The 115,343-nt window shown below is 42.1% G+C and carries 42 protein-coding genes (2 of these 42 cut by a window edge); 29 read left to right on the plus strand and 13 right to left on the minus strand.

The window, feature by feature from the left end; translation table 11 throughout:
- Both NOS7524_RS06505 and NOS7524_RS06510 read right to left on the minus strand, forming a co-directional pair.
- A protein-coding gene (locus NOS7524_RS06505) for a DUF4347 domain-containing protein (protein WP_015137683.1) crosses the window boundary here: on the minus strand, positions 1 to 21,735 show its 5' portion. The gene continues 1,689 nt to the left of window position 1, outside the view; only the first 21,735 of its 23,424 coding nucleotides appear in the window; it begins with the start codon at positions 21,733 to 21,735; its stop codon lies beyond the left edge, outside the window.
- Between the two features lie 115 nt (positions 21,736 to 21,850).
- Positions 21,851 to 22,591, minus strand: coding sequence for a hypothetical protein (locus tag NOS7524_RS06510; RefSeq protein WP_015137684.1), 741 nt, complete (start codon positions 22,589 to 22,591; stop codon positions 21,851 to 21,853).
- 688 nt (positions 22,592 to 23,279) lie between these two features.
- Between NOS7524_RS06510 and NOS7524_RS06515 the strand changes: the two genes are divergently transcribed.
- The 15 genes from NOS7524_RS06515 (at position 23,280) to NOS7524_RS06585 (ending at position 57,175) form a co-directional block, all read left to right on the plus strand.
- Positions 23,280 to 25,157, plus strand: coding sequence for a fatty acyl-AMP ligase (locus tag NOS7524_RS06515; RefSeq protein ID WP_015137685.1), 1,878 nt, complete (start codon positions 23,280 to 23,282; stop codon positions 25,155 to 25,157).
- Positions 25,158 to 25,253: 96 nt separating this feature from the next.
- Positions 25,254 to 26,102, plus strand: coding sequence for a class I SAM-dependent methyltransferase (locus NOS7524_RS06520; RefSeq protein ID WP_015137686.1), 849 nt, complete (start codon positions 25,254 to 25,256; stop codon positions 26,100 to 26,102).
- Positions 26,103 to 26,144: 42 nt separating this feature from the next.
- Positions 26,145 to 26,402: an acyl carrier protein gene (locus NOS7524_RS06525; protein WP_015137687.1), complete on the plus strand. Its 258-nt coding sequence runs from the start codon at positions 26,145 to 26,147 to the stop codon at positions 26,400 to 26,402.
- Between the two features lie 31 nt (positions 26,403 to 26,433).
- Positions 26,434 to 27,261: an acyl-ACP desaturase gene (locus NOS7524_RS06530; protein ID WP_015137688.1), complete on the plus strand. Its 828-nt coding sequence runs from the start codon at positions 26,434 to 26,436 to the stop codon at positions 27,259 to 27,261.
- Positions 27,262 to 27,511: 250 nt separating this feature from the next.
- On the plus strand, positions 27,512 to 28,393 hold the full coding sequence (locus NOS7524_RS06535; protein WP_171815351.1) for an alpha/beta hydrolase family protein: 882 nt from the start codon (positions 27,512 to 27,514) through the stop codon (positions 28,391 to 28,393).
- Between the two features lie 179 nt (positions 28,394 to 28,572).
- Positions 28,573 to 32,889, plus strand: a complete 4,317-nt coding sequence (locus NOS7524_RS06540; RefSeq protein WP_015137690.1) for a type I polyketide synthase — start codon at positions 28,573 to 28,575, stop codon at positions 32,887 to 32,889.
- Positions 32,890 to 32,981: 92 nt separating this feature from the next.
- A complete protein-coding gene (locus NOS7524_RS06545; protein ID WP_015137691.1) occupies positions 32,982 to 36,320 on the plus strand; it encodes an SDR family NAD(P)-dependent oxidoreductase in 3,339 nt (1,112 codons plus the stop codon).
- A 264-nt stretch (positions 36,321 to 36,584) separates the two neighbouring features.
- A complete protein-coding gene (locus NOS7524_RS06550) occupies positions 36,585 to 37,847 on the plus strand; it encodes an FAD-dependent oxidoreductase (RefSeq protein ID WP_015137692.1) in 1,263 nt (420 codons plus the stop codon).
- Between the two features lie 126 nt (positions 37,848 to 37,973).
- A complete protein-coding gene (locus tag NOS7524_RS06555; protein WP_015137693.1) occupies positions 37,974 to 39,668 on the plus strand; it encodes an FAD-dependent oxidoreductase in 1,695 nt (564 codons plus the stop codon).
- A 51-nt stretch (positions 39,669 to 39,719) separates the two neighbouring features.
- Positions 39,720 to 46,673, plus strand: coding sequence for a beta-ketoacyl synthase N-terminal-like domain-containing protein (locus NOS7524_RS06560; RefSeq protein WP_015137694.1), 6,954 nt, complete (start codon positions 39,720 to 39,722; stop codon positions 46,671 to 46,673).
- 30 nt (positions 46,674 to 46,703) lie between these two features.
- Positions 46,704 to 47,378 (plus strand): HAD family hydrolase, encoded by a 675-nt coding sequence (locus NOS7524_RS06565; RefSeq protein WP_015137695.1) that lies wholly within the window; start codon positions 46,704 to 46,706, stop codon positions 47,376 to 47,378.
- A gap of 5 nt (positions 47,379 to 47,383) precedes the next feature.
- The gene (locus tag NOS7524_RS06570) at positions 47,384 to 53,377 is read left to right on the plus strand and encodes a non-ribosomal peptide synthetase (protein WP_015137696.1); all 5,994 of its coding nucleotides are present in this window, start codon (positions 47,384 to 47,386) and stop codon (positions 53,375 to 53,377) included.
- Positions 53,378 to 53,395: 18 nt separating this feature from the next.
- The gene (locus NOS7524_RS06575; protein WP_015137697.1) at positions 53,396 to 55,063 is read left to right on the plus strand and encodes a PfaD family polyunsaturated fatty acid/polyketide biosynthesis protein; all 1,668 of its coding nucleotides are present in this window, start codon (positions 53,396 to 53,398) and stop codon (positions 55,061 to 55,063) included.
- Positions 55,064 to 55,081: 18 nt separating this feature from the next.
- Positions 55,082 to 56,362 carry an MFS transporter gene (locus tag NOS7524_RS06580; protein ID WP_015137698.1) on the plus strand — a complete coding sequence of 427 codons (1,281 nt, stop codon included), beginning with the start codon at positions 55,082 to 55,084 and terminating at the stop codon, positions 56,360 to 56,362.
- 33 nt (positions 56,363 to 56,395) lie between these two features.
- Positions 56,396 to 57,175, plus strand: a complete 780-nt coding sequence (locus NOS7524_RS06585) for a GNAT family N-acetyltransferase (RefSeq protein WP_015137699.1) — start codon at positions 56,396 to 56,398, stop codon at positions 57,173 to 57,175.
- A 65-nt stretch (positions 57,176 to 57,240) separates the two neighbouring features.
- On the opposite strand, the gene NOS7524_RS06590 is transcribed toward NOS7524_RS06585, so the two are convergent.
- The 3 genes from NOS7524_RS06590 to NOS7524_RS06600 form a co-directional block, all read right to left on the minus strand.
- Positions 57,241 to 59,580 carry a CHASE2 domain-containing protein gene (locus tag NOS7524_RS06590; RefSeq protein ID WP_015137700.1) on the minus strand — a complete coding sequence of 780 codons (2,340 nt, stop codon included), beginning with the start codon at positions 59,578 to 59,580 and terminating at the stop codon, positions 57,241 to 57,243.
- A gap of 174 nt (positions 59,581 to 59,754) precedes the next feature.
- On the minus strand, positions 59,755 to 60,900 hold the full coding sequence (locus NOS7524_RS06595; RefSeq protein WP_015137701.1) for a DUF1822 family protein: 1,146 nt from the start codon (positions 60,898 to 60,900) through the stop codon (positions 59,755 to 59,757).
- A gap of 2 nt (positions 60,901 to 60,902) precedes the next feature.
- Positions 60,903 to 62,120, minus strand: a complete 1,218-nt coding sequence (locus NOS7524_RS06600) for a sigma-70 family RNA polymerase sigma factor (protein WP_015137702.1) — start codon at positions 62,118 to 62,120, stop codon at positions 60,903 to 60,905.
- Positions 62,121 to 62,465: 345 nt separating this feature from the next.
- Here NOS7524_RS06600 and NOS7524_RS06605 point away from each other — a divergent pair, with 345 nt between their 5' ends.
- The 3 genes from NOS7524_RS06605 to NOS7524_RS06615 are packed head-to-tail and all read left to right on the plus strand — an operon-like array spanning position 62,466 to position 68,936.
- Positions 62,466 to 63,317: a DUF928 domain-containing protein gene (locus NOS7524_RS06605; RefSeq protein ID WP_015137703.1), complete on the plus strand. Its 852-nt coding sequence runs from the start codon at positions 62,466 to 62,468 to the stop codon at positions 63,315 to 63,317.
- Positions 63,295 to 66,342 (plus strand): two-partner secretion domain-containing protein, encoded by a 3,048-nt coding sequence (locus NOS7524_RS06610; protein ID WP_015137704.1) that lies wholly within the window; start codon positions 63,295 to 63,297, stop codon positions 66,340 to 66,342. Before NOS7524_RS06605 ends, NOS7524_RS06610 begins: the two co-directional genes overlap by 23 nt.
- A gap of 14 nt (positions 66,343 to 66,356) precedes the next feature.
- Complete coding sequence (locus NOS7524_RS06615) at positions 66,357 to 68,936, plus strand: CHAT domain-containing protein (RefSeq protein WP_041555599.1); 2,580 nt, start codon at positions 66,357 to 66,359, stop codon at positions 68,934 to 68,936.
- A 149-nt stretch (positions 68,937 to 69,085) separates the two neighbouring features.
- Here the strand turns inward: NOS7524_RS06615 and NOS7524_RS06620 are convergent, their stop codons facing one another.
- Positions 69,086 to 94,849, minus strand: coding sequence for a CARDB domain-containing protein (locus NOS7524_RS06620; protein ID WP_015137706.1), 25,764 nt, complete (start codon positions 94,847 to 94,849; stop codon positions 69,086 to 69,088).
- A 664-nt stretch (positions 94,850 to 95,513) separates the two neighbouring features.
- On the opposite strand from NOS7524_RS06620, the gene NOS7524_RS06625 reads away from it, so the two are divergent.
- The 3 genes from NOS7524_RS06625 to NOS7524_RS06635 all read left to right on the plus strand — a co-directional run bounded on the left by NOS7524_RS06625 (position 95,514) and on the right by NOS7524_RS06635 (position 97,761).
- Positions 95,514 to 95,879, plus strand: a complete 366-nt coding sequence (locus tag NOS7524_RS06625; protein WP_015137707.1) for a hypothetical protein — start codon at positions 95,514 to 95,516, stop codon at positions 95,877 to 95,879.
- Positions 95,880 to 96,162: 283 nt separating this feature from the next.
- Positions 96,163 to 96,549 (plus strand): 6-pyruvoyl trahydropterin synthase family protein, encoded by a 387-nt coding sequence (locus tag NOS7524_RS06630; protein WP_015137708.1) that lies wholly within the window; start codon positions 96,163 to 96,165, stop codon positions 96,547 to 96,549.
- A 993-nt stretch (positions 96,550 to 97,542) separates the two neighbouring features.
- Positions 97,543 to 97,761 carry a hypothetical protein gene (locus tag NOS7524_RS06635; protein WP_015137709.1) on the plus strand — a complete coding sequence of 73 codons (219 nt, stop codon included), beginning with the start codon at positions 97,543 to 97,545 and terminating at the stop codon, positions 97,759 to 97,761.
- 66 nt (positions 97,762 to 97,827) lie between these two features.
- On the opposite strand, the gene ribD is transcribed toward NOS7524_RS06635, so the two are convergent.
- The 4 genes from ribD to NOS7524_RS06655 form a co-directional block, all read right to left on the minus strand.
- Positions 97,828 to 99,033 carry a bifunctional diaminohydroxyphosphoribosylaminopyrimidine deaminase/5-amino-6-(5-phosphoribosylamino)uracil reductase RibD gene (gene ribD, locus NOS7524_RS06640; protein WP_015137710.1) on the minus strand — a complete coding sequence of 402 codons (1,206 nt, stop codon included), beginning with the start codon at positions 99,031 to 99,033 and terminating at the stop codon, positions 97,828 to 97,830.
- Between the two features lie 165 nt (positions 99,034 to 99,198).
- Complete coding sequence (gene mreD / locus NOS7524_RS06645) at positions 99,199 to 99,804, minus strand: rod shape-determining protein MreD (protein WP_041555600.1); 606 nt, start codon at positions 99,802 to 99,804, stop codon at positions 99,199 to 99,201.
- Positions 99,805 to 99,821: 17 nt separating this feature from the next.
- The gene (gene mreC, locus NOS7524_RS06650) at positions 99,822 to 100,643 is read right to left on the minus strand and encodes a rod shape-determining protein MreC (protein ID WP_015137712.1); all 822 of its coding nucleotides are present in this window, start codon (positions 100,641 to 100,643) and stop codon (positions 99,822 to 99,824) included.
- 92 nt (positions 100,644 to 100,735) lie between these two features.
- Positions 100,736 to 101,743 (minus strand): rod shape-determining protein, encoded by a 1,008-nt coding sequence (locus NOS7524_RS06655; RefSeq protein ID WP_015137713.1) that lies wholly within the window; start codon positions 101,741 to 101,743, stop codon positions 100,736 to 100,738.
- Between the two features lie 370 nt (positions 101,744 to 102,113).
- Here NOS7524_RS06655 and NOS7524_RS06660 point away from each other — a divergent pair, with 370 nt between their 5' ends.
- A complete protein-coding gene (locus tag NOS7524_RS06660; RefSeq protein WP_015137714.1) occupies positions 102,114 to 102,473 on the plus strand; it encodes a single-stranded DNA-binding protein in 360 nt (119 codons plus the stop codon).
- A gap of 54 nt (positions 102,474 to 102,527) precedes the next feature.
- Here the strand turns inward: NOS7524_RS06660 and NOS7524_RS06665 are convergent, their stop codons facing one another.
- The gene (locus NOS7524_RS06665; protein WP_015137715.1) at positions 102,528 to 103,274 is read right to left on the minus strand and encodes an SIMPL domain-containing protein; all 747 of its coding nucleotides are present in this window, start codon (positions 103,272 to 103,274) and stop codon (positions 102,528 to 102,530) included.
- Positions 103,275 to 103,782: 508 nt separating this feature from the next.
- Between NOS7524_RS06665 and NOS7524_RS06670 the strand changes: the two genes are divergently transcribed.
- The 4 genes from NOS7524_RS06670 (at position 103,783) to murI (ending at position 110,713) form a co-directional block, all read left to right on the plus strand.
- Complete coding sequence (locus NOS7524_RS06670; RefSeq protein ID WP_015137716.1) at positions 103,783 to 105,162, plus strand: cation:proton antiporter; 1,380 nt, start codon at positions 103,783 to 103,785, stop codon at positions 105,160 to 105,162.
- Positions 105,163 to 105,691: 529 nt separating this feature from the next.
- A complete protein-coding gene (locus tag NOS7524_RS06675) occupies positions 105,692 to 107,533 on the plus strand; it encodes an N-acetylmuramoyl-L-alanine amidase (RefSeq protein WP_015137717.1) in 1,842 nt (613 codons plus the stop codon).
- Positions 107,534 to 107,854: 321 nt separating this feature from the next.
- On the plus strand, positions 107,855 to 109,702 hold the full coding sequence (locus NOS7524_RS06680; RefSeq protein WP_015137718.1) for an N-acetylmuramoyl-L-alanine amidase: 1,848 nt from the start codon (positions 107,855 to 107,857) through the stop codon (positions 109,700 to 109,702).
- Positions 109,703 to 109,831: 129 nt separating this feature from the next.
- Positions 109,832 to 110,713, plus strand: a complete 882-nt coding sequence (gene murI, locus NOS7524_RS06685) for a glutamate racemase (protein ID WP_015137719.1) — start codon at positions 109,832 to 109,834, stop codon at positions 110,711 to 110,713.
- A gap of 128 nt (positions 110,714 to 110,841) precedes the next feature.
- Here the strand turns inward: murI and NOS7524_RS06690 are convergent, their stop codons facing one another.
- Complete coding sequence (locus tag NOS7524_RS06690) at positions 110,842 to 111,039, minus strand: hypothetical protein (protein WP_041555601.1); 198 nt, start codon at positions 111,037 to 111,039, stop codon at positions 110,842 to 110,844.
- A gap of 922 nt (positions 111,040 to 111,961) precedes the next feature.
- On the opposite strand from NOS7524_RS06690, the gene sds reads away from it, so the two are divergent.
- Positions 111,962 to 112,933, plus strand: a complete 972-nt coding sequence (gene sds, locus NOS7524_RS06695) for a solanesyl diphosphate synthase (protein WP_015137721.1) — start codon at positions 111,962 to 111,964, stop codon at positions 112,931 to 112,933.
- Between the two features lie 105 nt (positions 112,934 to 113,038).
- Here the strand turns inward: sds and NOS7524_RS06700 are convergent, their stop codons facing one another.
- Positions 113,039 to 113,512 (minus strand): hypothetical protein, encoded by a 474-nt coding sequence (locus tag NOS7524_RS06700; protein ID WP_015137722.1) that lies wholly within the window; start codon positions 113,510 to 113,512, stop codon positions 113,039 to 113,041.
- Positions 113,513 to 113,720: 208 nt separating this feature from the next.
- Here NOS7524_RS06700 and hetZ point away from each other — a divergent pair, with 208 nt between their 5' ends.
- Positions 113,721 to 114,926, plus strand: coding sequence for a heterocyst differentiation protein HetZ (hetZ, locus tag NOS7524_RS06705; protein ID WP_015137723.1), 1,206 nt, complete (start codon positions 113,721 to 113,723; stop codon positions 114,924 to 114,926).
- Positions 114,919 to 115,343 carry the 5' end (the start) of a hypothetical protein gene (locus NOS7524_RS06710; protein ID WP_015137724.1) on the plus strand. The gene runs 553 nt beyond the window's last position, so 425 of the gene's 978 nt are visible here — the first part of the coding sequence; its start codon is at positions 114,919 to 114,921; its stop codon lies off the right edge, out of view. Before hetZ ends, NOS7524_RS06710 begins: the two co-directional genes overlap by 8 nt.

Below are 115,343 nucleotides of genomic sequence, written 5' to 3' on the forward strand. Positions count from 1 at the left end.
ATCATTGTTAAAGTCGTAGCTGTAGAGGAAACCAACCGTTGTATCACTGAGGGATGGATCAAATTGGTCGATGAAGGAGACGGTGGTGGTACTACCTTCATTGACTGCACCACTATTAACTAAGTTGGCTGTGGGGGCTGTGTTCATCACCCGGAGATTGACGGCGTTCGATGTGGCTTGTTGGTCGGTGCCGTAGTTGACTCGCACACGGACATTGTAAGTACCGTTATTCTGGATGGGATTGGCAGCTAGTTGTTGTAACTGTGTCCATGACAGGGTGGGATTTTCATCTGTGGCATCCCCGAAAATACCATCTCCGTTAATATCCCAACTATAGGCTGTGGGTGTGCCGACGGCTATGGCATTGAGTGTGAGTGCCTCACCTTCCGCAATGGTATAGGGGCCACCAGCATTAACTTGATTGGCTGAAACTATAACGCTGACTGTCTTCAGCGCGGCAAAGGTGGCATTGGGTGCGGAATCTTCATCAACTGCACCGACTAGGATTTGGGCTTTGCCTGGATTTGTGTAGATATGAGTAGCTGAAGTGGTGTTACTACCAAAGATTTCGATAGGTGTGCCATCGCCCCAATCAATGCGCCATTCAAACACGCGGTCATTACCAGGGTCGGTAGCAGAGAAGTTAATTGTATAGGGTGTGCCTACTGCTACTTCATTGGCACCACTGACTTGGATGGTGGGTGGTGTGTTGATGATGGTGAGGTTAGTCAAGGCGTTGCTGGTGAAGCCGTCAGTGTTGATGGCTTGGACTGCTATTTGATATGTGCCGTCGTCGCCTAATCCGAGGTCTACCAGTTGCTGCCAACTGAGTGTGATGGTGTCGTCACTGAGTTCTCCGAAGCGACCATCGCCGTCGATGTCCCAAGTGACTGGTTCAGATAGTTTGTTCTCTAGTCCTAGGGGTGTAACGTTGACTTGCAGGGTAAGAGATTCACCTTCGGCGATTTGGTAAGGTTCATTGATGAAGTTGATAATGGGGGCATCAATGACGATTACATCTCCCTCGAAGGTGTCGTATTCGAGTATGCCTTTGTCGATGACGTTAACTTTTCCTGCCCTTGGGGTGGGGGGTACTGGTGTGTAGTTGGGGGTTTTGGGGTCGGGGTTTTGGGGGTCGAAGATCAGGGTGTCGCCTTGGGTTTGGGGGACATTGTTGGGGTCGTCTCCGTGGGCGATGGTGGTGGCTGTTCCGGGGAGGTTGCCACCTGAGACACGGACGGTATCACGTTCATCACCGCCAAAGACTTCAGTGCGGCTAAATTCGCCGACGCGTTCGATGTTGATCGTGTCGTCGCCACTTTCTCCCCGGAGTGTGAGGTGCGCTTTGGGGGTGGTGGTGCGGAGTTGGGTGGTGTCGTTGCCTGCCCCTAGGTTGACTATGGTTGTGGGGCTGAGGTCTTGCAATGTGACTATATCATCTCCATCTCCGGTGTTGATTGAAGTTTTGGCTACTATGGGAGACGGGGCTTGGCGCAGGGTGATGATGTCTTCGCCACTGGCTGTGCTGACTCCCAAAGCTTCGATGTTGTCGAAGGTGGTGCGTAGGGTGACTGGTTCGGGGAGGAGGGTGTTGGTATCAAAGATGGCTAGTCCGCCACTGTTGCCTGTGGTGCCTAGGCTGCTGATGTAGGTCTGGCTGCCACTGGTGACTATGGTTGTGGGTGTTTGTAATCCGATGGCTCCGCCGACGTTGTGGCGTAATAGTTGTACGAATTGTAGTTTGTTGTTGCTGGTGTTTTGGTAGAAAACGGCTACGGCGTTGCTGTCTGTGCCACTGACAAGGATGTATTTTCCGTCTGGTGTGACGCTGACATCGCTGGCTCCGAGTAATCCTCGGATGCCGTTGACTCCGTTTTGCAGGGTTTGCACATGGGTAAGGGTGGGGCTGCTGCCGTCGCGTTGGAAGACGGAGAGGGTGTTGCCGTTTTGTCCTGTAATGTAGACGTAGCGGTTGTCTGGGCTGATTGCTAGTCCTTTGGCTCCGTCTAGTCCTTGGGCTGCTCCTGTGATTTTCTGGATAACACTCAAGTCGCTGGTATTGAACACTACTAGGGTGTCACTGCTGCTGCTGACTGCATATAATAGTGAACCGTCTTGGCTGAGTGCTAGGTTGGTGAAGCCACTGATGCCGTCTGGGTTGAGTGCAATCTGAATTGGTGTTAATTTGCCTGTATTGCTGTCACGAGAGGCAACTGCTATGCCATCATTACCAGCAGCATAAATGCGACTGTTATCATTGTTGATGGCTACTGATTCAAATACTTGTTTGCTGTATCCTATAGTTTCAATGAAACCGAGATTACCAGTTACTAAATCTCTTTGGAATATTGATATTTTCTGATCTCCTGGGCTAGCAACATAGATATGTTTGCCGTCGCTGCTCATTACCAGGTCGCTGGCTCCTGCTAACCCATCCATATCTTCTAAACCGTCTTTGAATAGTTGACGTTGGGTGAGTCCGTTAGAATTTATTACCACTAGAGCGTTTTGTGTGGGGTTGACTCCGTATATTTGTTTGCTGTCTGGACTGAGTGCAATTGATTGTAGTCCTGTGATATTTGGTGTCACGTTTAAGTCTGGAAGTGTGGCTCGGATGTAGGCTACTTCTCCATCAATCAGGGTTTTGTTGATGGATGTGATTGGCCCACTAATCGTAGCGTTGACTTTCACTGCATTGCTGGTTGTTACCTGACCGTTGCGGGAATTACGAATTAGTACATTGCTGGGTATGAGTGTTGCCCAGACTGCTCCAGGGTTGAGTGCAGTTAATGTTTTGCTGCCATTGAGTAAGTTTTGGGAAATGGTTGAGGTGAAATTTGTGGGTAAGATTCCCAGTGTTGGGTTCGTTAATACTGTGTCTGTAAGGTTGATAAACAACAGCATATCGAAGTCGGCTGTTTTGCTGCCGCCGCTATAGTTGCCGTAGTCTTGGTTGAAGCCTGTTGGTCCTAAGTCTAATCTGTAGACTGCTACTAGGGCATCTACAGGTGGTTTGTCAATTTCGGGTGTACTGAGGTTGTAGTCTAGTAATCTGCCGTCTAATCCTGAGAGTATGCCGTAGATGTTTGCTCCTTCTGCTACTCCGGCTATGTATGGTGTAATTGTCTGGAAGTTGAAGTAGAAGGAATTTAGATACGGGTTTCCTGCACGCTGTCCGGGTAAGAATGATGTGGTCGCTCCTGTTCTTGTTCCTGGTAGGCTACCTGCATAGGTATTGCTGCCTATGATCAGTCTACCGTCACCGCCGGTTGTAGCACCGCTACCGCCTGAAGTATTCACTGTTGTACTAGCAGCATTTACTGTCGTGCCGTAGAGTTTGACTGTACCACCAGCACCACCAGCACCAGTACCGCCACGGCCACCATCTCCACCATCTCCACCAGCACCGCCGCCTCCGCCGCCGCCACCACTGGAGGGAGAGCCGCTTGATCCGTCTCTTCCACTGTATTCAAATTTATATCCCTGTTCACCTTTAAAGAAGCCTTCTAAACCACTAACAAACGTGGGTTCAGAGCCTGGAGTACCATCGCCTCCTTTCGATAACAAATTAGCCGTATTGATAAAGTTGACTCTTCCATTAGCGAGGATCTCGAAGGCACCACCGCCGCCGCCGCCAGGACCACCAAAGCCACCTTCTTTAGCAATACCGCCGGGGCTGCCCTTAACACCATCTGTGCCATCACCACCAGTCCTGCCACGAGTAAACACAGTGCCGCCACTACCACCACCGCCGCCGCCGCCGCCGCCGCCACCACCACCACCACCGTTACCGCCAGCACCACCGCCGCCGCCAGCACCACCGCCACCGCCACCTGAAATTAATTGACCGTTGATATTGTTAAAGCCAGCAGATCCGTTACCACCTGTAGCACCTGTACCACCATCTCTGCCATCTTGACCATCGCTACCACCTTTACCACCTGCACCATTACTAGCAAATCCACCGCCAGACCCACCATCACCACCAGCACCACCGAAGGCACCAATCGAAGTTTGTCTAAAAATAATACCAGTCGGGGTTAAGACTGGGATTGCGATTGTTTGTTTTCCACCAGCACCACCAGCACCACCAGCACCACCAGCACCACCACCATTTAAGTTATTAATTCCTCCCAGTCCATTTTCACCAGAATAGCCATTACCACCATCTTTACCGATCTGACCAGATCCGCCTGTAGCTCCATTTTTTCCTCTACTGCCACCGGAACCCTCACCTCCGCGACTTCCACCATCTCCGCCACTTCCACCGTCTCCACCAGGAGTGCGCTCTAGATAAGCATCGCCACCAAAACCAAATTGTCCACCTCTACCACCGCCGATACCTGGGTTAATTCCACTACCAGAGAAGTCGAATGTGGCATTGGTGCCAACATTGACATCATTGCCAGCGAGTAGAGAGAGTCCACGACTACCTACACCTGTGACTCTACTGTTGTTGGCAAAGTTGATGTCACCCGCAAAGCGGAACTGGGCTATGTTGCCATTAATTACTGATGTGAAAAGTGAATTATTGCTGATTACGCTGTTATTAACTCGAATTTGAAGTCTATCTGTATCAAATACGATATTGCCAGCGAGGTAGAGTACAGGCACAGATTCAAGAGTAATTGCAGTTGTATTGGGGAACCACTCTTTAGCAACAATATTGTCTACTAAGGTTGTACCTGGCTGCCAAGAAAGAGATTTCAGCGCCCCAAAACTGGTGGGGAAGTTGAAGGTTTGAAAACCAGTATTACCTTCCACGGTAACTGCGTGTGTGACTGTGCCACCATTCATAGTGGTGCCAGTGAAGGTTAGATTCTGGGTTCCTGGTGTGGTTGCAGCTAGAGATAAAGAGTAAAGTGCAAAACCTGCACCTGTGGCTGAGGTGAAAGTAAAGGTATCGTTACTAGAGCCAGCCTTAGCTGCTGGACTGATACTATTGTCAATTACAACTGTTCCATTGCTTACCAATTGGAATCCTGCTTGCTCAAATTTATTAGGTGCAGTGAGTGGTTTGTCAAAGTTGATGACAACATCATAATTGGTGAAAGTGTCAAAGCCCACAGGCTCTAGTACACTCAAGCCAGAGCGTAACTCGACGCGATCGCCATCAATGAATCCTTCAATATTGTTAGTAGTCTCAGTCACTACATTTAAGGTATCAGCCTGAGTTCCTCCCAAAATCCGAGTCAGTTCCGCACCTTCGGTATTAATCACGGAAATTGTTGTGGTGTCGGGGACAATCTTCGCTTCCAGCACTGCCCCATTCCTGAGTGTCCAGTCTACAGGCTGACTGGTGTTAGTGCTATTGTCTACAACCAAGGTTTCTATATCTAGGTTGAGATTCGTGAACTGCTTGTCTGTGGGTATACCATCGATAATCACAGTGACTGTATCTTCACCGAGTTCACCGGAGATATTAGTTTCGGGACTACCGATGCTGCGGACAGTAATGGAGTCATCACCGTCATCACCTTTAACTGTGACTACTGTGTTGGGTAGAGTCGTGTTGATGGTGAAGTCATCGTTACCTTTGCCCAACTTGAGTTCTAATTGCTCAATGGTACTCAAGACAATATCACCTGTGGTTAAGTTCTCAACTATACCTGTGTTTGCTTGTGTACCATCCCGTAGCAGCCCACCAATAATTGCCGCCGTTTGACTGGAGCGATCTACAGTTACTTTATCGAAGCCGCTACCATCACCATTAATAGTGATGTTTGCATTGGTATTCTGGATGGTAACTTGATCATCTCCATCACCAATGTTGATTTTTACTGGTGCAGAAGCATTTTCTACTGTTACTAAGTCACTACCTCCACTGCTGTTTAATGTGAGTGCTGTTGTGGTGTTGAGGATGGTGAACTCGTCATTACTATCACTTTGGGTAACGATGAGGGAAGCAATTTCCTCGAACTCAATCAAACCAGATACATCTGGAGCAGTGATGATGTTAGTATCAAGGGTCAAATCACTGGCAATTTTGGAGTTAACAGATAGGATATCTTCACCTAATCCCCCTTCTACCATGAGCCTAGCTGCAATCCGTGGAAGTTCATCTTCTACTGTGAGATTGTCATTACCTGCTCCAGTATTGATGATTGTCTCAGTATTAATTGCATTGACGATAAACTGATCATTACCAGAGCCAAGGGAGATGTTTAACCGCTCCAGACTGCCATAGATAATGCCGCGTTCTTGGTTGATTACTGTTTGGTCTGTTGCACCCATTCCCAACCCGATTAAGCGATTGGTATCTAGGATACCTGCGTTATTAGTAATATCACCTTGATCGTTGATATTGAGGGTATCAGTACCAGTCCCCCCTCTAATCTCCAGTAGTCCAGCAATTTCGTTGATTTGGTTGGTATTGTTACCAATATTGATGATGTCATTACCTGCACCTGTATCAACCAATGTCAATGTGCCATTTTGGGTGCTGTGAATAGCGAATTCATCACTACCTGCCCCTAGGGTGATATTAAGATTTTCGATGTTGGCATATTCAATACCCAGAGCCATGCCCAAGCCTGTAACTTGATTGTTGGTGAGTGTGCCGATATTAGTTTTGGTGTCTCCTGTATCGTCTAGTTCTAGTCTGTCTGTGTTGGCACCGCCACGTATAATCACTCGTCCCCGAATTGTATCTAGGAGTCCACCAGTGTTTGATGTTGGGGTGGCTTGGCTACCGATGTGGATTTTGTTATCGCCATCGCCTGTTTCTATAGTGGTTATCACTCCATCTTCGACGTTGGTTAGGCTAATGGTGTCACCGTCTGTTTCGCCTTGAATGAGTACGGTATTAGCTTTGATTTTTCCATTCAGTTCTATAGTTGTACCCACACCGATGTCTGCGTTACCCCAATCACCATTGATGGTGACTGACGTTGCGGCTGCGATGACGTTCCGTCCGCCGTAGGCGATCGCACTTCCTGTTCCTAGGTGTACGTTGTCTCCAACTAATAGGCTAATTGCACCTTCATCGGCTCGGATACTAGAACTAGCACCTAAAACTAAGTCTTGTCCTGGGTTCAATAAATCTGGCAGCATCAATTTGATATTGCCTTGCAAGGATAAAACTTTATTGATGCTCAAGCTACCGTCGATATCAGTGATGATGATGTCTGCTGCGGCTGTGGCTGTCAAACCATTAGTGTCTGTGGCATTAATTTCTAAGGGGTTGGTATTACTACCAATGCTACCTTTGAGGGCGTTGAGGTTAATTTTTTTGGCGCTGATGTCGGCTGCGGTGGTGTCGTTGCCGTCTAGTATTGAACCGTTGACTGTCAGATCTACATTACCTAGGGTAGAAATGATTTCGTCAATGAGTAAGTCGTCGGCAAATTCGTTGATGAAGATGTCGTTGCGGGCGATCGCTCTGAGTAAACTAGACTTGGTGCGGATACGGTTGCTATTGCTGCCTATGCTGCCGTTATTGGCTAAGAGAGTTAGGGTTGTGGTGGCGATTTCGGCGCTGGCTCTGGTAGAGAGGATGTTTCCGCCTTGGTTGATAATTTTTGTGCTGCCGTAGGGGTTGCTAATTACTCCATTGAGGCGAATATCTGCGTTACTGGTATTTTCAATATTGATTTGTGTCTTGCCGGGGCTTTGCTCAAATTTAGGACTAAATCCTGCTCTGTTTTTGACGTTGACAATTACCGTTGAACTGAACTCTGTAGATGGATTAAGTACATCAATGGCATTTATTCTGAGATTCTTGGCGGATCTATTGGTGATGTCAACGCTGCCAAACCCAGTGATAAATTCAAATTTTGGGGTGCCGACGATTGCTGCTTCTAGGGTAGTTTTCAGGTTATCACGTTCTGTATAATTGACCTGATCATTAATTAAGAAGGTGATCTTTCCCCATAAGGCATCTGTGTTTCTGATATCGGCAACATTAATCTCTGTCTGTGTTTGTTGAAAATTAACGTTAACCTGCTTCACCACGTTACCATCAGCATCAATCTCTAAAATCGGATTGGCTGAACCGAGCATGATCACCGTGGAGTTGAAGTCAATCTTTCTGATTAAATCCAATTCACCTGACTTTTTGCTACCCCCAGTTGTTGTTATTGTGTTTCCTGCTCTCTCAGTTTTGTAATCAAATTTGATAGATTGCGGTGCATTGGCTTCCACGTGCAATTCTCTGGTTGTAATTTCCGAATCTGTTTGTGCATTTACACGCGTGTCTGTCTTGAGAATAGTTTTAGCTGAAGGACTCGCTTCTCCAGTAACCGCATTAAGTCTTGTTCTGCCTTCGGAGATTATTTCTAGTTTTTCTTGTAGTGCTTTGATGTCAACTCGCTCTCTTCCTTCAATATCAGCTTTTTGTTTAATTTCAACTTTCACATCTGATTCGGTGTTGACATTAGCATCAGCTCTCAACACAGAAAATGCTGCACCACTTCTTGACTCAGCTTTCGCTCTATTAATATCGATTTCTCTGACGCGAGCCAGCAATTCAATCTCATCTGCTTTTAGAGTGGCACTACCGACTGTTGTGATTGTTGATTTGCGGATAGTGACATCTGTATCTGTAATTCCCCCTGTTCCCGCTCCTCCATTATTGACATCGGCATAAGCATCTACGTAGGTTTTTGACTCGGCATCTACCTTAAGGGATTCTAAGGCAGTGATAGTGCTTTGATTTCCTATGTCAGTGGTAGTCTGGTCATTAATGTTAACCGTAGTTTCAGCCTCAGACACATCTATAAATCCACCACTACCACCAATAGATTCGGTAACAGCCTTGTTTTGGGATTGTGATAGGAGTTGGAAGTTTTTGCTACTGGAAATTTCAACCTTCTCTCCAACCGCAGCTTTGTTAGTGTTGGTGATGTCTGCTTCTGTCTCTACAACACCCACTCCGATGAAACCCCCTGACTTGCCAGTTCCTTTTGCCTTGGCATCTGTTGTAGAACGGGACTCAATGGTGATGTTGCCTCTAACTCCATCAACCTTGGCGTTATCCCCTACAGATGCAGAAGTATCTGCATCAACATCGCTGTTAACTACAGTTCCTCTACCAAACAGAATCCCACCACCAGAGGCAACACCAGAGGCATCAGCAAAGTTCCTGGCATCTGTCAAGATGAGAATATTGCTGGCACCTGTGATTGCACCATTCATACTGGTTGTTGTTTTACCCCTAGCTGCCGCATCAGCAACACTTGTTCCTACCCCAGCAACACCACCGATTGTTAACCCATTGGCATCAGATATAGCATCGTTATAAGCACGGGATACTATACTAATGTTTCCACCAGCATGAATTGTTGCTCCACTCTCAACTGAGGTTTGGACATCTGCACTAGATGTGGCTTTTGCATCTGCACCTGTTCCTGCCCCAAGTGTACCCAAGGTTATTGGTGCTGTGGCGTTAGCTAACGCATTTCTATAAAAGAATGGCTCTGTTTGATCAAAGTTGTGTTTTGATTGCAGTGTAAGATTTCCACCTGCTCTGACATCAGCGTTTTTATTGATGGAAGTATAAACATCTGGATTAATTTTGGTATCTGCTAAAGTTACCCCCACCGATAACCCACCCAGGTTGGCATTCACATTAATCCCAACAACATCTGTAGCCGCATCTATCTGCGAATCTGCGGTGAGTGATATATCCTTATCAGCTTTTATCTCAGCATTATTGCTGATATAGGCTCGAATTGTGGGATCAACTGTGACTTTTGCTGTTGTACCTGTGCCAGAGCCACCAGCAACTCCCAAACCCCCTGCGATCGCTTCTGATTTGGCAAACACACCTTCTACTCCACTCAGAATACCTGGATTTGGTTTAGCTACAGGTGTAAGGAGCGTAGCATTAATATTTAGATTCTCTTTTGCTGTGACTGAAGCACCGCTAATGTAAGCATCTACACTACCAGCAACATCAACAGTGGCCAAGCTGATGCCAATGGCAAAATTGATACCTCCCAGGTTCCCAATTGCGCCAGATGTTTTAGCAAAATTATTTTCAATATTTCGTGTTGCTGTTACGTCGATATTTAAGGCATTGAGTCTTGAATCACTACCAACGTAACTTTGAACATTGGAATATTCTTGAGCATTAGCAAAAGCCCCAGCCTCAGCAACAGTCCCGCCACCCAATCCAACGGAAGTGGCCACTGCTAATGCCTGACTGTCAGATTTAGATGTTGTATTGATATCAATATCACCGTCTGCTGTCACTGTTGCACGGTCAATGTAAGCCCGGACTTGATTTTCAATAGTATTATCAGCAATGGAAAGGCCAAGAGAACCTCCAATCATTCCACCTGATAAACTACCAATTCCGACTTCTGATTTTACTTTAGAGTGATCTATTGCTCCTAGTTTCACTCCACCATTGGTCGTATTAACTGTACTCAAATTATTGACAAATGCTTCAACTGTCTTAGCTATATAATTTTTTGCAACTGCCCCTCCACCTGATATAGATGCACCGTATTGGCTGATTCCTCCTGTTAGTAAAGTGGCTGTAGAGTTTGCATCAATATTCGATTTAGATTCTGATAGCAGATTCACACTGCCATCTGCTGTGACAATTGTTGCTCTAGCAATATAAGACCTAACGGTGTTGCTAACATCATTATCAGCCTTGACTATCCCAATGGTAATTGCAGGCCCAATACTGAAAGAAAACGCCAGATTTCCACCAGTAGAATTGGCTATAATGGTAGCATCATCATTTGCTTTCAGATTAACATTTCCACTGTTACTGGTTTTGACTGTACTACCATTAGTAATAAATGCCTCGATAGTGTTTTTGGTCTTGTTTGTAGAACTCGTAGCCGTTAAAGCACCAGCCAATGCTCCTACAGATAAAGCACCTGTCTCGGCATAAGCAGCGATTTCTGTAGTAGAGTCTGCTGTTACATTGACTGCGCCAGTGGTTAAAACAATAGAATTATCAATATAGGCTCGGACTGTGTTGCTAATTTCATTTTCAACAACTGAAACTCCTACGGATAATACACCCGCTTTGTTACCCACGACGATGGCAAAGGCAATAGCACCGGCACCTGCGGTGATCTCAGCGTCATCTTTAGCAAGTAGTGTGACATCCTGAGCATTCACCTCAGCACTATTTTTGATTGCCGCCTCAATTTTATTGCTGATAGTGTTACCAGAGCCAGCACCTGCTCCGGCAAATGCACCTGAGTTCTGAGTTATACTAGCCGATCCTGCTGCACCTACAGTGACAGCAAGGATTTTGGACTTAGAGATAGCATTCAGTTCTAAATTTCCTTTTGCAGTAATGCTGGAGCTATCAACATAAGCTGTAACTTGATTGCTAATCTTATTGACTGCTGCGGATGCTCCGACTGAAACTGCTAAACTATTTCTTCCTCCCACTGTGAATGCACCAACAACAGTACCAGCACCTGCTGTAATTTCAGACTTATCTTCAGCAGAGAGGATGACGGCATTACCATTGACAGTAGTATTTTTAATTACTGCCTCAATTTTATTGTCAATGGTGTTACCAGAGCCGGCTCCGGTTCCGGCAAATGGGGCTGAAGTATTACTTGGAACACCTACAGATGCTGTGCCACCGACTGTGTAAGACCCAATTATGGCAGTGGATTCAGCAGTTAGCTCTACATTTCCTTGTGCAGAGATGGTTGAGTTATCAACATACGCTAATACTTCATTGCTAATCTCATTAACTGCTACAGATACTCCTACTGACACTGCACTACTGTTGCTAGCTCCCACAAATGCAAAAGCCACAGAACCAGCAACAGCAATAACATCAGACTCATCTGTGGCAGTGAGCTTAACAACGTTACCACTCACATTAGAACTCTGTCTAATTGCTGCTTCAATGGTGTTTTCAATAGTGTTGCCAGAACCTGCTCCTGCTCCCGCTAATGCTCCTGAAAGACCACTACCGCTTCCAGTACCCGAAGTACCAGAGACTGTGCCACCAATTGTGTACGCTCGGATGTCAGCAGTGGCAGTAGCACTGAGCGCCACATTCCCTTGAGCATCTACTATTGATTTATCAATATAAGCTAATATTTCATTTTTGATTTCATTGACTGCGGCTGATACTCCAACTGAAATTGCTCCACTGATATTATTGGTATTTTCCCCTGCAAAAGCCAAGACAATATCACCTGCTCCAGCAATAATCTGAGATTCATCTTTTGCTATGAGTGTGACACTATTGCCACTGACATTGGAACTATTCTTAATTGCTGCTTCAATGGTGTTTTCAATAGTGTTGCCAGAACCTGCTCCTGCTCCTGCCAATGCTCCTGCCAAACCAGGTTTAGCAGGAGTTCCAGTACCTGCAGAGGCAGACACTGTGCCACCGATAGTGTAAGCTTGGATATCAGCATCAGCAGTAGCAGTGAGTGCCGCATCCCCTTGGGCATCTACTTCTGAGCTATCAATATACGCTAATACTTCATTATTTTTAATTTCATTAACTGCGACTGATACCCCAACTGAAATTGCTCCACTTTGTAAACTGCCTGCATTCGTACTTCCTGATATAGCCACTGCTGTGGCTGTAATTTTGGATGTATTTTTTGCTTTCAGGGTTAAATCAGCAACGTCGCTAATGCTACCGTCTTTAATGTAGGCATCGGTATCGGTGAGGATGACATTGGTGGCTTCTGCTCCACCACCACTCAGACCAAGAGAGAGATTCTGACCGAAGGAGACCGCAACAGATACAGATACACTTCTGGCGGTAATGGTAGCATCTGAGTCTGCGGTAATCTCTATATTATTTTTGGGAGAAGAAACTGTGGCTTTGTTAATGTAGGCGGAAACTTGATTTTCAATAGTGTTTCTGGCTAGTGATACTCCAATAACAATGGATATTGAGTTATTGTTGCTGCCAGAAAAACCATATGTGGCACCACCAGCATCAGCAGTAATTTTAGAAGTATCTTGAGCTTTAATGGCGGTTAATCCAGCATTGGCAACTATGGTGCTGCTATCAATGTAAGCTTGAACGGTGTTTTTAATATCATTTGTAGCTTCTGCACCTGCACCATTCAAGGCTGCTGAGACCTTATCGCCAATTGCACCAGTTCCAGATACTCCTACAGCTGCCGCATCAATGGTGGCATTAGATATAGCTTCTAATGTCAGTCCGCCAGTTGTTGCTGTAGCTGTGTTATCTGCACTTTGTATGTAAGCCTGAACTGTATTACTGATGGTATTGCGAGCTACACTGGCTCCAAAGGCTCCGGCTACATTGTTTTCGGTCGCTAACGAGACAGCAACAGTGACTGCACCAACGTCGGCTTTAATTTTTGTGATGTCATTCGCTGTAAGAATGAGGTTGTTAGCAGAAATTCCTGTGCTACTACCCTGATTTATAAACGCTTGTACCTGAGTTGCGACTTTGTTCTCCGCTAAAGCAATTGCAAGAGTGCCAGTAATGGCAGTATTTGGGCCGGTATATTGGGTTGATCTTGTTTGGCTTTGGTCTGTTCTCAGTTGTGCCTGATATACGGATATAAGCAATACTGTTTTTGGCAATGCTGATAATAATCCGGTTCCTCCCACTGCCCCTGTCCCTGTTGCCACAATAGCAGTAATGGTATCTAGATCCTTCTCCCCAAATGTGGCTGTTTGTGTGATGTTGCCACGGGCGGTGATACTAGAATTTTCGATGTAGGCTCTGATGTCGTTAACTGATGTTTCTGATTTTGTGCCATCCTCTTTGTAACCAATGAAGTTGTTAGCGACTGAGGCTCCAATAGCAAAATTGGTGCTTCCTACTATACTCACTACTGCTGCTACAATGTTTGATGTATTCTCTGCCTTTAAGTTTAAATCGGTGACATTATCAATGGTGCTGTCTTTAATGTAGGCGTTGGTATCACTGAGAATATAGTTCTTAGCATCTGCACCGCCACCACTTAGAGCAAATGATGTGGGAGTCTGCTGACTAGTAGCTGCGATCGCAATAGATACGGCTATACTGATGGCCTCAATGGTAGCATCGGAGTCGGCGGTAATCTCTATATTGTTACTGGTTGAAGAGACTTTAGCTTGATCAATATAGGCAGAAACCTGATTGTCAATTGTGTTTTTCGCTAATGCTACACCAATAGCGATCGCTACATTACGATTACTAATAGTAGAGCTTAAAGCTCCACCACCTGCAAAGGAGGTTATTGTGGAGGTGTCTATAGCAGAGATAGATATTGTATCTTTGCCTGTAACCACAGCATTATCTTTAATAGCCGCTTCTATGGTGTTATTAATTTCGTTATTTGCAATCCCACCTCCTCCGGCTAAAGCTCCACCAGTTGTTGTATTAGGAGCGTTTACAGCAATAGACCCTCCTAGGACTAGGTTCTCAATAGTGGCAGTAGAAGTAGCAGACACGCTAATTCCTCCAGTGGCAGAATTAACGTGAGTATCTGTGTTTTCAATTAAGGCTTGAATCTTGTTATCTATGTCATTGAAAGCGTTTGATGCCCCTATCGCCGCAGATATACCGACGGGAGAACCTCTTAACGCCCTTGAGTATGAGATTCCTAGTCCACCTGCATCAGCTGAAATCTTGGATGTATCTGTAGCTGTAACGGTAATATCTTCTTTGGCATCTACATCAGCAGTGTTACGAATGGTTGCTTTTATGGTGTTTTTGATGATGTTATAAGAACTAGCCCCGGCTCCTGACAGAGTCAGTGTAGCACCACCTAGGCTACCAGGTTGTAAATCACTAACGAACTGATTAGCGACCGAAATAGCTCCGGCAATTGATAAGGCTTCAATATTATTGCCTCCATCAGCTTCTTCTGATTTAGCAGTAATACTCACGCCCCCTGCTGAGGAATTGATTGTGGACTTATCAATGTATGCTTGAATACTATTCTTAATATCATTGGTGGAAATGGCGGCACCAAGGCTAATTGGAACTCTATTACTTCCTTGGAATCCACTTAAAGCTACCCCAATGGACACACCACCTGCATCAGCTTTAATCTTCGATTTATCCTTGGCTTCTAAGGTGACAGTGTCTATGCTACTGACATTGGAACTATTCTCAATAGTGGCTGCAATTGTATTCTTAATCGTATTACCAGATCCAGCCCCAGCACCGGCAAAAGCCACGGACAAACTATCGCCACTAACCCCGGCAATTGAACCACCTATGCTGAGAGCTTTGATATCTGCGGTAGAGACAGCCGTGATGGTGATAGCTCCCAAAGAATTAATTATCGAGTTATCTACATAGCTCTTGATGTTGTTGTCTATATCATTGACGGATGCCGAAGCTCCTACAGAGGGTGAAAAGGTAGCACCACCGATAGCTCTAGACAAAGCCAAACTAAATCCACCAGCATCAGCTTCAATAGAGGAATTATCTTTAGCGTTGATTTTGACATTATTACTACTGATATTGGAACTATTCTTAATAGCCGTCTCAATTTCATTTTTGATGATGTTCTCAGAGCCTGATCCCGCCCCTGCCAACGCTAGTGATTTTGTACTTCCAGAAAGAACACTAGATGCTGTTCCACTGAGAGTAACAGCTAAAATTTCGGCATTGGAGGTAGCATTTAGTTCAACATTACCTAATGTAGAGATGGTTGAATGATCAATATAGCTATAAATATCATTGCTAATATCATTGATTGCTGCTGAAGTGCCTACAGAAACCGCAGCACTGGGTACAGCTACCGGAGCGATGGTCAAGGCCACATCACCAGCAGCTGCTATAATTTCCGAGTCATCTTCAGCTTTGAGAGTTACTAATGCGTTATCTGGGTTATTCTCAAAAACTGTGATATTACTTGCCTTGATGAATACTTCAGTAATTCCACTAATAGTATTTTCTGAACCAGCACCAGCACCTGCAATATTCACACTGATCGGGCTATTGGCGGTACCAGCTGGGGTACTTCCCACTACTGCACCGCCCACTGTCAGGGCAAAGAGTTTTGAGTTGGAAGTTGCAGAGAGATCAACTATACCCCTGGTAGTAATGCTTGAATTCTCTATATAAGCACGAATCTTGTTATCTTCATTTTCGTTGGTAGCAGCTGAGTAACCAACGGTGACACTAATTGATGCTGTACCAAAACCAGCAAAACCGGCAATGGCATAAATATCAGAACTATCATTAGCAGTAACGATCAAGTCACTGTTTGCATCAATTATGGCATCTGTTAAGAAAGCCTCTGTTTGATTGCGTAAGACATTCCGAGAGTATGAACCAGGAATACTCACCTGTACCCCTACCCCTGGTTGTCCTTCTCTGGCAAAAGCACCACTCAAACCAACGGCAACGGCACTGACTATAGCTTGTTTTTCTGCCTTAGTCGTGACTTGCCTTGCTTTGACGGTAGCACCATTAATAAAAGATTGCGTGGTGTGATCAATATCGTTGATGCTGAAAGCACCAAATAGTCCAAATGAAACAGCTTGTCCGAAGGCGAGAGTAGCACCACCAGATGCAGCGACAAAAAGCGTATCATTTATACTTTCTAGCTTAACATCACCATTGTTAGCGGTAATGCTACCAACGTCATTGATGTAAGCTTGAGTAGTTTCATCAATATCGTTAATTGAGCTACTACCAGAGACACTTATACCGAAGGGGTTGGGATTATCTACGTCTGTGGGTAGTTTAACCGCAATAGAACCCGCCAAGGAAAATCCCCAGATATTTCCACTGGTTGTAGCTTTGACATTGATGTTGCCAGTTACATCAATTAATGTACCTTCATCACCTGGTGTTTTGTCTTCATCCGTTTGTTCCTTACCAATAATGGCTTTGGTCTTACGAGTGATATCATTGAAGGCAAAACTAGCCCCAATACCTATACTCTCAGTTAGTTGCACGGACCCAGCAATATTGATACGTGTTGCTTCGGATTCAGCAATCACTGACAATGGCCCGCCAGTAATCTTGACACCGCTTTCTATCTGAGCAATGGTTTCACTATCTTGAATTAAACCGACACCAGTCCCAGTAAAGCCAAAGGTTTCCGCTTCACCACCTGCTTGTCCTAGTGTCAAAGAAATAATTTTTTCTTTGGCTTTTACCTCTAAGCCATCACCAAGGGAACCTGTATGAATTACTGCCCCACTTTCAATTTTGGCGATGGTCTCATTTTCCATGTTCTGGATAATTGCCGTGCCACCAACACCATTTTTGGCACGGTTGCCGAAAATAGTAATTGCTTCATCAGCAGATTTTCTAAGCACGGCTCTAGCAATGACATCTGCTGCTAAGTCTATGTGAACGATCCCACCTGCATCCAAGGTGATAATATCTGTCTTGGCATTGACACTAACTGACTGGGTGGGAGTTTGATAATCAGAATTCTGGTTGATTTGAGTACCAGAGCGAATAATCGCTTTTGAACTGTTGTTAAATTGTGTGAATGCAAATGAGAGTGCAAAAGCGAAATTACCGTCTATTTTTTTAGTAACTGGGTCTTTCCTACCCCGATTCTTACTGGTGACAAAAGTATTAAAGATGCGATTTGTTAATCCCAGTCTGCCATCGAGAGCAAATGCCTTCAAGAGAACGCCTAAATTTCCTGTGGCATCTAAGGGGTTGTTTGTAAAATCGAATTCTTGCTGGAAGTCCAGTAAAAATGGATAAATGAGGTTGGATGTTACCTTAATGTTGCGTCGAGCATCGATTTTTGCGACTCTAATAGGGTTGCCAAGAACATCCAATCTATTGTCAATAATTGCTTCTACTCTATTGTTGTACAAGCTAATGGCGGTAGAAGCAGCAATTGAGACACCTCTTCCTTGTTGTCCTCCTACTGGGGGTGTACCAACACCAGGGGTAGAACCCTTTCCACTTTCTGTATCTACAAGTGTTTGGGCTCTTTGTATAATTGAGGCGTTAATAACGACATCAGTATCAGACTTGAGAACTGCATCAGCACCCACTTTAGCAATCACATCATGCTCAAGCAGGTTTAAGCCGAAGCCTACTGCCGCAGAAAATTGGTTTTGGCCAGTCATCTGTCCAAAGGGACTGCCTGTATCACCCCTGAGCATTTCCTTACTTGTTCCTGGTTGTAGGAGTTGGGGTGATACAGTGGCAAAAGCTAAAGGAGCGCCTAAGAAATCACGAATCTTGGGGTAGGAGCCAGATACGCCTCTGGAAGTAGTTATGTTTTGAGCTGTTAAGTTGGCATTAACTCCAATCCCTGTATTTTCTTCGGGACGCAGTAACTTGTGTCCTGTACCCGTCGCCACACTCGCATCAATATCAATCGGTTGAGCTAGAAATGCCTCTATTTCCGATTCTGTTAGTTGGATAGTATTTTCATCGATAACGACAACATAGTAATCATCACCATCTTGTAAGCCAGCAATTGCTTCATCGCCAACTGTGACTGTGGCAAATGATCTCAGGTTATGTAGAATCCCTGCTGCCCCAGTTTCTAAATTAATGGCAATCCCATCGGTGGCATTGGTTGCTGATGCTGCTAGTTTAATCGTGTCGTCATCAACTATGATTGCATAATACTTTTGGTTGGCTTCTAGTCCATCAATTGCAGTCCCAGGGTTGCCCAAGTAGTTAATTTGGTATGTCAGTTCATCACCTGTTGTTAACCCATGTCCGACAATGGTAATTGTGTCGTTTGTTAAATCTACACTTGTGTTGGGGTCAAACGACAAATTAATTGGGATTGTTTGTTGGGTAACAATGCTTTGGTCTGTTCTGTAGACAACTGTATCCCCTGTTTGAAATCCGTGGTTAGGGATTTTAATGGTGTTGTTTTGATTATTGACGACTTTACTATCTGAGGGGTCAAAACTGATCAGACTCTCCAGGCTAGTTAAGATGTGATTGGAGCCAGCACCCTTAGTTCCTAAATCTAGTGCTACTCCTTGTAAGGCGTTGCTCTGGGTAGATGCCAATTTAATCGTATTGGCATCCTCTACAATTACAAAATAATCACCAAGATTTAATAGAGCATCAATTTCTTGACCTTGAGGATCTCTGGTATAGATAACTGGCTGACCAGTTTTGAATTGATGATTGGCAATGGTGACAGTATCATCATCTAAATTTACTGCTGTCTCAGGGTCAAAACTGATTTCATTTCTGCGTTCTTGAATAAAAGTTAATAAGTGATTGGAACCTTCTCCCTTACTTCCTAGGTCCAGTCCTACTCCATTTGCTGCATCTTCTGGGGTATATGCCAATTTGATAGTATTGGCATCCTCTACAATCACAAAATAATAGCCTTGTGTGGTCAGGATATCAATTTCTTCCCCTTGGGGATCTCCGTAATAGGCAACTAACTGACCATTGGTTAAACCGTGATTGTTAATAGTGATGGTATCATTGTCTAAATTTACGACAGTCTCTGGGTCAAATTGGAATCCAGTGCGTAAGTTGAATCCATGTTCTGCCCCCTGATTGACGGTTGAATTATCAATGTCAATACTCGATCCATTAGTCAATTTAATGGTGTTGTCATCTAACCACAAGACTGTGTAAGTTTTTCCATCTTCCAATCCGCCAATACTGGTGTTTTTAACTTTATTGGTTTCTCCGCCGTTGCTGTAAACAACTTGTTCTCCATTTACAGGATTATCAATTGGAAGATCGAAGCTAGTAAAACCTAGGTCAATCTGTCTCGTATCTGGCAGAAAAATTGTGTCATTAGTGGAATCGATTTTAGATATATCAATATCTACTCCTACTGAAGAACCGCCGGCTGTGATTCTACCATTGACATTGGCATCAATATCAGTGTCATCAAAGTTTAGCCCTATACCTGTTCCTGCTAATCCACTCAGATATATCGCTGCTAAAGCCCTAGACTGACTATTGACTGTGCCTTTTGCATTGACATTCACATTGCCAACAGCCGTAATTGTAGATCCTTCCTCTACTTCTGCTTTTGATTCAGTTTTCGTGTTGGCAATAGAGACGGAAAGACCAAACTCATTGGCATTTGCAGCTAATCCAAACCTTTGTAATATGTTGCCATAGACCCGCGCATCAACTCTGGCAGTCGTGGTGGTATTCGATTCAATTTTGACATTGGTTCCTGCCTGGATATTAGTATTACCCTTAACCAGAGCCTCGGCTTTCCCTGTGGCTTGACCATATGCTACTGCAAAGCGAGAGAACGGATTGAATTTATTGACTAAGCTGATTGCCTGAATGCTACTATCAACTGTCGAAGTTGAAATAACATCAACTTTGTTACTGGCAATAATATTTACGTCTTGTAATGTAATTTTAGATGTACTACTCCGTACATTAACTGATGCTGGCAGAAGCAAGTTTTGCAGTAGATAAGTTGATGACTTCACAAATGGGTCGATCAACATCAACTGCACTTGTTCAGGCGCTCTAGCAAAGGGATTTTGATCTTTACTCTCTGCTTTGAGGACAATATTTGCGCCTTTGACAGTCGCCCCATCCAGAGAGATATCTACATCTCTACTTTTGAAATCAAATATAGTAAAAGTGCCAATCGGTATACCTGTATCGTTAGCCGTCAGTTCAATATCACCAGCTTTAAGTTTACTACCTTCTTCTACATGGGCTAAGAGTTTAGCATTATTACTTACTTTGATTGTTGGTGCATTCAGCTTAATAAAACCAGATTCCCCAACTGAAATACCATTAAGAAAATCGCTGCTATCAATGTCACGGGTTGAAATCGTGGCAAAATCAATAATGTTAATAGTCTCAGCTTCAATTGTCAGATTTTTAAATCCGCCACCACCAATCAGTCCCGCCGCGATGTTAACAGTTTTTGCCCCTTTGATGGTCAGACTGTCGCGATCGCCTGTACTATCACCCTGAATTTTTAAATCACTACCACTTAATGTGAAGTCATGGGAATCTAGGTCAAAAACAACATTGTTGCTAAGAATAACATTCCCATCCAAGAAAACATCATCGGTAAATTTTTTGGTTCCATTAAATGCGCCTGAAATTTTAGTGAACAAAACCCCATTGTAGTTAGCGATCGCGCTATTCGGGAAAATTGTTTTAGCTTCAATTGTCCCAGTCTTCACTTCCAGATCCCAGTCACCGCCAACAGACGCATTCCCAGTCAAGTTATTAGAAGCTGCAACATCCGCGTCTGTTAAGGTACTTAATGTTTGGATGAAAGCCAATCCCTGCTCACCAACAGCTACATGACAACCATACAGTAAGATATCTGCATCTGGTGTCAAGAAGTTAGCCCATTGCTGAAAATCACTGCTGTAGTTGCTGAGTGTTCCGAGATGCAAAACTGAACCACCAAGCTGTAAGCTCCCCATGCCACCATGAGAGACTATATGCACAGCAGATATTGCTTGGCGTTGTGTCAAGGCTTGAGTGATTTGATGGATTCCATCTTGTTCTGAATTGATGATAATAACTTCTGCATTAGAACCTAGTCCCCCGATTAAACTCTGATAATCATCAATATTTGAATCGATAAAAATTAATTCTTCCGGTAATACTAATGAACCACTTATGGTTTGACCTGTTAATGAATCGATGTGACCTTTTTTGATATTTTCTATATTTAAATTTTCATCATCAAAAGATACTGGAAACATACCCTTTATAGGGCTTGTATCTAGACTTGTAAAATTAATTAGGTCAGCATTAATCGGATAGAAGTAAGGAAGCAGAATATTAGGATTAACTGAATTACTAAAATTAGTTATTTCCCATCCAGATTTTAAGCTTAAAAGTTCAGGTTTATTGATATCTAATATTTGTGGTTGTGTTAAGTTATCTTCTGTGAAGTACATAAATATCTTTGACCCTGTGTTGATTTTCAACGAAAAATTCAGGTCATATCTAGATTGACCTGAATGTTCATATTGCGCCTTTAAAAATTTTCTGTAATATAACCATTGCTTCTGGTCATCTACTGATCAAAACTTCAGATGTTAATTCTTCTGGTGCATCTCTCAAAATAATGCTGGATTTCAAGAAGTGGCTATTAATGATTTCCTGGTAAGTTTCTATATCTGTTGCCCAATTATCTAATAATTTATTTAGAGATTGCAGACGTTCTTCTTGGCTATTATCTGCAATGCCATAGCTAAAATTACCGGAAAATAAGACAATAGGGACAGTTTCTTGTTCGCTTAAATAGAAATTGCCCTCATTAATTCCTAAGCTAAATTGGCACCGATCTAATGTAAATGCTAGTTGCACTGATGCTTTGACTGGTGTATTACCAATTTCTTGCCAGGAAGCAGGAGCTAATAGATTATGAATGTAGTTATGAGTTGTTGTGTTTACTCCTAACTGAGATTCAGTAACATAGCCTTTGAGATTTATACCTATTGCTTGGTATTCTACCTTTGGTAGCGCGTTTATATACTTGTGTATGATACCGGGAACTTCTATTTCCTGGATTTGTTTAGCCGATATTAACTCGACAAAATTTAATACTTGCGGTTGAGCAACTATACTGAGACCGTTGTCAAAAATTAGTTGAGACCCTTGATTGCTAACAATAGGTTGCCGTGCTAGCTGCCAATCAAGAGGGACAATGCCACCATATTTAAGAAAGTCAAAAGTGAGAACACTGGGGCTGTGATTCTGTGTGGCGATCGCAATATTCAATTCATGAAGTACAAGTATATCTTTGTTCATACCGGATTAAACACTTAGTAATAATTGTTTCTAAGTAGCAGTGCGGGGGTTATTTTGAGTCTTTTGGATAAATACTCACCACTCTCACTATTGATCTACACGTTTAACTTTTGATTTTTATGCACTTTCTAAGAAATGTAGTGACAAATTAATAACTTATGGGGCGAATAGAATTGCTTACTACACAAACAAATTTAACCAATTGTGGATGATTTTTTAACCTGCACATTTCAAAATATATTTTTTACTTTTGTTCATAAATTTTAGGGGGTTCAAGTCCCATTCCCTCATGCCAAAAAGTTAATATAATCATATCTTAAATTAAGGATTAGCGAACCTTAACCATGTATTGATACCTTTTCAAAGTGAGGTCAAACAGATATTCTAACAGCACCAAAAACATTGGGTTCAATAATGCAATAGTAGACTTGAGCAAATTTTCAAATATTGTCTGATAGTGAACAGATGACGGATATACATAGTCTCCTTATACCTGTTGTGTATATCTCAAGGCTGCTATTTTGTTCAAAGCATATCAACAATTATGAATCTTTTAACAACTAATAATTGCATGGCATTGAAAGCGCATTGACACTGATTTTTGAGTAACTAAATAATTAAAGATTGAAATTTCTACCAGCTTACTCTGTCAAGTAAACAACTGATCACGTTGGGTGATGTAAGAAATATGCTGCCTAATCTTAAAACTGTAGTGGATCTACTAAGATACAGAGCTATCCATCAGACTCATCAAACTGCATATACTTTTCTGGTTGATGGAGAAACGGAAGAAGTCAGTATTACCTATCAGGAGCTAGATATAAAAGCCAGAGAACTTGCAGCGTATTTGCAATGTTTAAATATTGGAGGCATTGGAGGTAAGAAGGCATTACTTCTGTATCAACCAGGACTAGAGTATATCATTGCATTTTTCGCGTGTTTATACGCTGGTATCGTAGCTATCCCGGCTTATCCACCACGATTGAATAAGCCTACACCCCGTCTACAAGCAATTGTGGCCAACGCACAGGCAAAAATTGCACTCACCAATAACTCTACCTTGAATAACTTTGAAGAGCTGTTTAGACAAAATCCACATTTGGCAGCTTTGCATTGGATAGCTACTGATAGCCTAACTGAGATACTCACCAAAAATTTGAGTGAAGAATGGCAGCAACCAAAGATTTGTAGCGATACAATGGCCTTTCTCCAATACACTTCAGGTTCTACAGGAGAGCCGAAAGGGGTAATGGTGAGTCATGGCAACTTACTACACAATTCCGAACTTATTCATCAATGTTTTGAAAATACACCCCAAAGTCGAGGCGTAATTTGGCTACCACCGTATCACGACATGGGATTAATTGGGGGGATATTACAAGCTGCTTACTGTGGTGGATCAGTTGTAATTATGTCTCCACTCGCATTTGTGAAAAAGCCAGTGCGTTGGCTACAGGCAATTTCCCACTACAAAGCTACCACCAGTGGCGGGCCAGATTTTGCCTATAACCTTTGTGTTCGCAAGATTACACCTGAACAGCGAGCAACTCTTGATTTGAGTAGTTGGGAGGTAGCTTTTACAGGAGCTGAACCAGTCAGAGCCGAAACTCTGGAGAACTTTGCTAGAACCTTTGAACCTTGTGGCTTTCGCAAAGAAGCTTTTTACCCCTGTTACGGGATGGCTGAGGCGACTTTAATTATATCTGGCGGGTTGAAAGCGCAAGCACCGATAATTAGCCAAGTGAACAAAGCAAGCATTGAACAGAATCAAGTAGTCATCACTACTGACAAACTAGAAAGTCGCGCAATTGTAGGCTGCGGTAGAACTTGGATAAATCAAAGAATTGCGATCGTCAATCCCGAATCTTTAACCCTCTGTCCTCCTGATCAAGTAGGAGAGATATGGGTATTAGGTGATAGTGTAGCGCAAGGCTATTGGAATCAATCAGAGTACACAGAAAAGATTTTCCACGCCTATCTAACAGATACCGGCGAAGGGCCTTTTTTACGTACAGGAGACTTAGGATTTTTGCAAGATGGTGAACTTTTCGTTACTGGCCGCCTCAAGGACTTAATGATCATTTGTGGTCGTAACCATTACCCCCAAGATATTGAATTAACAGCAGAACAAAGTCATCCTGCTCTGGCCCCAGGCTGTGGAGTTGCATTTTCTATTGAAATTGCTAATCAAGAAAAGTTAGTAATTGCCCAAGAAGTAGAACGACATTACCTCCGAAAGCTAAATATCGATGAAGTGATTAAGGCAATTGTACAAGCAGTTTCAGAGCAGCACGATCTACAAGCTTATGCAGTATTACTACTTAAAACTGGTAGCATACCTAAGACTTCCAGTGGCAAGGTTCGACGCAGTGCTTGTCGAGCTGATTTTCTAGCCGGAAACCTAGATGTAGTAGCTGATTGGAGTATTAATCCCCAATACAAAGTCGAATTCCGATCGCTATCAGTAGAAGTAGAATCTCTTTTGCAACAACTTCAAAAAGGTCAGCAACATGGAGAACTTGTTGTCTCTAATAAAACTTATGGTATTCAGTCAGACAGACATTAAGATACAAACCCAATGCTCAAAAATTCATTTTCATATTTCATAAAAATTGTTGTATGAAAAATAGCAGATAAATTAAAGGAATTGGAGATTTTTAGAATGGCTACGCAAACAGAAATCGCTGTTTCTTATGATGTTGATAATGATTTTTTCCGGTTATGGCTAGACAAACGCATGATTTACTCGTGCGCTGTGTTTGAGGATACTGATGATTTGGAAATAGCCCAAATAAATAAGTTGAAATGGCATAGTTCAGCAGCCAAGGCTATTCCTGATAAACGGCTACTAGACATTGGTTGTGGTTGGGGAGGCACTATGGAATTCCTCTCACAAGAAATAGGAGTCAAAGATTTAACAGGTATTACTCTATCCCATGCTCAATATTCTGAAGTTAAGGCTAAATCCATTCCAGGTGTGTCTGTTGAATGCGTGTCATATCTAGATTATCAACCCAAGCAAAAGTTTGATGGCGTAATTAGTATCGGTATGTTTGAGCATATCGCTAGACCAGAACAAGAACGCACGGGTGAACATATCTCGGTTTATCGAGACTATTTCCATAGAGCTTGGCAATGGACAAATCCTGGTTCCTGGTTTGCTTTACAAAGTATCGTTAAATGGAAAGCACCACGAAGTCGAAACGATATACGGGAAATGAGTTGGTTGCCATCCGCAATTTTTCCAGGTTCAGCACTCCCACGTTTAGAAGCAATTATTGCTTCGGTGAACCCTTACTGGGAAGTCATGGAAGTAAAAACTCGAAGAGAACATTATGCCAGAACTACCTCAGAGTGGTTACTACGGCTCAGAAGTCATGAAGAGTTAATTACGCAACGCTGGGGCAAAGAGAGATTTCAAGAGTATGAGCGATATTTAAATACCTGCGTCATGATTTATGACAAAGGCTACAACTCTCTGGCACAAATTGCCTTACGTCGAGTTGATTAGCACCAAAATTAACCCAATTTTTCTAGAAAGGAGTAAAAAACAATGACAAACGACGAAATTTTAGATCTACTCAAAGAAGCTTTTCAGGTTGCTGCTCCCGAACAAGCTGCTGCTGTAGACAGTTTAACAATGGAGAGTATGCTTGGTGAGTTTGGTGTCAGTTCAATCATCGCCCTAGAGATGGCAGGATACATTGAAGAGAAGTTAGAAATTCAATTTCCAGATGATGAACTGGATCAAATTTCCAGTATCAAAAGCTTTGTTAAATTGATTCAAAAACATACAAAAGCATTGGTCTAACGGAAATCAATAGAGCTAAAAGGAGTTCAAAATGGGAGCATCTTTGACGCATAAAGATAATATTTACCGCGCCTATATGGAATTCTTTGACATAGCAGAGCGAAAACGGCGTTGGCATCCTTTGAATGACATTCCTTGGGAAAAACTTGATATCTCCAAGAATACAGAAGAAAAAGCCATAAGTGCTGAAACCTACTGTGGAGTTGAATTGTATGTACCAGATTACACAGCAAATGGCTTGAACTTAGTACGCCCAATTTTTGGATATGCTTGGTTCGAGACTAATTGGGGTTATGAAGAATCAAAGCACGGACTTACTTTTCGTGAGTATTTAATTCGCTCAGGTCTGCGTACAGAAGAGCAATACGCAGAGTTTGAAAAGCATATCTTTACCAAAGTCTGGAATCTGCCTTTTCATACACCAAGGCAAATGACTTGTTATGGTGCATTACAAGAATCAGCGACTTTTCTGGCTTATCGATCCCAATTACGGAAAGCACAACAAGAGAAAGATGAAGTATTAGAAAAAATATACTTCTACATTAGTCGAGATGAAGGAGCCCATATGGGGTTTTATCTTCAGGTTCTTCAATATGAGATGGAAGAAGACAGAGAAGGAACTTTAACTGACTTATCATATGTCGTTAGGCACTTTCAGATGCCAGGAATTGAATTAATTCCGGAGTATGATCAACGATTTCAAGTGAATGGAATAGGCATTAGCTTCCAACAATTTTTACAACGAGGTCTTTTCCCCATATTGAAGGCTTTAGGGACGAGCCGTTCAGAGTTAGTGAGAGTTAGTAAGAGGATGTTTGAAAAGTCCAACAAAGCTCACATCAAGGCAGTCTGTCAATAGATAAAAACTAGCACTACAGTAAAGGCAGCCAATTGAAATTACCTTAAACCTATGGCTTTTTGAACAAGATAAGGAGTATAGCGTTTCTTAACTAACTGAGGTATACATAAATATTATTTACCAAGTTTAATAGCTTTGGAAAGCTTACTCTACTAGTTAGGAAATCGCTATATTTTTATGAGGGCAAATATAATAGATTATTTAATTATTGATGTGTAGTTTCTAGTTAATGAAGTAAACAACTATGCCGTTGCTAAGAGCTTCAGAAGAGAATTTCACTATAGTTACATCAGACAACCGTAAGTTATCTGCAAGGTGGTGGTCTGGAGCAGAAGCTTCAGAACGTAGTGTAGTGTTTTTATCGGCATTTGCTGCACCTCAAATATATCTCCGTTGGTTTGCAGCTTATCTTGCTGCACAGGGGTGGGGAGTATTGACATTTGATTATCGTGGGATAGGAGGATCGAAAGATGCAGGTGTAGAACTTGACTCTCAAACTACTTTTGATGATTGGGTTAACCTGGATATTCCAGCAGCCATAGCTGAAGTCAGGCAACGAACAAAAACTAAATTTTTAGGGGTGATTGCCCATAGCATCGGAGGACAATTATTAGGTCAGAGTTTGGCTTGTAAATCTATTGATGGTGCATTGTTTATATCTTCACAGCGCCTGATGCCTGAACTGTTTAAAGGAAAAGCAAGGCTTCGTATCCATTACGCCTACACACTTTTTCCGGTTTTTATCCAAATTTTTGGGCATCTACCGATATCAAAATTTACTCTCCCACAAGAATGTCCAAAACAAATTCTATTACAAGGAATTAGATGGGGGCAAAGTGGTTTGATTACAGATGCAAGTGGAGTGAATATCGAATCACGATTTGCTGAATATAAAAGGCCATTGATCATGATTACTATTTCAGATGATGATTATTATGCTTCTCCTGCTTCTGTTGAAGCCTTAGCCAAGCTTTATGCAGGAGCAAAGATACGTCATAAAATAATTACTCCTCAAGATTATGGTTTAGAAAAAATTGGACACTTTGGTTTTTTTAATCGTCATGTTCCCAAAGAATTATGGTGTCAAGCAGAAGAATGGTTAAGAGAACTAATTTATTGTACAAAAAAGTAATAACATTTAGATGCGTTTGTCTTAACTCAAATTATTGAAAATATGTTTATCTCTTTATGTAAAATTTTTATACAGCATTTTTTAATTTATGTACATCTAAAAAATATGTATTGAAATAGTAATAAATTTAAACGAGTTATGTGCAACGCCCAATAAGAAATATACCAGGGATACAAATTATGCCAGATAGTAGAGAAAAAGTTAATGATCGACTCCAAAAGACTCCGGTAGCTATTATCGGCATGGCTTGTATTTTTCCGCAGGCGAAAAATTTACAAGAATATTGGCAGAATATTATTAGCAAAGTTGATTGTATTACTGATGTTCCTCCTTCACGCTGGAATATAGACGAGTATTACGATCCTGATCCTAAGACTCCTGATAAAACCTATTGCAAACGGGGTGGTTTCATTCCAGACATTGATTTTAATCCGATGGAGTTCGGATTACCCCCCAATATTTTGGAAGTGACAGATTCTTCACAAATACTGTCACTTCTAGTTGCAAAACAGGCTATGACAGATGCAGGTTATGGCGAAGCTAGCAAAGCCATCCGCGATCGCACAGGTGTTGTTTTAGGAGTCGGCGGGGGACAAAAACTGATTGTGCCATTGACTACACGCTTACAATATCCTGTATGGCAAAAAGTATTAAAAAGTAGTGGGCTTTCTGAAGAAGATACTCAGAAAATTATTGAAAAAATTAAGTTGGCATATATCAAGTGGGAAGAAAATTCTTTTCCGGGAATGCTTGGTAATGTAGTTGCGGGCAGGATTGCTAACCGCTTGGATTTAGGAGGAATTAACTGTGTAGTAGATGCAGCTTGTGCAGCTTCGTTGAGTGCTTTGAGAATGGCACTGAGCGAACTGACGGATTATCGCAGTGACATGATGATCACAGGTGGGGTAGATACCGACAATTCCATCTTCATGTATATGTGTTTTAGCAAAACCCCGGCCTTTTCTAAACGGCAAAAAATCAGTCCCTTCGATGGTGAGTCAGATGGAATGCTCATTGGAGAAGGCATTGGGATGATGGTACTCAAGCGTTTGGAAGATGCCGAAAAAGATGGCGATCGCATCTATGCAGTCATCAAGGGCATTGGAACATCAAGTGATGGTAAGCATAAAAGCATATATGCACCCCGTTCTTCAGGACAAGCGGTGGCTTTGGGTAGAGCCTATGCAGAAGCAGGATTTACACCATCCACAGTCGGTTTGATTGAAGCCCACGGCACCGGCACAACGGCAGGCGATCCCGCAGAGTTTGCGGCTTTAAATGAGGTTTTTCGGGAAAATAACCCGCAAAAACAACACATAGCCCTAGGTAGTGTGAAATCCCAAATAGGACATACTAAAGCTACAGCTGGTGCAGCCAGCTTGATTAAAACGGCTCTAGCTTTACATCATAAAATACTACCGCCCACCATTAATATCAGTGAACCTAATCCCCAACTGCAAATTGAAGATTCACCTTTTTATTTAAATACAGAAACTCGACCTTGGTTGCGTAGTGCCGATCAGCCTTCGAGAAGGGCAGGTGTGAGTTCTTTTGGCTTTGGTGGGACTAACTATCATGTAGTTTTGGAAGAATACAACAGCGAACAGAATTACTCTTATCGGTTACATCACAACCGCCATGAGATTTTACTGTTTGCTGATCACCCAGCGCAATTGCGCGATCGCTGTCAAACAGTTCTCCTACAGTTACAATCTTCAGCCTCAGCACAACACTATGCAGAACTGGTTGATGCCTGTAAATCATTAGTAATTCCTCCTAATTCCGCTAGAGTGGGATTTGTCGCTGCATCCGTAGCAGAAGCTTGTGAATACTTGCAAACTGCAATTAATTTACTCAACACTCAAGTATCAGCCGAATCCTGGGAGCATCCCCAAGGTATCTACTATCGCAAAGCAGGTATTGCACCGCAAACAAAAATAGTTGCTTTGTTTTCTGGGCAAGGTTCTCAGTATTTAGAGATGGGTAAGGAATTAACCCTCAACTTCCCAATACTCCGCCAAGCCTACGCCCAAATGGACAGCATCTTGAGCCAAGCGGGAGTTTCACCTATTTCCGATGTAGTGTTTCCTGTTCCTGTGTTTGCCACGCCTCAAAAAGAGGCTCAAGTAGCGAGATTACAACGGACTGAAAACGCTCAACCTGCAATTGGTGTTTTTAGTGTTGGTTTATACAAGATTCTGCAACAAGCTGGATTCAAACCTGATTTTGTAGCAGGACACAGTTTTGGTGAACTCACAGCTTTATGGTGTGCCGGAGTTTTGGCGGATGAAGATTACTTTTTCTTAGTCAAGGCTAGGGGACAAGCAATGGCCTCTCCGCAGAATTCTGATGTTGATACAGGCGGTATGCTAGCTGTTAGCGGTGATGTGAGCAAATTGCCAGAACTAATCACCAATTCTCTACAAATTAAAATTGCTAACTGGAATTCTAATAATCAGGTAGTCTTGGCGGGGACTAAATCAGAGGTTAGGGAAGTTCAACAGGTATTAACTAGACAAGGTTATTCTTGCATTCCACTAAACGTTTCTGCTGCTTTCCATACATCCCTTGTCAGTTATGCTCAAAAGCCCTTTGCCCAAGCAATTAGAACTGTCAAGTTCAATCAACCCAAAATTCCTGTATTTTCCAACATCACAGGTAATGTTTACCCACAAGAACCAGAAAAGATTCGTCAAACTTTAGCAGATCATATTCTCAATCCTGTTGTGTTTAAGCAGGAAATTGAAAATATCTATGCAGCCGGTGGCTACTGTTTTGTAGAATTTGGCCCGAAGCAGATTCTAATCAACCTGGTGAAAAATATTTTGGGTAATAAACCACATTTAGCCATAGCCTTGAATCCTCAAAGTCGCCGTCAAACAACAGAGATTGCATCCAAAGACAGCGATCGCTCCTTGCGCGAAGCAGTTGTACAGCTACGGGTAGCTGGATTACCTTTAGGCAACCTCGATCCATATCAAGCTGAATTAAAAGTTGATACCAATACTAAGAAGAGTTTAACGGTAAGGTTAAACGGTAGTAACTACGTCAGCGACAAAACCAAAAGCGTCTTTGAACAGGCCTTGCAAAGTGGGGATCAAATCAAATCTCAAATTCCACCAAAACCACAATCTATAAGTGAGCAATCTACAATCAAGTCTCAGATTCAGCCACAACCAGAGCTATCCAAATCAAAATCCACAACCACAGGCCAGTCTTCAGGTGTTAGTGGTAACGGTAACGGTAACGGTAACGGTAATGGCCGATCTGTAAACGGAAAACATCAACATAAAACACCGGAGAACGGACAAACAACCAAGCCTTCTCAACCTCAATTTATCACCTCTAAACCCACAATATCAATGCTAACTCAATCTACCCCATCAACAGTTCCTCAACAGCTATCGGTAGCTTCATCTACTCAAATAGAAAAGCTGTCAAAATCACTATCACCTGCATCAGATCAATCTGTTATCGACAGTTTTGAACGCATGATTATGCGTTTTTATGAACATCAAGCGGAAGTATTACGTGTTCAAGAACAATACTTAAAAAATCAAGCGGAAGCTTCCCAAGGCTTTCTACAGATGATGCAACAACAGTATTCTAGCTTGATTGCAGAAAGTAGTAATCACCATTTACAGGAAAAACTCTTAACTGATTTTCCTGCTCCTGCCTCATTAAAAGGACAAGAAATCACAAATAAATCAGATATTGACGCAACCACCATAGCATCTCAACATCTGGTGGTAGCCCCTACCTTGATCACTAATTCTGTGGAGTTATCTGAGTCACTAGCAGAAGAGGACTCATATCAAAGTCAGTCAATAGTTTTGAGTGAACCAGTATCTCAGATCGAACTAGCTGTTTCCCAAGCATCATCAGCTATTGATTTAGCTGTTTTAAGTCAATCCTTATTATCAGTAGTCAGTGACAAGACGGGTTATCCGACTGATATGTTGGAATTAGAGATGGATATGGAAGCTGATTTAGGCATCGATTCCATCAAACGAGTCGAAATCCTGGGAGCAATGCAGGATTTATTCCCTGAACTACCAGCATTCAATCCTGAAGAACTTTCAGAACTGAGAACTTTAGGTGAAATTGTCACCTATATGGGTAATAGAAATTCAGTTATCCAAACTACAGGAAAAGAGGTTGTTACCCAACTAGAGCCAGTAGCATCAATAGCACCACAAGCTGATGTAATTACTCAATCCAATTTAGAAGGTTTGTCCCAATCTCTTCTGGAAGTCGTGAGTGACAAGACAGGTTATCCGACTGATATGTTGGAATTAGAGATGGATATGGAAGCTGATTTAGGTATCGATTCCATCAAACGAGTTGAAATCCTGGGAGCAATGCAGGATTTATTTCCCGAACTACCACCACTCAATCCTGAAGAACTTTCAGAACTGAGAACTTTAGGTGAAATTGTCACCTATATGGGTCAAAATTCACTAGCGGTGGAAAAAAAAACTTTAATCCCAGTGTAGAAATTTGTTCAGAAGTATCTCTGAGTCATACTATTCAAAGAGGGTGGGCAAAACTACAGTGTTTACACACCCCAGATAAATTAGATTGTACCTTGAGTGACAACCACATCTGTTTGCTAACAGCAGATGGGAGTCCAACCAGTATTAAGTTAGCGCAGTCTTTAGTAGCACAAGGGTGGAAAGTGGTTGTCCTCAGCTTCCCAGAGTCAATTGTGAGCGATCGCCTGCCAATCCCAACAGGAATTAATCATGTAGTCCTTTCAGATATGAGTGAGGAACATTTACAACAACAGCTAAAAGCGATCGCTCAAAACTATGGTACTATTCGTGCGTTTATTCATCTGAGTCCACTTCATACAACAGCCAGTACAGCTAAAGCTATTATTAAACAAGTTTTTCTGATCGCTAAACACCTCAAGAAGCCTCTGAACGAAACTGCTATACAAGGACGCAGTTGGTTTATAACTGTATCTCGTCTAGACGGAAAATTGGGAGTAGCAGGAAACCCTGATGTAAATCCTATTCAGGGGGGTTTATTTGGGTTAACAAAAACTCTCAATCTGGAATGGGAAAAGGTATATTGTCGAGCCTTGGATATTAGTCCTGATTTGAGTCCAGAGACTACTGTCCAGTCAATCATTGCTGAATTGTATGACCCCAATCAGTTAATAGTGGAAGTTGGATATAATTCTCAAAGACGCATTACTATTGTGAATGAGCAATATGACATTGCTCAGGCATCAAAAAATCAACAAATTAATGTTAATCAAGATGCTGTATTTCTTGTCAGTGGTGGGGGACGAGGAATTACAGCCCAATGTGTGATCAAATTAGCGCAAGTTTTTGGATGTAAGTTTATTTTGCTTGGTCGTTCAGCTATTAATCCTGAACCTGATTATGCAAAAGGTTGTAGTGATGAAATTGAATTGAAAAAGCGGATTATCCAAGATATTTCTGCTCCAGGAGAAAAACCTACACCTGCCAAAGTCAATAAAATACTCAAAAGCATTATTCAAAGCCGCGAAATTCGAGAAACGCTCTCTAAAGTTAAGCAGTTTGGTGGCAGTGCTGAATATATTAGTGTTGATGTAACTGCAAGCAGTTTAGTTAAAGAAAAGGTCGCGGAAGTTGCCGCTAAATTTGGCAGAATTACTGGCATTATTCATGGCGCAGGTAACTTAGCAGATAAATTAATTGAGCATAAAACAGCCCAGGATTTTGAAGCAGTTTATGTACCTAAAATCCTCGGATTAGAAACCCTGCTTAGTTGTGTTGATCTCAATCAACTGCATCATTTAGTGTTGTTTTCCTCGGCGGCAGGATTTTATGGGAATATTGGTCAATCTGATTATGCGATCGCCAATGAAATTCTCAACAAATTTGCTCATCAATTCAAACATCAACACCCCAAATGCCACGTTATTTCCTTCAACTGGGGCCCCTGGGATGGGGGTATGGTGACACCAGAAGTAAAACAAATTTTTGCCCAACGCAATATTGAAGTAATTCCTATTGAAGTTGGAACTCAAATGCTGGTGGAAGAATTAGCATTTGGTGAGCAAGATAAAGTGCAAGTGCTAGTTGGTGGTTCTCTTGCTACCCTATCTAGCTCTTTAGTAGCAGAAATGCAAACTCACCGTATCCGGCGCAAATTAACTCTAGAAGCTAATCCCTTTTTACAAGATCATGTAATCGGAAATCATGCTGTATTACCATTCACTTATGCTGTAACTTGGATGGTTAACACTTGTGAGCAACTATATCCAGGTTATAAATTTTTCAGTAGCAGTAACTGTAAAGTTTTAAAAGGGATTATTTTCGATGAAAGTTTGGCTGATGAATATATTGTAGACGTGAAAGAGGTTAACAAATCACCAGATAAAGAAATTGAATTAGCTGTGACTATATGGAGTAACACAACAACAGGAAAACCACGATATCATTACAGCACACAAGTTCAACTCTTGCGTCAAATTCCTCATCCTCATATATATAAAGAATTTGACAGAAATGAAGATAAAAATTGTGTAGGTTTGTCACCCTATAAAGATGGCACATTATTTCACGGATCTAGCTTCCAGGGCGTTAAACGAGTTTTAAATATAAGCTCAACAAAACTGACAATGGAATGTATGAGTTCAATCACAGATGTTGAACAATATGGTCAGTTCCCAGTGCAGAGTTGTAACCCTTGTACAGCAGATATACAATATCAAGGTATGTTGATTTGGGTTCGCCATGTCTATCAAGCAGCCTGTCTACCTTTAAGATGTGATAAAGGTGAACATTTTCAAGATATTCCATTAGGCAAAACATTCTATGTTTCAATAGAGGTTTTATCTAGTAGTAACACTAATTTAAAAGCTAATATAATAGCCCACGATATTAACGGACAAGTTTATTCCCAGGTTTTCGGTGCTGAAGTCACTATCAACAAACAGCTAAATTCCCTATTCATTTCGGCTGAAGATAGAGAAACAAACAAATTATCCTCATTTTGGCGCAAATTCTTAGGAGCCAAGCATCCAGTTTTCTATGCACTATTTACAGCTTTATATCGGCGTTTTGTCGGACGCGTAGTGCTGGAAGATAGAGGAGATTTTGAATCACTCAAAGGAAAACCAAGACTTTACTTAGCTAATCATCAAGTAGGAATAGAATCTCTACTATTTGTATTTTGTGTTGCTGCGCTTACAGATTGTCCAATTAATGCAGTAGTTAAAGCAGAGCATCGGCATAGTTGGATTAGCAAAATGTTTGAGCAGCTTTATTCCTATCCACAATTTAAAAACCCAGAACTTAATTTTTACTTCGACAGAGAAAATCAGTTGTCCATGATTCAACTTCTTGCTTCTATAAAAAAAGTCATAACTGAGCAAGGCCATTCTTTGCTAGTTCATGTACAGGGAACTCGCTCCTTAAGTTGTCGCCAACCTGTTACAAATCTAAGTGCTATTTTTATTGATTTAGCATTGGAATTGAATCTCCCTATTGTACCTGTAAAATTTGTGGGAGGATTACCCATTGATCCATTAAAAACACGCTTAGAATTTCCCATTGGCTATACCTATCAAGACTATTATTTAGGTAAAGCAATTTATCCTGAAACACTTAAGTCTTTACATAATGCAGAGCGTAAAGCTTTAATTTTAGAGTGTTTAAATCAACTGGGTGGAACCCTAGCAAATTCCTATCCTAATACACCTAATATTGATTTTGAACGAGAAGTAAAACTGTGGATGAAGCAAACTGGAGTTTCAGAAATTCGTGCAGTGCTGTACAAAGTGCTGGAAAAAATTCCCAATCCAACTGATGAAATTTGCACATTGTTGACAGGTATCCGCACAGGTAGTTTTCAGGTTTCTGATTCTGCTGAAGGACTGTGGTTAAAAGGATTTGGACAATGGTTGAATGGTAATCAAGATAATTAAATTTTTCTGCTTCTACCTTTAGATTAATTAAACTCTAATTATAGTGAAGCTTTACAAATAAAAAGTTATCAAGAATTAGGACGTTTTTTATTTAGAGAGTGGTAGAAGCAAAATTTAAACAGGACTTATAACCTATCTTGTAGGGTGCGTCAAATGCCAAACATCTGTTGATAATCACGAAAAACTCAAATCTGACGCACCCTAAGAATATGGCTGTTGCGTAAGTTCAATTAAAGTAATTGGCATATGATATTAGAGGTCAAAATGGTTCAAACTAAATTAGATAAAAATACAAAGTTTGGCATTATTGGAGCAGGTGTTGCTGGCTTAACTGCGGCTCGTGCATTAAGAGACAAGGGTTATCAAAATATTACTTTATTAGAAAGAGAAGCTACGGCTGGAGGTAAATGTCGTACTGTATTTTATCAAAATCGTCCTTTTGAATTAGGAGCTGTTGTCATAGCTCCTAATCATTATATTACGCTTGATATTATGAAGGAAGTAGGATTAAAAACAGAGTTAATTACAGGAGATGGGAATTTTTATAAGCCTGATGGTAGAAAAATTAAATTAATAGATAAAAAAGAACAAGCAAACCTTTTATGGCAAATTTTTATTAAACTGCCATATTTTGCATACAAAAATAAAAAAATTTATTCCCCAGGTTTTTTGGATATTAATAGCGAGTTATATCAAAATTTTCACGATTACTGTTCTAATAATGGGTTAGAAATGTTTGAAATATTATCAAATATTATTTGTACTCCATATGGATATGGATATCCTCATACAGTTCCAGCAGCTTATTATTTTAAATACCTATCTTTAAAAGTTTTTTACACAGCTTTTATGAAGAGGTTACTATATTTTTCTGATGGTGCAGCGACTGTTTGGCAGAAGTTAGCTGAAAAATTTGATATTCGCTTTGAGCAAAATATTATTGCAATCAAAAGGTGTTCTCAAATTCAAGTTCATACCGCAGTAGATACTTTTGAATTTGATAAACTAATTTTAGCTTGTCCGTTAGATAATACATTATCTTTTCTTAATGCTAGTCTGGAAGAGGAAAAATTATTTAAAAAAATTAGATACAACTACTATTACGTTTTTCTTTTATTTGTTAATAATTTACCAGATGGAGATAATCTGCCTAATAGAGGTTACATTCCTGTAAACTTTACAGAATCGAATGAAGGTCATTTGATGTTTTGGCATCGTCGATACAAAGATATCAATCTCTATACATTCTACATACTTGGAGATGAAGAACAAGATGAAAAAGAATTAGAAAGAGTGCTTATAGAAGATTTGGAGAAAATGGGGGCTAAAGTTGAAAATAAATATACTTCTACAAAATGGAAATTTTTTCCTCATGTTAGTTGTGAAGATATACAAAACGATTATTATCAGCAACTAGAAAGTATTCAGGGAGAAAATAATACTTATTTTACTGGAGAATTACTTAATTTTTCTATCGTAGAGTCAGTAGCACAGTATTCATATAATCTCGTTGAACGTTTTTTCTGAAAACGTAAAAACAGCAATGCTATGTAGGTGGTGATATAGCTGAAATAGTAGCAGCCACCTTACTAGCTGAACAAGGGTTAAACGTAGAGATTGATGAATTAGCTTAATCAATTAGGATTAATTTATATGAACGCAAAAAAAGTTGTAATTGTAGGTGGTGGTATAGCTGGAATGGTAGCAGCAACTCTACTAGCTGAACAAGGGTTCAAAGTAGAGCTTTATGAATTAGCTAATGAATTAGGAGGGAAAGCTAAAAGCCTCCGGACTAAAGATGGCAATCCAATTGAACATAGTCATCGAGTATACAGTAAAGATTATAAAACTTTGCTGCCAATATTAGCAAAAATACCAGATGGAAATCACTATGTAATTGATAATCTAATTACTCCTAAAAAAGCCATAATCTCAAATACGAAGGGAGAAATTTTTATAAATTTAAAATTTCGTCAACGAAAACAATTAAATTCATTAGAACAATTTTTATTTTGTATTTTTCAGCCTATTGTTAATGGTATTAAAATATTATTAATAATGTTTCTGTTTCCTTATAAAATGAAAAGAATTGGTATACCCATAAGAGAAAGCATATGGTGTCTATTAAAACATATTCAATTTTTAATGATGTGTGAAGAGCGTCAACAAAAATTATTTTCTGGTCAAAGCTATGGTGAATTTCTTTGTATAGAAAATAAGAGCGATAATTTTAAACAATTTATATCGACTTATATATCAGTGTTAGTTGCAGCCAGGCTTGAAACTGAGGCTATAGGCTGTGCGAGATTATTCAGTAATAGTATGTTGACAATGAGAGGAGTAATTAAAGGATTAGAACATCTAGGTGGAATCATGATTATGAATGGTCCTACCAGTGAACGACTATTTAATCCTTGGCAAAAATATTTAATCCACTTAGGGGTTAACATTCATTTAGGAGTAAGTCTTAATAGTATTGAAACAGAAAAAAATCTCATCAAATCATTTACATTTTCAGATGGAACTAAAGCAACATCTGATCATTATATTTGTGCCGTTCCTCTAGTAGTTCTTACAGATTTGGTCAATAAATGTAGTTTGGCAAATATTGATCTATCTTTGATAAATGTTAATGAGCCTAAAATGGAATGGTCTAATAGCGCCCAATTTTTCCTATCAGCATTACCTAATAATAATGCCACTTCTTTTGAGCCTGGTGTCTTAAATTTACACATAAATAGTCCTTGGGATATTGTGAGTATAGTTCAAGGAAAAGGAATTTGGAACAATGTAGAAATGCCTCCAGATATGCCCTATGTACTGTCAGCAACTTTTTCTAATGTTCACTCTCACGGAGTAGTTTTCAATAAACCATTAATAGCCTGTTCAGAGACTGAAATTTTTGAAGAGTTGCTGACTCAAATGGGTTTTGTAGACCGGGATTTAGTGATGAGTTGGCATTTAGACTATGAATTGATCATTATGGAAGACAGCGAATATCAGCAAAAAAAAGATAATTTGAGAAGTCATTTAGCTAGTGATGTCTATGATGGCAAAAGAATGCTGACTTATGCACCACTGGGGTTAATGCGACCCAATCAAAAACCGCTAAAAACAGTTTCAAAAATTTCTAATTTATATCTGGCGGGGGAGCATATTGATACTCAATATAGAATCCCAACTATGGAAAAGGCAGCAGAATCTGGTCGAAGAGCTGCTATGGAGGTTGCTAATCAGGTAAACCCAAGCATAGCAGAAGCTATTAAACTACAAGATAGGGACTTTATTAAGCCATTTTCATTTGTGCAAAATTTAGATAATTTAGTGTATCAATGGCAATTTCGATAAATCTCTTATGTCACCTAAAAAAGATTAAATAAAATTTCACAAAATTATATTATGACACCTATTGCAATTATTGGTCTATCTTGTCTTTTTCCGGGTGCAGAAAACCCTGAAAAATATTGGCAAAATTTAATTGAACAAAAAGATTTAACCTCTTTAGCAAATCAAGAGCAAATGGGGGTAGATGCCAATTTTTTTTACAATTCAATTAAAGGAAAGACTGACAAATACTATTGCATGAAGGGTGGCTATATTCGAGATTTTCAATTTGATGCTGCTGGATATGAAATTGCTCCAGAAATCCTTCAAAAGTTGGATCAACTTTATCAATGGTCGTTATATGTTTCACGCCAAGCTTTGAAAGATAGTGGTTATTTAAAAAATCGCTCTGTTTTGTCAAACTGTGGTGTCATTTTAGGCAATCTTTCCTTTCCTACTAGATTTTCCCATCGAATTTTTGCATCTACATATCACAAGGTAATTAATTCAGCTATTCAGGAGCTTTTACAAGATAAATTATTACATTTACCGAAATTATCTAATGATTTATCTCCCTTAAATGCTTTGTTATCTGGATATCCAGCAGCATTGATTGCTCAGGCATTATCTCTTTCTGGCATCAACTTTTCTTTAGATGCAGCCTGTGCTTCATCGCTTTATGCAATTAAACTAGCCTGTGATTACTTGTTATCAGGCAAAGCTGACTTAATGTTAGCTGGTGCAGTTAGTTGTGCTGATCCGCTTTTCATCCATATGGGATTTTCCATCTTTCAAGCCTATCCCGAAAATAGTGTGACTCGTCCCTTGGATAAGTCATCAGGAGGATTAATTTCCGCAGAAGGAGCTGGCATGGTAGTGCTGAAGCGATATGATGATGCAATTCGAGATGGCGATCGCATTTACGCTACTATCAATGGTATTGGCTTATCCAATGATGGTAAAGGTAAATTTGTTCTTAATCCTAACCCCAAAGGTCAAATCCTAGCCTTTGAAAGAGCCTATAAGAATGCGGGCATTAATCCCAATAGTATTGATTATATAGAGTGTCACGCCACAGGCACACCCATTGGAGACATAACAGAACTCAACTCTATGGATGCCTTCTTCAGTAGATATCAAGCCTCTCCATTGATTGGTTCTGTCAAGTCTAACTTTGGTCACTTGTTAACTACAGCAGGGATGACTGGCTTGATTAAAGTGATTCTCAGCATGAATCAAGGGGTAATTCCACCAACTATTAACTTGATTGAGCCTCTGAGTTCAGATAATGGAGGGATTTGTGCCAATCAAATTGTCAATGCAACCATACCTTGGCCCAATAACACTTCTACTAAACGTGCCGCAGTGAGCGCCTTTGGTTTTGGTGGCACAAATGCTCATCTGATCCTAGAATCGTCAAAGCCAGAAAATTTAGACTTGGGTTTGACAACAGAAAATCTAACTAAACCTACTTCCAGCCAAAATCGTTTAGCTATTGTGGGTATGGATGCCTGCTTCAGCTCTTGTGAAGATTTAGATGATTTTGATCGCACAATCTACGAGGCTCAACAGCACTTTATTCCTGTTCCGCCTCAACGATGGAAAGGAATCGAGTTACAACCTGAATTACTCCAAGACTATGGCTTTACAGATGGGAAAGCCCCTGATGGAGCATATATTCAAGATTTTGATCTAGATTTTCTTCGCTTCAAAATTCCACCTATTGAGGAAGATCAACTGATTCCTCAACAGTTGTTAATGCTGAAAGTCGCCGATAATGCCATTAAAGATGCAGGGATAATTGCAGGAGAAAATGTTGCTGTCATCATAGCAATGGGAACAGAATTAGCATTACACCAATATCTTGGGCGTATTGATTTAACTTGGCAAATTCCAGCTACCTTAAAAAAAGAGAATATTGGTTTATCAACTCAAAAAATTGCCGAGTTAGAAACCATTGTCAAAAGTAGTCTATATCCTGAAGCAAGAGTGAATAATTATACTAGCTTCATAGGGAATATTATGGCAGCTAGAATTGCCGCATTGTGGGATTTTTCGGGACCGGCATTTACCGTTTCTGCTGAAGAAAATTCAGTGTTTAAATCCTTGGAAATAGCTCAAATGCTATTGAGTCAGGGTGAAGTAGACGCAGTTGTAGTAGGGGCTGTAGATTTAGCTGGTGGATTTGAAAATGTGCTGTTACGCCATCAGCTAGCACCTATTAATACAGGAACTCATACATTAAGCTATGATATCAACGCTAACGGCTGGATGGTGGGAGAAGGTGCTGGTGCAGTTGTTCTCAAACGTTATGAAACTGCCCAACAGCAACAAGAACGAATTTATGCCGTTATTGATGCGATCGCTCTAGTTCAAAATAACAGTCAAGATAAATTTCCTGAATCAGTTCAACAAGTTTGTCAGCAGGCATTTAATCTCGCCAATATTCAACCCCAAGATATTGGTTATCTGGAAGTTTTTGGTAGTGGTATTGCCCAAGAAGATACTGCTGAAATCACAGGATTGAACCTAGCATATAGACACAATAAAACATCACAAAATGACACTTTAACTTGCTGTATAGGTAGTATTAAAGCCAACATTGGTCATACATACGCGGCTTCTGGCATAGCTAGTTTAATTAAAACCGCCCTCTGCCTGTATCATCGATACATTCCTGCTACGCCCCAATGGTCAAAGCCGAAACATTTAGAACATTGGCAGGATAGTATTTTTTATGTTGCTAATGAATCAAGAACTTGGTTTTTAGATGAAGGAGTATCTAAAAGAATTGCAGCTATCAATGGACTAGGGTTAGACGGCACTTATGCTCACTTGATTATCTCGGAAGAAACAAGCCAACAAGAGCGTCCCAGCAAATATTTAGCACAAACTCCTTTTTATCTCTTTCCTTTAGCGGCTGATAATCAAACTGCTTTGCTGGCAGAGATTAATAAATTAAAGCAACAAATAGAAAATACAGAATGTCTGGCAACAACTGCTACTCAAACTTATCAAAATTTTCAACAGAATATACAAGCAAATTATAAGTTAGCGATCGTTGGTCATCATCGAGAGGAACTACTCAAAGAAATTAACTTAGCAATTCACAGTATTGACAAAGCATTTCAGCAAACAGGTGAATGGAAAACTCCTCTGGGCAGTTATTTTACAGCCAATCCTTTAGCTAAAAAAGGAAAAATTGCTTTTGTCTACCCTGGTATGGGTAGTGCTGACATTGGACTAGGAAAAGATATTTTTCGATTATTTCCTCAAGTTTATAATACTTTCTCAAACTCAGTATCTAATATTAGTCAATCACTTTGTGAAAAGCTTATTTATCCTAGAAGTTTAACGCAACTTTCAGAGGTAGGACAGGCAGCAAAAATTGATAAGTTTTTTAACGACGGGGTAGCTATGTGTTTAAGCAGCATCAGCTTGGCATCGCTATACACCCTCATTCTCCAAGATTATTTCCAAGTACAACCTCAAGTTGCTTGCGGATATAGTTTAGGTGAAGCTAGTGGAATGTTGTTTGCGTTAAGAGTCTGGAATCCTCAATATCATTCTTATGCAACCAGTGCCACTGCTGCTTTGATGGAATCACCTTTGTTTAAAACTCAGTTGTGTGGTGCTTGTGTAGTAGGCCGTCAGTTTTGGGGATTGCCTCTAACTCAGAAAGCGGGAGAAGAAAAATTTTGGACATCTTATCTGCTGAAAGCATCAGTATTAGAAGTTGTAGAAATCTTAAAGCAAGAAAATCAAGTTTATCTTACTTTTATTAATACTCCTCAAGAAGTAGTCATTGCTGGTAATCCCCAATCTTGTTTGAGAGTAATTAAAAAACTAAAATGCCGTTATATTACTATTAATTTCGACAGTATTTTGCATTGTGAAATTGTACAATCTGTATATAATGACATAGTTAAACTACACACCATCCCTATTCAAAATACTCCAAATATTGATTTTTATTCAGGAGTGACTGCTGATAGGTTAGTTATTGACACTAACTCTCTTGCCCATAATAGTGCAACACTTTGCTGCCAAAAAGTAGATTTTCCACAACTGATTAACCGACTCTATCAAGATGGAGTAAGGATTTTTATTGAGGTAGGAGCGAAAAATAATTGTTCTCGATGGATTGATGATAATCTCAAGGAACTAGAACATATAGCTATAGCAATTAATAATAAAGGTGTTGATGATCATACTAATATTGTTAGGCTTTTGGCAACAATAATAAGTCATAATGTATCTGTCAATCTATTACATCTTTATAGTCCATTAATGAAAACTTCATCCCCAAGAACCTCAATTATTAAAAATATCATAATAGGAGGTTCTCATATTTATTCTTCAATTGTTAATGACGAGAATAAATCAATATTTGAATTACCAGTAACATCACATAAAATCTGTAATCAATTACCAGCAAAAAACATCAACCAAAGAGTCATGTTTACACCATCTAGTTCAATTAATAATCTGAAAATAATTCAGTTGCAAATTGCTGTATCTGAACAGAAGTTAAACAGTAACATAGCTACACAGAAACATATGTCTAATGCCAATATAAACACTCTAAACTCAAATAATTCCATTAATGCCTATACTAAACCATCCAATATTGTCTGGAATGAAGCAGATTTATTGGAATTTGCACAAGGAAATATAGCTTCTATATTTGGTCAAGATTATCAAACTATTGATTCCTATTCCCGGCGAGTTAGATTACCTATGCCTCCTTATCTTTTGGTAAGTAGAGTTACCAAAATAGATGCAGAAAAAGGTCGCTTCAAGCCATGTTCTATGACTACAGAATATGATATTCCTCATGATGCTTGGTATTCTGTTGATGGTCAGATTCCCTTGTGTGTAGCCGTAGAATCTGGTCAATGCGACCTATTATTAATTAGTTACTTAGGAATTGATTTTGAAAATAAAGGCGACTTAGTTTATCGTCTCCTAGATTGCACCCTCACGTTCTTAGATGATTTCCCCAAAGAGGGTGAAACCTTACGATATGACATTAAAATCAACTCCTTTGTCAGAAGTGGAGATAATCTCCTATTTTTCTTTAGCTATGAGTGCTTCGTCGGTGAAAAAATGGTTTTAAAAATGGATGGAGGTTGTGCCGGATTCTTCTCTGATCAACAATTAGAACAAGGAAAAGGCATTATTTTCACCGATAAGGAACTAGCACAAAGAAGCCAAATTCAAAAACAATATTTTGAACCATTGCTAATTTGCCAAAAATCAACCTTTGATGAGTCAGATATGTTAAATCTCACAGAAGGTAATATTGCTGCTTGCTTTGGTGATAGTTATTGTCAATATGGTTTAAATCCATCTCTGCGTTTACCACCCAAAGCCATCTTGATGATTGATAGAGTCACTTCAATTGAAACTACAGGCGGAGTTTGGGGTCTAGGTCTGATCATTGGGGAAAAAAATCTCGACCCAGAACATTGGTATTTTCCCTGTCATTTTAAAGATGATCAAGTGATGGCAGGTTCATTAATGGCAGAAGGTTGTAGTCATCTGTTGGAATTTTATATGCTGTATTTAGGATTGCAGACATATACTACCGATGCTAGATTTCAACCTATTCCCAATTTACCGCAGGTAGTGCGTTGTCGGGGACAAGTGACTCCCGTGTCTGCAAAATTAATCTACCGCATGGAAATCACCGAAATAGGTTTGACACCAAAACCTTATGTTAAATGTAACGTCGATATTATTTTGCATGGCAAAACAATAGTTCACTTCCAAGATTTAGGTTTACAGTTATCGGAAAAGAATCCTGAAAATTCAACTCATACTAACCATTTAGTAAAGACAGCATCTACACAGTTAAAAACCCAAAAGCCTACTTTATTAAATGAAGAACAAGTCCAAGAATTTTGTACAGGTTCAGCTGCTAAATGTTTTGGTTCAGAATATGGAATTTATGATCAAGGTACAGTAATAGCTTCACGGATGCCTAATACCCACCTCCAATTAGTGCATCGTGTTTTAGAAGTTAAGGGACAACGCCATCAATTCACAAAAGGATCAACAATTGTTACTGAATATGATGCTCCTTTAGATCCTTGGTATTACCGTCAAAACTCTTCTGAGACAATACCCTACTCAATTTTGATGGAAATTGGTCTGCAACCTTGTGGTTTTTTATCTGCTTATTTAGGAACTACATTACTATATCCAAATCAAAGTTTGTGTTTTCGTAATCTTGATGGTAAAGGATACTTAACTAAAAATATAGACATTCGAGGTAAAACAATTACCAATACATCTACATTGCTTTCTTCAATCAATATGAAAGGTAATATCCTACAAAGTTTTGAATTTAAAGTAGCCTGTGATGGTGAGATATTTTATACAGGAGACGCTTCATTTGGTTATTTTAGTCCTGAAGCTTTAGCTAATCAAGTAGGCTTAGATCGTGGTCAGGATGTTCGACCTTGGTACGAGACTCAAAATACACTAAACTTACCAGAAATACAAATTGATTTACGTACTCCAGAAAGTCGAAATCAATATTATCAAGTCAACTCAATTAGACCTAATTATCGTCTAGCACAATATCAATTAGATTTACTTCATGAATTGAAAATAATTGCAGGTGGAGGAAACTATCACCAGGGATATATCTATGCAACAAAAGAAGTTAAACCGACTGATTGGTATTTTAAGTGCCATTTTTATTTAGATCCAGTCATGCCCGGCTCTTTAGGTGTAGAAGCGATTTTGCAAGCTATGCAAGCCTATGCTTTACATCTCGATTTAGGCAAATACATGAAATCACCCCGATTTGTACCTGTAATAGACCATCAAGTGATTTGGAAATATCGGGGACAAATTCCTCACACCCAAACACAGATGTATTTAGAAATTCATATTTCTCGACTGGAGATTACTGAGGATAAAGTCACTTTAGTTGGAGATGCTAGCTTATGGAAACCAAATCTGAGAATTTATGAAATTAAAGATGTGGCAATTTGCTTAGTGGAATCAAACTTGTAAACTCTAAAAAAGTAAAGGAGGTAATGAGAGTTGTCTATAACTGCGGCTTTTTTTGATGTAGATGGCACTTTGATTAAAGGTAATGCCATAGATCACTATCTTTACTTGTCCACAAAAAACATTTCGTTAATAGATAGATGGAAATTGTACTTGAGAGTAGTGATTCAAATCCCTTATTATATGCTGCTGGATCGTATCAGTCGGACTAAATTCAACGAGGTATTTTATCGTAATTATTGTGATAAATCTGTAGCACATCTTCAAGATTTGAGTCAAAAATATTTTGCAGAAAAACTTTGCGATCGCCTATTCCCTGCTGCTAAAGACTGTATCATTCAACACAAAAAAAACGGAAAATGTATAGTTTTAGTTAGTGGTTCTTTGGATGTTATCATCTCGCCTTTAGCAAAGTTTTTATGTGCTGATGTCATACTAACTGTGAGTCTTAAAATTAATAATGGATGCTATACAGGGGAAATAATTGGCGATTCTATCACTGATGAAGGAAAAGCAAGGGCAATACAGAATCTTGCTGAACAGTTAGACATCGACTTAAGTAAGAGTTATGCCTATGGAGATAGTATTTCAGATTTGCCCATGCTTAAATCTGTTGGTCATCCAGTAGCAGTAAATCCTGACCGCACTTTGAACAAGATTGCTAAACAAAATGGTTTTTCTATTAAATATTGGAGCTTGATTCAGTAATTATTATGATCAAAGGGACATTAGCAACAATACAAGAGACGATTAAAGAAAAAGCTATCTGCTGGAAAGAACGCCCAGCATTACAGATGTTTTCTCTATATAAACCCTTAAAAATTTATAGTTATACTGATTTAATAGAAAAAATTGAATTCGCCACTAAGCAAATTATTAAAGTAGGAATAAACTTAGGTGATCGCATCATCCTATTATCAGAAAATCGTCCAGAGTGGGTTATTACTTACTTAGCAATTCTATCTGCTGGTGCTACTCCCGTCCTGATTGATTCGTCATTGCCTGTAGATGACCTAGAGGAAGTGATTCAATTTTCTGATTCTCGTGCATTGCTTGTCTCACGTAAACTCTGGAACAGTTTAACTCTTGAAATCAAGGAAAAAATGCCTGTTCTGGATATTGAAGGAGACTGGCTAAACTTTCCTGGCACACCCCATCATATCAGTTCAGATATGCCTCCAACTAGCGATCCAGATCCAGCGATCGCAGTTTTGTTATTCACTTCAGGAACAACAGGTAGACCCAAGGGTGTCCTGCTGGAGCATCAAAGCTTACTTTACAGTGCTTTAGGTTGTATGAATGCAATTGGTTTTCAAGAAGAGAAACAGGCACATCGTGTCCTCTGCATCTTGCCTATGAACCATATTGCTGGACTAATCTGCAACCTCATTGCTCCTCTACTAATGGGTGCAACAGCAACTTTTTTAGAAACAGTTGACAAAGAGACCATCTTAACAGCTATGCAGGCTACCCAGACAACCCTGTTGCCAGGAGTGCCTCGCTTATTCCAACTATTTTATAGTGAGATTCAGCGCCAAATCCAGCAAAGGGGTCTACTGACACGTCTCATATTCCAGATACTGGGTACTGTTTGTGAACAAATCCGACAGTTGACTCCTTGGAACCCAGGTAGATGGATTTTTTCGTCAGTACATCAGGTTTTTGGCGGAGAGTTAAGAGTGTGTTGTTGTGGTGCTGCATCCCTACCATCTGAGGTAGAACGAGGATTAGAACGACTGGGTTTTACCATCCTGAAGGCTTACGGTTTAACAGAGACAGGAATTAACGTCTGCAATAACCTATCCCAACAACGTCAAGGTCATGTAGGACAACCGTTCAAGGGGGTCGAGTTTCGTATTGACCACACTGGCAATTCCAGCAACGAAGGAGAAATTTGTGTTCGTGGTGTCACCCTAATGCGGGGTTATTTCCGCAATGTGGAAGCAACTGAGCAAGCAGTTGATCAGCAAGGTTGGTTTCATACAGGCGACTTAGGAAGTTTAGACAGTCGAGGCAATCTGATTATTACAGATCGGATCAAGGATCTGATTGTCACCGCAGGTGGGAAAAAAGCTAGTCCTCTAGCAGTTGCTAATTATTATCAAGGTATCACAGGAGTTCAAGAACTAGCAGTTTTAGGAATGCCAGCGATGGGAGGTTACGGTGAAGCAGTTCATGCGGCAGTTGTTCTAGATCGCAATGTCTTCTCAACCAACATTTCTAATCAACAAGCCCTTGATATTATATGGCAGGAAATTCAAGCTCGTTCGCCTCAAGTTCCTAATCATCTCCGCATTCAAAAGATTCATATAGTTGAAGATTTACCTAAGACCACAACTCTGAAAATTAAGCTAGCGGAATTAAAAAAACTTCTTAATTCTTCTCTTAGTGGAGAACAGCAAAGCAGTATTCTCAGTCAGAGTATCAATCAATTTAAGCTATTAAGTCAAAAGATAATTTTAGAGCGAGATGCTTTATTAGGAATGTCTCCCGATGAGCAAACAGCCCAAATAGAAGCTTATCTTTTAGAATTGGTTTCTCACCTTTTACAAATTGATTTATCTATATCAGAAATAAAAGAATCACTTCTGACTCTAGGAATTGATTCTCTAACAGCAACCGAGTTAAAAAATCAGTTACAAAATCAACTAGGATGGAATATTTCAATTGATCAATTTCTTAATGGTGCTAGTATCCGGCAATTAGCAGCTAACTATCCTAACTATTACAACCAGACAAGTAAAGAATTCACTCTGACTTCAATTTCCAGAGAGGAATACCTACCCTTATCCTTTGCCCAACAGCGTTTGTGGTTTCTAGACCAGTTACATCCCAATAAATCATTGTACAATATTTCAGGAGCAGTAAAACTTCAAGGTCAGCTCAATATCATTGCCCTAGAACAAAGCTTCCAAGAAATTATCCGTCGCCACGAAGTATTACGCACTAACTTTGCCGCAATCAACGGGCAACCTGTACAAATCATTCACCCCAAACGTAGTTGGACAATGCCAGTAATAGATTTACGACCACTGGCAAAAGCTGAACGGAAGATCGAGAGTCAAAGATTAGCATTTGAAGAAGCTCAATGTCCCTTTAATCTTGCTGAAGATTGTTTACTGAGAGCTAGCTTATTACACCTAGATGAAACAGAATATGTTTTGCTACTGACCATGCACCACATTGTTAGCGATGGTTGGTCAATAAGTGTACTTTCTCAAGAACTGACAGTCATATACAATAGCTTCTGTTATGGTAAACCTTCATCACTACCAACACTATCCATTCAGTATGCTGACTTTGCGGTTTGGCAACGGCAATGGTTACAAGGAAAAGCTCTAGAATCACAACTCGCTTATTGGCGGCAACAACTTGCAGATGTACCTACTTTATTATCACTGCCCACAGACCGACCACGACCCGCAGTGCAAACCTTTCGAGGAGCAGTTGAATCCTGCCAATTGTCTGAGGCACTCACTGAAAAACTTAAATTGTTGAGTCGCCAAGAAGGTGTGACTCTGTTCATGACATTGTTAACAGCATTTAATGTACTACTTTATCGTTATACTCAGCAGACTGACATTGTCGTAGGTTCTCCTGTTTTTAACCGCAATCACAAGGAAATTGAGGGATTAATTGGTTTCTTTGTCAATACTTTAGTTCTTCGCACTGATGTGTCAGGCAACCCCAGTTTTCAAGAATTATTACAGCGAGTCCGGAAGGTGGCGTTGGCAGCCTATACTTATCAAGATTTACCCTTTGAAATGCTAGTAGAAGCATTGCAACCACAACGAAATTTAAGCCATACTCCACTATTCCAAGTAATGTTTGTACTCCAGAATACTCCGATGCAAAAGTTGGAACTTGCTGATGTGCCTTCGAGTATTTGGACAGTAGAAAATCTCACAGCAAAGTTTGATTTGACTTTATCTATTGAAGAAAACTCCCAAGGGTTGATAGGAGTATGGGAATATAACACTGACTTGTTTGATGCCAGCACTATCCAGAGGATGATAGGAAATTTCCAAACCTTGTTAGAGGGAATTGTTGTTCATCCAGAGCAATCTGTTGGCAAACTACCTTTACTTACCAAGGCAGAACAACAACAGTTATTAGTGGAGTGGAATAATACTCAAGCAGATTATCCCCAAGATAAATGTATACATCACTTGTTTGAGGAACAGGTAGAGAAAACTCCAGATGCCGTAGCCGTAGTTTTTGAAGACGAACAACTAACTTATTATCAGTTAAATTGTCGAGCGAACCAATTGGCACACTACTTGCAAACTCTGGGTGTAAAATCAGAAATCCTAGTCGGCATTTGTGTGGAACGTTCCTTAGAAATGTTGATAGGTATACTGGGAGTTCTGAAAGCTGGTGCTGCTTATTTACCGCTCGATCCTACTTATCCCCAAGAACGTCTGAGTTTTATGCTCAAAGATGCACAGGTATTAATGCTACTGACGCAACAGCATCTTGTTAAAGATATATCAACACATATAGCACAGGTAGTTTGTTTGGATACTGATTGGGATAGAATTGCCCAGCATAGTCAGGAGAATGTATTGAATGAGGTTAAACCAGAGAATTTAGCTTATGTAATCTACACTTCTGGCTCTACAGGAAAGCCTAAAGGTGTAATGGTAAAACATTCAGGTTTATCTAATCTTGCCCAAGTACAAATTCAAACATTTGCAGTAGGTTGTGGAAGTCGTGTTCTCCAGTTCGCCTCCTTCAGCTTCGATGCTTCTATTTGGGAAGTAGTGATGGCTTTGGTTTCTGGTGCAACACTCTACCTAGCAAAAAAAGACGATCTCATACCAGGTTCAGAATTAATACGGTTATTAAATGAATGTTGTATTACACATATTACACTGCCACCATCAGCATTGGCAGTTCTGCCTGTAGAAAAACTCCCTGTATTGCAGACAATAATTGTGGCAGGAGAAGCCTGTTCTCCTGTTTTCATGAAAAAATGGTATGTTGGGCGACATTTTTTCAATGGCTACGGGCCAACGGAAGCTACTATCTGCGCCAGTATTGCAGAATTCACCGAACATAGCAATCAGTCTGTCATTGGTCGTCCGATCGCCAATACTCAAATTTATATTCTCGACCATTATTTGCAACCAGTGCCGATTGGTGTACCTGGAGAACTGCACATTGGTGGTTTTGGTCTAGCACGAGGCTATCTCAACCGTCCCGAATTGACAGCAGAGAGATTCATTTCTAACCCCTTTAATCATGATACTCAAGCAAGGCTATACAAAACTGGCGACCTAGCTCGCTACTTACCAGATGGCAACATTGAATACCTAGGGCGGATTGACCATCAAGTGAAAATCCGTGGCTTCCGCATTGAATTGGGGGAAATAGAAGCCACACTCAGTCAGCACCCCAATATACAAGCAACTGTAGTTACAGCTAGAGAGGATACTTCCGGTAATAAATACTTAGTTGCTTACCTCGTCTCAGCTCAGGAGCAGACTCCCACTATTAGTGAACTGCGACACTTCCTCTGCCAAAAGCTCCCAGAGTACATGATTCCTTCTTTCTTCGTATTTTTAGAGGCTTTACCTCTCACACCAAATGGCAAAGTCAATCGTTGTGATCTGCCAGAACCAAAGTATCATCAAGAATTAGCAGGATCTTTCGTTGCACCTTGTGACACTTTAGAATTGAAATTGGTAAATATTTGGGAACAAACTCTTAAGATTCAACCTGTAAGTGTCAAAGATGACTTTTTTGAACTGGGGGGTCACTCCCTGTTAGCTGTTGGGTTAATGAATCAAATTCAACAGCAATTTGGACAAAGCCTACCACTAGCTACACTTTTCCAAAGTAGAACCATTGAGCAACTAGCTAGTCTTCTGCGTCAAAACATTAGTTCTTCGAGTTGCTCTCCTTTAGTAGCAATTCAGTCAAATGTTTCTCAACAACCTTTGTTTTGTGTTCATGGTATTGGGGGTAATGTACTCAACTATTTTGATTTAGCACGTTGTTTAGAGCCTAATCGCTCCTTTTATGGACTACAAGCCAAAGGATTAGATGGGCAACAACAGCCTTATACTCGAATTGAAGATATGGCCGCTTATTATATTGATGCTATCCGTGCTGTTCAGCCCCAAGGACCATACTTGTTAAGTGGCTGGTCAATGGGAGGTATTGTTGCTTTTGAAATGGCTATTCAGCTACAAAAGAAGGGTCATGAGATAGAGCAGTTGTTTTTACTCGATAGCTGGACACCCAATTATATTCAAATGCGTTCCGGTAATTTTAACGATACTTTACTACTTAAATATTTCCTTCAGAATTTAGAAAGCTATGTTGGTAAAAGTCTGACAGTATCCTATGATTTTATCGCCGCATTAGCTACTGAAGAGCAGATAAATCATGTCTTAAAGCAGGCAAAAATTAGCGAGATTGTTACCTCAGATTTGAAATCACCGCAGATTCGACCTTTGATAGAAGTTTTCCAGGCGAATCTCCAAGCTTTACAAAACTATATTCCGCAAATTGGTTCAACTCGAATTACTCTTTTCCGTGCTAGTGAAATGTTATTTGGCAATTTAGATGATTCAACATTGGGTTGGAGTGAGTTAACCACACAATCCATAGATGTTTGTATTGTCCCAGGCAATCACTACACCATGCTTACACAACCATATGTTCAAGAATTATCAGAAAAATTAAAGTTTTGTTTATAATGAATTAAGGAGATTACCATGACAACAACAACCTTAAACTCTCACAATAATGGACTAAAATTTGAATACCAACCTAATAGTCATAATCCAGTTTGGCAAGGCTCATTAGATTCAATTGCCTTTGATAATGAAGGCATCAAAGCTAAATTATTAAATTTGGAATTACCCTGTTATTTTGTCAAAAAGCAAGGTCAAATTGGGGTAACAAATGAAGGATATCTAGTTGATGCAAATGATGGTACATCTGAAATAATTGACACCATAACAGCTGTGCCACCTTTAATGCCTCAACAATTAGGTGATGCCAGTTTTCAGACTTTTCATGGAGTGAAATATGCCTATGCAGCAGGTGCCATGGCCAATGGTATTGCTTCCGAAGAATTAGTTATTGCTTTAGGAAAAGAAAAAATTCTCAGTTCCTTCGGTGCTGGCGGTTTAGTCCCTAATCGGATTGAGCAAGCTATCCATCGGATTCAGGAAGCATTACCTAGTAGACCTTATGCTTTTAATTTAATTCACAGCCCTAGTGAAAATGCCATTGAGCGAGGCACTGTTGATTTATATCTAAAATATGGTGTAAAAACTATTGAAGCTTCTGCTTTCTTGGATTTAACTCCTAATATTGTTTATTATCGAACTGCTGGTCTGAGTCTCAATTCTGACAATAAAATTGAGATTAACAACAAAATTATTGCCAAAATTTCTCGGACTGAAGTTGCCACAAAATTTCTACAACCAGCACCCGAAAAAATCCTCAAACTGCTAGTTTCTCAAGGCTTAATTACTGAATTACAAGCCAACTTAGCAGCACAAGTACCAATGGCTGATGATATTACTGTAGAGGCAGATTCTGGCGGTCATACAGATAATCGGTCTTTAGTTTGTCTGTTGCCTTCTATTCTGACACTGCGAGATGAGATGCAACAAAAATATAATTATGAAACATCTGTCAGAGTTGGTGCAGCAGGAGGAATTGGTACGCCACACTCAGCCCTAGCTGCATTTATGATGGGTGCCGCCTATGTGGTAACTGGTTCAGTTAATCAATCCTGCATCGAAGCTGGGGCATCTGTGCATACAAAAAATTTACTGGCTCAGGCGGGTATGGCAGATGTCATGCTGGCACCAGCCGCAGATATGTTTGAAATGGGTGTAAAACTACAGGTTCTCAAACGAGGAACTTTATTCCCCATGCGAGCGCAGAAACTTTTTGAATTCTACAAAGCTTATAATTCCATTGATGAAATTCCAAAAACAGATAGGGAAGAATTAGAAAAACAGATTTTCCGCAAAACTTTAGAGGAAGTTTGGCAAGATACTGTACACTACTTCTCTCAACGTGATCCAGAACAAATTACTAGAGCAGATAATAATCCTAAACGCAAAATGGCACTGATTTTTCGCTCTTATTTAGGACTTTCTTCTCGTTGGTCTAATTTTGGAGAACAAGGTCGAGAAATGGACTATCAAATCTGGTGTGGGCCAGCAATGGGTGCTTTCAATAACTGGGTTAAAGAGTCTTATCTTGCTAAATCAAATAATCGGCGAGTTGTTGATGTTGCTCACCATATTATGACTGGTGCTGCATATTTATATCGGTTGCAAAATCTAAAAATACAAGGATTATGGATACCTACAAAAATTTGGCAATATCATCCAGAAGCTTATACAAACTCAGCGAAATAATGAGAAAAAAATAACTGTATGGAGACTTTTTTTGCCGTCTGGTTTTGTCAACTCGTCTCCTTATTTGGTTCTCAACTTACCAACTTTGCCCTTGGCATTTGGGTATATCAAAGCACAAGTTCGGTCACTCAGTTCGCTCTAATTTCTTTTTTTACAATGTTACCGGGCTTAGTGATTTCTCCCCTAGCCGGAGCTTTAGTAGATCGTTGGGATCGTCGTTGGGCAATGGTTCTCAGCGATTCAGTGGCAGGTTTGAGTACCTTCGGTATAGTCTTACTATTGATCACTGGACAACTACAAATCTGGCATATTTATCTTGCTACCACCGTTAGTTCTATCTCCAATGCTTTTCAATGGCCTGCTTATAGTGCTGCTACCACCCTACTCGTCCCCAAACAATATCTTAGTCGTGCTAATGGCATGATTCAGTTGTCAGAATCTGTGGCTCAATTGCTATCACCAATTTGTGGAGGATTTCTGATAATTTTAATCCAACTACACGGTGTAATTTTGCTAGATTTAGCAACTTTTTTGTTCGCTTTAGTGACACTCTTAATTGTTAAATTCCCAAAACCAGAGATCACAGTTGCTGGGAAAATTGGCAAAGGTTCTCTCCTACAGGAATCTATATACGGTTGGAACTACATTAGAGCCAGACCTGGACTAATGGGACTGTTAATATTCTTCACTATTAGTAACTTTGCTGTTAGCACTTCTGAAGTTTTATTTACACCTCTAGTTTTGTCTTTTGCATCAGTAAAAACTTTAGGTATGGTATTATCAATTGGCGGTAGCGGTATGTTAATTGGTAGCATTACTATGAGTATTTGGGGAGGTCTAAAACGACTCATATACGGTGTACTTAGCTTTGAGTTTCTGCTGGGTATAGGTATTTTCTTGGTGGGAATACAAACCTCTGTTATTTTAATTACTATTGGGGGGTTTATCGCCTTTTTTTCAATACCGATGTTCCAAAGTTCCTCTAATGCCATTTGGCAAACCAAGGTGGCACCTGATGTCCAGGGAAAAGTTTTTGCAATTAGACGCATGGTAGCTTGGTCATCACGACCTCTAGCTTACCTAGTTGCAGGTCCCTTGACCGAGAGAGTATTTGAACCTTTAATCACAGTTAATGGTCCACTAGCTGGAAGTATTGGAAAAATTATCGGTACTGGAACAGGTCGTGGTCTTGGTCTGATGTTTATGGTTATGGGAATTTTAATTATGTTAATAACTATTATTGCCTACCAGTATGCTCCCTTAAGGTTAGTAGAAGATGAACTGCCTGATTGTTTATAAAGCTTGATGAAATACTTAATAAACTCAAATATAATGCTCCAAGAAGAAACTAAAAATTACATTCTAAAATTTGCTTCTGATCAAGAAGACTTAAAATCAATATTTCAGTTACGATTCCAAATTTTTAACCTGGAAACAGAAAACGAACAAGGTAAAGATTATCTTGAATTTGACGAATTTGATGAATATTGCGAGCATTTAATGCTGATTGATAAACAAACAGGTCAAACTATTGGGACTTATAGATTACAGACTAATAGTATGGCTGTTAAAGGATTGGGTTTTTATTCAAGCAAGATATTTAATCTCAGTTCCCTTCCTAATAATATTCTTGAGCAAGGAATAGAAATAGGACGTGCCTGTGTATTAGACGAATATCGCAATACTGGTGCATTATTTTTGTTGTTTAAAGGATTTGTAAATTATTTACTCCACTATCGCAAACAATATTTATTCGGATGTTCATCAATATTTACAAAAAATTATTCTTTGGCTCTTCCTATTTATCATTACTTTCAAAATGAACAAATGATACATCCTGGTTTTTTTTGCCACCCCACTAATCAATATCAAGTTAAATCCATAACAGAAAATACTGTATTTGACTCTCAAATTATCCCACCTTTGTTAAAGCTATATTTGAGAATGGGGGCAAAAATATGTAGCTCTCCAGCAATTGATCAAGAATTTAGAACTATTGATTTTTTGACTTTATTAAATATTGACCATCTTGACGATAGGTACGATTCGATGTTATTTAATGGTTTTTTTAGAAAGCAGAGCTATTTCGTTCTCCCAAGTCACGCTGAATGATCAGAGAATGCTTGCAAGGTTGAATTTTTCACGCTGAATCGTTAATTGGCTTCTGTCAGGTTAAGCTAAATTTTTTGTAATTTTTTGCTGATGTAGGTAACTTGAGGAATAGTAAATACCAATGCGATCGCTGGTGGAATTAAAGGTATCCAGCCACCCTGGATGAATGTAAAATAACAAACACTGTACAGCGTCACTAATGCTGCACCTACAACAATAACTAAGTAAGTCTTTCTAGAAGAATACCAAGCCAGCAGACCCCCTATCAAAGACCAACTGCCAATCCAGGCAATTTCTCCCCATTGAGTCCAAACCCATATTAAGTGTCGATTATCTAAAGCGGCACTCAGTATCTGACTCACTATCTGGGCTTGAACAATTACTCCTGGGATGGTTTTCGCCGGACTTTTACCGTATGGTGTAAACCAATAATCACTACTACTATTACTGGTGACACCAATCAAAATAATCCGGCCTTTGATGGCATGGGGGTTAACTTTTCCATTCAATATTTGCGTCAGGGTAACTTGGGGAGCGATCGCCTGCACTGTGGGCGAAAAACGGTAATTCAATAAAATCTGGCTACCTTGGGCATCTATTGACTGATAACCGCCAGTTCGATTATGCAATCGTGGGAAGGTTTTATTCCCCAGTTGTAAATTCCATTCTGGAGTAAATCCGGCTGTAATTCCTTGTGCTTGTAAATAAAGAAATGCCAATTTGATGCTGAAAGCGTAAGCCGGAGTACAACTTGATGAAATCGGGTTGGGAGTCATCGCTAATAAATGACGACGGAGTACACTGTCGTCATCTTCGATAAAATCGCTAAAACCTAGCCGTGTTTCTGGTATTTCTGGTGGGGGTAAGATGCCTGTCGGATCGTATTCTGGATCAGCCCGTTTACAGATGGCAATGAGGCGATCGCTAGTTTGCATCCGCTTGGCTAACTCTGGTTGGTTGGCACTCACGGGAAAATCTCGGTATATATCTAGACCAATAGCTGCTGGTTGATATTGTTCTAATTTTGCTAGCAATAAGTTGAGATGTTTATCGGAGAGAGAACCTTGCCGGGGTTCTTTTCCCTGTGCTTGAATATCTTGGTCAGTAACAGTTACAACCAAAAGCCGCGAGTCTGGTTGTTCTTGAGGCCGCCATCGCATCAACTGGTCAAATGCTGCTAACTCTAATGGTTGCAGTCCCCCTAATAAGCGGATCAATACGATCATGAAAGTAGTCATTAAGCTACTGACAACAACTGCTGGGAACTGTCCCATATGAGGGCGTGGTAGCTGTAAACCCACTCTACGTCCAGATAAATCCTGCCAAGTTGGTGATATTTCTGCTGGATTCTGGCAAATAATGGGTAACCAAGTTGCACAGGGAAAATCATTTTCTAGGGATTGTAATCTTTGTCTTGCCTCTCTAACAGCTGCATATAGAGTTTTTCCTTGTGAAAAAAGTTCTAGGAAGTGCTTCAAAAACTCCTGTGCGATTCTGTCTGGAACAGGTTCACGCATAACAATGACTTGCGGTAAATGCAAATCAGCTAAATCTTGCGCTAGTTCCAAACCATCACAGGAGTTAAAAATTGCTAGCTGCAACCCTTGAGCGATCGCCTGTTGTAATCCATACTTTAATTGCTCAATGGTTAAAGTTTCCTCGGAATTTAGGGATATTCGTCCTTGGCCTTGGCTAGAACTATGCCCCGCAAAAAAAAGAATATCCCAACCAGACTGCCATAATTGTTCTGTGAGTTGGCAACGGTTGGGTTCAACTAAAAACTGGAGTTCGGTGTGGGGTAGCTGCTGGAGTAAATTTCGATCTGTTTCGAGATCAATTTGGTGGCGATCGCCTAAAATAGCTAAAATTCTGACTTTACCGTGAGGCTTTTTCAGGTTTCTTTTCACAGAACAACTATACTCTGGCGGACTTAGAGCAATTTCTGCTTGTGAGTAATCACTCAAAAAATGCCACAGACACCAAGGCAGCTGTAAAACTTCTGGGGATTCAGCAGTAATGATGCAGCGAATTTCTTCTGTCGGTAATAGTTGTGTACGTACTTTACGGTCAATATTGAGAAACAGTGGACTACTTAGCCATGAATTTAAACTATGTTGTAATTCTTGAGAGAGGTTGTCAAACTCCTGGTGGGAAATATGAGTAACGTCTTCTTCATCAATTTCAAAGTTGGCAAAGTTGCGAGTGCGCCATCCTAGATGGGCATATAAGGCTGTATACATTTGTTGCCAACGTCGATAAAGATACTCCAATTGTGGTGCAGCAGGTAATCCACCAGTGAATTGCATGGGAGTGGGAGCATCTGTTTGCCACAGTTGAGCAATGACTGTGGGAAATCCTTGTTTTAAGTTTCCTTTTCCTAAATTGAGGATGATCAGTTTACTCATGGCTAAGAATATAAGTGATGTTATGGCTGTGGACAAGGCGATTAGGACATGAATAAAAGCTCAAACTTATTCATGGCATGGATTTTACTATTGCCTATTACCTATTGCCTATTACCTATTGCCTATTACCTATTGCCTATTGCCTTCTGCTATATCTTTCACAAATTTCTCAACCTAGCTAACAAACTCTTGGGTGAAGTGGAAATCATCTAAGACAACCTGAAGACTAAAACAAGTGTTTTCCGGACATCTAAATCGTTTAAGTTGGATGGAGTTATCTGCTTCCCGTGCTGCTACTGATTGGACAACTTCTCCTGAAACAGAAATTAATGCTAGTCTGAGATTTTCAGGTAGGTAAAAGCTACGGTCTTTTGGAGATAACTGAGCGCGGATTCCTAACCTACCGTCTGTTTGCTGTGTCAAGGTTAACATTAATAATATAGTAGGTTGATTGTTGTTTGGTAGTTCAATTACGTGAAATCGTTGGATTGACTGTTCATTTTCATCAATAGCTTGACGAAAGCTAAAGGCAAAATCTGACTGTTCACCTAAGAATGTCTCGATGGTTTGCCAACTATCTGTAAACATATTTTGTAACCATTGACGCAAATTAACCACCACTGGGTCTTGTTGTGGTTGTTGTGGCCAATCTTCCCTAGCTAGTAATGCTCCCCAGATTTCAAAGGGTAATTCTAGCCGAAGATTAGTAATTGTCGGATTTGCTAATCTTTGCCAGAGGTTTTCTACTTGGGTAGTTGACAAATCAGGTAAAGGAGCGATCGCAGTCTGTGTTTTTTCTTCGGGATACAGCTGATGCACTACCCAAAGTACACTCAAATCCTCAATCATTTGATTGGCATCTAAAGAGTAAGTCCTTTGTTGAGGATCATAGCTACCTTGATTTTTTAATTGCTCATGGGTAGTATAGCCCCAAATTCTCATCCATTCACCATTGGGATTGATTTGTACTGCTAGATAGTAATCTCCTGCCCATTGGGGAATGTCTACCCATTCTTGTGGTACATAAAATTCTCTAGTTTCTAAATTTTTATCTGGGATCAGGATCAGGCGTTTTGTAGCCAGAGTTATGGCTGTGCCGTTGACTACTTCCCAAATCTTGGGCAGAGTATCACTCACCGCTTCTGGTATATACTCCCTTTGCAACCAGGGAAGAAAGGTATTGAGACAAACTTGATTGAGAAAGGCATTCCAACGACTACAGGGACTCACGTAAGACTGACTGTGTTGCCAAGCTTGATCTTGAATTGCTGGAGAAACCCCTAACCAAAGTTGAGTTGGTGGAACGCCAGAAGATAACATAGCTACTGTTCCTTTGAGAAGTACGATTGCATATCACTGAAGTAATTCTGTAACCAATCTTCCAACACTGCACTAATATCTTTAACTACGTTGGAACTAGGAGAAATATGCACTGTCTCCTGACTCCACTTGGTAATTGTTAGCAATAAGCATTCTCTAGCCTTCGCTAATTGACGTGAAACTTGATATTGCTGGAGGTGTTGTTGTTGGGCAATTTGTTTTTGGGTTAGTCCTTGCTGATAGTATAGTTGTAGCAAATGTTGTAATTGAGGAGGCAGTTTTACCAGGGTCGTCATTAATAGGTTGTAAATTTCCTGTTGTTGATTTTTGCGAGTTTCCGCTTCTTCTGCGGCAATTAAATTTGTCAGCAAAGATTCATTATAGGAAGTGTCTGGTAATTCATCTTGTAATTCTCTATCCCCCTGATCTTTATAGGGAATGTTCAGTGAATAGACAACAGGATATAAGTCAGAACGCGCGTATTTAGCACACAAAAGCAACCATCTTTCTAAAGTTTGCGGGTTGCATTCCGGCCCAGGAGGATCAAGTTTTGTGAAGCGATCGCGGTTATAGAGTTGAGCGATTACTTTCCATGTATCTTCGTCCGGTTGATATAACTTTCTCACTTTTGTCGATTTGCTCAGAATATAGCCATCTGTAAAACATTTCCAAGCTAACAAGTAACGAGCAATAGTTTTATCCGTTAACCCAGAATTTTGTAATGATTCTTGTAGTCTCTTACGGCTTAATTTCAACAATAATGCCCAATCGCTGCAAAAATCTATTTCTTGTTTCTTGCGTAAAGTATCACGAATAATATTACCAAAGGCTACATCACTGTAGCCCTTGAGACTAGCTTTTTGGTCAGGTTTACAAGCTTGCAGAATTTTCGGTACTTCGATAATCGCAATTTGAAAACAGTCAGCTAAACTATACTGCACACTAGCAAATTGGAGAATCGTCCTTTTAGCAGCCCAAAAACAGGTCTCTTGTAAATAAGCTGTGAGATGTCCTGCCGCTAACAAGTTAGGTTGATTGTGCCAGTGTTGATGCCAGTAGATTTCCCAAAAATTTGCTGATAGTTGCGTTTTTGATGTCTCTAACAAGCACTTTTCCATGCTTTGCCGCAGCTTGGCATCACATACCCAATAACCAAAGCAATCATCATCAAATTGTAGGAAAGTTGAAAAAATTTCCGAAATATTTTGGCGAGGACGCATGAATCAAAAAGTAATAATTTATTATATATGTACACATTATTAACAATGAATTAAGCAAAAGTTATGTCTTGATTAACCTTGTACATTGATTGGTGTTCAGAAAGCTTTTATAAGGCTCCCATGAGTTTTTTATTCAGATAGAATAAAATAATCGCAATTTATCTAAGAGTATTAATTCCATCAGTCTCACTTCATTCCTTAAGATAAATTTGATAAAATTAGGCATTGATATCATCATATAATCGATATTAATAATCAATGTTTTATCTTTCTTGATCAACACTATAAGCTTTTCCAACTATTTACCATCCCCAAGCTATTTGATGAATATAAAATAATATTGCCATGAAAAAAATACTTTTGTTTCCAACTGTCATACTAATCTCTGGAATTACCTTGAGCATTTTTAACATAGTAGGAAATTGGCAACCGGGACAAGCCGAAACCTTAATATCAACCAAAAAGATCTGGTATATTCCGCCAACAGTCAAAGAAAAGCCAGGAGAACCTAGAGGACGACGTAGAGGCGGAGGTAGTCGAGGTCCCTGTAAGGAGTATGAAACTCTCACAGCTTTAGTACCGATAACTAATACAGGAATCAAAGATGTAGTCTTGGGAAAGTCTACATCGCCAAACCCAACATTTTGGTTTTTTGTGCCTGACAACTTAAACCCCAGAGTTTCTGTAGAGTTTGTTATTCAAGACGAAGCAGATAACTATGTCTATCAGACAAAATTTAATCCACCAGAAACACCATCAGGGATTGTCAGCCTACTTGTAGAGCCTAAAGAGCCATTAGTATCTAGTCAATCGTATCGATGGACTTTTTCTATTTATTGCGACTCAGAAAAATCTTTAGCTGCCGTTTATGTACAAGGCTCAATGAAGCAAGTTGATCTCAACCCAACACTCAAAAAGCAACTGGAAGTAGCTAAAACTCCTCTAGAAAGAGCAGCCTTGTTTGCCAAAAATGGTATTTGGTACGATGCCTTAACAACTTTAGGAGAACAAATACAAAGCAGTCAAAGTAAAGATCCCGAAATTACATCAGCTTGGGCTGAACTACTACAACAAGCTAAATTAGATAGCTCTGCTGCTGCTCCGATTATTTCCTGTTGTACACCCAAGCATTCCAGAAGACTGCTGATCAACTCTATGAAATTTTTATACAACCATGAGAGACAAGCAAGGCATTAAGTGTTTCAGGAAATTGTTTGTTTTTGGATTAGCCATCTCAGCACTTAGTTCGGTGATTGGGGGAAAAACCCCTGTACTTGCGGAAATTCAAGCTGATACCACCTTGGGAAGACAACTATCAATCTTCAACCAAGGAGTTGAGGTAAAAGGAACAATAGGCGATCGCATTGATGGTGGTGTAGTCCGAGGAGCCAACTTATTCCATAGCTTTCGAGAATTTAGTATTGAGGATGGGCAGAAGGTGTACTTCTCCAACCCAGCCGGAATACAACATATTTTCACACGCGTCACAGGTAACAATCGGTCTGAAATTTCAGGAACATTGGGGGTGTTAGGTAATGCCAATCTATTTTTAATTAATCCCCAAGGCATTTTGTTTGGCTCCAATGCCACATTAGACATTGCAGGTTCTTTTGCTGCGAGTACAGCTGATAGTCTGTTATTTGCTAATGGCTTAACTTTTAGTGCTACCAATCCCCAAGTTCCACCCATACTAAACATCAATTTACCTCTGGGTTTGCAATTTGGCACAAATACCAAAGCAATTCAAGTACAAACAGTATCAGACACTGGTTTAGTAGTACCAACAGGCAAGACTCTAGCATTAGTGGGTGGCGATGTCCGACTAGAAGGTGGAATCTTACAAGCAGCAGCAGGGCGTATCGAATTGGCATCTATCAGGGGAGTAGGAATTGTCGGGGTAGATGTGGCAGGCGATCGCCTCAAGCTCAATTTTCCTGATGTCATTCCGCTTGGAGATATTTTCCTGTCCCAAGCGGCTCTCGTCAATGTTAGTGGTGAACACGCTGGTGATATACAGGTGCAGGGTAGACAAGTTTCCCTAACAGAAGGTTCACGTTTGGTGACAAATACTCTAGGGACTCAATCAGGGGGCAGTTTGCAGATCAATGCAACTGAATCCCTCGATTTGTCTGGTACTAACATCAATGGCAATCCTGGGGGGCTGTTTGCCAGAACATTTGGTTCTGGAAATGCTGCTAGTATCACCATTAAGACCAGTAAATTAACTGCTCAACAAGGTGCAAGAATATCAGCCGCAACCTTTGATCGAGGACTAGGAGGGGATTTGCTAGTGAATGCCTCCCAATCCGTGGAAGTGATTGGCACAACTGGCAGAGGAAATCGGCCCAGTGCTTTTTTTGCTGATTCTGAAGGCAGTGGAAATGCAGGAAACTTGACGATTAATACTGAACGCTTAACTTTGCGAGATGGCAGTTTAATCAGCGTTGGTACTGGCGGAGATGGCCAAGCCGGAAACCTGATGATCAATGCCTCCCAATCAGTAGAACTCTTAGGTACTACGCCAGATGGATTTTTGCCTAGTGAACTCGCTGCTTTTACACTCGGTCATCAAGATGCAGGCAAGATAGAAATTAACACTCATAAGTTAATTATTCAGGACGGGGCTGCGATATTCGTCTCAACATTTGGTGCGGGTGAAGGTGGAGATCTCACTGTCAATGCTTCAGACTCTATAAAAGTAAGTGGTACTGGTAAAGTAGGCGATATTGTGTTTGGCAGTGCCTTATTGAGTCAAAGCGAAAAAAGTGCTACAGGAAACGCAGGAAATATAGAAATTAACACCTCTAAGTTGACAGTTAGTGATGGAGGACTTATATCCGCCTCTACTTTCAGTCCAGGAAATACCGGCAATATCAGCATCAACGCCACTCAGTTTGTAGATGTGCTTGGCACTTCCCCTAATGACGAAGTTGCTAGCCAAATTTTGACTCAAGTTAATAATCAAGCAACTGGCAATGGTGGAGAATTAAAAATTACTACTAGACAGTTAAATGTTCGAGATGGAGGCATAATATCGACTTCGACATTTGATCAGGGCAATGCTGGCAATTTGACAGTCAATGCCTCAGAATCTGTAGAAGTGAGTGGTTTTTCACCTGATGGGTTTTCTAGTGGAATATTTACTAATAGTTATCGAACAGGTAATGCTAGAGAATTAAAAATTGATACTAAGCGGTTAATTGTCAGCAATGGAGGAGTAGTATCGGCATCTACTCGTGGTGTCGGGAATGCTGGTAACTTAACAGTAATTGCCCAAGAGTCTATTAAGGTAATTGGTTCTGAAGTAGGTGAGAACCGCACCAGCAGAATTGCCGTCAGATCTTTAGGAGACGGAAATGCGGGAAATTTACAAATTTTTACCCCAGAATTGCTACTCCAGAATAGCGGTGAGCTAAATGTAAATGCTTCTGGCTCAGGTAATCCAGGTAACTTGAACATAACAGCCACCAATATTTTTCTAGATCAAAGCAAGATTAATGCAGAAACTGCGTTTGGTAGTAATGCAAACATTGCACTACAAGTAGCCGGACTGATCGTCATGCGAAACCGTAGTTTAATTAGCTCCCAAGCTTTTAACAAAGGTAGTGGCGGCAACATTAATATCAATACAAATTTTATAGTTGCTGTCCCTAATGAAGATAGTGATATTATTGCCAACGCCTTTGAAGGTTCGGGAGGCAAAATTAACATTCTTGCTCAAAGTATATTTGGATTACTACCACGTCAAAGATTGACTTCTCTGAGTGATATTAATGCCAGTTCTGAACTGGGAATTAATGGATTTGTAGAAATCAACACACCCAACCTAGATCCCAGTAGCGGACTCGTGGCATTACCCGAAAATGTAGTAGATGCTTCTAAACTAATTGCCCAAACTTGTAGAGGTGCTGGAGAAGCAACAGCCAGTCAACAAAGTGAATTTGTAATTACTGGACGGGGTGGTTTACCATCAAAGCCTAGCGATCCCTTGAGTGGTGATGCCATCTGGCAAGACCTGCAATCCTATACGTTACTTAATGAAAAATTAACTACTTCTGGACAAGAAACAAATTCAGTTTCTCCACAACCTGCGGACATCATCGAGGCCCAAGGATGGGTAACTAATACCGATGGCAAGATTACCTTGGTAGCTCAATCTCCCACTACAACCCCTCATCATTCCTCGCGCACACCTGTTAATTGTCCGGTTGCCCAAAACTGATGGTGGATTTTCATATGCCAAAACAACAGGCAAAATTTATGCGTCGAATTGGTGCATTTCTGCTTTGTGCCTTCGTAAGTATGAGCTTAACTCTCATGGTTGGATGGCATCAAGCCCAAATCTCGACTGCTCAAATACCATCCCCTATACCCTCTGTCAATTTAGATCAATCAACACAGTTAATTCAACAAGGTAAAACACTATATCAAGCAGAACAATATCCGGAGGCGATCAAGGTTTGGCAATCAGCACTCCAAGCAGAAAATGATATATTGTCCCAAGCAATGGTGCTAAATTATATCTCCCTGGCTTATCAAGAATTGGGACAGTGGGTGCAGGCAAATCAGGCAATTAACTCTAGTCTGAACTTAATACAAAAATCCACACAAACAACTCAATCAGCAAAACTCATCCTAGCCCAAGCTCTCAATACCCAAGGAAGTTTGCAATTAGCTCAAGGTAAAGCAGAACAAGCCCTCAACACTTGGCAACAAGCCACAGCCACATACACCAAAGCAGGCAATGTACAAGGTAGAATTGGCAGCCTCATCAATCAAGCTCAAGCCCAACAAGTTTTGGGGCTTTACCTCCAGGCTCGGAAAACTCTAGCTGAAGTAGAACAAGCCCTAAAACAACAGCCAGATGCACAATTGCAAACTACAGGACTACGTAGCTTAGGAAATACCCTCAGATTGATAGGTGCGATCGCTGATTCTCATAGAGTTTTGCAGGAGAGTTTGGAGATCATAACTCAAGGTAATCTACCACAACAAGAACTAAGTAACACCTTACTAAGCCTGGGTAATACAGCTAATGCCCAAGGCAATACAAAAACTGCATTAGCATACTACGAACAAGCGGCAGCTACTGCCACTGTAACTATCACGCAGATGAAAGCACAGATTAATCAACTGAACCTATTGATAGCCACTGGAGAAGTAAAAAAAGCTGAAGATCTTGCCAAACAAATCCAGATCACCTTCACTCATCTGTCTCCCAGTCGGAAAACAATTTACGCCAGGATTAAACTAGCCACAAGCCTGATGAAATTGGGCAGTACAAAACTCAGTGAATCTGCCAATATACTAGCCACAGCAGTTAAACAAGCCAAAAGTTTAAATGACCAACAAGCTGAATCCTACGCTTTAGGTTATCTAGGTGGACTCTATGAACAAACTCAGCAGTGGTCAAATGCTCAAGAATTAACCCAACAAGCTTTGCAACTGGCACAAGCTATGAATTCGCCCGAAATTGCTTATCAATGGCAATGGCAATTAGGACGCATTTTAAAAGCTCAAGGCGCAATCAAGCCAGCAACAGCTGCCTATGAAGTAGCTTTCACCACCTTAAAATCTTTACGTAATGATTTAGTAGCAATTAACAATGATATTCAATTTTCTTTTCGTGAAACTGTCGAGCCGATATATCGTGAATATGTAGAATTACTTTTGCATCCTGGTGAAAACTTAGAACCCAATCAAAAACAATTAAAACAAGCCCGGCAAGTAATTGAATCATTACAATTAGCTGAACTGGACAACTTCTTTCGTTCTGCTTGTTTACAAGGTCAGATAGTCCCAATTGAACAGATTCAACAGTCAGCCGCCGCAGTAATTTATCCGATTATTCTCCAAGATCAATTAGAAGTAATTCTGAGTTTACCGCAGCAGACACTACAGCACTACACCAATAAAATCACGCAACGCGAATTAGAAGAAGTTGTAGAGCAACTCAGACAAAATTTAGAAAAGCCTTATACTTCAACAGAAGGAAAACTTTTATCTGCAAGAATTTATGACTGGTTAATTCGTCCTGTAGAAACCCAACTTTCTCAAAGTCAGGTAAAAACATTAGTGTTTGTCTTGGATGGTTCTCTGCGGAATTTACCAATGGCAGCTTTGTATGATGGCAAACAGTATTTAGTAGAAAAATATAGTATTGCTCTTACCCCTGGTTTAGAGTTGTTGGGGCCTCGTCCTTTGCGTCAAAGTAAATTAAAAACCTTAGTGGCAGGATTGACAGAAGCACGACATGGATTTAGTTCATTACCCAATGTTGGTGATGAATTAAAAGTAATTGAGTCGCAAGTGCCAAGCACAGTTCTGCTGAATCAGGCATTTACAAGTTCAACTTTACAAACAAAGATTCACTCTTTACCTTTTTCTGTGGTGCATTTGGCAACTCATGGTCAATTTAGTTCTAATACTGATGAAACTTTTGTGCTAGCTTGGGATAAACCTGTCAAAGTCAATGAATTAAAAGATTTATTTCGCAGCAGAGAACAAATTAGACCTGTATCAGTCGAATTATTAGTTCTGAGTGCTTGTGAAACTGCTAGAGGAGACAAGCGAGCAGCTTTAGGACTGGCTGGGATAGCAATTCAAGCCGGAGCAGATAGTACCTTAGCTTCTCTATGGAACTTAGATGATGAATCTGGATCTCGTCTGATGAGTCATTTTTATCAAGAGTTGGCAACTAAAAAGTTGACAAAGGCAGAAGCTCTGCGGCAAGCCCAACTTTCACTATTAAAAGACCCTGATTTTCGGCATCCCATACATTGGGCATCTTACGTCTTGTTGGGTAATTGGCTGTAGAACCTGAGTTCGGGCTTAACGGATGGCAACAGGGCTACACAGCTTGTTTCTTAACGGAGACAGCCTGAAAACCGCGTTGGAAAAAGAGGCGTTTATGGTTGTTGCAACCAAAGCACCAGCTGATTAACAAAGACTTTTTCAACCCACCCCTAGCCGGGATGTCGAATAATGAGGGCTAATTTCCTTGCATCTAGGACAGTGATCATACCATCGCCATCTAAGTCACGGGGGTCATATTTAGTACCCATGAGAGTTGCTAAACCGAGATGATCGTCGAGAATTGCACCTGTAGCATTACCTAGTAGTAAAGAGAAGGCCTTGGTTGTGCCTTGTGGTGGTGTAGCTGGGGTGTTACGTGCCGCTAATAGTAGGTTCATATCATTGGTATCAACATCACCATCACCGTCGATGTCACCAACTTTTGGTTTTTTGAGGGCTACTCTGATAGTCTGCACAGTTTCCCCTGGTGCAAAGGTCAGTTTGCCACTGGCAGGGATGTAATCAGTATTAGCGATCGCGCTATCATCAGCAGTGTTAAAGTCCACTGTCACAGGACTATTACTAGCAGTAGATAATTTCACAGTAAACTCGGCATAAATATTATTGCTATCGCTAGTGTTCACAGTGACATCATTGATTGTCACTTTGGGTAGTTGGCTATTCACACTCACAGTCAGAGTATCGCTGGTAGTTCCACCATCTTTGTCAGTCACAGTGAGGATGACGGTATATTGTCCATCTTGGGTGTAGCTGTGGGTGGGGTTGAGTGTACCCGTGACTTGTTCGCCATCCCCAAAATCCCAGGTAATAGTGTGTGTATCGAGGATACCAGGATCGGTGAATTGACCTGCAAAGCTAATGTTTGTGCCTGTAGCAGTGGTTTGATTTTCACCTGCCTCTACTATTGGTGCAACGTTGGCGACATTGACTAATATAGTTTGGGTGGTGGCTGCACCTTCAGAGTCAGTCACAGTTAGGGTGATGGTGTAGTTACCGTTGTCTGCAAAGGTATGTTGTACAGTTTGACCTGTGACAGTATCACTGTTATCACCAAAGTTCCAGGTGTAGGTGAGGGAGTCGTTACCGGGATCAGTGGCGGTGGCGCTAAAGGTGGTTGTCTCACCTTCGTTGAGGTTGGTGTTAGCGGAGATATCTGTAATCGTGGGAGTAAGGTTATTGACTGTGACTGTGACTGTGGCGGGATTGGAAGTTAAACCTTCGTTGTCTTGGGCGGTGTAGATGAAACTATCCGTACCGTTAAAATTAGCGTTGGGGGTGTAAGTGATTGTACCGTCTGGGTTGACTTGGGTTGTGCCGTTAGTTGGTGGAGATGCGATCGCTATACTTTCTGTATCTAAACTACCATCGCTGTCAGTGTCGTTATTTAACACGGGGATAGTGACGGCGCTACCTTCATTGGTGGTGATGCTGTCGTTATTGGCAACTGGCGCATTATTGGTTGCGTTTACAGTTACGGTGACAGTGGCAGGATCGGAAGTAGTCCCGGTATTATCTTTAACTGTGTAGGTGAAACTATCCGTACCGTTAAAGTTAGCATTAGGGGTGTAAGTGATTGTACCGTCTGGGTTGACTTGGGTTGTGCCGTTAGTTGGTGCAGATGCGATCACTATACTTCCTGTATCTAAACTACCATCGCTATCAGTATCGTTAGTTAACACGGAGATAGTGACGGCAATGTTTTCATTAGTAGTTACTTGGTCGTTGACAGCGACGGGTGAGGTGTTACCGATATCACCCAGCAGTACCACATCATCAACAATTACTGCTGCATCTCGTTCACCAAAGCCCAGTAAGTCAAAGTAGAGGGTGGCGGCTGTACCAGCATTAACACCAGTTAGGTCAATATTGACTGTTAACAAGTCTGTCCCTGTAACAGTGACTTGGGGTGCTAGGTAGAACTGACCATTGTGTTGGATATTCAGCAGTGCATCGGTTTGGGTGAGTCCGGCGGCTGTACCCAAAAGTGAGTTCATGGTGTTGGGGTTGAGTAAAGCTACCTCGAAAGCATCGGGTGGGGTAAGGGTTGTACTACCCAAGTTGGTTTGCAGAATCTTGAACTGTAAAGCTTTTGTCCCATCGGGGATGATGAAGGTTTGGAAGAATCCAGAGTTAAAGCGATCGCCTTCTCTAATCACTGCTTGACCATTCTCAACTGTACTATTGCCACGACTTAACCAACCAAATCCCGGTGTATTGACATCGCTAATGGCAAATGTTCCATTACTAATACCTGTGGCTGGTGACTGAATCGACTGGACTGTAGTTACTGGTAATGTTGGGGTGGTGAGTTGATAGGTTGGTGGCGTAAAGTCAAGGCTGTAGTAACTTGTAGTTGTATTAACTGGTTGATCCTCAGTATGAGTATCCCAGCTTAAATCTAACAATGATGGTAAACGCCGTATCCCAGTATCTAATTTGCTAGTCATCAACCGCGTGGGGTCAACTGACACCGGCACATCTGCCAATCCGATAATGTGACCAAGTTCGTGCATGACGACTGTGAGTAAGTCGATTTTTCCTGCTATTGGGCTGGCGGTATTGGTGTGGCGTTCCCAATCACTAATTACTTGGGTGAATTCTTCATCTGTTGTGGGTGTAGTATCAATAAACCAACCATAACTAGCCGCATCAGTATCTATACTGATGACTTTATTAGCTGCTAAGGCTAATGTCTGGTCTGAGAGATTGCTCACCTCAAATTGCACATCTTGCAGTAAGGCTAATTGTTCATCGGTCAGACCCACAGATTGCCATCTCGATATTGCTGCATGAGCAATTACTTGTAAATCGGGGTTAGATACATTAATGACATTATCTACTGAAACGGAGGGTAATTGTACAGCTGTAATTGGCCGGGGTAGGTCAACCCGTGTAGGAGGATGGAGTCGTAAGTGGTAGTGGTGATGGTGCGGCGGGGTGAGTACGTTATTAATTCCCAGTCTGGTGAGAACAGTTCTAATTCTGGCGTGATTAGGTTGAGTTGCGGTGTTAGCTGGATGACCGATATAAACTACATTAAACTGTGGTAGTTCAGAATTGCCCAAGGTTGTGAGACGGTAGTATTCAGCAATTTCTTGAACAACCTGTATTTCACCTGCTGTGAGACCATTGGCAGGGTTGAGATAATGAGTAACTTGATCGTCAAAACTAAGATTGTTAGCAGCGTGAGTGATGGCAGTAGTACCAGCGATCGCAGTATAGTTTCTAATCGACACATCAAGGTCTAGCCCAGCTTTGTGGGTGGCGTGGACATCTGGGCGCGTATCGCTGTAGATGTCACTGATACCAGCAGTTTCTTGTGTTCCGGGAACATTACCAGCCCCCTGTCTGAAGATGTTGATTGCCCAGCTAGTTCCATATCGCTCAGACTGAGGCTTGCGACCAGTCCTAGCTCCGATGTTGGGATTATCTGTATTTCTTTCAGGTAAAATATCGAACACCCCATTATTCGTAGCAAACGGTGTTGCTTGCGGATTATCAACCGAGTCTGGGTCGATGAGTTCTAACCAGCGAGGCGCGTTGGTAGCATTGAGCCAGTCGTAAGCTAACCTATCAACGCTGGTAGCTGAAGCCGTAGAATTTACCCTACCTGTAACTACGTTACCAAAGGGATTAGACTGAGCATTATTATCTGGTCTAACAGCAGCTTGGAATAGTTTAATGGCTTCCTCGGTTGTGCGATCGCTCAGACCATCAACCTTAATTTCTTGGCTGCTGGCTGATGGTTGATTACCGACAAAAGTACCACCCCAACCTAAAAATCCGAAATATTGTAATCTCTGTTCAATTCGATAGACATCTAAAGGATTGTTTTGAGCGCCATTGCCTACTGTCCCCAGCAGTTCAAAATAGTTGTAACCTAGCTGAGTTCCGCCGCCTGTAAAGGGGTTAGTTGTATCAGAGACTTGAATTTTGATTTGAATTTGTCGGCGTTTACCGTTTTGATCAGTGAAGAATCCTCGACCAACTGCTAAAGAAGCGTTGAGTGCTTGTTCGCTTCTGATTTTGTTGATATCCAGTTCAGGAACAAAGTAAAAGACTCCCGTATCTTCAAATTGATTGCCAAGAGAAAGATTACTCAGTTGTGTATCTTCTTGGACAACAAATGGCTGAATGTTTCCGGGGGCGAAGGTAAGAGTCGCTACTTTACCGTTGACAAATGAGCCAATATCTAGACCAAAATCACGCGGTGAAGCAAAAGTTTGTGCCAGTAGTGACTTGAGATCAATTTTGATGATATCCCCAAATCTGCCACCTGCGTATTCTACTACGATAGGTGCTTCGACCTGCGTAGCTAAATCCCTTGGCCCGGCATCAGTCCCAAATGGCGTTTTTTCAACGGATGGATTAATTACATCGATGGGTTTTTCTTTTAAATCGGAAGCATTGCCAGGGTTTTCAACGGTGTTGATCAACCTTTGCACATCATAAACTCGCACCCCGTTATCATATCGATAACCTACCAAGAGGGTTTTACCATCCGGTGTCAGTGCCAAACTACCGGCAAATTGCAACCATCGGGGAGTTGTTGCACCAACAAATTTCGCTGCACCAAAGGGATCTTTGATGACTCCAATTTTCGCTCCAGTCCGTCCCTCATCTCTAATGACACTATCACCTGTGATGTTGCCTGGGAAAGATGGTTGTCCCCAATCGCTGACAAAGGCGTAGGATAAATCAGGCAAGATGGCAATGTCTTTGGCATTGGTGATGGAGAGGGCGTATTTATTTGAGCCTGGAAGGGTTAAATCTACGGTATTGACCTGAGCAAGATAATTGATTGGGTCGTCATTGAGTACAGTTAAGGTGTGGAAGCCCCGGCCATTGTCTAACATTGTGGTGAAAATCAGCTTAGAGGCTTCTGGAGTTGCCACAATAGTTTCTGGCGCAATCCCGACATCAAGAACTTTGATGACTGTGCGGTAAAGGGGAATACCTAACTGGTTGCTGGTAGTAATTGCATTGTCATTGGGATCAATACTGACTACATATATTTGCCCTGGATCTCGATTGCCTTTGTACCAGCTATTGTCTCCATATAAACGTGTTTTGGCAGCCGCAACATATAATCTGCGTCCATCAGCACTGATAGCCAGGCCGCGCAACTCAATTTTGCTGCCAGTGTTACCAAGTGAAAATGTTTGTACTTGGTGGAAAGTTGGCGAAGATGGACGGATATCAATGACGTAGATGGTGTCATTCGGCCCTGTAGCGTATAAGAACTGGTTATCGGGGTCGATCGCTAGGAAGAATTCGCCGCTACTGTTACCGGGTAAGACGATACGCGGGGGAAGTAAAGGCGCAGTGAATCCCAACTCTTGTAGTGCTGCCGCATCAACTACGGCAATGCTACCATTGCTGAGACCAACGTAGGCGCGGGTGAGGTCATTGGTGGTGGCGATCGCCACTTGTGTTGCACCCAAGTTAACCTTTTTCAGTAGTTCGCCTGTGCTGACGTTCATGATTGCCATTTCTTGACTACTCAAAGCGGCAAAGGCTAACCCATCTTTGGGTTCAAGTCGCGCTACGTTACTTTCTTTTGTGCCTGTAATCCAATTAATATTGCCTGTGACGAAACCACCATCGAGAGTCCAATATTTGCGTTCAACTTTGATTTCCGATAGTCCCAAAATAATATCATCTGGGACATTTAAGACTTTAATTTGGGTTGCACTCACTACCTGAAGATCACTACCAGAAACTCGTTTGAGTTCACCGTTTAATCCTTTAAATACTACTTCCACATCGCTGTTGCGAGAGCCAAGGCGGATACCATTGACTTCACGGGCATTAGCATCTAGGAATCGCTGACCCTCGATGAGTAATTCGTTATCACCTCTGACATAATTAACTTGGGTAATTTGTGGCGGATCACTGGCTGGGGCTGTAGCGGTGGGTGGAGCTAAACGAACTGTCAGTTCGTTGAGTCCAGGATTAACGCTAACTGGGGTGGGTGTAATACTAACAGAGTCATCCGGATTAGAGCGGAAGATGTTAATTACCCAGGATATTGCAGGTAACAGCATCACAAACCCCAAGCTACTGGTTAGTGCTGTACCAAAGCTTGTACCAGTGGAAGTAGAGGCGATCGCTACCGCACCTGTCCCTGTGTTACCAGTAGCATTAATTACCACTGTGCCAGTGATATCCGGGTAGTAACTCACAATGTAAGTGCCACTGCGCTGCACACCTTGGCTGGGTGGTGAGGAAGTCCGGGCCATACCATCTGCACCGACGATACCAGTTTCTACTGCCAACCAGACAGGTTTTACTTGACCATTTTCATCAACTATGGTAGAAGCGCGGAAAAATTGCACCTGACTACCCACAGGAATATTGCTAGCTACGGGAATGGCTAACTGTACCGCTTCTCTTAAAGGTTTGTCACCAACTTGCAACTCAAATGCACCAGCTAGTTGGAAGATTTCCGGCGCAGAGAATGGCAGACTATTGGCATCTACCCCTGCAATGCTGACGGTAACATTTTGCTCTAGAACATTGGGGCCGATAGTGACAATTGAACCGTCATTACCTTGGACTGCACCACCACCTTGACCAATAGGAGTGGGGCCGATGTGGGGTAATTCTACTAAGATGGGGATATCTTCCTGGGCAACACCGTTAATAATTGTCACCGTTGCCCGACCTGGAGCTACAGCTGTAATTAAACCTTCCGGTGAAACTGTTACCACTTTCGGGTTGCTGGACACGTAAACAGTTCCCGTGCTGGCACTGGTGAGATTAAAGTCTAATCCGCCTCGGCTGATAATTAACTGGCGTGTAGCACCAGGTGTAGCCACGGTTAGGGCTTGGGGATATACATCTAAGTAGTCAAGACCTAGGAAGGAGCCGTATCCTTCCTCATCGGGGATATCAACAGCAATGGAAGAGATGGCTTGCAACCCATCACGGGAGACTCGCAAAATTGTGCTACCTGCTTCACGGGTGTTAATTATGCCTTGCGGTGATAAGCTAACAATCTGCGGATTAGTGAGTTCTGTACTCAGATAGGACAGGGGCAAGATAACATTGCTCTGGTCGCTGAAATCGCCAGTCACTACTAATTGTGTGGAGTCACCCAAGTTGAGAATTGCACCGGAGAGATTCATTCTCAGGTCAATTAGCGGCGCATCGCTGACATTCACAGTCAAGGTTACAGGAGCCGATGAGCCGAACCCATCGTCAGCTAACACCTGGAAACTAGCTACACCTGCATAGCCCAAGGTAGGTATAAACACAGCTTTCTGCCCATCCGCGCTTAGTTGGACAGTGCCGTTAACAGGGTTAATTAACCGGAAGAAGATAGGGTCATCATCTGGGTCAGTTGCCAAACTGCCTAAAGGAATTGTTAGTTCTAAGTCCTGGTGAGTCAGTCTGGTGGCTGTCTGTACCACTGGGGCTTGATTAGCGATAAAGCCGAAATTACTACCGAGAATTTGCACATCGGTAGCATTAATTGCCCCATCTCGGTTAACATCCAACGCTAGGGAATATTCAGTATCACCTAACACACTACCCAATGCAGACATCATCAGTTGACTATCCACACCGTCAACTTTACCGTCACTGTTAACATCCCCAGGCACAAATACCCGTAGAGAATACGCGCCAGTTGTGGTGTTGTTCGCGCCAGCAATTTCGATGAGATTTAGGCCTTCGCGGTTAATGCTAAATAACCCAAAGGCACTATTGGCAGTAGTTTGGCTGAATAACGGTGTCAAACTGCGGATGATGGGTGTTCCTGGTTGCAGTTCCCCAGTTGCTAATACTTCCACCCCTAACAGTACCGAGTCGGTGTCTGTAGAGAGGATTTCTGAACCGCGCACACTGAAGGTATAGCGTTGGATTTGACCTGCGGTTAAGTTACCGTTGGTAGTTTGACCAAAATATTGATTCGCGCTACCCAAATCGGCAATGACTGGGGAGATTTGGGGGGCTGAGTTACTGTAGTCAATGGCTTGTCCGGCTTGACTGGGTGTAGCTACGAGTGTGAGGAGATTTTGCTCATCGCCAGAGTAGCTGTAACGGCTGGATTGTCCCAAGGCTAGATTGCGGGCGTTGATTAAGTTACCTTGGTCATCATAGGTATAAGTCAACACGCGACCATCAGGGGCGGTAATCTGGGTTAGCCGTCCTTGGGCATCGTGGACAAAACTAATTGCTTCCCCTGTAGCGGTAGCGATAATGCCGCTATCACTGTAAATTAGTTGGTTGCCGTTGGCTGTGATTTGGGATTTGACTTTACCTGTGGCATCTAAGTGATAAATCGTACCATCGGGTGCAGTTAAAGTATATTTTGTGCCTACATATAGGCTATTGGCAGGGTTGTAGGGTTGACCTGTCTTAATTTCATACAAGCTGTTACCCGCCAGCGTCAGCAACGCATCGACTGATTTTAGAGTGTAATTTACCCCTGCATCGGCTACCCAAGCGGGTGTGTAGTAGGTGAAGCCAGGGATTTGTTGCTGTTGGGGTTGGAAAGTAAAGCCAACGCGTTCACCGGTGGGGAGGGTGAGGTATAGTTTAGTACCGAGACGGAAGGGGTTGTAAACGCCGAGTTGTTCCCTACCTGTTAAGGGGACATTAGTTTGAATTTGGGTATCAGTATTAACTAAGCGCCAACCATAGCCAAATGTACTAGACTGGGCATAATTGAGGGAGTCGTAAGCCCTGACTAAATCTATAGTTGTGCCACCGAGATTTACAGATAGGTCGGTTTCGGTGCGGGTGTATTGGGCAGATTTGCTAGGACTGTGAACTTCAACTGTGGCGGTGGTGGTGCTGGTGCGATCGCTAATATCTCTCGCTGTCAATCTTAACTGGTAGAATCCATTATTGAGGGCATCAGGTAACAGTTGACTGAGGGTAGTATTAGTTGGTGTGTTACCACTGGCTAACTTCACAAAGGCCTTGCTACCCAAAGGTGCAATTTCTAATACCCACTCATCCAGATTGGTATCAGCGATCGCTCCCATAATATCAGTTGTGGTGGCTATTTGTGCGCCATTCAAACCAGGCGCAAAGGACACCACTGGTGCAAGTTGGTCTTGGGGGTCACGGACTTTAATGACAGTCTGCCCTGTCCCTGTATAGCCATCTTCATCTTTTGCTGTCACCTCCACAATAAATCTGCCGGATGTCTGCGGTGTAAATTCACCCCGACCTTGGGCATCTAAGTTAATGGCTTGACCATTGACGGTCATGGTTAAGTTGGTGATACCTGCCAAACTATTGGCTGTGGCGTGTATCAAGACTTTCTGGTTGGGGACACTGGCAAAGCTGGGGGTAATTTCTATGGCAACTGGGAGGACGGGCGGATTAATTGCCGTCCGAATTAAGGCGGTTTCTGTGGTTGTGGCTGCCCCATCGGTGACGGCGAAGGTGACGACATAATCACCCGCCTGTCCGGGGTTGGGTATCCAGCTAAATTCCCCAGTTTGGCTGTTGAAGTTGGCCTCGGTGGGTAAATTTTGGGCGGTGTAGGTGAGGGTGGTATTTAGGTCTGGGTCTTGACCTACTAACTTAAAGGTGAGTTCTTGACCTAAGACGGCGTTGTGGTTTGTCACCTCCAAAGTTGGCGGACGGTTGACATTTTCAATACTGACAGGCACATCAATACTGCTACTTGCCCCCTGTGGGTCGAAGACGGCAAATTTCAGCAGGTAATCACCAGCTTGCTCAAATCCTGGTGTCCATCGGAATTGGCGGGTTTGGGTGTCAAATAATGCGCCGATGGGTAAGGGTGAAATGGGGGCGTAGGTGAGGGTGTCGCCGTCGGGGTCGTTGGCGGCGAGGGTAAATTGTAACAGGGTGTTCTCTCTACCAAATTGGGCGGGGAGAGGAATGAGGACGGGGTTTTGGTTGGCGTTGCTGACTTGAACTGAGAAGGTTTGCAGACTGGATTTATTACCGTCGTTGGCGATGACTTGAATACCTGTGGCTGAGAAGTTAGGTGTCCAGGTGAATATCCCTGTAACTGGGTCTAAGACTGCACCAATGGGTAAGTTGGGTGAGGAGTAAGTAATAGTATCGCCATCGGAGTCAGTGGCGTTGAGAGAAAGGGTGATGGTTTGACCTTTGTTAATGACTTGGGGATTGATGGCTGGGAGGACAGGGGCTTGGTTAGCTGTCCGCACCACGATATTAAAGGTCTTTTGGTCGCTGAGGGCTTGGTTGGAGTCGCCGTTACCGCTATCTGTGACTTTAATGGTGGAGGTGTAAGTACCAACATCAGCCAGGGTGAGTTGCCAGTTAAAGATGGCTTGGCCGTAGATGGATGTATTGGTGAGAGTGGCACCGGGGGGTAGACTAACAGTGGTGAAGTTAAGGGGGTCCTGGTTGCGATCGCTCACTTGCACGGTAAACTGTAAAGTCTCCCCAACTACGGCCACCCGATTACCCAGGAAGTTGAGTTTTGGTGCTTCATTGGGTGCATCTACTGTCACCACAAAGGTATATTCATCACTGAGAATGGCTGTTTGTCCACCGCCATCACCGTTATCTGTGGCTGTGAAGGTAATGGTATAGTCACCAGTTTCATTCATACCAGGAGTTAACAGTAATAATCCTGTACCATTGCCGTTGTCGGTGAAGGTGGCAAAGCTGGGGATGTCATATCCTGGTAAGCCTTGAGCAGTGATAACTACGGGGTTGCCATCGGGGTCAATGACTTGGATTGGTATTTCGAGAACTTCACCCCGTTGGATGGTGCGGTTGTCTAGGGGTTGGATTTGTGGCGGACGGTTAGAATTGAGTACCTGAATGGGGACATTCACTGTAGTCGCACGATTTACCCCTGTGCCATCACCGTTGTCTGTGGCGGTAAAGGTGACTATGTAGTTACCTGCACTGGTAAATCCAGGTGTCCAACTAAAGATGGCTGTGGCTGGGTCAAAGGTCGCCCCGGTGGGGAGGTTGGTGACAGTATAGGTAACTGTGGGTTCGCTACCTTCTAGGGGTGTGAGTGTGCCGTCACTGTTGCGTATTTGGGGGATAAAGCCGGGGTTATCGGGGTCAAGGGCAAAGGCGCGGAAGTTAATTGCTTGTCCTTCTTGGATTTGCCATCTATCTAAATTGTCGAAGACTGGAGCAGCGTTGACATTTAAAACGGTAATTTTAGTTACCTTGGTGGTGACAGATTCCCCATCACTAACTGAGAAGGGAATCTCATACTCCCCGGCTTGGAAGTAGGCGGGTGTCCACTCGAATACGCCTGTTTGAGGATTGAGGGTTGCCCCTGGTGGTAATAGGGTGCTGATATAGGTGAGGGTTTGATTTTCTGGGTCGGTCGCAATGAGGGGGATACGAATTCTATCACCTTCTTGAATGGTGCGATCGCTCGGACGAATCAAGTTAGGTGCTTGGTTTTGGGGTGCAATGAGCAAAGTCACGCTTTGGCTGCTTGTCTGTAAGCCATCACTTACAAAGAACTGCACATTGGCATAAGTCCCAGCCGCATCAAATCCAGGTTTCCAACTCAAGATGCGGGTTTGGGGGTCGAAAACTGCCCCGCCTGGGAGATTGTCTGCCCAGTAAATTAATCTTTGATTATCTGCATCCGTAGCAGAGATGGCAATTTGGAGTAGTTCCCCTTCCCGTCCGGTAATTTCCTCTGGTAGTGCTTCGAGGACGGGCGTACTATTACCACCTGCTACCTGAATTGTGAAGGATTGGGTACTATGTCCACCACGGGAATCATACACGCGCAAAACTACGGGGGTGGCTACTGCACTCTCGGCTGTGGGTGTCCAACTAATTAATCCAGTGCTGGAGTTAATGGTCATCCCTGCGGGTGCGGAGTATAGCAAGTAGCTCAAGGCTACACCGTCGGGGTCTTGGGCTGTGGCTTGATAACTATAAGCTTGACCTGCGGTGGCTGTAGTGACTGGGTTAGAAGTGAATTGTGGTGCTTGGTTCGGGTAGGGAAGGGCATAAATTCCTGGTGCAAAGTCAGCCCGCAGTTGTTCAGGGTTTTGAATGGAGATAGTACGGGCGCTGATGGCTGCACCAGGGTCGAGTACGCCACTGGGTAAGCTGGCACTTAAATCTAGTAGGTAAGCGCCCTCTTGGTTTTGTCCTACTGTCCCCACTGGTTGACCTGTGACGTAGGGTGCAGGTTGCAATAGTAGCAGTAAGGGCAGTTGCAGTTGATAGTCTGCCTTGTTGGTAATGGTGACTTCGTAGGAAATTGTACCGTCGCCCCGGTCGGAACGGGGGTTAGCGAAGGCAAAGTCAACCAAGGCTGAGAAGTCAGAAATGGCGGTGAAGTTGCCCAGATAATCTGCCGTCATCGCCAACCTAGCCCGACTTTGGACGGTACTTTCTACCAGTAACTCGTACTTATCGGGTATCAGGGCATCGAAGGTTAACAGGGCGGAACGGCTGGCAGCATCATACACTACCTGCTGTGGTGTAATTGTGCCGACGTTTTCCCCAGTTAGCCTAAAGTTATTGGGGTTAGTTACAGAAGCTGTATCGGTAGCCGCACCCACAAACATATCTTGGTCAAATGTCACCAAAATGGTGCTGTTGGGTAAAGTGACATTAGCGTTGGGGGCGGGGTTAGTGGCGGCGACGCGGGGAGGTAATAAGGGGCTTAAAACGTCTATTTGTTGCGACTGACTCAACAACACCCGACCGTCGGCGGTAGTTTTGACGATATCGCCCCGACTACCACCTTGGGCAACGGCTACCCAGCGTAGGGTGGCTAAGTCAACCATAATTAGTTGACTAGGGGTATTGGGTTTCACACCACTGTTATTCGAGATAAATAACAACCCTTCTAGGGTGCTACCTGTTTTACCAAAGCTGAGGGAATCTACAGGGGTGGCAAATTGCAGCATCTTTTGGGGTTTGCCATCAGCCCCAAAGCGGACGACATCACCCCGTTCTGGCCAGACGGCTGCCCACAGGTCGCCGTTGGAGTCGAAGGCCATATTGCCTACCCGCAGGTCGCTGTAATGGCTGAATGTTTGGGTGGTGGGGTTAAAGATTTCGATGCCGTTACCGGAGGAGACGTAAATCAGTCCGGTGGTGGGGTGAATGGCTAGAGTTTGGGTGATGCTGTCCCCAAATTCTTGGAGAATTGCCCCTGTTTGGGGATTGAGTTGTAGTAAGGGACCGCCGCCTGTGGCTGCCCAGAGATTACCTTGACTATCAAAGGCGAGGTCAAAGATGGGGTAGGGGAGAGTAGCTAAGGCTGTACCCACCTGACCACCTTCCCTGGGTAAAATGAATAGTTGGTTGCGACCTCTGCCACCACTGGTAATAACCGACCCATCGGTACGCACTGCGATCGCCATTGCCCCAATATTGCCATGACTTGGCAAAATCCCTGTAGCAAAGGCTTCGGCAATAAAGGGACGCAGGACGGTACTAAACTCCGATTCCCTAGTGGTATCTAAGTTAACCGGAATGAGTTTTTCGGCTTCGGTAAATAAGGGGTTGGTTTGGGGTGAGGGTTGGGGGTTGGGAGTGGGGGCTGTACCTAAATCTGGGGTAGTTGTACCAGGAATGCTGGGCAGTGTGCCTAAGTTCACACTAGAACCATCATCGGGGGCTTGAATGCCTAGCTGTGGTTGTTCTCTGTTGCCGGCGTTGTCTGTGGCTAGGGCGATGAAGCGATAGGTATTACCAGCTTGACCACTGTACACCCCGGAGGTTTCTGTGGTTTGCCGTTGCCAGATGACGAAGTTACCGCCATTTTCCGACACATACACGGTAACGTGTTTCACACCTGCACCGTTGGTATCGTCAACGGCTTGCCACTCCACTTGATAATCTGACCCACCGGGAACTAAGGGTGTAACAGTCACGGTGGTCGTGGGGGCAACTCCATCAACGGTGTGAACTGTTGCTAGAGTTTGTTCGGGGGCAGTAGTATTAAATTCTACGCCGGCGGTGGCAGTAATTTCTGTACCTGTGGCTGTCCCTACTTTGGGTAAGATGGTGTAAGTGACAAAGCCTGTACCTGCACCGTTGGCATCATTGGCAGGTAATAACCCCACATCCCGACCTTGAATTAATTCCCCTGTGGTTGGGTCAATGGCTTGTAATAACCAAGTGGCAGTGTTGGTTGTGACATCCAATCCAGCATTTACCCGCAGGATAAAGCCCTGGGATTGGACAAAGTTAAAGTCTCCTTGGAATGTACCGCGACCGTTGGGAATATGTACTTGAATATCGCCAATTTGCAAGCCACCCAACCTGAAGGTACGGGGGTCGAGGTCGGGGTCTAATTGAGTAGCGATTTGAATTTGGCTAGGACTAGAGGCAGCATTGGCAGCATTAGTAAAGTTGATGGTGTAGGGTAATGCTTGTCCGGTGGGGATAAATTGGTCACTACCAAAGCCCAAAGGCCCGGTAATCGATGCTAGTTGATTGCTAACCACGCCACTGAAGAAGCGGGAGAAGTCCGGCGGGTTGACTTCCACAAATCCCGGTAAGTCTAGGCGGGTTTTGTGGGGGACGTAAATGTTAAAGGCTTCAAAGCGGGTGCGTTGTGTTAGTTGCTGGTCATATTCTGAGGCTGGCGGTGGTGCAGCATTCCCCAGTAGTTCGGGGTTGTGTCCATACCACTGGCGTACCTGTGCAAAGAAGGCGACCAAATTACCATTAGTGACAATCTGATTACCCGCAGGCCCGGCTAAAATCCCAGAACTCAGGGTAGCCATGAGGCTGACTAGGTAGGGATTTTCTCTCACTGGTGGCGGTTGGTCTTCGGGACGCAGTAAACCAGCTTGTTCTAAGGCGGTGAGGTAGAGGGCTATCCAGTTCTCTTCATTGGCTGCTAAGACTATTAAGCCTTGGGAAGTTGTCTGGTCAGCGAGAATTTTCTGGCGGAGTTTCAAAGCTTCCTGACGCTGCTTACTGATGAATTCATCACGGGTCATCGGTGTGGCAGCTGCCAGGATGTGGAATTTAAAGGCTAGGTCAAGGTCTTCGTCGAGAGTTTCTAAAAGTTTGGGATTTTGGGCTAAGAGTTCTTCGATACCGTCGTAAACATGGGCGGTAAAGTTCAGTCCGGCGTAGCCTCTGGTTTCTAAATCAACGGCGTAACCAGGGGCGAGAATTTCGCCTGTGGTGTTGACTTCGGATGCCAAACTCGCCCAAGGAATATCTCGTAACCCTTCTGGTGTGCCGCCTAGATTTGTGTTAAAGGTGACATAGGGTAGCCCGAAAAATTCCCCGTTCTTACCTAGTTCTGGTAAACCAAATTCAAAAAAGACATAGGGTAAGTCGAGGTTGGTTTGGTTAATGAGTGATACGCCGTAACGCCCAATGTTACCTGTGGGGAAGGGGCTTAAAACTCTCGGCCCACCAAGGCCGATGTCTGCATCGGGTTCTAAGGCTGTCTCAACTAAATAACGATAAGGAACAATTGCCTGTTTGCCATCGGGGTTAATTACTTTTACGTCATACAAACCATGTGGGGCATCGGTAAAGTCAAAGATGGCTTGGATTTGGGTACTATCAATGACTTTGTAGCTGACGGGTTCGTATTCAGCAAAGCCAGGACGGACTAATTTAACGATGGCGTTGGGGTGGAACTGCGCCCCGTAAATGTGGGTAGTAACGTATTTACCGTCACCGCCTCTGTCGGTTGCAACGTTGGTAATACTGAAGGGGAGAACGTCAGCAAGTAGGGTGACGGGGGTGTTGTTACTGGGTGCATACTGCCCACGCACCAGGACGTAGTATGTCCCTTGTTTGGTGGTGGGGACAATAACGCTTTGATTGGCTTGTAGGGGTGTGGTATAAATTGCGTCGTAATTGAAGGGTGTGGGGACATCACCGTAACGAATAAATAGTTCGTTCGTGGAGGTGTTGGCGGCGGTGGTTAAATCAACTTTCAGAGTTTGACCGAAACCGACATCGATTTGATATAACCTTTCTTGTCCGGTGCTGAGGGTGGTGGGGAGGGAAACACCCAACTGTAGTTTATCAACGGTGACATTAACAGGATTGGCGGCGGGGGTGATGTTGTTGACTTCGTTTTCCGCTTCGTAGACTTGATTGTAAATATCTGTGCGGACAATAATCCGGTATTGTCCAGGGGTGGCGGCGGGGAGGTAGGCTTGCGAGGGAAGTAATTGACCTGTGTAAGATTCCCCTGGTTTAATTTCACCACTATAATCGAAACGACCGATTAAGCGATCGCCTATATCCCAAATGGCATCACTAGATAAGTAAACTGAGTCACTCCATTGGCCTTTGGCGGCGTTGGGGCCGTAGTTAGTGACTGTCCAGTTAAGGTTGATGGGTTCGCCGGATTTAACTGCACCTGTAACGGTAATATCACCAACCTGTAAATCAGCCGGGGGTGGCACTTCCAAAATTATCGGGGTGCTGGGTGTGGCGTTGTTGGTTTCGTTATTGCCTTCAAATACCTGACCTCTGGGGGTGTGGCGTTGGGGGTCGGTGACGACAAAGACGTAGAATGGCCCAGATAAATCTGTGGGTAATTTCAGGGTGACGGTTTCGTTGTAGCTTTCCCCAGCTTTGAGGGTTTTATTATATTGTTGCACCCTTGTGAGGTAGCGATCGCTTTGCAAATCTAAGAAGGGGTCACGGGAGAGATAAATTAAGTCTTCCCACTGAGTCTGCAAAGCGGATGTATCCCCTGTACCAACATTGCTGACGGTGTAAGTAATATTAAAGCTTTGCCCAATGGTCGTCCGTTCTGGTACACCCAAAATCGCAGTCACTTGTAAATCTGGGGGTGGAGTTAAGGCAATGGGTAAGAAGGCAGAGGTAATATTGTTACCTTCATCTCTAAATTCACCGACCCTGGCTAACTCGCGGTCAATCCCTTCAAAATCTACACCGGGGCCACCGGGAGGTATCAGACCAGTGATATTAGAGTCGGCAAAGACGAGAATATAGAAGTCTCCTTCAATTCCATCAGGTAAGGTGACATTCTGGGTAGCTTGGTAAGATGCAGCTTTGGCTAGTCCCCCATAGCGGATATAAGTACCTAATAATTGGTCACTGTTATCTAAAGATGGGTCACGGGAGAGATAAATTCTATCTAGCCAACCTGCTTCACGAGTGTCCCGCGTCCCCAGGTTGGTGACTTTCCAACTGATGGGGATGACTTGCCCAGAACTGGGTTTTTGTGTGGGGACAACTAAATCAGTTACCTGTAAATCTGGTTCTCTGTAGGTAACGGGGATGGGTTTGACATTGCTGTTATTTGACGGGTCTTCAAAACCGTGAGAAAGATAGAATTTCCGGCTTTCGTCATTATTTCCACCATCGATGATGCCTGTACCGATATCGGTGAAGACATAGATATAGTAATCGCCGTCAATACCTCTAGGTAGGGTAAATTGCTTGGTTTGGGTATAACTATCACCTGTACCCAAGGGTTGCTCAGGACTATAACTAACACTACCTAATTCAATTGCCCTACTAGGAATGAAAGTTGGGTCTGGGGCAATATATATTCTATCTGTCCAGAAGCGTGTCCCCGACCACATCGCACCACCAATGTTTTTGACAGTCCACTGAATGGTTGTCTGTTCCCCAGAGAAGTTTTGCTGTTGGGTGATGATATCGGTGACAACTAAATCTGCGGGGGCGGCTGTCACATTCGTTTGGACAGACAGACTATTGTTATTTTCATAGTCTCCTTCCCAGACACTACCCCCACCAATATTTGGGTCGGTGATGACAATGACATACTGACCATTAGCAGCTGGGGTTAAGTTAAAGGTGCGTTCTGTGGTGTAGGTTTGGTCAGGGTTGAGTTGACTATTGTGGTTAAATGCACCGAGGAATAGATACTTAGCCCCAGAAACGTTTAACTGTGGCGCATCAGATAAATACACATAATCAGTCCACGTATCGCTGGAAGTTACGGAAGTACCTTGGTTTTTCACCGTCCACTTGACTGTGAAGGGTTGACCGCCGACGGCTTGGGCTGTGGGGGTAATTGATTCCACAATCAAATCGGCAGGAGGAGTTAATAAGACGGTAATTGGTCGGGCTTTGTAGTTATTGTTATCGACCTCATTCGGGTCATCGGGGTTGATGTTATCGGTTAAGGTGTCTTCGGTGACGACATTATAGGCATCTGTCCAGGGTGTAATGTGCCATTCGCCGCTTAGGTGGTCTGGGAGTTTAACTCTTACCGTTTTCTCATAACTTTCTCCCACTAGCAAGGAACCTGTATGGCTGAAAGTTCCTAGGAGAATATCAAAAGCTGCCCCTTCTCCTTCTGAACCTTGGGCAATTGGGGAGGGTCGTTTTTTGGTGCGGGTGAGCCAAATTGTGTCTGTCCAGGTATTTCTATCTGTCTCTCCTACACCTTTATTAGTAACTTTGTAGGTTACTTCAATGGTGGAACCGTCGAAGGCTTGGTCATTAGCAACCACATTGGAGACGACTAAATCCGCCGGCGGTAGGGGATTAATTTGAATTTCTTTAAAGAGAATATTGTTGTTGTCTTGGGGATACTCGTTAACTTGGTTGCCAGCATCAGCTTTGACGATGATATAGGCTTTACCGCGATAATTTCTGGGAATTACCAAGTTACTGATTTGACTTTGGTAACTTTCTGTAGGTGCAAGGGCTGCCCCATTATCTAAAGAACCCAACAGTAAAGCATCCCCAGGAATGAGGTTATTTTGAGGTGCAGTGAGGGAGAGATAAACATGATCTTTCCATCTGGGAGTACTGGTAGCAACGGCTTGACTTTGGTTTTTCACCACAAACTTGACGGCGATCGCTCCCCCTGCTGAAATACTATCAGGGGCTTCTAGCTCAATAATTTGCAGGTCTGGTAAGGGTGGTAAGCTGATTTCTATACTCTGGTCGTCAACGCTGCGGTTATTGTTGGTAGCACCATTTTCAAACAGTGAACCGCCGACATTGGTTGTCACCTCCACTTGATACAGCCCTTGGATGTTATTGGGAAGGGTGACTTGTTCGGAACGCTGATAGAAATTCCCTGCCCCCAGGTTATTGTCATAGGTAAATGACCTGAGTGTAATGGCTAGGGCGTTGGGGTTGCCCACTTCCCGAATCGCAATACTATCTGTCCAAGTTTGCCCAGTAGCAGCACCTAAACCTTGGTTTTTCACCGTCCAGGAAACATCAATGGTTTTCCCTGCTTTGATGGCGGTGGGTGCAGTGATGTCGGTAACTACTAAATCTGGTGCGGGGGAGAGGTTAATTGTAACGGGGTTGGAAAAGATGAAGCGGTTGTTATTGTTGTAGATGAATTCAAAGGGGCCGGAGGTATCCAGTACCACGTAAAACTCACCTTGCAAACCGTTAGGTAAGGGTAACTGCACAGTCCGGTTATATGTGCCACCCACGGCTAAGGAACCAACGTGTTGGAAGTTGGCGGTAGTGACAACATTTGTACCATCGGCATTCTTCGCCAGTCTCACTGTATCTGACCAAGAACTGGTATCTGTAATTCCAATGCCTTGGTTTTTAACCTGCCAAGAGATATTCAAAAATTGACCACTATTCCCCGTTGCATCCGTCGCTAACCCGGAAATTACCAAGTCAGCGTAGGGTTTGGTCATGACATCAAAAAATTGCGGTGCTTGGTCGGCGTTATTAGTTTCTGAGTTATTCTCATAAACTAAGCCTGTAGCATCGGTTTGCACAAACAGGCGGTAACGACCTTGGAAAGCTGGCGGCAGTAATATTGTTTCACTACGGCTGTAGCTAGCATTAACCTCTAGGAATCCTGTATGGGTGAAGTTGCCTAATATCCGGTCATCCCCATTACCGACAATTTCATCTGTAGAGGCAATTATCCTATCTACCCAGGAATTAACTTTACCTGTACCAGTTCCTAGATTGGTCACTTGCCAGCCAATTGTCACTGTGGCGGGGTCGTCAATGGTCAGGGTGGGTGCAGTGACATTGGAGACAGCCAAATCTGCGTAGGGCGCTAATTGAATGTTAATGGCGGCAGCTGCGGTATTATTGGTTTCTCGGTTGCCTTCATTAACTTGGTTATTGCTATCAGTTACTACCAATAAATATTGATTGCCACGCGCCCCAATTGGTAAGTTAACATTCAGTTCGGCATTATAACTCTGGTTATTGGCTAATTCTCCGATATGGTTGAATTCTGCCAATAAGATGTCTTGGCTATCCCATTGATTATCAGTGGATAAATAAACTTTATCTAGCCATGTTTCTGAAGTTTTGAGTAATCCTTGGTTCTTGACATTCCACTGTAAGGAAATAGTCGTTCCTGATGTAGCTGTTTGTGGTGCAGAGGTAATTGTGGGGACTAAATCAGGATTACCAATTGTTAATCCTGTCGATGCCACTAGGAGATTATTATTTTCTTTATCTCCTTCAAAAACAGCATTATCGCCATCGGTGACGATAACTAGCTGATAATTACCATCGGCCACAGATGGCATTACTACATTAGCTGAGGCATTATAGGTTTGATTAGCTGCTAAATCTACATTACGAATAACGCTACTGAGTAAGGTGGCACCATTTAATGTGCCATCCACAGAAAGATATATTTTATCTACCCATGCACCTTGGGCAATTCCTTGACCTTGATTAGTAACTAACCAACCAATATTAACAGTTTGCCCTGGTCTGGCTGTACTGGGAAGAACTATATTGCTAACTAATACATCTGGTAATTCAGGTAGAGTTAATTGCAGGATTTGTTGAGCAATATTATTAGTTTCATTAATCTCTAGCTGGTTTTTGAATGTATCGGTTTCAACTAGGATATAATATTGACCGGCTAGGGAGTTTTGATTGAGGGGGATGGTGATAGATGCCGTCTGGAGATATTGACCATTAGGTGATAAAGGAGTTTGACTAGCGGCTTTTGTCACTAGGAGAATATCATCTTGACTAATGGCGGAGTCTGTAGATAAGTATAGGCGATCGCTCCAATTATTCGTAGTCGGATCATCACCTACATTCTTGACTACCCAAGTCACATTAAAAGCTGTACCAAATTGAGCATTAGGAGGTACAGAGGTTAATTGAATAGTTAAATCAGGTTCTTGCAGATTATTAACTGTAATATTGAAGGTACTATCAACAGTTAAGCCGCCTACATCCTGGCTACGAACAATAATTGGATGATTAGTATTGCTCTCAAAGTCTAATAAACTGCCATCAGCAATAACTAATTGATTCCCTGTAATCTTAAATCTGCCTTGGGCATCATTTAATAAACTATAACTATAGTTAGTGCCGCCCTCTGGGTCAATGGTAGTAAAGTTACCAATTACCGTACCATTAGGACTATTTTCATTGATGTTAGTATGACTTAATTGAATAGCCGTTGGTGCTTCGTTAACATTCCTGAGATTAATTGTGAATGTTTTCTCAAAACTTAGTCCGCCCGCATCAGTAGTTCTGACGGTAATTTGGTGATTTGTAGAGGCTTCAAAGTCTAATAAATCACCTTGCTTAACCTGTAATTGATTGCCGACTAACTGGAAGCGATCGCCTGCATTATCAACTAATATATAAGTATGAGTATCTACTCCATCTAAATCAGTGGTACTAAAGACACCTATTTCTGTGCCATTGGGGCTATTTTCATCTACACTACTATTACTAATTTGAATATTGACTGGGGATTCATTGACATTTTTTAGTTGTATGGTCAGTGTTTTATCGAAACTTAATCCACCTTGATCAACAGTCTGGACAACAATATCATATTGGTTGTTAATCTCAAAATCTAATAATGCTCCATTCGCCACCTTTAATTGATTACCATCCAAGAAAAAGCGACCTTCGGCGTTATCTAATAATTTATAGGTATGCGTATCCCCAATATCAGAGTCTGTGGTAGCTAAAGTACCTATTAGTGTTCCGTTGGCACTATTTTCATTAACCTGATTATTCGTTAATTCAATATCTGTTGGAGGATTATTATTAACATTTAGAAATTGAATCGCCTTGGCAAAAAAGTTATTAGCTTCCTGAGCTTCTACCTGATTATATTTTTCATCAGCCACAAATATTAAAAATTGCTGCCCGGTGGCTATTTCAGGTAAAATAATCGTGCGATCGACAGTATAACTACTATTAATAGCTAACTGTTTAGGCTTGGCTATTCTAGTAATGAAAGTATCCGTAAAATCAAAAATATCATCCTGAGATAAATAAACTCCATCATACCAATCAGAAACATTTGTTACGTCATTCCCTACATTTGCGACTGTCCAACTAATAGCAATACTAGAACCTGGTTTTGTATTTGTAGGTGCATTAGCTGCCGTTATCTTTAAATCAGGTAATTGATTATCCTCAACGAAGCTACTACCAGCAGTATCAAAGATTCCTCCATTTTGCAGAATCTGACCTGAAGAATTGACAAAATTACCAGCAATGAAACTCAGCTTCCCTTTCTGCAAATCAACAGTGCCAGTATTATGGAATTGAGAATAATAAAAAGTAGTTGTGCCAGTATTCCCAGATTTAATTAAAGTCCCTACATTATTAAATGTCAGGTAGTAAAGATAGTTGTCATTTTGAATTTCAAAAATGCCCTGGTTATTGATGACATCCTCAGCACTGTTATATTCACCATCGATATAACCACCATCCCAAATGATTGTCCCCGCATTGTTAAGGGTGACTTTTCCCCGGATACCTTTGTAACCACTGGTGGTAATATCTAGATTAGACTGCGAAGTAATATTGACAATTCCAGTCCCAGAAATTGTGCCACTTCTCCATTGATTTTGTCCTTGCAGGGTAACTGTACCTGTAGTGTTGAGTGTCCCACCACTGAGGGTAAAGTCATCAATAATGAGAGTACCTGTGGTGTTAAGTGTCCCACCACTCAGGACTAAATGCGGCAGATTAACCGTAGTGAGGTTGAGGTTAACAGTACCTCCAGAAACCTGGACTGTTCCTGCACCGGAAAAGATAGTTTGCGAGTCAAAGGTATAATCATCACTCCATTGTGCGGTTGTGTTGGCAGCGAGTTGAAACGTCCCCCCATTACTGCTACCACCACCATTGAAGTTGATATTTCCACTTTGTAAGTCAACAGTGCCAGTGTTGTGGAATTGTGATTGATAGAAATTTGTTGTTCCTGTAGCACCCGATTTAATTAAACTGCCACTGTTATTAAACGTTAGGTAGTAAAGATAGTTGTCATTTTGAATTTCAAAAATGCCCTGGTTATTGATGACATCCTCAGCACTGTTATATTCACCATCGATATAACCGCCATCCCAAATGATTGTCCCCGTATTGTTGAGGGTGACTTTTCCCCGGATACCTTTGTAACCACTGGTGGTAATTTTCAGGCTAGACTGTGCAGCAATATTGACAATTCCAGTCCCAGAAATTGTGCCACTTCTCCATTGATTTTGTCCTTGCAGGGTAACTGTACCTGTAGTGTTGAGTGTCCCACCACTGAGGGTAAAGTCATCAATAATGAGAGTACCTGTGGTGTTAAGTGTCCCACCACTCAGGACTAAATGCGGCAGATTAACCGTAGTGAGGTTGAGGTTAACAGTACCTCCAGAAACCTGGACTGTTCCTGCACCGGAAAAGATAGTTTGCGAGTCAAAGGTATAATCATCACTCCATTGTGCGGTTGTGTTGGCAGCGAGTTGAAACGTCCCCCCATTACTGCTACCACCACCATTGAAGTTGATATTTCCACTTTGTAAGTCAACAGTGCCAGTGTTGTGGAATTGAGATAAATAGAAATTCGTTGTTCCTGTAGCACCCGATTTAATTAAACTGCCACTGTTATTAAATGTCAGGTAATAAAGATAGTTGTCATTTTGAATTTCAAAAACGCCTTGGTTATTGATGACATCCTCAGCACTGTTATATTCACCATCGATATAACCACCATCCCAAATGATTGTCCCCGCATTGTTGAGGGTAACTTTCCCTCGGATACCTTTGTAACCACTGGTGGTAATGTCTAGATTAGACTGCGAAGTAATATTGACAATTCCAGTCCCAGAAATTGTGCCACTTCTCCATTGATTTTGTCCTTGCAGGGTAACTGTACCTGTAGTGTTGAGTGTCCCACCACTGAGGGTAAAGTCATCAATAATGAGAGTACCTGTGGTGTTAAGTGTCCCACCACTCAGGACTAATTTGGCTACATCTAATGTTTGTGATGCTAGTGTCAAGCTACCACTACTGACAAGCAGATTTGGTAGTAAATCAATATTTGTCTGAAAGTTGACATTTCCTCCCGAAATCTGGACTGTTCCTAGACTGGTGAAAATGCTGTTGGCATCGATTGTATAGTCATCACTCCATTGTGCGGTTGTGTTGGCAGCGAGTTGAAACGTCCCCCCATTACTGCTACCACCACCATTGAAGTTGATATTTCCACTTTGTAAGTCAACAGTGCCAGTGTTGTGGAATTGTGATTGATAGAAATTTGTTGTTCCTGTAGCACCCGATTTAATTAAACTGCCACTGTTATTAAACGTTAGGTAGTAAAGATAGTTGTCATTTTGAATTTCAAAAATGCCCTGGTTATTGATGACATCCTCAGCACTGTTATATTCACCATCGATATAACCGCCATCCCAAATGATTGTCCCCGTATTGTTGAGGGTGACTTTTCCCCGGATACCTTTGTAACCACTGGTGGTAATTTTCAGGCTAGACTGTGCAGCAATATTGACAATTCCAGTCCCAGAAATTGTGCCACTTCTCCATTGATTTTGTCCTTGCAGGGTAACTGTACCTGTGGTGTTGAGTGTCCCGCCACTCAGGGTAAAGTCATCAATAATGAGAGTACCTGTGGTGTTAAGTGTCCCACCACTCAGGACTAATTTGGCTACATCTAATGTTTGTGATGCTAGTGTTAAGCTACCACTACTGACGAGCAGATTTGGTAGTACATCAATATTTGTCTGAAAGTTGACATTTCCTCCCGAAACCTGGACTGTTCCTAGACTGGTGAAAATGCTGTTGGCATCGATTGTATAGTCATCACTCCATTGTGCGGTTGTGTTGGCAGCGAGTTTGAACGTCCCCCCATTACTGCTACCACCACCATTGAAGTTGATATTTCCACTTTGTAAGTCAACAGTGCCAGTGTTGTGGAATTGTGATTGATAGAAATTCGTTGTTCCTGTAGCACCAGATTTAATTAAACTGCCACTGTTATTAAATGTCAGGTAGTAAAGATAGTTGTCATTTTGAATTTCAAAAATGCCCTGGTTATTGATAACATCCTCAGCACTGTTGTAGTCACCATCAACATAACCGCCATCCCAAATGATTGTCCCCGTATTGTTGAGGGTGACTTTTCCCCGGATACCTTTGTAACCACTGGTGGTAATGTCTAGATTAGACTGTGCAGCAATATTGACAATTCCAGTCCCAGAAATTGTGCCACTTCTCCACTGATTTTGTCCTTGCAGGGTAACTGTACCTGTAGTGTTGAGTGTGCCGCCACTGAGAGTTAGGTTATTGTTAATCAACCCTTCATCAAGGATAGTCAAACTACCACCGGAAATGACTAAATTCTCTTGAGATGTTAGCTTGGCAATGGATGCCGAACCTTGGCGAAAAGTGATAGTAACTTCTTGTGGAACATCGATAACTACTTCATCATTAGCGCCAGGCAATCTGCCTGCACTCCAGTTATTTGGATTATCCCAAAAACCGCTACCTCCTTGCCAATAAAGTATTTCTCTGGTGTCTGTTAAAGAACCAACCAAGGGATCTTCTATGAAGCTAGTCGGTTCACCATAGGCAATAACTGTCTCCTGTGAAGATTCTCTATTTGCTGACCAATTTATGTCTAAAAGTGGCTCTGTACTGAGTTGTTCTAATTTGCCAGATAAGGGATCACCAAGTAAATCTGGAATTGCCAACTGTTGCGAATCTAATTGTGTTGCAGCAACCTGGAGAAAATCTTCTTGATTGAGTTCCATATTAACCGTAGTGAAGTCAGGAGAATAGACAGGAAACAGCTATTTGCTAGTTATTAATAATTTGGTTTTGGATGAATATCAAATATGCACTGCAAAATAGCTAACTCCGCATATAGGAATAAAAAAATTCATAAACAGATGGAGTTGCTTTGCTGTTAGCTGCAATATGTCAGTTGTTTAAGTGAGTTTTTAAAGATTGATAGTGTTAGCTGATCAATACCATTGTTTTGTATAAATAACTAATAACTTTTATTTTCATAGATATTTACAACAGATTTTAGATGTATCCATAATTTAATCACATTACATACTGATCCGATTTTTAAGTATTTATAAAATTATTATGGCAAACGTCGCATTTTGGGTAGTTCACGCTGCTGTTAATGCAATTATTTCATGATAATTATGCTAAAGCCGCAATAAGCTTACGTAAAAAGTGTAACCCATGTTGCTACTTAGGTAACTGACCAGGGAAAACGCACTTGAATTTAAAGTGATAGTGAATAATACTTGTTAGAGCTAAATAAATTTGCTGTATCTGCGATCGCATCCCCAGCGCATCCCCAGCGCATCCCCAGCGCATCCCCAGAGTATCCCATGAGATGCCTCTAATTCAAAATGCCATATAACTATTGCCAATAAAGTATGCGTTGCTCATCTAATTGTGCAGATTAACAGCGATGAACCGCAACAAGTTCAATATAGTGAACGTCTCCCTTTGAAATCTGGAGATACCATGAAAATTTTAAATGTAAATTATTGCATACCAACTAAAGTAAAACTCAACAAATTAGAAGCGAAAGCATATTTATTTAAAGATAGTATCGAGACTTATGAAAATATGTTATCAACTCCTAGCACCTTCCCCACTCATACAGGTTGTCACAATATCAGCAACTTTCCCAAATCATGGCAAATAGCAGCAGGACAACACCGAGTTACCATTCCTATAATTAGGTATGATGGAAGTCGTAGAGTAGTTGACAAAAGTTTTTATTTTAACTTAGATGTTGGTCAGTCACGCCAGTAGGGTGCGTTGAAGCAACACGTAACGTACCACTATCATACGGTGCGTTACGGCTAGATATCATTGCTCATACGCCTAAATGATCACATAGCCGTAACACACCCTACTTAATATTTAGTTGATATGTATTTACCTTGCTGAATATTGTGTAATCTTTACAAACACACTCATCATCTAGAGGATTTAATCAAGTATTAAGCAATAAGTGTAAATACATTATTGTTCACTCTCATAATATAGAGAGATATGAAATTAATTTAATAATCAACTACGAGGTTGTATTAAAATGCCTAAATGGAAAGTTGTAACAGAATTTACCTTTAATGCTGCCCACTACATCAGAGATTATAATGGCCCCTGTGGCCGGATGCACGGGCATAATTATCAAGTCCGCATAGAAGTTACATCTACACAATTACACGCTTCACAATATTGTCCACACCCGGTAATGGTAGCTGATTTTAGAACTTTACGCTGGGCAAAACAAGACTCTACAAAAGGAGGACTTGATCATGGTGTTCTCAACGAAGTCATGCCTGCTGAATATGAAACAACCGCAGAGATGATTGCTAAATATATCTACGATGAAACGAAAAAGCGAGTACCGCCAGATGTGCAGCTAAAAGTTCATGTTTCAGAAACACCTAATAGCTGGGTAGAATACGAAGATTGATGTAGTCAGGGCTGACGCAACTGGCATATTCGTAGGGTGCGTCAGAGTTGAGTTTTTCGTGATTGTCAACAGATGTTTGGCATCTGACGAACCCTCACCTTACTAATACCAATTCACTGAAATCATAAGGGCAGGGTTGGAGAGCGGTGTACCCCATTTACTTGCAAAACACTGTATAAAGTCGAGGTTAGTAATAGGATGTTTGAAAAGTCCCTAGTGATGTAGCAAATATTTTTAGATCCCCCTAAATCCCCCTTAAAAAGGGGGACTTTGATTCTTATTCCCCCCTTTTTAAGCTATGCGTTACCCACATCTTTCTTTACAATCTTAAAACCCTTGCTCTATAAGCATCTTAAGGACTGAAACTTTAAGCATACTTGACAAATTATCATTTATTCTTCTCGCTAAAACAGTGTTTTTATTGAGAATGAAAAACGAACGAATCAGGGTTCTAGAGACGTGAGTTCATACTCTCGAAATGTTAAGAAAGATGTTTATAATGGATAGCTTTTTAAGGCGGGTTAGGGGGGATCTGAATGTACTTAAAGTCACAGCCGAACACTTTTCAAACACCCTCTTAAAATCATTATTTATCAGGGTGTATAATTGTTCATAACTTACCCTAATATTTATTTGCTAAACACTTTTAATAACAATTAATTTGCTATATAGTGCTAATATTTATATATACAAAATAAATCTTATAGTTTAATAATTATATTAGGGCAATATTCCATAAACAATCTTGGCTAATATCACACACATTTATTATTTTTTATGCTATTAAGTTCACGCCTAAACCAAAAATCTGAATTTTTGTTAATTTATGTAAACTATGTAATGTAGTAGCCTGATTCTTAAACTTAATCAAGTTTTAAAACCCTATATTAAGTTTTTAATAATACTTGTCTCAGCTTGTAGGTTAATGACGTGATCTGCTGTTGTAATTGTGTAATGTGAAAACAGCTAGGCTAATGATTAAATCGAGGTCTGATGACTCCTAAAATTCTGCGTCAGCTTTGGGCTATAGTTGAGAACTCCCAAACCAAAACCCTCTTGCAGATGGATGATGCTAGCTTGGTGCAATGGCTAGCAAACCAAATGACCATGCAAGTGTTGTTAGATGCCCACGAAACTGATTTTTTGGTTGACTACATTCAATCTCGGCTCTCTTTGATACGTGATATTGCTTATGATAGACAGTGTTCATAGTCACAAATCGCCTATTAAATAGTCCATAGTCAATAGTAATGACTATTGGCTATGAACTACTGTCTATTAATGCTTTTGAGGTAAATAACCTTCTACCAAACAATCAGAACCAACGACGCGCCAACGGACACGTTCTAAAAGCAATGCCTCAGTCATCGTAGTCAAACCTAAGTCACCTACAGGTGTGGGTGCATGATTACCACCAATTATTTTTGGGGCAATAAAGGCTAAGATTTTTTGTATTGCGCCTTGAGCGATCGCACTAGCGGCTAGTGTACCACCACATTCCCACAGCACACTACAAAAACCTCGCTCATACAAACAATCCATTGCTGCTTGCGGTGTCAACGCTGGTAACTCTACCACCTCTACCCCTTGATGCAGCAAAAATTTTTGCAAATCTAAATTAGCACCTACTTCCGTCAATACCAAAGTGGGAGCATCAGAAGTTTGCCACAGGCGGGCATCTGTCGGCAAATTCAGCCGTCGGCTCATCACCACTCGTAAGGGATTATGCGCCCCCTCCTGATGGCTAGTTAAATAGGGATTATCTTGACGGACTGTATTACCACCTACAACCACAGCATCACAAGCCGCTCGCAGTTGGTGAACTTCACTCCTGGCAGCCTGATTTGTCACCCAAGCACTATGACCAGAAGTAGTGGCAATTTTACCATCTAAAGTCATGGCATATTTTAAAATCCCCAAAGGTCGTTTGTGAAGAATGCGGTGAACAAACGCCTCATTTAGCTGTTGACAGGCTGGCGTTTCTACCCCCACCAACACCTCTACCCCAGCCGCACGCAACCGAGCAATACCACCGCCAGCAACCAAAGGATTGGGATCAACCATCCCCACCACCACCTTAGCCACACCAGCCGCAATTAAACCCTCCGAACAAGGGGGGGTACGTCCGTAGTGATTACAAGGCTCAAGATTGACATATACAGTAGCGCCACGAGCCAAGTCTCCGGCGGCTCTGAGGGCAAAAACCTCTGCATGAGGTTCACCTGCACGGGGATGAAACCCTTCCCCCACAATTTTCCCATCTTTAACAACCACTGCCCCCACCAACGGATTCGGTGAAGTGCGTCCCAAAGCCCGGCGGGCAAGTTCCAAACACCGTTGCATCATAGCGCGATCAAAGTCGCTACCTACCTGTTGCGGCGTTGGTGAATCAGAACCAAGGGGCGATCGCGCTAAAAATTCATCTTGCTGATTATTATGAGGTTGGTATGCACCTGCTTGAGCAACCACTGGAAAGTTATCCATAATTTTGGGCAATACTGTAAATATTCTGCACGCTAACTGCTCATATAGCGATACTTACACATTAATATTCCAGGGTTCATTGTTGGAAAATAGGGATTGGGGAGTAGGGGAAGCAGGGGAAGCAGAGGGAGAAAAACTATTGCCTATTGCAAGAGTGCCTATTGCCTATTGACTATTAACCATTTTCATTTTTTGCCACCAACTATTGAGGGGATAATACAACACAGGGGCCCAAAGACTACTAAGAATAGCAGAAGCTAAGGTGACACGCTGATAGTATGACCAGATGTATTCTGTGGAGCGATCGCCTGCTAAAGTTAATAGCAACCCAAACACAGTCTCCGCCACAATTACCATCACAAAGACAATTAAGGCAATAGAAATAAAATCTTCTTGGATAAATCGTTGTTTTTGCATCATCCCGGTGATCAATCCCACTAATCCCAAAGTGATGGCGTGGGAAGGTTCAGGTGATGTCATGGCATCCTGAAGTAAACCTAAAACAATGCCTGCGAAAGTTCCTGCCCAAACTGAACGATTAATACTCCAAGCTACCACCCAAATTAACAGCCAATTAGGCCCAATCCCCAATAATTCCATACCGGGAAATCGCGTTGGTAACAATAGCAAACACAAAACCACAGATCCAAATGTCACTGCCAAATCTAGCAGATGCAACAAACCCGGATGCCAATCCGCCAATCTTCTTGTTTGGAATTTGCCTCGGCGCTGTGGTGGTTTTGGCTTACCACTCAATGAAGGTATCTTCACCATTTTGAAAGACTTTTCTAATTAGACTTTGGCGTTGTTGGGGTTGCTGACTGCTGGTTTTCCAAATCTGGGTTTTGCGGTTTGGGATATACAGTTACCCAATCGAGTGTTCTGATTGGTGGAAATAGTTCAACCCTAGCTATGGAAGCTGGCAGTTTTTTCAAATCTAGAGATTTGATGCGCCCTACTGGTACGCCTGCCGGAAACCTCTGACTATACGTAGATGTAGAAACTAAGTCTCCCACCTTCACATTTGGAACTTTTTCATAAAACTCCAACACAGCTTCCGCAGAAGAATCTCCCCGTAGTACCCCCTTGGTAGAAGTGCGGCTAATGGTTACACCCACTTGACTTTTCAAGTCACTAATTAACAATACACGGCTAGTGTTGGCAGTCACACTTTCTACCAGACCAACTAATCCGCCCTCAGTCTTCACGATATAGCCTGATTGAATACCCGCCTTTGAGCCACGGTTGAGAGTTACCTGTTGCCACCAATGATCAGCACTTCTCCCTACAACTCTGGCAGGAATTGGTCTTAATGCCAACGGTTCTTTCTCAACATAACCTAATAAATCTTGCAGTTTTTTGTTCTGAGTTTCCAACTCGGTGATCCGGGTTTGTAACTCCATGAATCGAGCATCTCGAAGCAGTTCTTCTTGACGTTCTTCTGGAGTTATCCCTGTCTGCAACATCTGCAAAGGACGGGTAATCATCTGATACGCTTCCATTAAAAACTCTCCCTGAGTCTGGCGTAGCATCCAAGCACCACCCAAAACTAGAGCCAGTAGACCAACCTGTAACCTTTTGCGATCCCACCAACGACGTACTGTTACCATACCTGTTTCTATAAATTCCAAAGATACTGGATTCTATTTATATAGAACCCAAATTAACCCCAAATAGAACCCAATATCTAAATATTTTTGAGTTACATATTGCGAGAGCGTCCACTAAACACGCGTTCTAGTTGTTTGAAGTTTTCTAGCACTCTACCTGTTCCTAACACAACGCAGCTGAGAGGATCGGCGGCAATGTGGGTGACAATTCCGGTTTCATGGCTAATGAGGGTGTCAATCCCTTTGAGCAAAGCCCCACCACCAGCTAACATGATACCTCTATCAATAATGTCTGCTGCTAGTTCCGGTGGAGTCCGTTCCAGTGTCCGCTTCACTGCTTCGATAATCACAGATAGCGGTTCTAACATACTTTCGCGGATTTCCGGGCCTTTGATGGTGACAGTTCTAGGTAAACCAGACAACAGGTGTAAACCTCGGACTTCCATGATCGCATCATCATCATCATGGGTGGGGTAGGCAGAACCAATACGAATTTTGATGTCCTCAGCTGTCCGTTCCCCAATTACCAAGTTATGCACCTTTTTAAGATACATGATGATGGACTCAGTTAATTCATCACCGGCGATGCGTACTGATTCGCTGATCACAGTCCCTTGCAGACTCAGAACGGCCACTTCTGTAGTCCCACCACCGATATCAATAATCATGTTGCCAGTTGGTTCGGCCACTGGTAATCCGGCACCAATTGCGGCTGCTACTGGTTCATCAATTAAATATACTTCTCTAGCCCCGGCTTGGGCTGCCGCATCCATCACTGCTCGCCTTTCTACACCAGTCACACCACTGGGTATACCAATGACAATCCGAGGTAATATTAAAGACCGTCCTTCATTGACTCGTTGAATAAAGCTTTTCAACATCAACTCAGCCGTATCAAAGTCAGCAATGACACCATCGCGTAAAGGCCGCAAAGCAATCACATTACCAGGTGTACGACCAAGCATTTTTTTAGCTTCTTCACCTACTGCTAAGGCTACCTTTTCATTTTGATCGATCGCGACTACAGAAGGTTCTTGGAGTACAATACCTTTACCAGATACATAAACGAGGGTATTGGCAGTACCGAGGTCGATACCCATATCCCATGATGAGCGAAAGTTCCTGAACAGACCCACGCGTCTCTACGCCCCCTAATTTGCGATAATTCTAGACTACAACTGTTAAAGCGAATCGTGCTGGATTCTATTATTTTTTTGCTCCAGAGTCCAGCCCAATACACTATTTTCTGATCACTTGCTGTAATTCCTACTCAGTCTTAGGCATTTACGTCTTTGATATTCTGGGACGAATTTAGTATATCCGTAGATTTTTTCAGTTTCACCAAGTAATTTTGCTCATTTTTATACCTAATTTTGTTGTTAATTTTTTAACGCATTTGCAATAGAGCGACAATTCGCTATGATCAAAGTCAATAGCAAATAAGTACGCCCGTACTAAAAGGTAAAGCCAATGAGTATTAATATAGTCACCCTAGTTGGTCGGGTAGGCACTGACCCAGACATTAAGTATTTTGAGTCTGGTAGCGTCAAGTGTAGATTAACACTAGCAGTAAAACGCAGAACCCGTAATAGTGATGAACCTGATTGGTTCACCTTAGAACTGTGGGACAAGACAGCAGAAGTAGCTGGTAATTATGTCCGCAAAGGTAGCTTAATTGGCATCAAAGGTTCCTTAAAGTTTGACACATGGAGCGATCGCCAAACTGGAGCTAACCGTTCTACACCAATTATTAGAGTAGACCAACTAGAACTACTAGGGTCTAAGCAAGACAGAGACGGAGGCAGCGACTACTCCCCAGAACATTTTTAAATAAGAGGCAATAGTCATTAGTCCAAAGCAATACTAATGACTATTGACTATTGATTAATAACTAATTTGCAAAGTCACCGATGCTTCAACTTCTTGTTCACCACCAATTACAGGTGTGGACGCATCAACTTTAGCTATCTGAGCCGCCTCAGCACGATATAACATTGGGGGTGGAGGTGCAGTTGCACCACCGACTTGAATACTCACTACTTCTTTGGCTTGGAGTCCCAAGCTGCTAAAAACAGCACTGGCTTGCTGTTGAGCATCTTGAGTAGCTTCTTTTAAAGCTTGTTGCCTAGCAGCTGCGATCGCTTCATCTGTAGCCACAAATCGAATACCATTAATTTGGGTTGCACCTGCTTTCACCGCTTCATCTAACAGTGTCCCAGCTTTTTCTGTAGGAATCCGAAAACTCACAGTGTTACTAGCCGCATATCCAGTAATGCGCTGCACATTGTTGGTGTAACTGTAAACAGGGTTGAGACGGATACCAGTGGTTTGTAATTTTTCCACATTGCGACTTTTTAGTAAAGCCACCACAGCCGCAGACCTACGGGCGGCTTCTTGTTGTACCTCTTGAGCAGTTTTCCCTTGAATTTCCACACCCAGACTTACTTCCGCCACAGTTGTGGGAATTGATTCTTCACCGCGGCCTGTAACAGTTAAAGTCCGCCACACTTTTTCTTTTTCTTGTGCCAATCCAGGCTGCACAAAAGTTACACATATCAACAATGCTAGTGGTAAAGTTTGCCATAATTTCCCAGCACGCCACTGAGAACCTAATAAAGCAGTTCTACGCATAAGATAATTTGCACTCCTCATTTACAGATACTTTGAATAAACCGTATCTAGCAGTTTTCCATTAATTATTAATAGTCAACATCTGTCATGAGATTTGTCTCCATCTCATGTAATGACTCGATACGATGTGTATGTTCCTACTGTGGCATTACCATAGTCAAAAGCTAAAACGGTTACATTTTTGGAAACTAAAAAAGTAGATTTCAGCCTCCAGATTCATGTGTTTATTTATCCCACCCTTTTCATTGACAAGCGACACTAGGGACTGCCAGAGAAAAAATATTCCAAATGTAGGGTGCGTCAGTATAAATAATTTTTTGGTGTAGTTAGGTTTTCTCACACTGACGCACCCTACTAAACTGTCAATTCTGAATAATTTATTTTTTTGTATTCCCCTAATTAAGGTACTTCTGTCAGTCACTTACATTTATTTCATCTATCCCAGAGTTAATTTCCAGAAACAAGTAACAATGAAATAGAAGGATGTTCACGTAACAACGCTTAACAAATGCAGTTTTTCAGTGCAATCAACCTCTCGTTTCCTCTGCTGGCGAGTACAACCGAAGCCGCAGACAGTTCAATGGTAGTAGCTGCTGTACTTCTGAGTTTGGTGGTCATTTACCTAGCCAGTAAAGTTGGTGGAGAGTTTTCTAGCCGTATAGGTTTGCCACCAGTTTTAGGCGAACTCGTAGGTGGCGTAGTGGTAGGTATTTCTGTTTTGCACCTGTTAGTGTTTCCTGAAGGTGGTGCAGACAGTTCTAGTTCTCTAATCATGACTTTCCTGCAAACCACAGCTGGTTTAAGTCCTGAAGCCACACCAGCAGTATTTGCAGCACAATCAGAGGTTGTCTCCGTTTTAGCAGAATTGGGTGTGATCATCCTGCTCTTTGAAATTGGCTTAGAGTCGAACTTAAAAGACTTGATGGCTGTTGGTATCCAAGCCACGATTGTAGCCATCGTGGGTGTAGTAGTACCCTTTACGGCTGGTACTGTCGGTTTAATGGCCTTGTTTGGCATCGACGCTGTACCCGCCATTTTTGCTGGTGCGGCTTTGACTGCTACCAGTATTGGGATTACTTCTAAGGTGCTATCAGAATTAGGTCGGCTCAACTCCAAAGAAGGGCAAATCATTCTAGGTGCGGCTGTCATTGACGACGTATTAGGAATTATCGTCTTAGCAGTAGTTGCCAGCCTAGCTAAAGATGGTGCGGTAGATGTAGGTAATGTCATCTACCTGATTATTAGTGCTAGTGGTTTTCTGCTGGGTGCGATTGTGCTAGGCAATGTTTTCAATACAAGCTTTGTCGCGATCGCTGATCTACTCAAAACAAGAGGCGGATTGGTCATCCCAGCATTTATCTTCGCCTTTGTCATGGCATACTTTGCTGCCATTATCCACTTAGAAGCCATTCTCGGCGCTTTTGCCGCAGGTCTAGTCTTAGAAGAAACAGATAAGCGCAAAGAACTACAAAGGCAAGTTTGTCCTATTGCCGATATGCTAGTACCTATTTTCTTTGTCACTGTGGGTGCGAAAACTGATTTGGGCGTATTAAACCCGGCTATTCCCACCAATCGAGAAGGTTTAGTTATGGCAACTTTCCTGATTGTCGTGGCTATTGTTGGTAAAGTGATCACAGGCTTCAGCGTCTTTGGTCAGTCCCAAGTCAACCGCCTAGCGATTGGTGTGGGTATGATTCCCAGGGGTGAAGTCGGATTGGTATTTGCTGGTGTCGGTGCTGCCAGTGGCGTACTATCTAAACCACTAGGGGCGGCAATTATCATGATGGTTATTCTGACAACCTTTTTAGCCCCTCCTATGTTAAGGTTTGTTTTTCCAGAATCAGATAAAGTGGCTGAAGATTCAGAACAGCTGATTTTAGAGGAATAGTGAATAGGGGATAGGGAACAGAAAGCATCCCAATCCCCAGTCCCCAATCCCCAATCCCCTGGAAACTTCTTTACTCTATACTCCGTCCCCTGAAATTGTTTATTTTATTTGTTGTCCCATTGCTACTATCATTTGGAATGTTATTTGTTGCCAGTTGTCTCTCACTTCTGTGTCCTAATCTAGATGTTTGTGCAGCAATTTAAAAATAGTAACTGCCAATTTGCCATATCAGTTAATGCTAGTTGGAGTTTTGACCACAAAAATTCAATTGCCAAAATTAATGAAATCAATATGAATCTCTGGCAAACTCAGTGTTACATCTGATGCTGTGTAGGGAAACTTGTATGTCCTGATAGTCAGGTAAAAATTGCGGGCATACTGAAATTCTAAGCTATTAAATCGCTTTTTTATACTAGCAACCCAGTCAGAGAAGATATCAAAACTCAAAATTAAGTGGTGAAGGTGTGACGACTTACCAATATGTTGAGATATTGATGACTCTCATGAATGCGAATCAGGAGAAAGAATTGTGAAATTACACTGGCTACTATCTGGTACTGTTGGAACTGTCATGTTACTGTCGTCGCCAGCATTGGCAACGAGGTTGGATTCCTGGCGCTTTGATGCCAATCAAAACCGTCTGGAAATTAATACCGCAGGCGCTGTCCAACCCAAAGCACAACTGATTTTCAACCCCACACGTTTAGTCATTGATTTGCCAGGGGTAACATTTGGGCGGCCACAGTCCACACAACAGATAGGTGGTGCCATTCGTGCTGTCCGGGTGGGTCAGTTTGACCCCCAAACTACACGTATCGTCGTCGAACTAGCTCCTGGTTATACTCTCGACCCCCAACAGGTAAAATTCGTCGGTATTACTGCCAGTCGTTGGTCTGTCCAGTTACCAACCCCAACGCGTGAGCAAGCAGAGTCTTCCTCGGAAAATGTTTACAATGTAGTGACTCTAGAATCTGAGGCTCAACCAGAGTTTTCCAACAATGTTGTCAGTGCAGCCGCCGGGACAACTCAAGTAGAAAGTTTACAAGTGACTGGGGATGGTTTTTTTGTCCGCACCAGTGGCGGGAATCCTAATACTAACGTCATTCGCAGCCGCGATCGCACTACCATTTTTATGGATATCGCTGGTGCAACTTTATCATCACGTCTCAAGCAGCGCAATATTACTGTTAACCGGCATGGTGTCAGCCGCGTAGAACTCACCCAACTACAAACCCGCACGCCCTCTGTTCGCATAACTTTGCGGGTAGACAAAGATAGTCCAGACTGGCGAGTTACTAAAAGTAGTGCGGGCGGTTTGGTAGTCCTCCCCACTCGTGTGGTGAGATTGCCTGGAAATGATAATAATAATGATTCTGATAATTCAGATAATATTACTGTACCTAGCAGACCACCTGCAAGTAACGCCGTAGCTACGATTCAATCTATTGATTTAGCTGATAACCAATTACTCATTCGTGCTGATCAAGCTGTATCTGCTACCAGTGGATGGGATAGAAATACAGGCCTTTTCCGCATCGCTATCACAAACGCTAAGTTAGCCCCTAATGTTAAAGGCCCGACTTTTAAAGCTAATAGTCCGATCCTACGCGTCCGGTTGCAAACACAAAACCCCAATACTGTAATTGTGTTAGTCCAACCAGCCGCAGGAGTGCAAATTGGCGCACTCAATCAAGTTGGGAACCAGCTTTTGGCTTTGGAATTACAAGGCTCACGCCGAGCCATCGCCACACCGCCTTTACCTCCCATCCAAGGACAAATACCAGATCCTAGAAATCCCCAACCCATTACCCAACCTTCACGTCCTACCCCCAGAGGTAGGGTTATAGTCATGATTGATCCTGGACACGGTGGCAAAGATCCAGGAGCCATTGGCATTGGTGGAGTGCGTGAAAAAGATATCATCTTACCCATTAGCCAACGCATTGCTCAAGTTTTGCAACAAAACGGTGTGCAAGTCATTATGGCCAGAAATTCTGACTACTTTGTGAGCCTACCAGGACGAGTCCAGATGGCAGAACGGGGCAGGGCTGATGTGTTTGTTAGTATCCACGCGAATGCCATCGGCGGAGGAAGATCAGATGTTAATGGTTTGGAAACCTATTATTACGATAGTGGTTTGGGTTTAGCCCGCGCAGTTCATAATAGTATTCTCCAAAGTGTGAATGTCAGAGATAGAAGAGTCCGACGGGCGAGATTTTATGTCCTCAGAAAGAGTTCTATGCCTTCGATTCTGGTGGAAACAGGTTATTTAACCGGTCGGGAGGATGTGGTAAAGTTGCAAAATCCCGCCTACCAAAACCAAATGGCAGATGCGATCGCTCGTGGTATTCTTCAATACTTAAGAAGATAAGTATAATTAAAAGCATTTTAATTGGTAAAAATGCTTAATTTGTCTGACCTAAAAAACCACACTTCGCAGTTCCCTGGAAATGATTCGCATTGACACATACATCAGTCTACATCCAAACAACAGACTGGAAAATCTATGTAGACAATACAATGGCAAAATTCCCAGAGCGTGCTAGAATATTACGCCATTAGATAAATGTGTTTTTATACCAGCGCAACATTTGATGGCAGCAAGCTCAAGTTGTAATGATGATGGTGTGAGGATTTGCCAATATGTTGAGATATTGATGACTCTCATGAATGCGAATCAGGAGAAAGAATTGTGAGATTACACTGGCTACTAACCGCTACTGTGGGAACTGTCATGTTACTGTCGTCGCCTGCATTGGCAACGAGGTTGGATTCCTGGCGCTTTGATGCCAATCAAAACCGTCTGGAAATTAATACCGCAGGCGCTGTCCAACCCAAAGCACAACTAATTTTCAACCCCACACGTTTAGTTATTGATTTGCCAGGGGTAACATTTGGACAGCCACAGTCCACGCAACAGATAGGTGGTGCCATTCGTGCTGTCCGGGTGGGTCAGTTTGACCCCCAAACTACACGTATCGTCATCGAACTGGCTCCTGGTTATACTCTCGACCCCCAACAGGTAAAATTCGTCGGTATTACTGCCAGTCGTTGGTCTGTCCAGTTACCAACCCCAGAAATTGAAAATACAGCCTCTGCCTCGGAAATCGCCCAGCAACCAGAAACAACTACTCCACCATCTTCCAGAAATATTTACTCTGTTACGCCCAATCCACAAGAAACAGAAGTCAACACCGTCGCTTCCGTAACTCAACTGGAAAACTTACAAGTTACAGGAGATGGTTTTTTCATCCGCACTCGTGGCGGTAATCCCCAGATGCAAGTCAGTCGTACTGAGGATAAAAAGGTGATTAATATCGATGTTGCTGGTGCATCTTTATCACCAAATCTCAGACAGCAGGATTTTCCTGTCAATCGTTATGGTGTCAGTCGCATTCAATTTACCCAGCTACAAAACCGACCCCAATCTGTACGCATTACCATGCAGGTGGATCAAAATAGCCCTGATTGGGGGGTAAGCACCAGCAGTATAGGTGGCTTTGTGGTTCTGCCGAATAGAAGTGTAGCCAGATTACCAAACCAGAATACTACAACCGACTCCCCAGCTATCATCCAATCGGTAGAACTAGCTGATAACGGTACACAACTATTGATTCGCTCTGACCAACCTGTATCAGCCAAAAGTGGTTGGGATAGAACCTCCGGATTGTTTCGCATCACTATCAACAACGCTAAGTTAGCAGCCAGAGTCAAAGGCCCAGCTTTCACTGCCAATAGTCCAATTCTCAGGGTACGGTTGCAACCCCAAGCACCGAATACAGTAGTGATTTTGTTGCAACCAGCCGCAGGAGTACAAATCGGAGAACTCAATCAACTTAGCAACCAACTTCTAACACTAGAGTTACAAAGTTCACGGCAATTTACGCCCCCAGTAGCTTTACCACCTTTACCATCAACTAATCAAACTCAATTACCCAGTACAAATCTAGATAATCCCATAACGATATCTCAGCCTGTACCTCGCACCCCTGTTCCTAGAGGTAAAGTTTTGGTAGTTATTGACCCTGGCCACGGCGGTAAAGACTCTGGTGCGCCTGGTTTGGGTGGATTATTAGAAAAAGATGTAGTGCTACCGATTGGTCGCAGGATAGCTGAGATTTTGGAACAGAATGGCGTGCAAACTGTACTAACGCGGGATGCTGACTTTTTTGTAGAACTCCAGGGTAGGGTAGATATTGCCGAGCGAGTTAATGCCACAGTTTTTGTCAGTGTTCATGCGAATTCTGTAGAGAATCGCCCTGATGTCAATGGTTTAGAAGTCTACTATTACGAAAGTGGTTATGCTCTAGCGGAATCAGTCCGTAAAAGTATTCTGCAAAATATTGGCACTATTAAAGACAGAGGTACACGTAAAGCTAGATTTTACGTCCTCAGAAAGAGTTCTATGCCTTCGATTTTAGTGGAAGCAGGCTATATGTCTGGCCGGGAAGATAATCCTAGATTGGGTTCACCAGAATATCAGAATCGGATGGCAGAGGCGATCGCCCGTGGGATTCTGCAATATTTAAAGAGAGGCTAAAAGTTTTATTAAAATTAAACATATAGTACAAATGATGAGTTGGTGTACATACAGAACTTAATGGTCATTTTGCAAATTGTCTGCTAAATTCTGTATTTTAAATCCCCAAATTTCAATCAGTATCTGCCTGTGTATTCATCTTCCGGCTTTGAAGGTAATCTTTATAATTTCTCAGACCAAGAGCCTCAACGCGCTCCTATTGGTGTTTTTGATAGTGGTGTGGGTGGGCTGACGGTGTTGCGTCAACTCTATCGCCAATTACCTAACGAATCAATTATTTATTTCGGAGATACCGCTAGGCTACCTTACGGTATTCGTTCGCAAGCAGAGATTTTACAGTTTGTCCGCGACATCCTGGACTGGATGCAACAGCAACGCGTCAAAATGGTGATCATGGCTTGCAACACCAGTTCTGCTCTCGCACTAGACATAGTGCGTGAAGAATACGACATTCCTATTCTTGGTGTCATTCTTCCTGGAGCCAAAGCAGCTGTACAACAAGGTAAGCGTATTGGTGTCATCGCCACGCCAGCCACAGCTAAAAGTAATGCCTATAAACACGCCATTTTAGAAATTAATCCTGATGTGGAAGTCTGGCAAGTCGGCTGTCCCGAATTTGTCCCACTCATTGAGCAAAATCGGATTCATGACCCCTACACCACTGAAGTAGCTAGGTCTTATCTCGAACCTCTGCTCAAACAAGACATTGATACTTTAGTGTACGGCTGTACTCATTATCCCCTGCTCGCACCAGTGGTGCGATCGCTCGTTTCTCCCCAAGTCACAATCATTGATCCTGCGGTTCATGTCGTTACAGCCTGTCACCAAGAGTTAGAACTACTAGGCTTAAGCAACACCCACCCACCCCTACCCACTCGCTTTGTTGTAAGCGGTTCTCCGCAACAGTTTGCTCAATCTGGAGTCCAGTGGCTAGGTCATACCCCAATGGTTGAGTCCGTAGAGTTTGCTAGTCTTCCCATTTCCCAACTCCAGCAAGATTTCGTTGGGTGAATTTAGTTAATAGTCACAAGTCCACAGCCCATAGTTCATTATTTCTCAGGATTTACGCACAAATTAGTTACTTGTATCATCCACAGCTATTGATTTCTGCGCGACTTCTAATGACTATTGGCTAATGACTATTGACTATTAACTATCTCAGTCACTTTTGGCGTTAGAGGTAATTCCTCTGACTCTTTTTCTAAAAGCACTCTAGAGGCATTCTCATCAGCAGGTTTTTTGCCAATGCGCTTGGCTAAACCCAATAGTAAGTAGACAGTGAACAAGTAACCTGCCGCTAAAATAAAAATCATCATAGGCATATTTCCATACATCATTGTTCCACCAGCACCTTGTTTCACACATAATCAAATTGCGTAAAATTAGCAGAAACTTAACCAACCAAGTAATAACTCAGTGGCTGTAGTATGTTATTCCAAACTTTTCCATAGAGTTATAAGTCTCTACGGGCAAAGAATTTAATATTGAATTGTTTGCAGACCATACATCCGACGACAAGCATTGAATTGCCCAACAGCAACCCAACACTGCACTCCTCAGCAGCCTACCTAGTCTGCTTTATTTTTGCTGACAACTTGATCCTAGGAGCTATACTTACGCTCAACGCAAGTTGAAGTTTCATAGCAAATGTTCTCAAGAAAATTGCCATGCTCCTAGTTAAGAGTCTTTCGCCACAGCCACAATCTCAGAAAATGCTTTCTTAAATTTCGCTTTGACGAACTGCTATTTATGACTCACAACACCAAGAGAGTAATATCACTGAAAAAGTGATCTACTACTGTTGTGGGGTGAATACCTGAAAAATTTAAAATCCCTAGATTATAGCGTAACACAACAAAGCTAACTTTGAGGCTAAATTTCAAATTTTCTAACTGCTTACAGAGGCACACAAGAGCTTAATTTATACATAAAAATATCTAATATTTAACAGCTATTACTTGGATTAAGTATATATACGTCTAAGTAGGTATTGTTTATTGTGCAAAATTAGAGTTGATAAAAATATTCTTTGATTAAAAAAGAATTTATGGGCAAGTCACTTAGTAATTTTTATAACATATTGAGATAGAATGGTAACAATACTTAAATCAAATTAATTCTCAAGCTTGGAAGTACCCTAGCTCCTCGCCGCTATTTTCAGTATTCTTATGAGCAAAACTTTGCGCTGGCACAGGCTTATCTTAGAATAAACATTAGGATATGTAAACTTTCGTAACTAAAGTCAGAGTCCGCCCATCCATGACCCCAGCCACCTCCCTGTTTACCCCTGTGGAAGCAGACCTGCAAATACTAGCCGATAACCTCAAGCAGCTAGTTGGAAATCGCCACCCCATTCTGTTTGCAGCCGCCGAACATTTATTCGGGGCTGGGGGAAAGCGTATCAGACCAGCGATCGTGCTGCTGATATCGCGGGCGACAATGTTAGATCAGGATATTACACCCCGTCACCGTCGGCTAGCAGAAATCACAGAAATGATTCACACTGCTAGTTTGGTACACGACGATGTAGTAGACGAATCAGAAGTACGGCGAGGCGTTCCCACCGTTCACAGTTTGTTTGGTAATCGCATTGCGATTTTAGCTGGAGATTTTCTCTTCGCTCAATCTTCCTGGTATTTAGCGAACCTAGACAACTTGGAAGTGGTGAAACTACTTTCAGAAGTCATCATGGATCTCGCTACCGGGGAGATTCAGCAAGGATTAAATCGCTTTGATACCAGCATTTCACTAGAGACCTATCTCCAGAAAAGCTACTACAAAACAGCTTCGTTAATTGCCAACAGTGCAAAAGCGGCGGGAATACTGAGTGAAGTTTCCTCAGAAATTGCCGAACATATGTATGCCTATGGTCGTCATCTGGGGATAGCCTTTCAGATTGTTGATGACATTTTGGATTTCACTAGCACCGCCGACACTTTGGGTAAACCAGTAGGGTCGGATCTCAAAAGCGGTAATCTCACAGCGCCCGTGTTGTTTGCTCTAGGAGAAACACCCTATCTAGAAGTGTTGATAGAGCGAGAATTTGCTCAGGCGGGAGATATAGAGCAAGCACTGGCTTTGGTTCAAGATAGTCAAGGTATACAAAAAGCACGGGATTTAGCGGCTCATCATACCAAGCTAGCAATTGACCATCTAGCTGCACTCTCAGCTTCAGAATCTCACCAAGCGTTAATCAACATCGCGGAGTATACACTAAGTCGCTTATATTAGGTAATCTTAAAATTTGCGATTTTGAGTAGAAATTTTTGGAGATTTTTGAGACTGAAATTTTTGGATGTTGGAGTGTATTGAAAAAATCCAACATCCAAAATTTTTTTAAGCAATATCGGGGGGTATATTTTTCCTGGAACGCTGCTGTTGTAACTGTGTTTGTATGAGTTTTTGGAAATCAGAACGCTGGATTTCATACGAGTGAGTGGTCGTACCCGGCGTTTCCAAAAAAACGATACTATCTACGGGTTCTAATGCCACCAGTTGGAACAAAATATGGGTTGCGGGAACAATTTTAGCTACGAGTTGAGGGTCTAGCCCAGCAGGTGAAATTAGGGTGACATCCTGTATGGTAGGGAAAGCGTAAACAACACGCTTTTCAATTCCTCGGTTGGCACGATTACTCAATGTAGTTACAACCCAGCTGCCCTCCAAATTTTGGAGAATATAGTATTGGGAATAGCGTAATTTTTGAGCGATCGCCACCAGCGTAGGAGCAATTGCTGCAACAAGATTTGGTGTTACACCATCGTCGGGTGCATTGTTAATCAGCAATTGAATTTGTGCTTCTAAATCCATAATTACTTGTCAACGTCTGTTGGGTAATGGCAATAACATTTATCGAAATGTGATTAATCCCATTTGAGTTGGGAATAATAAACTCAACCACATCCTTAACAAAGGATTTGGTATGCGTTTAGCTTATACGCAAAACTACACAGCCAATACCTACAGTTGTCGCAAGTTCTATTTAATTTATGTATAGGGTCTTTTGAAAACCGAGACTATGAATTCAGCCGCAACAGCAACTATTCCAACCGCAAATATCCTGGAAGACAATACTATCGTTGTGGAGGCAATATTCCAACTTGCCTACAAAGAGTTTCAGCAATTCACCAAAGCTTCAGATCAGAATTGCCGCGATGTAGCGCAACGCATCACCAACGAAGTACATCGGATTTGCAATGAAAGTAAACGTATTCAAGCTTCCGGTGCCGTAGAAAACTCGGCCATGACCCTGGCTAAACATAGACTGCAACAGTGTTTGAGATACTATCAATTGGGTTCTAATCGAGGCAGAGTTGAATTACACAGTACACTCAGTGCCATTATTTATCGTTACATTAATCCTCCCCAGCGCCAATTAAGTTATCAAGGGCGGCTGACTATCATAGAAGATTTTCTACAAAGTTTTTATTTAGAAGCCTTAAACGCCTTCCGTCGGGAAAACCAACTCGGCCCCACCTATCGTCCCCAAACCCTCCTCGAACTGGCTGAGTATATGGCGTTTACAGAACGTTACGGTAAGCGGCGGATTCCCCTCCCAGGTCGTCAACAGCAGTTGATTATTCTCCGCGCTCAAACTTTTTCCCAACAGCAACCTCCAGAAACTAGCGTAGACATCGAACAAGCCGCCGAAGGTAGCAGCAATGAAGGCGATGGTTCCTGGGAAGAACCAGCCGTACAGCAGTTGCGTTCAGCAATGGCTACCCAACCAGAACCCGAACCAGAAGAAGATACACTCCGCTCCGTTGTGATTACGGAATTAATGAGCTATCTGGAGCAACGCCAACAATCCGACTGTGCTGATTACTTTTCACTCCGTCTTCAAGATATGTCAGCCCAGGAAATTGAAAATGTTTTAGGATTAACACCACGTCAGCGAGATTACTTACAACAACGCTTTAAGTATCATTTGATTCGGTTTGCTTTGCTACATCGATGGGAATTAGTACACGAGTGGCTAGAAGCTTCTTTACAGACAAATTTAGGCTTAACTCCTCAGCAATGGCAAGCCTATAATACCGAATTAGACGAGAAACAGAGGGCTTTACTAGAGTTGAAGCAGCAAGGACAACCCGACGACAAAATCGCCAAAACTTTAGGGTTATCAATGGCACAACTACAAAAACGGTGGTTTAAAATTTTGGAACAAGCTTGGGAAATTCGTAATTCCTTAGTGTCCGGATCAGGTGCATCTACTCATGAATAGTGACTCAGAATCCTTACAATGCTACCTACTCCGTTTATTGGCAAGTAATGTCAACAAACATGAGATTGATTTGGTAGATTGTGAGGAAGTCTACGAGGGAGAAATCCTTCTCAATCAAGTTGACACTACAAAAGTAGGTCAACCAATGTTGGGAAGGCAACCCCAAACCTTTCTATTGGGAGAAATTCCTACTGTGCAAGAACGTTTTCAAGCCGTTATCAAGCGTCGGTTACAAATTCACATCGAAAACCACCCACCTTTGTTTCCTTGGGAAACACAAGTAGTAGACTACCCAGATACTTTTGACGAACCATCACTGGTGTTTACCCCTAATTGGGGGTGGATGGCACAGCAATCAAAGCTGAATCTGCCCATCCCCCTACCAGAGAAAGTTTTTCAAGAATTATTAGCAAAATG

Origin of the sequence: Nostoc sp. PCC 7524 (genome assembly GCF_000316645.1) — a bacterium.
Lineage (GTDB): Bacteria > Cyanobacteriota > Cyanobacteriia > Cyanobacteriales > Nostocaceae > Trichormus.

Coding starts and splice junctions, on each gene's coding strand:
- NOS7524_RS06510 (WP_015137684.1), bottom strand. CDS start 22,591: ATGAACAAAGATATACTTGTACTTCATGAATTGAATATTGCGATCGCC.
- NOS7524_RS06515 (WP_015137685.1), top strand. CDS start 23,280: ATGCTGCCTAATCTTAAAACTGTAGTGGATCTACTAAGATACAGAGCT.
- NOS7524_RS06520 (WP_015137686.1), top strand. CDS start 25,254: ATGGCTACGCAAACAGAAATCGCTGTTTCTTATGATGTTGATAATGAT.
- NOS7524_RS06525 (WP_015137687.1), top strand. CDS start 26,145: ATGACAAACGACGAAATTTTAGATCTACTCAAAGAAGCTTTTCAGGTT.
- NOS7524_RS06530 (WP_015137688.1), top strand. CDS start 26,434: ATGGGAGCATCTTTGACGCATAAAGATAATATTTACCGCGCCTATATG.
- NOS7524_RS06540 (WP_015137690.1), top strand. CDS start 28,573: ATGCCAGATAGTAGAGAAAAAGTTAATGATCGACTCCAAAAGACTCCG.
- NOS7524_RS06550 (WP_015137692.1), top strand. CDS start 36,585: ATGGTTCAAACTAAATTAGATAAAAATACAAAGTTTGGCATTATTGGA.
- NOS7524_RS06555 (WP_015137693.1), top strand. CDS start 37,974: ATGAACGCAAAAAAAGTTGTAATTGTAGGTGGTGGTATAGCTGGAATG.
- NOS7524_RS06560 (WP_015137694.1), top strand. CDS start 39,720: ATGACACCTATTGCAATTATTGGTCTATCTTGTCTTTTTCCGGGTGCA.
- NOS7524_RS06570 (WP_015137696.1), top strand. CDS start 47,384: ATGATCAAAGGGACATTAGCAACAATACAAGAGACGATTAAAGAAAAA.
- NOS7524_RS06575 (WP_015137697.1), top strand. CDS start 53,396: ATGACAACAACAACCTTAAACTCTCACAATAATGGACTAAAATTTGAA.
- NOS7524_RS06580 (WP_015137698.1), top strand. CDS start 55,082: ATGGAGACTTTTTTTGCCGTCTGGTTTTGTCAACTCGTCTCCTTATTT.
- NOS7524_RS06585 (WP_015137699.1), top strand. CDS start 56,396: ATGCTCCAAGAAGAAACTAAAAATTACATTCTAAAATTTGCTTCTGAT.
- NOS7524_RS06590 (WP_015137700.1), bottom strand. CDS start 59,580: ATGAGTAAACTGATCATCCTCAATTTAGGAAAAGGAAACTTAAAACAA.
- NOS7524_RS06595 (WP_015137701.1), bottom strand. CDS start 60,900: ATGTTATCTTCTGGCGTTCCACCAACTCAACTTTGGTTAGGGGTTTCT.
- NOS7524_RS06600 (WP_015137702.1), bottom strand. CDS start 62,120: ATGCGTCCTCGCCAAAATATTTCGGAAATTTTTTCAACTTTCCTACAA.
- NOS7524_RS06605 (WP_015137703.1), top strand. CDS start 62,466: ATGAAAAAAATACTTTTGTTTCCAACTGTCATACTAATCTCTGGAATT.
- NOS7524_RS06610 (WP_015137704.1), top strand. CDS start 63,295: ATGAGAGACAAGCAAGGCATTAAGTGTTTCAGGAAATTGTTTGTTTTT.
- NOS7524_RS06615 (WP_041555599.1), top strand. CDS start 66,357: ATGCCAAAACAACAGGCAAAATTTATGCGTCGAATTGGTGCATTTCTG.
- NOS7524_RS06620 (WP_015137706.1), bottom strand. CDS start 94,849: ATGGAACTCAATCAAGAAGATTTTCTCCAGGTTGCTGCAACACAATTA.
- NOS7524_RS06630 (WP_015137708.1), top strand. CDS start 96,163: ATGCCTAAATGGAAAGTTGTAACAGAATTTACCTTTAATGCTGCCCAC.
- NOS7524_RS06635 (WP_015137709.1), top strand. CDS start 97,543: ATGACTCCTAAAATTCTGCGTCAGCTTTGGGCTATAGTTGAGAACTCC.
- ribD (WP_015137710.1), bottom strand. CDS start 99,033: ATGGATAACTTTCCAGTGGTTGCTCAAGCAGGTGCATACCAACCTCAT.
- mreC (WP_015137712.1), bottom strand. CDS start 100,643: ATGGTAACAGTACGTCGTTGGTGGGATCGCAAAAGGTTACAGGTTGGT.
- NOS7524_RS06655 (WP_015137713.1), bottom strand. CDS start 101,743: ATGGGTATCGACCTCGGTACTGCCAATACCCTCGTTTATGTATCTGGT.
- NOS7524_RS06660 (WP_015137714.1), top strand. CDS start 102,114: ATGAGTATTAATATAGTCACCCTAGTTGGTCGGGTAGGCACTGACCCA.
- NOS7524_RS06665 (WP_015137715.1), bottom strand. CDS start 103,274: ATGCGTAGAACTGCTTTATTAGGTTCTCAGTGGCGTGCTGGGAAATTA.
- NOS7524_RS06670 (WP_015137716.1), top strand. CDS start 103,783: ATGCAGTTTTTCAGTGCAATCAACCTCTCGTTTCCTCTGCTGGCGAGT.
- NOS7524_RS06690 (WP_041555601.1), bottom strand. CDS start 111,039: ATGATGTATGGAAATATGCCTATGATGATTTTTATTTTAGCGGCAGGT.
- sds (WP_015137721.1), top strand. CDS start 111,962: ATGACCCCAGCCACCTCCCTGTTTACCCCTGTGGAAGCAGACCTGCAA.
- NOS7524_RS06700 (WP_015137722.1), bottom strand. CDS start 113,512: ATGGATTTAGAAGCACAAATTCAATTGCTGATTAACAATGCACCCGAC.
- hetZ (WP_015137723.1), top strand. CDS start 113,721: ATGAATTCAGCCGCAACAGCAACTATTCCAACCGCAAATATCCTGGAA.